The 114,134-nt window shown below is 60.9% G+C and carries 99 protein-coding genes, 3 tRNA genes, 1 pseudogene and 1 riboswitch (2 of these 104 running past the window's edge); of the genes and pseudogenes, 63 read left to right on the top strand and 40 right to left on the bottom strand.

The window, feature by feature from the left end; all coding sequences use genetic code 11:
• Nucleotides 1–713: the 3' portion of a DUF4892 domain-containing protein gene (locus KXR72_RS02470; RefSeq protein ID WP_437419540.1), read on the top strand. It extends 91 nt beyond the left edge of the window; only the last 713 of its 804 coding nucleotides appear in the window; its start codon lies off the left edge, out of view; it ends in the stop codon at nt 711–713.
• A 78-nt stretch (nt 714–791) separates the two neighbouring features.
• The gene (locus KXR72_RS02465; RefSeq protein ID WP_437419539.1) at nt 792–1,868 is read left to right on the top strand and encodes an AI-2E family transporter; all 1,077 of its coding nucleotides are present in this window, start codon (nt 792–794) and stop codon (nt 1,866–1,868) included.
• Here KXR72_RS02465 and KXR72_RS02460 read toward each other — a convergent pair whose 3' ends face one another.
• A complete protein-coding gene (locus KXR72_RS02460; protein WP_437419538.1) occupies nt 1,869–2,861 on the bottom strand; it encodes a patatin-like phospholipase family protein in 993 nt (330 codons plus the stop codon). It lies immediately after the preceding gene.
• Between the two features lie 146 nt (nt 2,862–3,007).
• Here KXR72_RS02460 and selD point away from each other — a divergent pair, with 146 nt between their 5' ends.
• The 8 genes and pseudogenes from selD (at nt 3,008) to KXR72_RS02420 (ending at nt 11,044) form a co-directional block, all read left to right on the top strand.
• Complete coding sequence (gene selD, locus KXR72_RS02455) at nt 3,008–4,042, top strand: selenide, water dikinase SelD (RefSeq protein WP_437419537.1); 1,035 nt, start codon at nt 3,008–3,010, stop codon at nt 4,040–4,042.
• Entirely contained in the window at nt 4,042–5,148 is a 1,107-nt protein-coding gene (gene mnmH / locus KXR72_RS02450; RefSeq protein WP_437419536.1) for a tRNA 2-selenouridine(34) synthase MnmH, read from the top strand. Before selD ends, mnmH begins: the two co-directional genes overlap by 1 nt.
• 28 nt (nt 5,149–5,176) lie before the next feature.
• On the top strand, nt 5,177–5,455 hold the full coding sequence (locus KXR72_RS02445; RefSeq protein ID WP_437419535.1) for a hypothetical protein: 279 nt from the start codon (nt 5,177–5,179) through the stop codon (nt 5,453–5,455).
• Nucleotides 5,456–5,525: 70 nt separating this feature from the next.
• Complete coding sequence (locus KXR72_RS02440) at nt 5,526–6,128, top strand: flavin reductase family protein (protein ID WP_437419534.1); 603 nt, start codon at nt 5,526–5,528, stop codon at nt 6,126–6,128.
• Nucleotides 6,129–6,244: 116 nt separating this feature from the next.
• Nucleotides 6,245–7,162, top strand: coding sequence for an AAA family ATPase (locus tag KXR72_RS02435; protein ID WP_437419533.1), 918 nt, complete (start codon nt 6,245–6,247; stop codon nt 7,160–7,162).
• A gap of 33 nt (nt 7,163–7,195) precedes the next feature.
• Nucleotides 7,196–8,158, top strand: coding sequence for a DUF58 domain-containing protein (locus KXR72_RS02430; RefSeq protein WP_437419532.1), 963 nt, complete (start codon nt 7,196–7,198; stop codon nt 8,156–8,158).
• Entirely contained in the window at nt 8,155–10,137 is a 1,983-nt protein-coding gene (locus tag KXR72_RS02425) for a transglutaminase TgpA family protein (protein WP_437419531.1), read from the top strand. The genes KXR72_RS02430 and KXR72_RS02425 overlap by 4 nt, the downstream gene beginning before the upstream one ends.
• 109 nt (nt 10,138–10,246) lie before the next feature.
• A pseudogene (locus KXR72_RS02420) lies at nt 10,247–11,044 on the top strand (acyl-CoA thioesterase).
• A gap of 11 nt (nt 11,045–11,055) precedes the next feature.
• Here KXR72_RS02420 and KXR72_RS02415 read toward each other — a convergent pair.
• Both KXR72_RS02415 and KXR72_RS02410 read right to left on the bottom strand, forming a co-directional pair.
• Complete coding sequence (locus tag KXR72_RS02415) at nt 11,056–12,528, bottom strand: methyl-accepting chemotaxis protein (protein WP_437419530.1); 1,473 nt, start codon at nt 12,526–12,528, stop codon at nt 11,056–11,058.
• A gap of 98 nt (nt 12,529–12,626) precedes the next feature.
• Nucleotides 12,627–13,439 carry a TatD family hydrolase gene (locus KXR72_RS02410; RefSeq protein WP_437419529.1) on the bottom strand — a complete coding sequence of 271 codons (813 nt, stop codon included), beginning with the start codon at nt 13,437–13,439 and terminating at the stop codon, nt 12,627–12,629.
• Nucleotides 13,440–13,605: 166 nt separating this feature from the next.
• Between KXR72_RS02410 and KXR72_RS02405 the strand changes: the two genes are divergently transcribed.
• Nucleotides 13,606–15,018 (top strand): transglycosylase SLT domain-containing protein, encoded by a 1,413-nt coding sequence (locus KXR72_RS02405; protein WP_437419528.1) that lies wholly within the window; start codon nt 13,606–13,608, stop codon nt 15,016–15,018.
• Between the two features lie 4 nt (nt 15,019–15,022).
• On the opposite strand, the gene KXR72_RS02400 is transcribed toward KXR72_RS02405, so the two are convergent.
• The 5 genes from KXR72_RS02400 to KXR72_RS02380 all read right to left on the bottom strand — a co-directional run bounded on the left by KXR72_RS02400 (nt 15,023) and on the right by KXR72_RS02380 (nt 21,037).
• Complete coding sequence (locus tag KXR72_RS02400) at nt 15,023–16,039, bottom strand: lipase secretion chaperone (protein ID WP_437419527.1); 1,017 nt, start codon at nt 16,037–16,039, stop codon at nt 15,023–15,025.
• A gap of 45 nt (nt 16,040–16,084) precedes the next feature.
• The gene (locus KXR72_RS02395) at nt 16,085–16,987 is read right to left on the bottom strand and encodes a triacylglycerol lipase (protein WP_437420359.1); all 903 of its coding nucleotides are present in this window, start codon (nt 16,985–16,987) and stop codon (nt 16,085–16,087) included.
• Nucleotides 16,988–17,317: 330 nt separating this feature from the next.
• Nucleotides 17,318–17,815, bottom strand: a complete 498-nt coding sequence (greB, locus tag KXR72_RS02390; RefSeq protein WP_437419526.1) for a transcription elongation factor GreB — start codon at nt 17,813–17,815, stop codon at nt 17,318–17,320.
• A 37-nt stretch (nt 17,816–17,852) separates the two neighbouring features.
• A complete protein-coding gene (locus KXR72_RS02385) occupies nt 17,853–20,354 on the bottom strand; it encodes an ABC transporter permease (RefSeq protein ID WP_437419525.1) in 2,502 nt (833 codons plus the stop codon).
• On the bottom strand, nt 20,351–21,037 hold the full coding sequence (locus KXR72_RS02380) for an ABC transporter ATP-binding protein (RefSeq protein WP_437419524.1): 687 nt from the start codon (nt 21,035–21,037) through the stop codon (nt 20,351–20,353). Before KXR72_RS02380 ends, KXR72_RS02385 begins: the two co-directional genes overlap by 4 nt.
• Before the next feature lie 10 nt (nt 21,038–21,047).
• On the opposite strand from KXR72_RS02380, the gene KXR72_RS02375 reads away from it, so the two are divergent.
• From KXR72_RS02375 to KXR72_RS02365, 3 genes are all read left to right on the top strand, one after another.
• Nucleotides 21,048–21,653, top strand: coding sequence for an arylesterase (locus KXR72_RS02375; RefSeq protein WP_437419523.1), 606 nt, complete (start codon nt 21,048–21,050; stop codon nt 21,651–21,653).
• 44 nt (nt 21,654–21,697) lie between these two features.
• Nucleotides 21,698–21,976 carry a hypothetical protein gene (locus KXR72_RS02370; protein WP_437419522.1) on the top strand — a complete coding sequence of 93 codons (279 nt, stop codon included), beginning with the start codon at nt 21,698–21,700 and terminating at the stop codon, nt 21,974–21,976.
• Nucleotides 21,977–22,048: 72 nt separating this feature from the next.
• Nucleotides 22,049–23,014 carry a L,D-transpeptidase family protein gene (locus tag KXR72_RS02365; RefSeq protein WP_437419521.1) on the top strand — a complete coding sequence of 322 codons (966 nt, stop codon included), beginning with the start codon at nt 22,049–22,051 and terminating at the stop codon, nt 23,012–23,014.
• An 80-nt stretch (nt 23,015–23,094) separates the two neighbouring features.
• Here KXR72_RS02365 and KXR72_RS02360 read toward each other — a convergent pair whose 3' ends face one another.
• Nucleotides 23,095–23,349: an Lpp/OprI family alanine-zipper lipoprotein gene (locus KXR72_RS02360; protein WP_014853168.1), complete on the bottom strand. Its 255-nt coding sequence runs from the start codon at nt 23,347–23,349 to the stop codon at nt 23,095–23,097.
• 414 nt (nt 23,350–23,763) lie between these two features.
• Between KXR72_RS02360 and KXR72_RS02355 the strand changes: the two genes are divergently transcribed.
• Nucleotides 23,764–24,039, top strand: coding sequence for a GNAT family N-acetyltransferase (locus KXR72_RS02355; protein WP_437419520.1), 276 nt, complete (start codon nt 23,764–23,766; stop codon nt 24,037–24,039).
• Nucleotides 24,040–24,110: 71 nt separating this feature from the next.
• On the opposite strand, the gene KXR72_RS02350 is transcribed toward KXR72_RS02355, so the two are convergent.
• Entirely contained in the window at nt 24,111–25,187 is a 1,077-nt protein-coding gene (locus tag KXR72_RS02350; RefSeq protein ID WP_437419519.1) for a 3-deoxy-7-phosphoheptulonate synthase, read from the bottom strand.
• 250 nt (nt 25,188–25,437) lie between these two features.
• On the opposite strand from KXR72_RS02350, the gene KXR72_RS02345 reads away from it, so the two are divergent.
• Together KXR72_RS02345 and cysB are read left to right on the top strand one after the other, a co-directional pair.
• Nucleotides 25,438–26,388 carry a putative 2-dehydropantoate 2-reductase gene (locus KXR72_RS02345; protein ID WP_437419518.1) on the top strand — a complete coding sequence of 317 codons (951 nt, stop codon included), beginning with the start codon at nt 25,438–25,440 and terminating at the stop codon, nt 26,386–26,388.
• Between the two features lie 255 nt (nt 26,389–26,643).
• On the top strand, nt 26,644–27,618 hold the full coding sequence (gene cysB, locus KXR72_RS02340) for an HTH-type transcriptional regulator CysB (protein ID WP_437419517.1): 975 nt from the start codon (nt 26,644–26,646) through the stop codon (nt 27,616–27,618).
• A 36-nt stretch (nt 27,619–27,654) separates the two neighbouring features.
• On the opposite strand, the gene KXR72_RS02335 is transcribed toward cysB, so the two are convergent.
• Nucleotides 27,655–28,392, bottom strand: a complete 738-nt coding sequence (locus KXR72_RS02335; RefSeq protein ID WP_437420358.1) for a phosphoadenylyl-sulfate reductase — start codon at nt 28,390–28,392, stop codon at nt 27,655–27,657.
• Between the two features lie 184 nt (nt 28,393–28,576).
• Here KXR72_RS02335 and thrH point away from each other — a divergent pair, with 184 nt between their 5' ends.
• Nucleotides 28,577–29,194 carry a bifunctional phosphoserine phosphatase/homoserine phosphotransferase ThrH gene (gene thrH, locus KXR72_RS02330; protein ID WP_437419516.1) on the top strand — a complete coding sequence of 206 codons (618 nt, stop codon included), beginning with the start codon at nt 28,577–28,579 and terminating at the stop codon, nt 29,192–29,194.
• Between the two features lie 23 nt (nt 29,195–29,217).
• Here the strand turns inward: thrH and pabB are convergent, their stop codons facing one another.
• Genes pabB through KXR72_RS02310 form a run of 4 tightly spaced genes read right to left on the bottom strand, consistent with a single transcriptional unit; the run spans nt 29,218 to nt 33,665 of the window.
• A complete protein-coding gene (gene pabB, locus KXR72_RS02325; RefSeq protein WP_437419515.1) occupies nt 29,218–30,567 on the bottom strand; it encodes an aminodeoxychorismate synthase component I in 1,350 nt (449 codons plus the stop codon).
• A gap of 43 nt (nt 30,568–30,610) precedes the next feature.
• Entirely contained in the window at nt 30,611–31,594 is a 984-nt protein-coding gene (locus KXR72_RS02320) for an alpha-L-glutamate ligase-like protein (RefSeq protein WP_437419514.1), read from the bottom strand.
• Nucleotides 31,595–31,597: 3 nt separating this feature from the next.
• Nucleotides 31,598–33,124, bottom strand: a complete 1,527-nt coding sequence (locus KXR72_RS02315) for an inactive transglutaminase family protein (protein ID WP_437419513.1) — start codon at nt 33,122–33,124, stop codon at nt 31,598–31,600.
• 4 nt (nt 33,125–33,128) lie between these two features.
• Entirely contained in the window at nt 33,129–33,665 is a 537-nt protein-coding gene (locus KXR72_RS02310) for an ATP-dependent zinc protease family protein (RefSeq protein WP_437419512.1), read from the bottom strand.
• 259 nt (nt 33,666–33,924) lie between these two features.
• Here KXR72_RS02310 and KXR72_RS02305 point away from each other — a divergent pair, with 259 nt between their 5' ends.
• The 5 genes from KXR72_RS02305 (at nt 33,925) to prpF (ending at nt 40,695) form a co-directional block, all read left to right on the top strand.
• Entirely contained in the window at nt 33,925–34,647 is a 723-nt protein-coding gene (locus KXR72_RS02305) for a GntR family transcriptional regulator (protein ID WP_437419511.1), read from the top strand.
• Nucleotides 34,644–35,531 (top strand): methylisocitrate lyase, encoded by an 888-nt coding sequence (prpB, locus tag KXR72_RS02300; protein WP_437419510.1) that lies wholly within the window; start codon nt 34,644–34,646, stop codon nt 35,529–35,531. The genes KXR72_RS02305 and prpB overlap by 4 nt, the downstream gene beginning before the upstream one ends.
• A gap of 67 nt (nt 35,532–35,598) precedes the next feature.
• A complete protein-coding gene (prpC, locus tag KXR72_RS02295) occupies nt 35,599–36,726 on the top strand; it encodes a bifunctional 2-methylcitrate synthase/citrate synthase (RefSeq protein ID WP_437419509.1) in 1,128 nt (375 codons plus the stop codon).
• A gap of 61 nt (nt 36,727–36,787) precedes the next feature.
• Entirely contained in the window at nt 36,788–39,391 is a 2,604-nt protein-coding gene (gene acnD, locus KXR72_RS02290; RefSeq protein WP_437419508.1) for a Fe/S-dependent 2-methylisocitrate dehydratase AcnD, read from the top strand.
• Nucleotides 39,392–39,507: 116 nt separating this feature from the next.
• Complete coding sequence (gene prpF, locus KXR72_RS02285; protein ID WP_437419507.1) at nt 39,508–40,695, top strand: 2-methylaconitate cis-trans isomerase PrpF; 1,188 nt, start codon at nt 39,508–39,510, stop codon at nt 40,693–40,695.
• Nucleotides 40,696–40,788: 93 nt separating this feature from the next.
• On the opposite strand, the gene ppsR is transcribed toward prpF, so the two are convergent.
• Nucleotides 40,789–41,607, bottom strand: coding sequence for a posphoenolpyruvate synthetase regulatory kinase/phosphorylase PpsR (ppsR, locus tag KXR72_RS02280; RefSeq protein WP_437419506.1), 819 nt, complete (start codon nt 41,605–41,607; stop codon nt 40,789–40,791).
• 156 nt (nt 41,608–41,763) lie between these two features.
• Between ppsR and ppsA the strand changes: the two genes are divergently transcribed.
• The 7 genes from ppsA (at nt 41,764) to KXR72_RS02245 (ending at nt 48,712) form a co-directional block, all read left to right on the top strand.
• Complete coding sequence (gene ppsA, locus KXR72_RS02275) at nt 41,764–44,136, top strand: phosphoenolpyruvate synthase (RefSeq protein ID WP_437419505.1); 2,373 nt, start codon at nt 41,764–41,766, stop codon at nt 44,134–44,136.
• A gap of 126 nt (nt 44,137–44,262) precedes the next feature.
• Nucleotides 44,263–44,751: a ribonuclease E activity regulator RraA gene (rraA, locus tag KXR72_RS02270; RefSeq protein ID WP_437419504.1), complete on the top strand. Its 489-nt coding sequence runs from the start codon at nt 44,263–44,265 to the stop codon at nt 44,749–44,751.
• Nucleotides 44,752–44,820: 69 nt separating this feature from the next.
• The gene (locus KXR72_RS02265; RefSeq protein WP_437419503.1) at nt 44,821–45,816 is read left to right on the top strand and encodes a zinc transporter ZntB; all 996 of its coding nucleotides are present in this window, start codon (nt 44,821–44,823) and stop codon (nt 45,814–45,816) included.
• Nucleotides 45,817–45,871: 55 nt separating this feature from the next.
• A complete protein-coding gene (locus KXR72_RS02260) occupies nt 45,872–46,114 on the top strand; it encodes a CrfX protein (RefSeq protein ID WP_437419502.1) in 243 nt (80 codons plus the stop codon).
• A gap of 2 nt (nt 46,115–46,116) precedes the next feature.
• Nucleotides 46,117–46,947 carry a mechanosensitive ion channel family protein gene (locus KXR72_RS02255; RefSeq protein WP_437419501.1) on the top strand — a complete coding sequence of 277 codons (831 nt, stop codon included), beginning with the start codon at nt 46,117–46,119 and terminating at the stop codon, nt 46,945–46,947.
• Nucleotides 46,948–47,029: 82 nt separating this feature from the next.
• Nucleotides 47,030–47,620 carry an RNA polymerase sigma factor SigX gene (gene sigX / locus KXR72_RS02250; RefSeq protein ID WP_243605543.1) on the top strand — a complete coding sequence of 197 codons (591 nt, stop codon included), beginning with the start codon at nt 47,030–47,032 and terminating at the stop codon, nt 47,618–47,620.
• A 99-nt stretch (nt 47,621–47,719) separates the two neighbouring features.
• A complete protein-coding gene (locus tag KXR72_RS02245; protein WP_437419500.1) occupies nt 47,720–48,712 on the top strand; it encodes an OmpA family protein in 993 nt (330 codons plus the stop codon).
• A gap of 216 nt (nt 48,713–48,928) precedes the next feature.
• Here KXR72_RS02245 and acnB read toward each other — a convergent pair whose 3' ends face one another.
• Nucleotides 48,929–51,538, bottom strand: coding sequence for a bifunctional aconitate hydratase 2/2-methylisocitrate dehydratase (gene acnB / locus KXR72_RS02240; RefSeq protein WP_437420357.1), 2,610 nt, complete (start codon nt 51,536–51,538; stop codon nt 48,929–48,931).
• A 389-nt stretch (nt 51,539–51,927) separates the two neighbouring features.
• Here acnB and KXR72_RS02235 point away from each other — a divergent pair, with 389 nt between their 5' ends.
• Nucleotides 51,928–52,392, top strand: coding sequence for a DUF1289 domain-containing protein (locus tag KXR72_RS02235; protein WP_437419499.1), 465 nt, complete (start codon nt 51,928–51,930; stop codon nt 52,390–52,392).
• Between the two features lie 8 nt (nt 52,393–52,400).
• Here the strand turns inward: KXR72_RS02235 and KXR72_RS02230 are convergent, their stop codons facing one another.
• Nucleotides 52,401–53,264 carry a universal stress protein gene (locus KXR72_RS02230; protein ID WP_437419498.1) on the bottom strand — a complete coding sequence of 288 codons (864 nt, stop codon included), beginning with the start codon at nt 53,262–53,264 and terminating at the stop codon, nt 52,401–52,403.
• A 155-nt stretch (nt 53,265–53,419) separates the two neighbouring features.
• On the opposite strand from KXR72_RS02230, the gene KXR72_RS02225 reads away from it, so the two are divergent.
• Nucleotides 53,420–54,025, top strand: a complete 606-nt coding sequence (locus KXR72_RS02225) for a tRNA-(ms[2]io[6]A)-hydroxylase (RefSeq protein ID WP_437420356.1) — start codon at nt 53,420–53,422, stop codon at nt 54,023–54,025.
• A gap of 1 nt (nt 54,026) precedes the next feature.
• On the opposite strand, the gene lpxH is transcribed toward KXR72_RS02225, so the two are convergent.
• Together lpxH and KXR72_RS02215 are read right to left on the bottom strand one after the other, a co-directional pair.
• Nucleotides 54,027–54,752, bottom strand: coding sequence for a UDP-2,3-diacylglucosamine diphosphatase (lpxH, locus tag KXR72_RS02220; RefSeq protein ID WP_437420355.1), 726 nt, complete (start codon nt 54,750–54,752; stop codon nt 54,027–54,029).
• Between the two features lie 3 nt (nt 54,753–54,755).
• Nucleotides 54,756–55,250 carry a peptidylprolyl isomerase gene (locus KXR72_RS02215; protein ID WP_437419497.1) on the bottom strand — a complete coding sequence of 165 codons (495 nt, stop codon included), beginning with the start codon at nt 55,248–55,250 and terminating at the stop codon, nt 54,756–54,758.
• Between the two features lie 373 nt (nt 55,251–55,623).
• On the opposite strand from KXR72_RS02215, the gene KXR72_RS02210 reads away from it, so the two are divergent.
• The gene (locus KXR72_RS02210; RefSeq protein ID WP_437419496.1) at nt 55,624–57,309 is read left to right on the top strand and encodes a glutamine--tRNA ligase/YqeY domain fusion protein; all 1,686 of its coding nucleotides are present in this window, start codon (nt 55,624–55,626) and stop codon (nt 57,307–57,309) included.
• Nucleotides 57,309–58,694 carry a cysteine--tRNA ligase gene (gene cysS / locus KXR72_RS02205; RefSeq protein ID WP_437419495.1) on the top strand — a complete coding sequence of 462 codons (1,386 nt, stop codon included), beginning with the start codon at nt 57,309–57,311 and terminating at the stop codon, nt 58,692–58,694. The genes KXR72_RS02210 and cysS overlap by 1 nt, the downstream gene beginning before the upstream one ends.
• Before the next feature lie 26 nt (nt 58,695–58,720).
• Here the strand turns inward: cysS and KXR72_RS02200 are convergent, their stop codons facing one another.
• Nucleotides 58,721–60,559, bottom strand: a complete 1,839-nt coding sequence (locus tag KXR72_RS02200) for a sigma-54-dependent Fis family transcriptional regulator (RefSeq protein WP_437419494.1) — start codon at nt 60,557–60,559, stop codon at nt 58,721–58,723.
• Between the two features lie 217 nt (nt 60,560–60,776).
• Between KXR72_RS02200 and KXR72_RS02195 the strand changes: the two genes are divergently transcribed.
• Genes KXR72_RS02195 through KXR72_RS02170 form a run of 6 tightly spaced genes read left to right on the top strand, consistent with a single transcriptional unit; the run spans nt 60,777 to nt 66,706 of the window.
• Nucleotides 60,777–61,859 carry an ABC transporter ATP-binding protein gene (locus KXR72_RS02195; RefSeq protein WP_437419493.1) on the top strand — a complete coding sequence of 361 codons (1,083 nt, stop codon included), beginning with the start codon at nt 60,777–60,779 and terminating at the stop codon, nt 61,857–61,859.
• Between the two features lie 9 nt (nt 61,860–61,868).
• Nucleotides 61,869–62,966 carry an ABC transporter ATP-binding protein gene (locus KXR72_RS02190; RefSeq protein WP_437419492.1) on the top strand — a complete coding sequence of 366 codons (1,098 nt, stop codon included), beginning with the start codon at nt 61,869–61,871 and terminating at the stop codon, nt 62,964–62,966.
• Nucleotides 62,963–63,829: a carbohydrate ABC transporter permease gene (locus KXR72_RS02185; protein ID WP_437419491.1), complete on the top strand. Its 867-nt coding sequence runs from the start codon at nt 62,963–62,965 to the stop codon at nt 63,827–63,829. Before KXR72_RS02190 ends, KXR72_RS02185 begins: the two co-directional genes overlap by 4 nt.
• 10 nt (nt 63,830–63,839) lie before the next feature.
• Nucleotides 63,840–64,640 carry a carbohydrate ABC transporter permease gene (locus KXR72_RS02180; protein WP_437419490.1) on the top strand — a complete coding sequence of 267 codons (801 nt, stop codon included), beginning with the start codon at nt 63,840–63,842 and terminating at the stop codon, nt 64,638–64,640.
• A 10-nt stretch (nt 64,641–64,650) separates the two neighbouring features.
• Nucleotides 64,651–64,923 (top strand): DUF2160 domain-containing protein, encoded by a 273-nt coding sequence (locus tag KXR72_RS02175; RefSeq protein WP_437419489.1) that lies wholly within the window; start codon nt 64,651–64,653, stop codon nt 64,921–64,923.
• Between the two features lie 43 nt (nt 64,924–64,966).
• Nucleotides 64,967–66,706, top strand: a complete 1,740-nt coding sequence (locus KXR72_RS02170; protein WP_437419488.1) for an ABC transporter substrate-binding protein — start codon at nt 64,967–64,969, stop codon at nt 66,704–66,706.
• 56 nt (nt 66,707–66,762) lie between these two features.
• Here KXR72_RS02170 and folD read toward each other — a convergent pair whose 3' ends face one another.
• Nucleotides 66,763–67,617 carry a bifunctional methylenetetrahydrofolate dehydrogenase/methenyltetrahydrofolate cyclohydrolase FolD gene (folD, locus tag KXR72_RS02165; protein WP_437419487.1) on the bottom strand — a complete coding sequence of 285 codons (855 nt, stop codon included), beginning with the start codon at nt 67,615–67,617 and terminating at the stop codon, nt 66,763–66,765.
• A 272-nt stretch (nt 67,618–67,889) separates the two neighbouring features.
• Between folD and KXR72_RS02160 the strand changes: the two genes are divergently transcribed.
• The 9 genes from KXR72_RS02160 (at nt 67,890) to KXR72_RS02120 (ending at nt 76,903) form a co-directional block, all read left to right on the top strand.
• Nucleotides 67,890–67,966: transfer RNA gene (locus KXR72_RS02160), tRNA-Arg, on the top strand.
• Between the two features lie 30 nt (nt 67,967–67,996).
• Nucleotides 67,997–68,072: transfer RNA gene (locus tag KXR72_RS02155), tRNA-His, on the top strand.
• Nucleotides 68,073–68,118: 46 nt separating this feature from the next.
• Nucleotides 68,119–68,203 (top strand) — tRNA-Leu (locus tag KXR72_RS02150).
• A gap of 292 nt (nt 68,204–68,495) precedes the next feature.
• Nucleotides 68,496–69,806: a trigger factor gene (gene tig, locus KXR72_RS02145; protein WP_437419486.1), complete on the top strand. Its 1,311-nt coding sequence runs from the start codon at nt 68,496–68,498 to the stop codon at nt 69,804–69,806.
• Between the two features lie 88 nt (nt 69,807–69,894).
• Nucleotides 69,895–70,533: an ATP-dependent Clp endopeptidase proteolytic subunit ClpP gene (gene clpP, locus KXR72_RS02140; protein ID WP_437419485.1), complete on the top strand. Its 639-nt coding sequence runs from the start codon at nt 69,895–69,897 to the stop codon at nt 70,531–70,533.
• Nucleotides 70,534–70,632: 99 nt separating this feature from the next.
• Nucleotides 70,633–71,913, top strand: coding sequence for an ATP-dependent Clp protease ATP-binding subunit ClpX (gene clpX, locus KXR72_RS02135; RefSeq protein WP_437419484.1), 1,281 nt, complete (start codon nt 70,633–70,635; stop codon nt 71,911–71,913).
• 129 nt (nt 71,914–72,042) lie between these two features.
• Nucleotides 72,043–74,439 carry an endopeptidase La gene (lon, locus tag KXR72_RS02130; RefSeq protein ID WP_437419483.1) on the top strand — a complete coding sequence of 799 codons (2,397 nt, stop codon included), beginning with the start codon at nt 72,043–72,045 and terminating at the stop codon, nt 74,437–74,439.
• A gap of 127 nt (nt 74,440–74,566) precedes the next feature.
• Nucleotides 74,567–74,839 (top strand): nucleoid-associated protein HU-beta, encoded by a 273-nt coding sequence (gene hupB / locus KXR72_RS02125; protein ID WP_243605563.1) that lies wholly within the window; start codon nt 74,567–74,569, stop codon nt 74,837–74,839.
• A 210-nt stretch (nt 74,840–75,049) separates the two neighbouring features.
• Complete coding sequence (locus KXR72_RS02120; RefSeq protein WP_437419482.1) at nt 75,050–76,903, top strand: SurA N-terminal domain-containing protein; 1,854 nt, start codon at nt 75,050–75,052, stop codon at nt 76,901–76,903.
• Between the two features lie 55 nt (nt 76,904–76,958).
• On the opposite strand, the gene fabI is transcribed toward KXR72_RS02120, so the two are convergent.
• The 6 genes from fabI to KXR72_RS02090 are packed head-to-tail and all read right to left on the bottom strand — an operon-like array spanning nt 76,959 to nt 85,164.
• The gene (gene fabI, locus KXR72_RS02115) at nt 76,959–77,753 is read right to left on the bottom strand and encodes an enoyl-ACP reductase FabI (protein ID WP_437419481.1); all 795 of its coding nucleotides are present in this window, start codon (nt 77,751–77,753) and stop codon (nt 76,959–76,961) included.
• Nucleotides 77,754–77,772: 19 nt separating this feature from the next.
• The gene (locus tag KXR72_RS02110) at nt 77,773–79,377 is read right to left on the bottom strand and encodes an ABC transporter ATP-binding protein (RefSeq protein ID WP_437419480.1); all 1,605 of its coding nucleotides are present in this window, start codon (nt 79,375–79,377) and stop codon (nt 77,773–77,775) included.
• A 1-nt stretch (nt 79,378) separates the two neighbouring features.
• Nucleotides 79,379–80,398: an ABC transporter permease gene (locus KXR72_RS02105; protein WP_437419479.1), complete on the bottom strand. Its 1,020-nt coding sequence runs from the start codon at nt 80,396–80,398 to the stop codon at nt 79,379–79,381.
• 1 nt (nt 80,399) lies between these two features.
• On the bottom strand, nt 80,400–81,473 hold the full coding sequence (locus tag KXR72_RS02100) for a microcin C ABC transporter permease YejB (RefSeq protein ID WP_437419478.1): 1,074 nt from the start codon (nt 81,471–81,473) through the stop codon (nt 80,400–80,402).
• 2 nt (nt 81,474–81,475) lie between these two features.
• Nucleotides 81,476–83,338, bottom strand: a complete 1,863-nt coding sequence (locus KXR72_RS02095) for an extracellular solute-binding protein (RefSeq protein WP_437419477.1) — start codon at nt 83,336–83,338, stop codon at nt 81,476–81,478.
• Complete coding sequence (locus tag KXR72_RS02090) at nt 83,335–85,164, bottom strand: extracellular solute-binding protein (protein ID WP_437420354.1); 1,830 nt, start codon at nt 85,162–85,164, stop codon at nt 83,335–83,337. Before KXR72_RS02090 ends, KXR72_RS02095 begins: the two co-directional genes overlap by 4 nt.
• A 140-nt stretch (nt 85,165–85,304) precedes the next feature.
• Here KXR72_RS02090 and KXR72_RS02085 point away from each other — a divergent pair, with 140 nt between their 5' ends.
• Entirely contained in the window at nt 85,305–86,750 is a 1,446-nt protein-coding gene (locus KXR72_RS02085; RefSeq protein ID WP_437419476.1) for an HDOD domain-containing protein, read from the top strand.
• 9 nt (nt 86,751–86,759) lie between these two features.
• Here KXR72_RS02085 and KXR72_RS02080 read toward each other — a convergent pair whose 3' ends face one another.
• Together KXR72_RS02080 and gloB are read right to left on the bottom strand one after the other, a co-directional pair.
• Nucleotides 86,760–88,307, bottom strand: a complete 1,548-nt coding sequence (locus tag KXR72_RS02080; RefSeq protein WP_437419475.1) for a LysM peptidoglycan-binding domain-containing protein — start codon at nt 88,305–88,307, stop codon at nt 86,760–86,762.
• Between the two features lie 101 nt (nt 88,308–88,408).
• On the bottom strand, nt 88,409–89,191 hold the full coding sequence (gene gloB / locus KXR72_RS02075; protein ID WP_437419474.1) for a hydroxyacylglutathione hydrolase: 783 nt from the start codon (nt 89,189–89,191) through the stop codon (nt 88,409–88,411).
• A gap of 102 nt (nt 89,192–89,293) precedes the next feature.
• On the opposite strand from gloB, the gene KXR72_RS02070 reads away from it, so the two are divergent.
• The 7 genes from KXR72_RS02070 to nudC all read left to right on the top strand — a co-directional run bounded on the left by KXR72_RS02070 (nt 89,294) and on the right by nudC (nt 97,183).
• Entirely contained in the window at nt 89,294–90,052 is a 759-nt protein-coding gene (locus KXR72_RS02070; protein WP_437419473.1) for a class I SAM-dependent methyltransferase, read from the top strand.
• A 16-nt stretch (nt 90,053–90,068) separates the two neighbouring features.
• The gene (gene rnhA / locus KXR72_RS02065; RefSeq protein WP_437419472.1) at nt 90,069–90,521 is read left to right on the top strand and encodes a ribonuclease HI; all 453 of its coding nucleotides are present in this window, start codon (nt 90,069–90,071) and stop codon (nt 90,519–90,521) included.
• A gap of 11 nt (nt 90,522–90,532) precedes the next feature.
• Nucleotides 90,533–91,291 (top strand): DNA polymerase III subunit epsilon, encoded by a 759-nt coding sequence (gene dnaQ / locus KXR72_RS02060; protein ID WP_437419471.1) that lies wholly within the window; start codon nt 90,533–90,535, stop codon nt 91,289–91,291.
• Nucleotides 91,292–91,378: 87 nt separating this feature from the next.
• Nucleotides 91,379–93,640 carry an Orn/Lys/Arg decarboxylase N-terminal domain-containing protein gene (locus tag KXR72_RS02055; protein WP_437419470.1) on the top strand — a complete coding sequence of 754 codons (2,262 nt, stop codon included), beginning with the start codon at nt 91,379–91,381 and terminating at the stop codon, nt 93,638–93,640.
• Between the two features lie 177 nt (nt 93,641–93,817).
• Nucleotides 93,818–94,630, top strand: a complete 813-nt coding sequence (locus tag KXR72_RS02050) for a crotonase/enoyl-CoA hydratase family protein (RefSeq protein ID WP_437419469.1) — start codon at nt 93,818–93,820, stop codon at nt 94,628–94,630.
• A 37-nt stretch (nt 94,631–94,667) separates the two neighbouring features.
• Nucleotides 94,668–96,350, top strand: a complete 1,683-nt coding sequence (locus KXR72_RS02045) for a ferrous iron transporter B (protein ID WP_437419468.1) — start codon at nt 94,668–94,670, stop codon at nt 96,348–96,350.
• The gene (gene nudC, locus KXR72_RS02040) at nt 96,350–97,183 is read left to right on the top strand and encodes an NAD(+) diphosphatase (RefSeq protein ID WP_437419467.1); all 834 of its coding nucleotides are present in this window, start codon (nt 96,350–96,352) and stop codon (nt 97,181–97,183) included. The genes KXR72_RS02045 and nudC overlap by 1 nt, the downstream gene beginning before the upstream one ends.
• Here the strand turns inward: nudC and KXR72_RS02035 are convergent.
• Nucleotides 97,151–97,933 carry a TSUP family transporter gene (locus tag KXR72_RS02035; RefSeq protein WP_437419466.1) on the bottom strand — a complete coding sequence of 261 codons (783 nt, stop codon included), beginning with the start codon at nt 97,931–97,933 and terminating at the stop codon, nt 97,151–97,153. The two genes, nudC and KXR72_RS02035, sit on opposite strands and share 33 nt — an antisense overlap.
• A 212-nt stretch (nt 97,934–98,145) precedes the next feature.
• Between KXR72_RS02035 and KXR72_RS02030 the strand changes: the two genes are divergently transcribed.
• Entirely contained in the window at nt 98,146–98,793 is a 648-nt protein-coding gene (locus KXR72_RS02030) for a hypothetical protein (RefSeq protein WP_437419465.1), read from the top strand.
• A gap of 71 nt (nt 98,794–98,864) precedes the next feature.
• Here KXR72_RS02030 and KXR72_RS02025 read toward each other — a convergent pair whose 3' ends face one another.
• The 4 genes from KXR72_RS02025 to KXR72_RS02010 form a co-directional block, all read right to left on the bottom strand.
• Nucleotides 98,865–99,632 (bottom strand): SDR family oxidoreductase, encoded by a 768-nt coding sequence (locus tag KXR72_RS02025; RefSeq protein WP_437419464.1) that lies wholly within the window; start codon nt 99,630–99,632, stop codon nt 98,865–98,867.
• Nucleotides 99,633–99,662: 30 nt separating this feature from the next.
• On the bottom strand, nt 99,663–100,730 hold the full coding sequence (locus KXR72_RS02020; RefSeq protein ID WP_437419463.1) for a phosphotransferase family protein: 1,068 nt from the start codon (nt 100,728–100,730) through the stop codon (nt 99,663–99,665).
• A gap of 224 nt (nt 100,731–100,954) precedes the next feature.
• Nucleotides 100,955–101,269, bottom strand: a complete 315-nt coding sequence (locus tag KXR72_RS02015; protein ID WP_437419462.1) for an SCP2 sterol-binding domain-containing protein — start codon at nt 101,267–101,269, stop codon at nt 100,955–100,957.
• Nucleotides 101,270–101,330: 61 nt separating this feature from the next.
• On the bottom strand, nt 101,331–102,044 hold the full coding sequence (locus tag KXR72_RS02010; protein ID WP_437419461.1) for a histidine phosphatase family protein: 714 nt from the start codon (nt 102,042–102,044) through the stop codon (nt 101,331–101,333).
• Between the two features lie 180 nt (nt 102,045–102,224).
• Between KXR72_RS02010 and sohB the strand changes: the two genes are divergently transcribed.
• Together sohB and KXR72_RS02000 are read left to right on the top strand one after the other, a co-directional pair.
• Nucleotides 102,225–103,250 carry a protease SohB gene (sohB, locus tag KXR72_RS02005; RefSeq protein WP_437419460.1) on the top strand — a complete coding sequence of 342 codons (1,026 nt, stop codon included), beginning with the start codon at nt 102,225–102,227 and terminating at the stop codon, nt 103,248–103,250.
• Between the two features lie 10 nt (nt 103,251–103,260).
• A complete protein-coding gene (locus KXR72_RS02000; protein WP_437419459.1) occupies nt 103,261–104,253 on the top strand; it encodes a YhdH/YhfP family quinone oxidoreductase in 993 nt (330 codons plus the stop codon).
• Between the two features lie 367 nt (nt 104,254–104,620).
• Here KXR72_RS02000 and KXR72_RS01995 read toward each other — a convergent pair whose 3' ends face one another.
• From KXR72_RS01995 to KXR72_RS01985, 3 genes are all read right to left on the bottom strand, one after another.
• Nucleotides 104,621–105,121, bottom strand: coding sequence for a DUF934 domain-containing protein (locus KXR72_RS01995; protein ID WP_437419458.1), 501 nt, complete (start codon nt 105,119–105,121; stop codon nt 104,621–104,623).
• A complete protein-coding gene (locus KXR72_RS01990; protein WP_437419457.1) occupies nt 105,105–106,763 on the bottom strand; it encodes a nitrite/sulfite reductase in 1,659 nt (552 codons plus the stop codon). Before KXR72_RS01990 ends, KXR72_RS01995 begins: the two co-directional genes overlap by 17 nt.
• Nucleotides 106,764–107,124: 361 nt before the next feature.
• Nucleotides 107,125–107,343, bottom strand: a complete 219-nt coding sequence (locus KXR72_RS01985; RefSeq protein ID WP_437419456.1) for a DUF2970 domain-containing protein — start codon at nt 107,341–107,343, stop codon at nt 107,125–107,127.
• Nucleotides 107,344–107,468: 125 nt separating this feature from the next.
• Nucleotides 107,469–107,605, top strand: a riboswitch (cobalamin riboswitch).
• A gap of 89 nt (nt 107,606–107,694) precedes the next feature.
• Here KXR72_RS01985 and KXR72_RS01980 point away from each other — a divergent pair.
• From KXR72_RS01980 to KXR72_RS01970, 3 genes are read left to right on the top strand one after another with little or no spacing between them, the layout of a single operon-like run.
• Nucleotides 107,695–111,972 carry a cobaltochelatase subunit CobN gene (locus KXR72_RS01980; RefSeq protein WP_437419455.1) on the top strand — a complete coding sequence of 1,426 codons (4,278 nt, stop codon included), beginning with the start codon at nt 107,695–107,697 and terminating at the stop codon, nt 111,970–111,972.
• Nucleotides 111,972–112,427 (top strand): MotA/TolQ/ExbB proton channel family protein, encoded by a 456-nt coding sequence (locus KXR72_RS01975; RefSeq protein WP_437419454.1) that lies wholly within the window; start codon nt 111,972–111,974, stop codon nt 112,425–112,427. The genes KXR72_RS01980 and KXR72_RS01975 overlap by 1 nt, the downstream gene beginning before the upstream one ends.
• Nucleotides 112,420–112,719, top strand: a complete 300-nt coding sequence (locus tag KXR72_RS01970; protein ID WP_437419453.1) for a DUF2149 domain-containing protein — start codon at nt 112,420–112,422, stop codon at nt 112,717–112,719. Before KXR72_RS01975 ends, KXR72_RS01970 begins: the two co-directional genes overlap by 8 nt.
• A gap of 15 nt (nt 112,720–112,734) precedes the next feature.
• On the opposite strand, the gene KXR72_RS01965 is transcribed toward KXR72_RS01970, so the two are convergent.
• Both KXR72_RS01965 and KXR72_RS01960 read right to left on the bottom strand, forming a co-directional pair.
• Nucleotides 112,735–113,181 (bottom strand): 3-phosphoshikimate 1-carboxyvinyltransferase, encoded by a 447-nt coding sequence (locus KXR72_RS01965; protein ID WP_437419452.1) that lies wholly within the window; start codon nt 113,179–113,181, stop codon nt 112,735–112,737.
• A 48-nt stretch (nt 113,182–113,229) separates the two neighbouring features.
• Nucleotides 113,230–114,134, bottom strand: partial view of a leucine-rich repeat-containing protein kinase family protein gene (locus KXR72_RS01960; protein ID WP_437419451.1) — the 3' portion only. 427 nt of this gene lie beyond the right edge of the window; only the last 905 of its 1,332 coding nucleotides appear in the window; the start codon falls outside the window, past its right edge; its stop codon occupies nt 113,230–113,232.

The following is a 114,134-nucleotide window of genomic DNA, read 5'->3' as shown; positions in this document are numbered from 1 at the left end:
CGCGTTTTCCACGGGCGGAGATCGTCGGGTTCAAGCAGCAGGACGTTCTCGAACGTACCTATCCGCTCGATTCGATCCGGCGGATCAGTGGTCGCCTGCGGATGGGCGATCAGGTCAGCGCGCCCGGCGAATTGACCGCTGTAACGTATCTCTTGCCCAGCGTGCACAGCGGTATCGAAGCCTTTGAGCAGGGCCGACAGCATTTATTGGATGCTGGCGCCGAGCTGCTGTACTGGTGTGAAGGGCGCGCGTGCGGGTCGAGCAGTCTGTGGGCAAACGAAGTGTTTCAGCGTGCCATGCTTTACGGTCCAGATGCGCAGCAGGCCTTCCTGCTGGCGCGCATGCCTGGAGAGGCCGATGAGCTGATGGCGCTGTATGGCATCACGCGTGGTAATGGGCGGCCCTATCTGCAAGTCGAGCGCTTCCTTCCTGGTCAAACCCTTGGGGTGATCCTGCCCAATCCGGCGACCCTGCTTCGCCAGTTAAAGACTACGGGCAAACTCAACCTGCCTCGTTTGCCCGCCGAGCCCACCGCCGAGTGGGGTGCGCTGCTGGCCAACGTGCTGCGGCTCGACAGCACCATGCGTATCGAATTGTCCGGTCAAGGTGCAGCTGCCTGGCTGGAAGCATTACGGGCCGAACGAGTGAAGGCTCGGCGGATCGATGCAGTCGATTCGGATGAGCCTGGCCTGGTGATCCGCCTCTTGCGTTGAAACCGGTTTCGCGCCCCAATAGCGTCCCTGCCGGCGCGCCTTGTTCAAGGTGCGCCCGTTTCCGATAGGTATCACTCAATGCTCAACAACGATCGCCTGCTGGTGCAGATTCTGCTCCTGGTGTTGCTCGGCGCCTGCCTGTGGGTGCTGGCGCCTTTCGCATCGGCGCTGTTCTGGGCCGCAGTGCTGGCTTTCGCCAGTTGGCCGGTGATGCGAGTCCTGACCCGCTGGCTGAAGGGCAGCTCGACGCTGGCGGCCTCGCTGCTCACCTTCGGTTGGATGGTGCTGGTCGCCGTGCCGTTGGTTTGGCTCGGGTTCAACATCGCGGACCAGATTCGTGAGGTGAACGTACTGGTGCACAACCTGCAGGTTCAGGGCCTCCCCGCGCCACCGGCCTGGCTCGGTGAGCTTCCACTGGTCGGCGATCGCCTGGTGACGCTGTGGAATACGTTGGACGAGCAGGGCACCGCATTTTTCGCGACCATCCGGCCTTACGTTGGCCAGGTCGGTAATTGGTTGCTGGTGCGCAGCGCCCGAATCGGCGGTGGCATGCTTGAGCTGGCGTTAAGCCTGGTCCTGGTCTTTTTCTTCTACCGCGATGGCCCCAAGCTGGCGGCGTTCGTCCATAGCCTGCTGCATCGCCTGATCGGCGAACGCGCTGACCACTATCTCGAGCTGGTTGCCGGCACCGTGCAACGCGTGGTCAACGGTGTCATCGGAACGGCCGCCGCGCAGGCGATCCTTGCCTATATCGGGTTCAGCATCGCCGGGGTACCTGGCGCGCTGATCCTGGGCCTGATGACCTTCGCGTTCAGCTTCGTGATGGTGCCGCCCTTGGTCTGGGGGCCGGCTGTGGCATGGCTGGCCTGGCAGGGGCAATACGGCATGGCGATCTTCCTGGGGGTGTGGGGGATGTTCATCATCAGCGGTGTGGACAACGTGCTGAAACCCTACCTGATCAGCCGTGGCGGCAACCTGCCGTTGGTGGTCGTGCTGCTGGGTGTGTTCGGTGGTGTGTTGGCGTTCGGCTTCATGGGGCTCTTCCTAGGCCCTACGCTGCTTGCGGTCGCCTACAGCCTGCTCGGCGACTGGCTGATCAAGGAAGTCCCCGAAGCAGTCGCGCCGGAGCGGTTGCCCGGCGCGCATGTGGACTGATCACGCCTGCTCGAGCTCGTAGCGATCGAGCGTGTCCCGGGCGATGATCCGGCCAAGCTGGATCAGCTCCGGTGCTTTGTAGAACTCATAGAAGCGGCAGGCTCGCTTGGGAATGTTGATCAGCACGTTGGGTGGATACCCGGCGATCTTGTACTGCGTCAGCGAAGACTGCATAACCTCGAAACTCTGATTGATCAACTCCAGCAGCGACGCGGGGCCGCCGACGTCCACCACCCTCGAACCTTCCGCGGATTTCGGTGCACTGCGCCCGCTCGGAGCTGTCGCGGCCTGCTCCTCGAGCAAGACGTCGGACGGTTCGAATTCGCCGCTTTGATCTTCCAGACCCTTGGCGTCGTTTCGCCAGAACGGCAAATGTGAGCTGATCGAGCTGACCATCGCGTCGAACCGCCCGGGCCGCAGGATTTCCGGCAGTGGATATTGGCGATGATTGTTACCGTTGAGGTTCACCGCGATGATCAAGTCGCTGTGGCTGGACACCACCGGCACGATTGGCAAAGGGTTCAGAATGCCGCCGTCGACGAGCATCCGGCTGCCCTGCATCACCGGAGTGAACAGGCTGGGGATCGCCGCGGAGGCGCGCATCGCCAGTTCCAGATTGCCTTCCTGAAACCAGATCTCCTGCTGGTTGGTGAGGTCCGCCGCTACCGCGGTGTAGGGAATGGGCAAGTCTTCGATGTTGATGGAGCCCAGCATCTCGCGGATCCGCCCGAAGATCTTTTCCCCACGAATGGCCCCCAGGCTGAAACTCAGGTCCATCAGGCGCAACAGGTCGAAATAGTCGAGGCTCTCGATCCAGGCCCGGTATTCATCCAGCTTCCCGGCGGCGAAGATGCCACCTACGACTGCGCCCATCGAGCAGCCTGCGATACAGCTGATCTCGTATCCTCGGGCCGTAAGCTCCTCGATCACCCCGATGTGCGCATAACCCCGCGCGCCACCAGAGCCCAATACCAGTGCGACTTTTTTGCCCATGCGATTCTCCCTTTGCAGGGGCATTAGCTTCACGCCTGCGGCGGCCGGCTTCAAGAGGCGGGTCCGCGCCGATCTGGCGTGCCGTCTTCACTGGGGCTTCTTGCTACAATCGCCGCCCGTTTTGCCAGCGTCGCGAGAGCCACTCAATGAGCGAACCCATCCGCCTTACCCAATACAGCCACGGTGCCGGCTGCGGCTGCAAAATATCGCCGAAGGTGCTGGACGTCATCCTCGCCGGTAGCGGCGCGCAAAATCTCGACCCTCGGCTTTGGGTCGGCAACGCCTCGCGGGACGATGCGGCAGTCTATGGAATCGACGACACGCGCGGCGTGGTCTCGACAACTGACTTCTTCATGCCGATCGTCGATGACCCTTACGATTTCGGGCGCATCGCTGCAACCAACGCCATCAGCGACATCTACGCCATGGGGGGCAGCCCCCTGATGGCGATCGCCATCCTTGGTTGGCCGGTCAACGTCCTGCCACCGGAGGTAGCGCGGGATGTCATCGCCGGTGGGCGAGCTGTTTGCGATGCCGCGGGTATTCCGTTGGCCGGCGGCCATTCGATCGACGCGCCCGAGCCGATTTTCGGGCTGGCAGTAACCGGCTTGGTCGACAAGCAGCAGATGAAACGCAACGACACCGCGACGCTTGGCTGCAGGCTTTACCTGACCAAGCCGCTGGGCATTGGCATCCTCACCACCGCAGAGAAAAAAGCGATATTGCGCGCGGAAGACATTGGTCTTGCGCGCGACTGGATGTGCACGCTCAACACGTCTGGCGCGCACTTTGCGAAGCTCGAAGGCGTCCGAGCGATGACCGATGTCACCGGGTTCGGTCTGCTCGGGCACCTTGTGGAAATGGCTGATGGCAGCGGCCTTACGGCACGTATCGACTATGCACGGGTGCCGAGTCTGCCGGGCGTGGACTATTACCTCCAACAAGGTTGTGTGCCCGGCGGGACGGGGCGCAATTTCGACAGCTATGGCGAGCGCATCGCCCCATTGGACGATGCGTGTAAACAGCTTTTGTGCGATCCGCAGACCAGCGGCGGCTTGCTGGTCGCGGTGGCGCCTGAGGGTGACGAGCAGTTTCGCGAGATGGCGGCAGGGCTAGGCCTGGCACTCGAGCCCATCGGCGAATTCGTTGAGGCCGGCAGCTTTGCCGTCGAGGTTCATTGATGCGGCGCGATACCGATGATTACCGCAGGCTGTTCCTGAACGATGTCCCGATGATGGATGCCCGCGCGCCGGTGGAGTTTTCCAAGGGTGCGTTTCCTGGCGTGGTCAATTTGCCGCTGATGAACGATGTCGAACGGCAAAAAGTCGGCACCTGCTACAAGCAGCACGGACAGCAGGCGGCGATCGAACTCGGGCACCGCCTGGTATCGGGCAAGCTCAAGGCCGAGCGAATCGAGGCCTGGGCCAGTTTTGCCAAGCACCATCCCGAGGGCTACATCTACTGCTTTCGCGGCGGCCTGCGCTCGCTATTGGTCCAGCAATGGCTGAAGGCCGAAGCCGGTATCGAGTACCCGCGGGTAATCGGGGGCTACAAGGCGATGCGCCACTTCCTGGTCGAAGCCACCGAGCACGCCGCCGAGCGCAACGCCTTTATCCTTGTGGGCGGCATGACCGGGACCGGTAAGACCGAGGTGTTGGCCCGCCTGGACGACAGCGTCGACCTGGAACGCATTGCCAACCACCGCGGGTCGAGCTTCGGCAAGCGCGCTACGCCGCAGCCAGCGCAGATCGATTTCGAGAACGCTCTGGCCATTCGGTTACTGAAAATGGAAGCTGCGGGCCGTGGGCAATACGTGCTCGAAGACGAAGCGCGGCTAGTCGGGCGATGCTCCATCCCGCTACCCCTGTACCAGGGCATGCAGCGATATCCGCTGGTCTGGCTCGAAGACAGCCTGGAAAGCCGCGTCGAGCGCATCTTGCGTGACTATGTCATCGATCTCTGTGCCGAGTTCATTGCGGAGCTGGGTGAGGAGGGCTTCGCAGCGTTCAGCGAGCGTTTGCGCGAAAGTCTGGTCAATATCAGCAAGCGGCTCGGTGGCGAAGCCTATAAACGACTGGCCGCGATCATGGACCAGGCACTTGCCGAGCAGGCCAGTAGCGGCGCGGTCGATTTGCATCGTGAATGGATCGAAGCCTTGCTGACGCACTATTACGACCCGATGTACGTATACCAGCGCGAGAGCAAAGCCTCGCGAATCGAGTTCACTGGTGAGCAAGATGCCGTGGTCGAGTTCCTGAAGGCGCGAGCCGCGGGGCAACCAACCTGAGTCGTTATCGAAAACGAGGGATGTATCGATGAAGCACCTGATCTGTTTGTCGCTGATCGCGCTGGCCCTGACCGGCTGCGCCGCAAAAACCGCCTACCGGGACAGCTGCGCCTCGCAGTTGAACGCTGCCTGGGAAGAACAGAGCCTGGCCGAGGCTGAGGGTTTTGCCGGGACCGTTAGCTATTCAAAGGCCATGGCCCTGCTGACCGGTGCCAAGACCCAGCAGCAATTCGAGGCCTACCAGGGCTGTGTCGAGAAGGCCAAGAAAGCACGTTTCTACCTGCGCGAGTCGCGCGCTGGTCGCTGAACTTCCTCCCGTGTGGCGGCCCAGCGGCCGCCACTGCCTCACGCTCAACGCCGGTCGCAGGAACCCAAGCATGCAGCTCGACTTCACCACCTTGGCGCCGTTGGACGCCTATCGCTGGCTTACCTCCACGGTTACGCCTCGCCCCATCGCCTGGGTGTCCACTCGCGCCGCAAGCGGGATCAGCAACCTGGCACCGTTCAGCTTTTTCCAAGTGATCAGCAGCGACCCGCCCACCCTGTTGATCAACGTCGGACTGAAAGACGGCTCGCCCAAGGACACCGCGCGCAATGCGCAGGAGACGGGTGAACTGGTCGTGCAGCTGGTGAGCGCGGGCCAGGCCGAAGCGATGAACGCCTCGGCAGCGGCGCTTGCGCATGGGCTCAGCGAATTCGAGTATTGCGGCATCGCCTGCGAACCCTCGCAGCGGGTAAATGTGCCACGGGTGACTGGCGCGCCGGTCGCCTTCGAATGCCGCGTCGCGCAGATCTTGCCGTACCCGGCTCACTCACCCAATTGCCAGTTGATCTTCGCCGAGGTGCTGATCGCGCATATCGATGACGCGGTGTTGGACGCGCGTGGCCGCGTCGATCCCGCGCGGCTGGACGTTGTCGGCCGCCTCGGTGGTGCGGCTTACAGCTACACCCGTGAGCGCTTCGAGATGCAGCGCCCCTAAGTTTTCGCAGCATCCGGGACAAGCGGCTGATCACAACTTCGTCACCGCAGGTTTCGATCGGCTTGCCTGAGGCTCGCGGCCCGGTAGGATCGCCGTAACGAACAAAGGAGAGTCGTATGCGTGCCCGATTGGATGTCTGTCTGCGAGCGGTCAATGAAGTGCTGCTCGGCAAGCAATCACAGGTGCGACTGGCCATGGCCTGCCTGCTGGCGCGCGGTCACCTGCTGGTCGAAGACCTGCCCGGCATGGGCAAGACCACACTCAGTCACGCGCTTGCGCGCGTCATGGGGCTCGACTTCCAGCGCATCCAGTTCACCTCTGATCTGCTGCCCGGCGATATCCTCGGTACCTCGGTGTTCGACAAGGAAAGCGCAGGCTTCGTCTTTCATCCTGGGCCGATCTTTGCCGAGCTGATCCTGGCCGATGAGATCAACCGCGCCACTCCGAAAAGCCAGAGCGCACTGCTCGAAGCCATGGAGGAGGGGCAGGTGACCATCGAGGGCGCGACGCGCCCGTTGCCAGATCCCTTCTTCGTGATAGCCACGCAGAACCCGGTGAGTTCCGGCGGAACCTTTGCGTTACCCGAATCCCAACTCGACCGCTTTCTCATGCGCCTGTCGCTCGGCTATCCCGCCAAGGCCGCGGAGAAGGCTTTGTTGCTCGGTGACTCTCGCCGCGAGCTGCTAACGCGTCTGGAACCTCAAATGGACAGAGCCGTGCTACGGGCCGTGCAAGGAGAGGTCGCCGAAGTGCGCGTCAGTGATGCGCTGGTCGATTACGTGTTGCGCCTGGTCGAGGCCACCCGCACGCAACCGCAATTCGCCTGGGGCCTGTCTCCACGGGGTAGTCTGGCGCTGCTCGCCGCGGCGCGGGCTTGGGCCTACCTCGATGGGCGCGACTATGTGATACCCGAGGACGTGCAGGCGGTGCTGCCTCCGGTCGTGGGTCACCGGCTGCGCGAGCGTGCGGACGCGACCGGTCACGGCGGTGGCGCGCTGGTGCAATGGTTGCTGCGTGAAGTTCCGGTGCTTTGAGGTGGTATCCGGCCTGTCGATGAGCGCGGCGACATGAGATGGCTGCCCCGGCTCCGTGAGCGTTGGCTGTTGCAACGTATTCCGCCCGGGCCGAGCGTGCGCCTGGACCAGCGTCGGATCTTCATCATGCCGACGGGTATCGGCCTGACGTACCTCGTCGCAATGGTGCTGATGCTGCTGGCTGCCATCAATTACCAGAACAGCCTGGCTTATGCGCTGACCTTTCTGCTTGGCTCGGTGTACGTCGTAGCGATTCTGCATACCTGGCGCAACCTTGCCGGGCTCATTCTGCAGGCGGCCGGCGCCGAGCCGGTGTTTCTCGGCGAGCAGGCACGTCTGCGGGTCCGGCTCGAGAGTCCCGGTCGCGCCTACCAGGCGGTCGCGCTGGGTTGGCCGCGAAGTGGTCTACAGGTGCTCGATGTGCCAGCGGGCGGAACCTGCGAGGTTGAACTCAGCCTGCCGACCGATCGGCGTGGCTGGCTTCGGCCTGGGCGTTTGCGCGTCGAGAGCCGTTTCCCGCTTGGCATCCTGGTGGCGTGGAGCTGGGTCGACTTGCAGTTGGCGGCGCTCGTCTATCCGCGGCCCGAGGCGGCCAGCCTGCCGGCCAGAGTCGGTGAGGGCGATGACGAGGACCCGGGCCTGCATGCAGCCGGGCGCGGCGTCGATGATTTTCAGGGGTTGCGCCAGTGGCAGCCGGGCGACTCGAGGCGTCGCCTGCACTGGAAAGCGTTTTCACGCGGGCAGGGGCTGCTGGTGAAGGATTTCGCTGCCCTGGCCGGCCAGGAGCCGCTGCTTGACCTGGAGGCGCTGGGCGGCGATCTGGAGTCGCGGCTGTCGGTACTTTGCCACTGGGTGGTCGAGCTGTCGGCCCGTCAGCAACCGTTTAGCCTGAAACTTAGCGGCCAGCCGGTTGGCCCGGACCTTGGCACCGACCATCGCGCGCTGTGTCTGCGCGAACTCGCGTTGTTTGGCCAAGCACAGGAGCGAACCGCGTGAGTGCGGTGCAGCCGATTCCGCGAAACGGTCTGGTGTGGCTGCTGGTCGCCCAGGTGCTGGTCATCGTCCCGCACCTGGGCCATTTGCCACTGTGGATCATTGGGCTATGGCTGGGCTGCGCGATCTGGCGCGTGCAGATATTCCGCATGCGCGCCGCGTACCCACGACCCTGGGTAAAGGCAGCGATGATGGTCGGAACCGCGGCGGGGGTCTACCTGTCTCGCGGCAGCCTGATCGGGCTCGATGCCGGCGCCGTGCTGCTGATCGCCGCCTTCATTCTGAAACTGGTCGAGATGCGCAGCCGCCGGGACGCACTGGTGCTGATCTTCTTGGGCTTTTTCGCGGTGGTGACCAGTTACCTGTTCAATGACTCCCTGATCGCGGGTGTGTATAGCCTGCTGCCGGTTACTGCCTTGCTCGCCGCGATGATCGGCTTGCAGCAGAGCCGTGTCGAAACTCACCCCTGGCCGACGCTGCGCCTCGCTGGCTCGCTGCTTCTTCAGGCCGTCCCGCTGATGCTGGTGCTGTTCGTGTTCTTTCCGCGGTTGGGGCCGTTGTGGTCATTGCCGCAGCCGAGTGGGCAGGGTGTGACGGGCCTAGCAGACAGCATGTCGCCAGGAGACATCGCACAGCTTAGCCGCTCCAGCGCGTTAGCGTTTCGCGCCAGCTTCGAGGGCCCGGTCCCGCCGCGTGACGCGCTCTATTGGCGAGCGGTTACCTTCGAACGCTTCGATGGCCGACGTTGGTCTCAGGCCGTCACCGGTACCTTCGGGCCGTCACCGGCATGGGAGCCGGCGGGCGAACCGCTGAACTACAGCATCGTCATGCAACCCAGCGGGCGGCCCTGGTTGTACGCGCTGGACGTCCCCGAGCTGCGCGTGGCCGATGCGCGGCTGATGCCCGACTTTCACCTCCAGCGTGCGCGACCGGTGGACCAGCCCGTTATGTATGGCGTCAGGTCCTGGCCGCAGGCGCAACGCGAGCCTGCCGCGCCGGCTGAGACGCTCGAACGGTCGCTGCAATTGCCGGCAGGCGGTAACCCGCGCAGCCGAGAGTGGGCGGTCGCGCTTCGCCGTCAGCACCCTGAGCCCGAGGCGCTCGTGCAAGCGCTGCTCTCGCACTTCAATCGGGAGCCCTACGCGTACACGCTTCGGCCGCCATCGGTAGGCTCGCACATCGTCGATGGTTTTCTTTTCGATACGCGCCGCGGCTTCTGTATTCACTACGCCGGTGCCATGACCTTCGTGCTACGGGCGGCTGGCATTCCTACACGTGTCGTGGCGGGCTACCAGGGTGGCGAACTGAACCCTTCAGGAAATTATCTAGCCGTTCGCCAGCTCGATGCTCATGCGTGGGTCGAGTACTGGGTGCAGGGGCGCGGCTGGGTCAGCGTGGACCCGACCTTCCAGGTGGCCCCTGAGCGTATCGAGCGGGGGCTCGAAGAGGCACTGGCCGACGAGCAGGAGCTGTTCGACGACACGCTGATGAATTTGCGGCGCTACCGTGACCTCGGCTGGCTCAACGAGCTGCGCTTGAATTGGGACAGCCTCAACTACGGATGGCAGCGCTGGGTTCTTGGCTATCAGGGCGAGCGGCAGATGGACCTGCTTCGCGGTGTGTTCGGCAAGCTCGACGGTGGTCGGCTCGGGGTGATCATGGTGGCCATTGGCGCAGCGTTGATCCTGGTTCTCGCTCTAGTCCTGCTCAAGCCCTGGGCCCGTGAACGCGATCCCCAGCTGCGACTCTTTCGCGGTTTCGAGCGCGCCCTGGCGCGGCGTGGCGTTACGCGCGATCGGGGTGAAGGTGCGCGTGATTTCGCCGAGCGGGCCGCCCGCGCCATCCCAGAGGCGGCCGAGCCGATTCGCCGCTTCGCCGAGGGCTACGAACGCGCGCGTTACGGCGGGCATGCTGACGCACTGCCAGAGGTACAACGCTTACTGAAGTACCTCAGGCGGCGTCTGCGACTGCGGTGGCGCTGATCCGAACTCCCCATTGACGACCGCAATGGCAGACCAATCAGCAGATTTGCCTGCTACCGCCGTGTGCCACTGCGCCTTAGGATGTCGGCAAATCTGACGAGAGACCGAGATGACACTGTCCGAACTGATTCAAGCGACGCGCGACAATCCCCGGGACGTGATAATCCCGCCCAGCTGGGGCCAAGGCCGAGCTGGTTTTGGCGGGCTCGTGGCTGCGCTTGTGTAGGAAGCGATGCAAGCGCAAGTGCCGGCGGACCGCCCCGTGCGGTCATTGGCGATCACCTTCGTTGGACCGCTGCAGGTCGACACGCCCGTGAGCGTCGAGGCCGAAATTCTGCGTGAGGGGCGGGCGGTAAGTCAGGTACTCGGCCGCGCCGTGCAAGGTGGGCAGGTAGTGACCTTGGTGCAGGGTAGCTTCGGGGCGCCGCGCGAATCGGCCGTGCGTGTCGAGGCGGAGCCTGCGCCGGACCTTCCTCCAGTCGCGAGCTGCCAGGAATTGCCTTATGTCCCCGGTATGACGCCCGAATTCACGCGCCATCTGGCAATGCGCTGGGGAATCGGTGGGCTGCCTTTTTCCGGCAACCGCTCGCGGGAGATGGGCGGCTGGGTTCGCCAACGGGGCGACATCGTTCGCGAGCCAGTGACGGTCTCACACCTGCTGGCGCTCGTCGACGCCTGGCCGCCGGCTGTATTGCCACATCTCACAGGCTTCGCGCCGGGCAGTTCGCTGACCTGGACGATTGAGTTCGTCCAGCCACTGCCGGCAATCGACACCCATGATTGGTGCCGCTATCGGGCGCTCATCGAGCACGCTCGCGACGGCTACGGCCATTGCGCGGCTGGCCTGTGGACGGCTGAGGGCGAACTGCTCGCGCTGAGCCGCCAGACGGTGACGGTGTTCGGCTAGCGCAATGCAGCTTAGAGCTTGAATTGCTGAATGGCCTTGCCGAGGTCACCTGATAGCGCCGCGAGCTCAGCACTTGTGTTGGCCGAGGCGATTGTCTGCTGCACCGTTTGTTCGGTCACATCGCGTATGCCGGTCACGGCGCGGTTCAGCTCTTCGGCGACCGCGCTTTGCTGGTCGGCGGCAACTGCAATCTGCGTATTGCTATCGCGCATCTGCGCAACCGCCAGGGTGATCGCTTCGAGCGCGGTGCCGGCCTCTTGGGCCTCGCGCACGCAACCGTCGGCCTGTAGCGAGCTCTCGTTCATGAACTCCACCGCGTCGCGTGTCATCGACTGCAAGCCCGTCACCATCTGGGTGATTTCATCCGTCGAAACCTGAACCCGCTTGGCGAGGTTGCGTACCTCGTCGGCGACCACTGCAAAGCCACGGCCCATTTCGCCGGCGCGTGCCGCCTCGATGGCCGCGTTGAGCGCCAGCAGGTTGGTCTGCTCGGCGATACCGTGGATTACCCCGACGACGCCGTTGATTTTCTGGCTGTCGGCGGCGAGCTGGCCAATCGTTTCGGCGGTCTGCTGGACACCCCGCGACAGGTTGGATATGGATCGTTCCACCCGCGCCACGACCTGCTGCCCCTCGCTGGCAAGCCCGTCCGCATGCTGCGACTGATCGCGGGTTGCACGGGCATGTTCGGCGATATGGTGAACGGTGACGGTCATCTCGTTGATCGCCGTGGCTGCCTGGTCAGTTTCACTCTGCTGCCCGATCATGCCCCGGCGCACGTCGCTCATGCCGGCAGCCAGGTGCCCGGCGCCTTGGTCCAAACGGGTGGCAGCCTCGGCAACAGTGCCTACTATTCGCTGGTAGCCGGCCTGCATGGCATTGAACGCACCGGCCATCTGGCCAACCTCGTCGCGGCTGTCGAGCGGAACACGCACGGCCAAGTCACCGCTGCGCTCCACATGCAGCATCACGTCCTTCAACGTGTTCAGGTGGCTCAGCAGGAAGCGGATCAGCACTTGTGAGGCCGCCAGCAGGATCAGCATCAACAAGGCGACGGCCAAGGCGTAGCTCCAGAAGTGCGCACGCAGAAGCTGCAGCACGCTTGGTGAGCGCGCCACGATAGCAAGCGTTTCGTTCGATGCTGTCCTGAGCAGAGCGGCGCCGACGGCAGGCGATTCGGCGAACAGGCGATCATGGGCAAGCCCGATCCAGCCCTGCGTGGCCGGGAGCGGCTGGCCATCGACACGGATCGGCTGACCGGCTGGCGACTGAACGATCTGCTCAAGCGCGGGTAGTGGCGCATCTTGCGGCCAGGCCTGCATGACAGCAGCGAGCCGCTGCGCGTTTGCCTTGGCGTCTTCGCTGCGCGCGTTTTGCTCCAGCTGCAGGGCGAACAGCACCAGCAATAGGGCGATGGCGAAGCTCACCATGTTCAGGGCCCAGAATTTGTACTTCAGCGACAGGTCACGAATCCAGAGAAGCATGAGTGCCCTTACTTTTTCAGGCGGAGGGGCAGGCTGACTCGGCAGCCTGAAAGTCGAGAATCAGTTCATATAACGGCAGCCTGCTTGTCGGCTTTAGCTCAGCGCTGATCGACCGTGCCCAGACCGAAAAATGCGCGGGCCGTTGCGGTGGTCTGTGCAGCCAGGATGTCTTCGCTTTGCTGGCGGTGGTGTGCGACCTCCCGCAGCACTTCGGTCAGGAAGGCCGGTTCGTTGTGACCGCTTTTCGGCTTCGGTCGCAGGGTGCGGGGTAGCAGATAGGGCGCGTCGGTTTCCAGCATCAGACGGTGGTGCGGGATGTCACGAACTAACGGGTGCAAGTGGGTGCCGCGGCGCTCGTCGCAGATCCAGCCGGTGATGCCGATGTGCAGATCCAGATCGAGGTAGCGATACAGCGCCCGCTGTTCACCGGTGAAGCAATGGATCACGGCGGCCGTCAGGCGATCACGGTAATCCGCGAGGATCTCGACCATGCGCACGTCTGCGTCGCGTTCATGCAGGAATACCGGCAGGCCAGTTTCCACAGCCAGTTGGAGGTGTTCCTCCAGCACGCGCTCCTGTTGAGCGCGAGGCGATAGGTCGCGGTTGAAGTCCAGCCCGCATTCACCTACGGCACGCACCTCCGGCTCCGCCAGCAAGTCTCTGAGCAGGGCGATGCTGTCGGATGTCCATTGGCGAGCGTCGTGGGGGTGGACGCCTGCGGTACAGAACAGCCGTCGCTGGCATTCGTCCAGTTCGCGGCACAGCCGCAAGGCCGCTTCGCTCTCGTCGAGGCTGGTGCCCGTCAAAATCATCTGCGCGACGCCCGCCGCCTCGGCGCGCGCCAGGACCTCAGACGCGCGCTTGGCAAGGGATGGGTGGGTCAAGTTGACGCCAATATCGACGAGTTGCATGGCCGCCTCGCTTATAAAATCAAAATATAAATATATGAATCAGTGAGTTGCGATTCATTCTTCACGTCATATATGCGGGGCGACTGGCAGCTTCGCTCGCGCTGTGACAATCTTCGCGGCCCCACGGTGGCTGCTCCGCCTGGCTGCCCTGATTTCGAGCTGTTCGATGACCCGATTACTGCCTCTTTTGATCTGCCTGTTGGCGCTCGCTGCGCCCTGGCCGGCGATTGCGCGCGTGGTCGGGCCGGTAGCCTGGCAATCGGGCGATACGGTACGCGATCTCGCTGAGATTCGCCGCAGTGGTGTGTTGCGCGTACTGGTCAACCAGAGCCGCAATAGTTCAGGTGAAGTTAGGGGCGAAGCCATTGGCGTCGAGTATGTCCGGCTGCGTGCGTTCGAGCAGTTTCTCAATCGCAGTGGCAAGGGCATGCCCATCCATCTGGAAATTGTGCCCAGGGCGAAGGATCAGTTGCTTGCCGCGCTGCAGCGCGGCGAGGGCGACCTTGTGGCCCCCGGCGAGCTGCTCGACTCAGGCCCCGCTCGTAATGTCAGTCGCAGCCGGGCAGTGGTCGACGATGTGTCGATGATTCTTGTTGGTCGCCAGGGCGGCCCCCGTTACCAGCGGCTGCAACAACTATCAGGCCGGAGCCTCGCGTTACCTGCGGGGAGTGCTGCCGGGCCACTGCTGGCGCAACTGAACCGCGAGCTGATGAAGGCCGGCAAATCGCCGATTGCCATCGAGTGGGTCGACCCTTCGCTGGCAGTCGAAGACGTGCTGGAGATGGTGCAGGCTGGCATCTACACCGCCACGGTCGTGGAAGACACCATTGCCAAGCGTTGGGCGAAGGTGATGCCGAAACTGCGCCTTGAAACGGGGCTGGCGCTTGGCAAGCCGGCCGATATGCACTGGTTCGTGCGCCAGGATGCACGCACCCTGCGTGCCAGGGTCGACCGTTTCCTGGAGCGATACAGCCCGCCGGACAATCAGGACGCAGCGTTCGTGCGCGTCTATCGGCGGCTGTATCGGGTGCAGTATCCGCTCGACCGGTTAGGTCGGCAGAGGCTGGAAAAGGTGCGCCCGACATTGCAGCGGTACGCCGAACAGCAGCAGCTCGACTGGCTTAATCTGGCGGCGGTGGCGTTCAAGGAGTCCACGCTGAACCCGGCTGCTCGGGGCGCCGCCGGTGCGACGGGCCTGATGCAGGTGACGCCCGCCACGGCGCGCAGTATGGGCGTACGCGACATCGGTACGCTGGATAACAACGTGCTGGCCAGCGCGAAGTATCTCGCAAGCATCCGTCAGCAGTTCTTCGCCAGTAGCCGGCTCAATGACCGCGAGCGGATGGCCTTCGTCCTAGCGGCCTACAACCTCGGGCCCCAGCGGGTGCAAGGCCTTCGCGCCGAGGCGCGGCGACGCGGGCTGAACCCTGACCAATGGTTCTTCCAAGTGGAGCGGATCGCCATGGAGACCATGGGGATGGGAGTGGTCAGTTACGTCAACGCCGTGAACAAGTACTACTTGGCCTATTCTCGCGAGCGCTACCTGCTCGAAGGGGCACCTCAGAGCGCGGCCAAATAAGCGTTCAATCGTGTTCCCGGGCCGCCAGCTCTTGCGCGGCGGCCAGGCGCAAGCGTTCCGCATCATTGAATCGCTCTTCTGCCAGGCGGGTGACTGCGGCACGTTTGTCGATGTCGCTAAGGCCGCGACTGCGCTCGATGCGTGACTTCTCGCTCAGGTAATCGACGAGCCGCTGCCGCCATGCCTGTCGGTCGGTATCCAGCTGCTCCAGCCGTTTCGTGGCCTCATTGCCGACCCATTGTTGGCGCAGCGCACGGAGCGCCTCGGGTGTACCGCCAGACGCCTGCAAGATACGCGTTTGCTCGCTCAGTTCGGTGTGCATCGTGGGCGCCAGGGTTTCGATCCAATCGGTGGGCGCTTGCTTTAGAAGCCGGTCCAGCGCTTCGCCCTTGGTGCGCGCATCGAGAAGCGGATCCTGACGAATGGCCAGCCGCTGCAAGGTGGACCGATCCAGCGCTTCTTCGTCCGCAAAGAAAGCGCGGTGGGCCTGCTCGCTGAACAGTTCTCTGCGCAAGCGTTCCGCTGCCTCCAAGCGCGCGTGGAGTGCGGCCAGGTCGGGCTGGACCGGATGGGCACTTTCGAGCTGAAGCAGCCGGCGCTTGTAATCGAGATAACGGCCGAGCAGGTCGAGCGCCTGGCTGCGGGCAGGCTGCATGAGTTGCGTCTCGAGATGGCGACGCAGCCGGCCGACGCTGGTTTCAAGCGGCTCCTCGCCGATGGCGCTTAGGAAATAGTCGAAGCGTTGGCGCAGGCTCTGATCGACCACCAAGTTGCCAGCCGTGTCCACCTGCAAACTGCCATCGAGCTGGGTCTGAATGAACGACGCGGGCAGGCGGCCCACCTTCTCAGGGGTTGGCTCGGCGCGGTTGGGCGCCGGCGCTGCTTCGCCATTGTGTGCGCCAACCTGAATAGGTGGTGCTTTAAGGGCTGTGTCGGGCTGTAGGCCAGGTGCATCGCGCTGGCCGAATATGACGAAGCCGCCAGCCGCGGCCAGCACGAACAGGAGTGCGAGAATCTTCATCACGAGTCGATGCCTCGAAAGGCCGGGGCCGAGGCCCCGGGTTGTTCACAGACCGGCGTTCTTCAGCCGGTTGGCGTGCTGCCGGTAGACGGCGACCGGGTCCGTCTCGAACAAGCTGGTCAAGCCGAATACCTGATTGACCTCGTCGAGATGATTCATGCGGTAGTTGTCCCGAATAACCATCCCCAGGTGCGAGCTGCAACGCCCGACGAGGCCATCGGTGGGCTCGTTGAAGGCCAGCGCTGCAGCACCCATCATGGCGTCGCTTACGTCCAGTGGATTGGTCAGCGGGCTAGTACCGCTCCAGGAGTAGTAGCGCACCCCATTAACTTGATAGGCGCCTTCACCGCATGCGGTCGTGGGGATGCCTTGCGGATACTTGGCGTTGAAGCGGGCCGCGCCTTCGCTGTTGAGCGACTCCAGGCTGCCCAGCGAGTTCTGCGGCGCGGTGCTGCTACTGCCGGACAGGAAGTTGATCAGCGCGCCCATGCCGTTGACCAGGCCCGCCACGATGGCTTCTTCCGTCGAGCCTTCTGGGATCCTGCGCAGCAGGTCGGCCACGTCCGAACCTTTATGCGGGCCGCCAACACTGGTCACCGAGGCGACCAGATCAGGCCTGACCGCTGCAACGTACCGGATCGTTGGGCCTCCGTGGCTGTGCCCGATTAGGTTGACCTTTTGCTTGCCGCTGATCGCTACGATTTCCTCGACCTGCGCGAGAAGTTCTTCGCCGCGAAGCTCGGAAGTATTCAACTGGCTGACTTCGGTGACATAGACCTTTGCGCCATCTCGTCTGAGTGCGCTGGGAATGCCGTACCAGTAGTCGACGCCCAGAAGGCTGTCGAAACCGAGCATGCCGTGGGCCAAAACGATGGGATAGCGTGTTTCGGTGTAGCCGCCGGAGCCAAATAGCCCAGCATTGACGTCGCCTGAAACGGAAAGCGCCATGCTGAGCGAGAGAGCAAACACTGTCTTGTTCTTGTTCATCGGTGCACTCGTCTATAGGTGAATGGGATCAGCGCAATCCTTGGCTATCCACCGCGCGCCCGCGCGTACCGCAGTTTCAAGATTGGCAGGATCCATGCCAGCCACACGGCAGCCGCACGCATCCTCTCTGATACGCGCGCTAGCGCGTTCGATGCGCTCCGCAGGCATAGGCGTGACGTGTTACCCGATGGTCGCAGTGTTTCGGAAAGTGATGCCGATTGTGATCATCCTGCACATTGGGCGCATGATCGCAGAAGATAATGACTTATGAGTCTTTTCGAGGCTGAATGGTCACGGGTAGTCGATCGCAACGATGTACCACTCTTTAGGGCCGGTCGGTGTATCGACCCGAACCTCCGCGTCCAGCGGCTTGCCAACCAGGGCGCGCGCCAGCGGTGAGTCGATGCTGATATACCCATTCTTCAGGTCCAGTTCGTCAGGGCCGACAATCCGATAGCGGCCTTGCTCACCGTCTTCGTCCTCGACAGTTACCCAGGCGCCGAAATAAACCTTGCCGGGGTCGCTGGGACGGTCCTTGACGACCTTGAGTTTCTCGAGCCGCTTGGTCAGGAAGCGGACGCGGCTATCGATTTCACGCAGCATCTTCTTGCCGTAGGTGTACTCGGCGTTCTCCGAACGGTCGCCCTGAGCGGCGGCTTCACTGACCGATTGGGTAACCTTCGGGCGTTTGACGTGCCACAACTCGTGCAGCTCGGCGCGTAGTCGTGCCTCACCCTCAGGGGTGATCAGCGGTGTTCCAGCGGGGCGGGGTGGGCGGTAGCGGCTCATGGTCTTCCGGTCGGTAAAGGGGCGGTGGGGAGGTGCGTCAATTTTCGCGCAGCACGTTGAGCGGGCTGGCGTTGAGCGCCCGACGCGTTCCGATCACGCCCGCCGCGCCTACCAGGACAGCGCCGATCAGGGGTAGCACTAGCAGCCAGGGATGCGGTTGCCATTGCAGGTCGAACACGAAGCGATAGAGCAACGCGCTAACCAGCTCGCAGCCCAGTGCAGCAAGGGCGCCACTGGCCGCGCCAAGTACCCCAAACTCAGTGCGGCGGGCTCGTATCAGCAGTCGCCGCTCGGCACCCAGCGCCCGAAGCAGGGCGCCCTGACGGATGCGTTCATCCAAGGTGGCCTGCAGCCCGGCGAACAATACGGCCAGCCCGGCCGCCAGCACGAACATCAGAACGTACTCTACGGCGATCGACACCTGTCCCAGGATGCTGCGCAACTGAACCAGCAGCGCGTCGACCTGCAGCACCGTAGCGGCGGGGAAGTCCCGCGCCAGCCTGACCAATTCCCGCTCATTGCCGGCTGGCAGGTGGAAGCTGGTCATGTAGGTGGTGGGCATGTCCTGCAGCGTGCCCGGTTCGAAGATCATGTAGAAGTTGGGCTGGAAACTGTCCCAGTTGACCTCGCGCAGGCTTGTCACCACCGCATCGCGAGTAACGCCACCGACGGTAAAGCTGAGCCGGTCGCCAAGGGCTAACTGCAAGCTTTCGGCCAGCTCCGCTTCGACGGAAACACCAGGCAGCTCGCCAGGTGTGCCGCCCCACCATCGGCCTTCAATGATCCGGTTATCCGTGGGCAGTTCCTGCGCCCAGGTCAGGCTGAGATCACGGCGAATGGCGCGCTCGCCCTGGCTGTCCTTCGTGACCTGCTGACGAACAGGCTCGCCATTGATTGCCACGAGTCGCCCCGGTACGACCGGGTACAGGGGCGCGGCGCGGTCCGACAGCGCGGTGATGCGCTCGGCAAAGGCGTCGCGCTCGGCCGGCAGTACGTTGAGCACGAAGTGATTCGGCGCGTCATCTGGCAACTGATCCTGCCAGGTGTCGAGCAGTTCGCCGCGCAGCAAGGCGATCAGCGCCATCGCTAGCAGGATCAGGCCGAATGCCAATGACTGGCCAGCGGCGGCGAGTGGGTGGCGCAGCAACTGGCCCAATCCAAGGCGCCAGGGAAGCGATGCTCCAGAGAGCAAGCGGCGCAATCCTCGTAATGTCAGCAACAGCAGCCCGCCAAGCACCACGGTTGCCAGTAGCCCGCCGCCCAGCAGCGCCAAGGTGAGGCGTAGGTCCAGGCTCAGGCGCCACATGATGACACCCAGCGCGACAACCGCAGTGCCATAGACGAGCCAAGAGCTTGCCGGCACGGGAAGCATGTCGCGGCGCAACACACGCAGCGGCGGTACACGCCCTAGTGCCGCGAGCGGCGGCAAAGCGAAACCGGCGAGGGCGACCAGACCGGTCGCCATGCCGGCAAGTGCTGGCCAGGGTGTAGCCGGTGGGATCTCGTTGACGATGAGCTCGCGCAGCAGATGGAACAGCCCGAGCTGTGCCGCCCAACCTAGCAGCGCGCCGACAGCGCAGGCGACCAGCCCGAGGTAACCGAGCTGAAGCGTGTAGAGCATCAACGCTTCTCGACGCGACAGGCCAAGGCAGCGGAGCAGGGCGCTGGCATCGAAGCGGCGTGCGGCGAACCGGGCAGCGGACAGAGCGACGGCGACTCCCGCCAGTAGCACCGCCGCCAGGCTGGCCAGGTTCAGGTAGCGCTCCGCTCGGCCTAGGGCGCCGCCGATTTGCCGGTTGCCATCCTTGGGCGTCTCGATGCGCTGGTTGGGTTCCAGGGTCTCTTTTATAGCGGTCTGGTAGGCCTGGAGGCGCTCGCTCGGGCCGCGCCACAAGTCGCGATAGCGAACGCGGCTACCCGGCTGAACGACCCCGGTCGCCTCTAGGTCGTCCAGATGCATGAGCACGCGTGGCGTCAGGCTGTAGAAATCGCCCACCCGGTCGGGCTCGTAGGTCAGTACACGAGTCAGGCGCAGCGGTTTATTGCCGACTTCGATCTCGTCACCGATTTGCAGGTCCAGCGCGGCGAAGAGGCGCGCCTCCGCCCAGGCTTCACCTGGGGCCGGGCCCGTGCTTGTTTGCTCCGGCTCGTAGGGCGCTGGCGCGCTGCGCAGCGCGCCTCGCAGCGGGTAGCCACTACCTGCCGCCTTGACGCTAGACAGCTGCAGGTTCTCATCGGTTGCAATGACGCTGGAGAATTCCACCACCTGAGCGTGGTCCAGCTGCAGGCGGCGCCCGGTCTCGATCTGTTCCGGCTGGGCGGGCGTGCTGCCGCGCAAAACCAGGTCCGCGCCAAGAAACTCGGTAGCACGCAGTTGCATGGCATCGTTCAGGCGGGCACCAAAGTAGCCAATGGCGGTACTCGCCGCCACGGCGATGACCAGGGCGAAGAACAAGACGCGCAATTCGCCGGCACGGGCGTCCCGCCATAGCTGGCGTAGGGCGAGGAGGGCAAGCCGGCTGGCTGGGACGCGCATCATGATGAGACGCCGTCGGTAACCAAACGCCCCGCTGCGAGACGAATCGAGCGACGGCATCGCTGCGCCAGGCGCTCGTCATGAGTGACCAGCACGAGCGTGGTGCCGCGCTCTCGGTTCAGCTCGAAGAGCAGTTCAGTGATGGTCGCACCGGTGTGCGTGTCGAGGTTGCCGGTCGGCTCGTCGGCGAACAGCACGTCCGGCTCGGCAGCGAATGCGCGAGCCACGGCGACGCGTTGTTGTTCGCCGCCTGAGAGTTGACGCGGATAGTGATGCAGGCGCGAGCCGAGACCGACTCGGTCGAGCAGTTCGGTCGCGCGCGCTTCGGCGTCCGGACGGCCGTGCAGCTCCAGCGGCAACATGACGTTTTCCAGCGCATTGAGGCTGTCGAGCAACTGGAACGATTGGAAGACGAAGCCGACGTGTTCGGCGCGAACCCTGGCACGCTCATCCTCATCGAGCGAACCCAGCGAATGCCCCGCGAGCTGAACCTCACCGGAGCTGGGAAGATCGAGCCCGGCCAGCAGGCCAAGCAACGTCGACTTGCCTGATCCGGACGTGCCGACGATTGCGAGGCTGTCGCCTTTGTCGAGGTCGATGGTCAGGTCTTCGAGGATCACCAGCTCGCCTTCCGCGCTGGGTACCACTTTGCTAAGGTTCCGGGCATTGAGAATGCTGGCGCTCATGAAGAATCCGATGCGTATGTGGCTGAAGGGTGGGGTTCTACTGCTGTTGTGCTGGGCCCAAGGGGCTGCGGCAGGCACGGTGCTGGTGGTCGGGGATAGTATCAGTGCCGCTTTCGGGCTGGAAACCAGCCAGGGTTGGGTGCATCAGCTCGATGAACGCCTCAAGCAGCGTGGGGATGAGCACCCTGTGGTGAACGCCTCGATTACCGGCGACACCACGGCCGGCGGGCTTTCCCGCTTGCCCACGTTACTCGCCGAGCATGATCCGGAGATCGTCATTCTGGAGCTTGGCGGCAATGACGGACTGCGTGGCCAGCCCCCGTCGCAAATGAAACAGAATCTTTCCCGGATGGTGTCGCTCGCGCGGGAGTCCGGTGCTCGGGTGGTGCTGCTGGGAATGCGCCTGCCACCGAATCTGGGCCAGCGCTACACCACGGCTTTCGCCGATGCGTTCGACTCGCTTGCGCAAGAGCAGCAATTGGCCTATGTACCGTTCCTGCTCGAAGGCGTGGGAGGCGTGGCGGGGATGATGCAGCCTGACGGGGTCCATCCGACGGCGGGCGCCCAGGAGCGACTGCTGGAAAACGTCTGGCCGGTGCTGGAGCCCTTGCTTTGACACGTGGGCGCGGCTACTGTCGCGCCCCTTGATTGGAGCCTCAGATGCCGCGGCCTGCCTGGACACTTTTCGCCTATCGACTGATCGAGCCTGACGAGCAGTTTGACTTGTTTGCGTGCCGCGAAAATCGGTTCCATCTTGCGCTGCGTCAGCTCGAGCTAGACGGTCGGGTGGATCGAACATTGTGCGGAGGTTTTCTTCCTGCTCGGCCTCGCTGGCAGGATCTACAACGCCCCGCGCTCAAAGATCAGCGCCTGTGCGCGGCCTGTCGCGACGTGCTACAGGCGCAGCGTCGTGGCCTTCCGTCTGCCACGAACGCCTAGTAGCTCCGCGTTTTCACTGGCTTCGCGTACAATGCGGGCATTTTCATCACCGTCGTTTTCAAGGATCTCTGAATGCCCTCGCGCGCGTTTGCAGTCGCCTCCTGTGTGTCTATCGCCGCTTTGCTGAGTGCCGGGCCTAGCGCTGCGCTCGAACTGCCTTTACCGCCGGAAGGCGAAGACGTGGTTGGCCAAATCCAAGTGGTCAAAGCCAAGTATGAAGACACCTTCGCAGCGCTGGGTGAAGCGCACGACCTGGGCTACCTCGAAATGGTCGCCGCCAACCCCGGCGTGGACCCGTGGCTGCCGGGCGAAGGAACGGACATCATCTTGCCAACGCGCTATATCCTACCGCCGGGCCCGCGCGAAGGAATTGTCATCAACCTTGCCGAGTATCGCCTGTACTACTACCCCAAGGGCGAGAACGTGGTGCATACGTTTCCACTGGGCATCGGCCGCGAGGGTTGGGGATCGCCTGTCGGCAACACCCGAATTTCTGCAATGACCAGCAACCCGGCCTGGTATCCGCCTCAGTCGATTCGTGACGAGCACGCGGCGGAGGGCGATCCACTGCCAAAGGTCGTCCCGCCGGGGCCGGACAATCCGCTTGGCCCCTACAAGATGAATCTGGCGATTCCGGGTTACCTGATCCACGGCTCGAACAAGAAGTTTGGCATCGGCATGCGGGTTAGCCACGGCTGCTTCCGCATGCTCAACCACAACGTTCTGGAATTGGCTGGTTTGGTCAAGGTGGGAACGCCGGTGCGTATCATCGACGAGCCTTACAAGTTCGGCGTGAGTCAGGGCAAGGTCTATCTCGAGGCGCACACACCTTTGCAGGATGAAGATCACCATATGACCCTGATGGATAAGCATGCCGTGGTGATCAATACGTTGCTCAAGCGTGACGAGGCCGCGAATGGCGTGCAGCTTGATTGGGAGATGATTCGCGAGATCGTTGCCGGAGAAGACGGCCTGCCAATCCAGATTGCGGACCAGACTCAGGCATTGGCTGCGGCAGAAGAGGAACAGATTTTCTAAGCATCGTCCTCGGGCATCGCCCAAATGACGCCCATAAAAAAGCCGACCTGTCTGCAGGTCGGCTTTTTTTCGCCTGAAGCTTACTTGCGGCTGGCGCGTTCCAGCATACGCAGAGCACGCTCGTTGGCTTCGTCAGCAGTCTGCTGAGCCTTCTGAGCTGCCTGCAGAGCCTCGTCGGCCTTGCTGTACGCTTCGTCAGCGCGAGCCTGAGCACGGGCAGCAGCATCTTCGGTAGCGGTCAGACGGGCTTCGCTTTCCTTGGTCATGCTGTTGCTGCAACCAGTGGCCAGAACTGCGGCGAATGCCAGAGCAGAAAATTTCAGAACGTTGTTCATCGTGTTCCCCTTAAGGATGGAATCCATGGCAACTTCCGTTATGGAAAGTTGGCGCGCACATACTACCTATTAGTTGCGCTAAGTAAACTGAGTCAAGCAGCTACTGCACAGTTTTTTCTGCAAACTCGTTATGTGCAAAGCGTCTCCCGGTTTGACTGCTCAAAAAGCAATCAAAGAGGGCCACTTGCATACGGTACATGGACCGGGGGCACACCGGAAAGTTGCAGTTTGCCCAACTTGCAGTTATCAATTGCGCGCTGGAAAGATTTACCTGCAGGGAGGCATCTAAAGGGTTTGTGGCTGCGCAGGGCTGGCAGTAGCATGCACCTTTCAAACTAACAACAATGAAGCGAGCGCCCCTCATGGCGCGACCCTTCGCATCGGCAGGCAGGGCAAGCCTGCAGGGGAGGCCATATGAGCGAGCAGCTGACTATCCGTCATGACCAGGCGGGCCACCAATTCGAGACGACGGTGGATGGCTATCGCGCGTACCTGGCTTACGTGGACCTGGGCAAGCAAACGCTGGATATCTACCGCACCTTCGTTCCGGATGCCCTCCGTGGGCGTGGCGTCGCGGCAGCACTCACGCAGCATGCGTTGGACTATGCCGCCCGGGAAGGATTTACCGTCATACCCTCCTGCTCATACGTCGAGCGTTACATGGAGCGGCAGGCCGAGCAGGGTAGCTAGCCATCTTGGCTGCGTTACTAAAAAGAAACCCCGCCTAGGCGGGGTTTCTTTTTGCGCATGTCGTTCAGTGCTCAGCTACGGTCCCGCTTGGGCAACACCTCTTTTAATTTCTGATGCATGCCACGGATCGCTTTTTCGGTCGCCGCCCAGTCGATACAAGCGTCGGTGATCGAGACGCCGTACTTCAGGTCCGCCAGGTCCTTCGGAATCGACTGGCTGCCCCAGCCGAGATGACTTTCCACCATCAAACCGACAATGGAGTTGTTGCCTTCCAAGATCTGGTTGGCCACGTTATCCATGACCAACGGCTGCAGCGCCGGATCCTTGTTCGAGTTCGCATGGCTGCAGTCGACCATAATGTTTGGGCGAATCCCGGCCTTGTTCAGCGCCTGTTCGCAAATTGCGACACTCACCGAGTCGTAATTGGGCTTGCCGTTGCCCCCGCGAAGCACGACATGGCCGTACGCATTTCCTTTCGTGGTGACGATCGATACGCCGCCGGACTGGTTAATGCCGAGGAAACGGTGCGGGCTGGACACCGACTGCAGCGCATTGATCGCCACGGTCAGGCTGCCATCGGTGCCGTTTTTGAAACCCACGGCCGAAGACAAGCCCGACGCCATTTCCCGATGTGTCTGGGATTCAGTGGTGCGCGCGCCTATGGCGGACCAGCTGATCAGGTCCTGCAAATATTGCGGGGAGATCGGGTCGAGCGCCTCGGTCGCGGTCGGCAAGCCCATCTCGGCCAAGTCGAGCAGCAGCTGGCGACCGATATGCAAGCCGTCCTGGATCTTGAACGAGTCATCCATGTACGGGTCGTTGATGAGCCCCTTCCAGCCAACTGTTGTGCGTGGCTTTTCGAAATAGACCCGCATGACGAGGAAGAGGCTGTCGGCGACCTCGGCAGCCAAGCCTTTTAGGCGCTCGGCATATTCGTGCGCCGCCTTCAGGTCATGGATGGAGCATGGGCCCACGACCACGAACAGGCGATGATCCTTGCCGTCGAGGATGTCGCGTACGACCTGGCGACCCTTGGATACTGTCTGCAGCGCGGTCGCGGTCAGTGGAATTTCACGCTTGAGCTGGTCCGGAGTAATCAGGGTTTCGTTGGACGCAACGTTAAGGTCATCGATCGGTAAATCAGCCATCGTGTTACTCGTCAGGGTCACGGGTGCCGTCCGCCAGCCATCCCGGTGCGGCGGATCAGAGCGTGGGGCGCAGCGGGGAAGCGGAACCTTATCGCGGATGCACCGCCCCGACAATGGCCGGGAAGTCGTACGGCCGGGCGGTACCGGCTCGATTCAACGAAGGCTGGGAAGCCAGGCCACGACACTGCTAATGTTTCGCATCGCGCCCGGGCGCGGCAGTTTCTTACCTGATCGTTGAGTGGAGTGTTTCATGACGGCTACAAGCCCTCGAATCGGCATCATCGGCACAGGCGCCATTGGCGGTTTCTACGGCCTGCTGTTGGCACGGGCCGGCTACGACGTGCATTTCCTGCTGCGCAGCGAGTATGAAGCGGTCGTCCAGAACGGCTTGCGAGTAAACAGTGCGGTGCATGGCGACCTGCATCTTGCCGAGGTCCAGGCCTACCGGCAGGTGACCGACATGCCCAAATGCGACTGGCTATTAGTCGGCGCCAAGAGCACGAGCAACCAAGACCTGGCCCCGCTGATTGCCAACGCCGCGGCGGACAATGCCAACGTCGTGGTGTTGCAGAATGGTCTTGGCGTGGAGGACGCGCTGCGTCAGACGCTTTCCCCGAAACTGCACCTGTTGGGCGGGTTGTGTTTCATCTGTGTTCATCGCTCTGCACCCGGCGTGGTCGAGCATCAGGCGCTCGGTGGGGTCAACCTGGGTTATCACTCCGGCCCGGCGGTCGACGCGCAGCAGCAATCTATCCTCGAAGATGGTGCATCGATGTTCCGTAACGCCGGCGTCGATTCGAGCGTGGCACCTAATCTGGCGCAGGCGCGCTGGCAGAAATTGGTTTGGAACATGCCTTATAACGGCCTTTCTGTTCTGCTGAACGCCGGCACCACGCGGTTGATGGCGGACCCCGACAGCCGTGCACTGGTGAAAGCCATCATGGAAGAAGCCTGCGGTGCCGCGGCGGCATGCGGCTATCCGCTGCCGGAGGTGCTGGTCGATCGCATGCTGAAATCGACCGATCACATGCCTGACTATCTGCCTAGCATGTACCACGATCGCAAGGACGGACGACCGATGGAGCTCGATGCGATCTACGCCGCGCCGCTCGCGGCTGCCGAGCAGGCCGGATTCGCCATGCCCCGTGTGGAGTCTCTGTATCGTGCCTTGCGTTTTCTGGAAACCAGTGCCGATCGGTAGCGACGCGGTGCGAGGTAGTGCTTTTCGGGCGGCCTGCTAAGCTCAGATCATGCCGTTTCGGCCAGGTTTCTCTGCTCCGCGATAGCGCAGCTGCGCCACTTATTGAGGCGCAGCTTGATCGGCGTCTCATGTCGGTGTGGCGTGATGGCTGCCGTACAGACCGGCCTGGACGATATGGCCTAGAATCCGCGTCATTGCTGTAGAGCGGTTATAAGAAAGGGCCGCGCGCAGCGTCTTTGGTCTTGAGGGATCTCTATGAAGCTTCAGCAACTGCGTTACATCTGGGAGGTGGCGCATCATGACCTCAACGTCTCGGCGACCGCGCAAAGTCTTTTCACCTCGCAGCCCGGTATCAGCAAACAGATTCGCCTGCTCGAAGATGAACTTGGTGTCGAGGTATTTGCGCGCAGTGGCAAGCACCTTACCCGTGTGACGCCGGCAGGCGAGCGAATCATCGCCACAGCCGGAGAAATTCTTCGCAAATGCGAAAGCATCAAGCAGATTGCCCAGGAATTTTCCAACGAGAAGCGTGGCACGCTCAGCATCGCCACCACTCATACCCAGGCGCGCTATGCGTTGCCGCCCGTGATCAGCCGGTTCATCAAGCAATACCCTGATGTTTCGCTGCACATGCACCAGGGTACGCCGACCCAGATCGCCGAGATGGCCGCCGATGGCACCGTTGATTTTGCGATTGCTACCGAAGGCCTGGAGTTGTTCGGCGACTTGGTCATGATGCCTTGCTACCGCTGGAACCGTTGCGTAGTGGTGCCGCAGGACCATCCGCTCAGCAAACGCGGAAAGCTGACGCTCGAGGCGCTGGCCGAATATCCGATCGTGACCTACGTGTTCGGCTTCACTGGCCGTTCGAAACTCGACGAAGCCTTCAGCCACAAGGGCCTGGCGCCCAAGGTGGTGTTCACCGCAGCCGACGCGGACGTGATCAAAACCTATGTCCGACTGGGGCTCGGTGTGGGCATCCTGGCGCGCATGGCGGTCGATGCCGAGCTTGACCCAGATCTTGTCGTACTTGATGCCAGCGAGTTGTTCGAGCCGAGCGTGACGAAAATCGGCTTTCGTCGTGGCACCTTTCTGCGCGGCTTCATGTGCGATTTCATCCAGACCTTCGCCCCGCATCTGGACAAGGACATGCTCGAGCGGGCCGTCCAGTGCCGCAACAAGGCGGAGCTGGACGAGTTGTTCGATCACGTCGACCTGCCGACCTTCTAGCAGGGCCGGCGGCAGAGCTGGTGCGGGAAAGAGTAGTCAGGCCTTCGCGATCAGGTTCCCGGCATGCAACCCGCATTCCTTCTGGGTGGACTCCTCCCACCACCAACGCCCCTCGCGCTCATGCTGGTTCGGTAACACCGGGCGTGTACAGGGCTCGCATCCGATGCTGACGAACCCTCGCTCGTGCAGGCTGTTATAGGGAATTTCGAGCATGCGAATGTAGCCCCAGATTTCCTCGCTGGTCATCTGCGCCAGAGGGTTGAACTTGTACAGTGTATTTTCCGGCGTGGAGAAAGCCGTGTCGATCTCGAGTACCGATACCTGGCTACGGGTGCCTGGGCTCTGATCGCGCCGTTGCCCTGTCGCCCAGGCCCGTACGTTGGCCAGCTTACGGCGCAGCGGCTCGATCTTTCGGATGCCACAGCATTCGCCATGGCCGTCGCGGTAGAAACTGAACAGCCCCTTCTCGTTGACCATCGGCTGTAGCAGGGCTGGGTCCGGAGTCATGATCTCGATGGCAACGCCGTAGTGCTCGCGTACCTGCTCGATAAAACGATAGGTTTCGCTGTGCAGGCGGCCGGTGTCGAGCGTGAATACCTTTACGTTCTTGTTCAGCTTCCAGGCCATGTCGAGCAGGACGACATCTTCGGCACCGCTGAAGGAGATCCACAAGTCGTCTCCGAACAAGTCGAACGCGAGTTGAAGGATTTGTTGGGGAGACTTGCCGGCGTAGGCGGTTGCCAGCTCGGCGACATCAATAGATTGGCTCATCAGGCAGGCTTCCTTGGTCTGGCGCTTAGCGCTCTTCGCAGGCCGCGAATGGTAGCAAAGCCGCTTTATTCCGCTAAATAACGTTTCGGCAATTTAACTCATGCTTGTGGGAATAAGCGTTGCGTTGCGTCCACGGGGCCTAGTGGTTAGAGTGCCGGCTCCATTTTTATGCTGTGAGGAGTGGCCCGTGGAAATTGCCTGTCTCGACTTGGAAGGTGTGCTGGTCCCGGAAATCTGGATCGCCTTTGCCGAGGCCACCGGAATCGAATCGCTGCGGGCCACCACACGGGACATTCCCGATTACGACGTATTGATGAAGCAGCGCCTGCGCATTCTCGACGAGCACGGGTTGAAGCTGGCGGACATTCAGAAAGTCATCTCGACCCTCAAGCCGCTGGATGGCGCCATCGAGTTCGTCGACTGGCTGCGCGAGCGATTCCAGGTGGTGATCCTGTCGGACACTTTTTACGAGTTTTCTCAGCCGCTGATGCGCCAGTTGGGCTTCCCCACATTGCTCTGCCACCGCCTGATAACCGATGACAACGACCGTGTCGTGGATTACCAGCTGCGCCAGAAGGATCCCAAGCGCCAGTCCGTAATCGCGTTCAAGAGTCTCTATTACCGCGTCATCGCGGCGGGCGATTCCTATAACGACACCACCATGTTGGCCGAAGCGCACGCGGGCATCCTGTTCCACGCGCCGGACAACGTGATTCGGGAGTTCCCGCAGTTCCCGGCCGTGCATGACTTCGATGCGCTCAAGCAGGAATTCATCAAGGCATCCAATCGCAAGCTGACCCTCTGACCAGGTTTGCAAGGTCCGTCAGGTCAAGGCTTGGCGGGCCCTTCCAGCGTAGCCAGCAATACCCCCACTTTGTCCATCGACTCGCGGTGCTCGTCCTGCCAGTTCGAGTCCGCGACGATCCCTCCACCGCCCCAGCAGGCCGCGCGACCGTTTTTCATCAACAGCGAACGGATGGCGATGGAACTGTCCATCTCGCCTCGCACATCCAGATAAAGCAGTGAGCCGCAGTAGATTGCGCGACGGGTGGGTTCCAGCTCGTCGATGATCTGCATTGCGCGGATCTTTGGTGCGCCGGTGATGGAACCGCCGGGAAAACTGCCTGCCAGCAGGTCCAAGGCATCCTTCTCAACCGCCAGAGTGCCGGTCACGCAACTGACCAAGTGGTGGACGTTCGGGTAGCTCTCCAGGCTAAAGAGTTCCGGTACGCGGACGCTACCAATCTGGCAGGTGCGGCCGAGGTCGTTGCGCAACAGATCCACGATCATCAGGTTTTCCGCTCGATCCTTCGGGCTGGCAAGCAGCGCCTGGGCCTGCTCGGTATCCGCCTCAGGATCAGTCTGGCGCGGGCGGGTGCCCTTGATTGGGCGGGTTTCCACCTGGCCTTGGGTCAGGCGCAGGAATCGCTCGGGAGAAAGGCTGACGATGGCATCCTCTCCGAGCGAGACGAATCCGGCATAGGGTGTCGGGCACGCTGCGCGCAGGCGCCGGTATGCCTGCCAGGGGTCGCCCGCATAGGGCGCCTGGAAGCGTTGGGCAAAATTCACCTGATAGCAGTCGCCGGCTCGGATGTAAGCCTGTATCCGTTCGATTGCGGCGTGGTACTGAGCAACCTGCAGGTCCGGTTTGAAAGGGCACAACAGCTGAAACGGGGCGGGCGGATCGGCAGGCTCGCTTTCGAACCGCGCGATGATACGTTGGCGCTCGCTGTCGGCAAGGCTGGGATGAAATACCAGCTGGCAGGTTTCGAGTTGGTGGTCGGTGACCAGGGCCCAGGCGTAAAGCCCAAGGCGGGCATCCGGCAGGTCCAGGTCGTCGCTGGTCTGTCGGTTCAGTCGCTCGAGCCGGGTGCCGAAGTCATAAGCCAGAAAGCCAAGCAATCCGCCGGTAAACGGCAGCGCCAAGCCTGCCGGCACATCGGCTGCACCGAGTGTCCGCAATGCGGCCCGTAATCGGTTGAAGAAGGCTTGGCCAGATTCGTCCTGCCCGGGCTCCAGCAGCTGCTGCGGCCAGGCACTGAGCAAGTCGTAGCGGCCTCGGGTGGCGACAGGGCGGCCCGAGTCGAGCAGCAGCGCGCCAGGCTCGTTCCGGATGCGCTCGAACCAAGGCGCTGGATCGGCGAGATAGGGCAGTGGGTGAATCGAGCAGAAGGGCATCGAGTGAGGTCGGTCATTGACCCGGCGCCGGCCGGGTCGTGGATCATGCGTGGCTCGGGATATGACCGAACAGTTCCTGGGCGAAGCGGACGCGTTCTTCGGGCGTTTCCTGAATGCCTTTTTCCTTGAGCGCCTCGATCCGGCTCTCGATGGCGTGGGCCCGGTGAGTCAGCCCACTGTCGTTGGCGATCTGGATATTCAGGCCGGGGCGCGCGTTGAGCTCGAGGATCAACGGGCCCTTGTCCTGATCGAGCACCATGTCGACGCCGATGTAGCCGAGTCCGCACAACTCGTAACAGCCAGCGGCCAGCTTCATGAAGCCATCCCAGTTGGGCAGCTGTACGCCATCCACCGCGTTGGTCGTGTCGGGGTGCTTGGTGATCTTGTTGTTCAGCCAGGTTCCGCGCAGGGTGATGCCGGTGGCCAGGTCGACGCCGACGCCAATCGCGCCCTGGTGAAGGTTCGCCTTGCCGCCGGATTGTCGGGTTGGCAGGCGCAGCATCGCCATTACCGGGTAACCCATGAGCACGATGATGCGAATGTCCGGTACACCCTCGTAACTGATGCTCTTGAAGATTGGGTCCGGCGTGACGCGGTACTCGATCAGCGCGCGGTCGCGGTGCCCGCCGAGCGAGTAAAGCCCGGTGAGGATGTTCGAGATCTGATGTTCGATTTCCTCGTGGGTGATGATCTTGCCGGACACCGTTCGGTAGCGCCCCTCGAAGCGGTCGGCGATAACCAGAATGCCGTCACCGCCTGCGCCTTGGGCAGGCTTGACCACGAAGTCGACGTGGTCTTTGACGATGTCCTTGAGCTTGTCGATGTCCTTTTCCGTTTCGATGATGCCGTACAACTCCGGCACGTCGATGCCGGCCTCGATCGCCCGTTCCTTGGTGATGATCTTGTCATCGACGATAGGGTACAGGTGGCGCTTGTTGTACTTGAGCACATAGTCCGCGTTGCGGCGGTTGATACCCATGATGCCCTTGGCTTCAAGGGCCTTCCACGTCTTGATCAGACCGAACATGGCTCAATCCTTCAGAAAGGCTTTGAATCGGAACAGCTCGGTCAGGCGGTAGCCGCGGTAGCGACCCATCGCCAGCATGAAGCCCACCATGATCAGCAACACGGCTGGGAACGTGAAGATGAAGTAGGTCAGCTCAGGCACGCTCATCAGCAGATGCGCGAGCGTGGCGGCGATCAGGGTGCCAACGGCGACCTTGAAGGCGTGACTGGCGCCGCGCTCTTCCCAGGTAATCGACAGGCGTTCGATGGTCATCGTCAGAATCACCATCGGGAACAGCGCCACGGACAGGCCGCGTTCTAGGCCCAGCTTGTGGCTGAGCAGGCTGATGACGGCGATCAGCACCACCACGAACGTCAGCACTACCGACAGACGCGGCAGCATCTGCAATTTGAGATGTTCCAGGTACGAGCGCAGTGAAAGCCCCAGCGCCGTAATTACGGTAAACAGGATGATGCCAAAGCCGAGCTGGGTTTCACGGAACGCCAAGGCGATCAGTACTGGTGTGAAAGTACCCAAGGTCTGGAGGCCACCGAGGTTGCGCAAGATCAGGATCACCAGGACGCCGATCGGAATCATGATCATGATCTGGTAGGTCTGCTGGGTCTGCAGTGGCAAGCCGTACAGCGAGTATTCGAGGAAGTCGGCGTCGGTATTTTCGTCGGTCAGCTTGGCCAGGCGGATGGCGTTCATCTCGCTGCTGTTGAGCGTGAAGGTCACCTGCGCATTACGGCCGCCCTCCAGGTTCAGCAGGGGCTCGTCACCCGTCCACCAGATCAGGCGGTCCTTGGGTAGACCCTGCTCGCCGGTTTCCGGGTTGAAGTAGAGCCATTTGTCTCCGTTGAAACTACGCAGCCAGAGTTCGGGGGATTGCGCCATATCGGCAGCCAGACGGATGGTGTGCACGCGCTCCATCGGCACGTGCGCAATGGACAGCAGCAGCTCGACCACGCGTGCCTTATTGGCAGTTGAGGCGTCGCCGCCGAGCAGCAATTTGACGTTGTCGTCGTTGGCGTTATTGGCGCGTTTGATGGCTTCGCTGATGAACGTCTCGACGTCGGCCGAGTGCTGGCGGATGGGCGAGAGCAGTGCTTCCGCCGCGATCTTCTCGGCACCTTCTACGGGAATGCTGTCTCGGAAGATTGGGCCGGTGGTCTTGGTCTGCTCGCCGCTGTAACGGCGCGTCAGTACCAGGCGGTAGTAGAGGGTCTGGTTGCCGTTGGCGCGACGTGCGGACCAGGTCACGCGGCGATTGCCCTCGGACCGGTTGATACTGACGCCGTAGTTGTTCGAGATGAAGCTCTCATTGAGGCTGACGAATTCCTGGGTCAGCGGCGGCACGTACATCTGCAGCTTGACCGGCTCGCGTGCATTGGTCTGGAACTCGATCTTGGCGTCGATGTTCCACAAATCGTCCGTCTCGTCCTCGGTCACGGGGATGCCGAGCACGAAGATCTGGTACGCCGTGATCGCGATTCCCAGCGTGACGAGCAGGAAAATCAAGACTTTGAGGTGCAGGGTCAGGGAGCGCATTGGGTTACTCGTCAGCGTCGGATTCGTTAATGCAGCCAGGCTTGCCGGCGGCGTAAGTAAGGCTTGGGTCGACCAGCGCGCCAAAGCGGGTAAGCGCATCGGAGCCAATCAGCAGTGGGTATTGGAATGCGCTTCGATCAGTGAGGTTCACTTCGATGCTGCGTCTCGCCGTGCCCATGCACAGATCCAGTTCCACGACCGGACGCGGTGTGTACGTCTTCTCCTCGTCCGGATCGAAGTCACCCGCGCGGCGCTTGATTTTGCTGATGCGCTGTAGCGGTAGTTCGATGGGGCGATCGTGTGCCTCGTCTATCGCAAGATAGAAGCGCACCCAGCGCTTGCCGTCGCGCTTGAAGCGTTCGATGTCCCGGGCGCTGAGCGATGCGGTCTGTGCACCGGTGTCGAGTTTGGCTGGAACCTCAAGGTCGAAATCCGGCAAGGCCACGTGCTCGTTCAGGCCGTAGATGGTCTTGTCGGCGGCATGAGAGAGCAGGGGGGCAGGCAGCAAGCACAACAGTAGGAGATAAGGTCTGACGCTCATAGATCCAGGCGTAGTCGAGTCGGAAGAAGCATGGGCGGAACAGCGGCTCATGAGCTTGAACGATCACGAACAGCGTACGCTGACCGCGGCAATACACCGCTGCATTCTAGCATGGCGATCCAGGGGTCGCGACACACCAGGTGCCTGGCGCGGGCAGGGTTGATCTTCGGTAAAGTGTCGACAGTATACGTTGGTATACATTGACGTGGCTCGGTCTCGTGGCTAGATTTCGCGAACTAAATCTGAAAGTGTCAACAATATGCTCGATGCGCTGATACCCCATTCGACGCTCTCGGCTGACAGCGGCACCCTGTCCGAGCACGTCTTTCGTTCGATCCAGGCGGCCATCATCCGCGGCGACATCGCGCCTGGCAGCAAGATATCGGAGCCTGAACTGGCCCGTACCTACGGCATTAGCCGCGGCCCCTTGCGTGAGGCGATTCACAGGCTCGAAGGTCAGAAGCTGCTGGTGCGGGTTCCGCATGTCGGTGCGCGCGTGGTGTCGTTGAGCCACGCCGAGCTCATTGAACTCTATGAAATCCGTGAATCGCTGGAGGGCATGGCATGCCGCCTCGCTGCAGAGCGCATGAGCGAGGCGGAGATCGACGAGTTGCGGCGCGTCCTTGATACCCATGAGCGCGACGAGGCCTTCCAGGCCGGGGTGGGCTATTACCAGCAGGAAGGGGACTTCGACTTCCACTACCGCATCATTCAGGGCAGCGGCAACCGCACCCTGACACGGATGCTCTGCAGTGAGCTGTACCAACTGGTACGGATGTACCGCATCCAATTCTCCACGACGCCTAACCGGCCCCGCCAGGCGTTCGCCGAGCATCACCGCATCCTCGATGCCATCGCTGACCGCGACGGTGAGCTGGCGGAACTGCTGATGCGCCGCCATATCTGCGCCTCGAAGCGCAACATCGAGCGCCATTACCTGGGTGCTCGCCAACAGACACCACAGACGAGAGGTGAGGCATGACACTCCCAACCCCAGGCCAGCGTTTTCGTGATGCGGTCGCCAGTGAACATCCGTTGCAGGTCGTCGGCGCGATCAATGCCAACCATGCATTGTTGGCCCAGCGTGCCGGCTTCAAGGCGATCTACCTCTCCGGCGGGGGCGTTGCGGCCGGCTCGCTGGGGCTACCAGACCTCGGCATCAGTGGGCTGGACGACGTGCTGACCGACGTCCGCCGCATTACCGATGTGTGCGACTTGCCGTTGCTGGTCGACGTGGACACCGGGTTCGGTGCTTCGGCATTCAACGTGGCCCGTACCGTCAAGTCGATGATCAAGTTCGGTGCGGCGGCGATCCATATCGAGGATCAGGTGGGCGCCAAGCGGTGCGGCCATCGGCCGAACAAGGAAATTGTCAGCCAGCAGGAAATGGTTGACCGGATCAAGGCCGCGGTCGATGCACGCACCGATGACAGCTTCGTGATCATGGCGCGAACCGATGCGTTGGCCGTGGAAGGCCTGGATGCGGCGCTTGAGCGGGCCCAAGCCTGCGTCGAGGCCGGTGCCGACATGGTCTTTCCCGAAGCGATCACCGAACTGGCAATGTACAAGCAGTTCGCCGAGCGCGTCGGTGCGCCGATCCTGGCGAACATCACCGAATTCGGCTCGACACCACTGTACACCACCGATGAGCTCGCCAGTGCTGACGTCTCGCTGGTCCTCTACCCGCTCTCGGCGTTCCGCGCGATGAACAAGGCAGCGGAGAACGTCTACACGGCCATTCGCCGCGACGGCACGCAGAAGAACGTGGTCGACACCATGCAAACCCGCATGGAGCTGTACGAGCGCATCAACTATCACGCATTCGAGCAGAGTCTCGATGCGCTGTTCGCACAGAAGAAAGGCTGAGGTCTACCTCGCTGATTCGAATGACTGACTTTGCAGTATCCAGAACAAATCCAAGAAGGAGAGAGCAATGGCTGAAGCAAAAGTATTGAGCGGTGCGGGGCTGCGCGGGCAGATCGCCGGGCAGACCGCATTGTGCACGGTGGGCAAGGAAGGCGCGGGTCTGACTTACCGTGGCTATGACGTCCGCGACCTTGCCGCGCAGGCCGAATTCGAGGAGGTCGCTCATCTGTTGTTCCATGGCGAGCTGCCGAATGCCGACCAGCTGGCGCGTTACAAGGCGCGGCTAAAGACGATGCGCGATCTGCCGCAGGCGCTCAAGGAGGTGCTCGAGCGCATTCCCGCGACCGCACATCCGATGGACGTGATGCGCACCGGCGCCTCCATGCTTGGCAACCTCGAACCCGAGCTGAGCTTCGATCAGCAGCGCGACGTGGCCGAGCGGCTGATGGCCGCCTTCCCGGCGATCATGTGCTACTGGTACCGCTACAGCCATGACAACCAGCGGATCGACTGCAACAGTGACGAGGACACGCTGGGCGGGCACTTCCTCGCGCTGTTGCATGGCAAGAAGCCGAGCGAGCTGCACGTGAAGGTCATAAACGTTTCGCTGATCCTGTACGCCGAGCACGAGTTCAACGCCTCGACCTTCACTGCACGCGTCTGCGCCTCGACGCTTTCCGACCTCTATTCGTGCGTGACCGGCGCAATCGGCTCGCTGCGCGGCCCGCTGCATGGTGGCGCAAACGAAGCGGCAATGGACATGATCGAGCAGTGGAAATCGCCGGAAGAGGCGGAGCAAGGCATCCTCGGCATGCTCGAGCGCAAGGACAAGATCATGGGCTTCGGTCATGCCATCTACAAAGAGTCTGACCCCCGCAACGAGGTGATCAAGGTCTGGGCGAAGAAGCTTGCCGACGAGGTGGGCGACACCGTGCTCTACCCGGTATCGGTCGCAGTCGACGAAACCATGTGGGCGCAGAAGAAGCTTTTCCCGAACGCTGACTTCTACCATGCCTCGGCGTACCACTTCATGGGCATTCCCACCAAGCTGTTCACCCCGATCTTCGTTTGCTCGCGGGTCACTGGCTGGGCGTCCCACGTGTTCGAACAGCGCAGCAACAACCGCATCATCCGGCCAAGCGCCGACTACATCGGCCCGGAGCAGCGCAAGGTCGTCCCGCTCGCCGAGCGTTGACGGGCAACGGGGAGCCCGAGCGCTCCCCGGACATGCACACACAGAATCGAGTCTTTCCGGCATGAATACAGAACACCGCAAACCTTTGCCCGGCACGCCGCTGGACTACTTCGACACCCGCGCCGCCATCGAGGCCATCCAGCCGGGTGCCTACGACACGCTGCCCTACACCTCGCGTGTACTGGCCGAGCAGCTGGTGCGTCGTTGCGATCCCGAACTACTGGGCGATGCGCTGCGGCAGATCGTCGAGCGTCGGCGCGACCTCGATTTTCCCTGGTATCCGGCGCGTGTGGTCTGCCATGACATCCTCGGGCAGACGGCGCTGGTGGACCTGGCCGGCCTGCGCGATGCCATCGCCGAGCAAGGCGGTGACCCGGCTAAGGTCAATCCGGTCGTACCGACTCAGCTGATCGTCGACCATTCGCTGGCGGTGGAGTACGCCGGCTTCGACCCCGAGGCGTTCGAGAAAAACCGGGCGGTCGAGGAGAGGCGCAACGAGGACCGTTTCCACTTCATCGAGTGGACCAAGACCGCGTTCAAGAACGTCGACGTGATCCCGGCTGGCAACGGAATCATGCACCAGATCAATCTGGAGAAGATGAGCCCGGTAATCCAGGCGCGCGGTGGCGTGGCCTTCCCGGATACCTGCGTCGGCACTGACTCGCACACTCCCCATGTCGATGCGCTGGGCGTAATCGCTATTGGCGTCGGGGGTCTGGAAGCCGAAACCGTGATGCTCGGCCTGCCGTCGATGATGCGCCTGCCGGACATCGTCGGTGTACGCCTGACCGGCAAGCGTCAGCCGGGCATTACCGCCACCGATATCGTCCTCGCGCTGACCGAGTTCCTACGCAAGGAGCGGGTCGTCGGCGCCTGGGTCGAGTTCTTCGGCGAGGGCGCCGACAGCCTGACCATCGGCGATCGCGCGACCATTTCCAACATGTGCCCGGAATACGGCGCCACCGCTTCGATGTTCTACATCGATCAGCAAACCATCGATTACCTCAAGCTGACCGGCCGCGAGCCGGAGCAGGTCGCGCTGGTCGAGCAGTACGCCAAGGAAACCGGCCTGTGGGCGACCGCCCTGGAAGGCGCCGAGTACGAGCGCGTGCTCGAATTCGACCTGTCCAGCGTGGTGCGCAACATGGCTGGCCCGTCCAACCCGCACAAGCGCCTGCCGACTTCGGCGCTGCACGAGCGCGGCATTGCCGACGAGGTCAAGCTGGCCGCAGCGCGTGCTGAAGAAGCCGAAGGTCTGTTGCCGGATGGTGCGGTGATCATCGCGGCCATCACCAGTTGCACCAACACCTCCAATCCGCGCAACGTGGTTGCGGCTGGTCTCCTGGCGAAGAAGGCCAATGAGCTGGGGCTGGCGCGCAAGTCCTGGGTGAAGACATCTTTCGCGCCAGGCTCCAAGGTCGCCAAGCTGTATTTGGAAGAGTCGGGGCTGCTGCCGGAGCTGGAGAAACTCGGTTTCGGCATCGTCGCTTATGCCTGCACCACCTGTAACGGGATGTCCGGCGCGCTGGATCCGAAAATCCAACAGGAAATCATCGACCGTGACCTGTATGCCACGGCAGTGCTGTCCGGCAACCGTAACTTCGACGGCCGCATCCACCCCTACGCCAAGCAGGCGTTCCTGGCCTCGCCGCCGCTGGTGGTGGCCTACGCCATCGCCGGCACCGTGCGCTTCGATATCGAACAGGACGTGCTGGGCACCGACAAGAACGGCAACCCGGTCACCCTGAAGGACCTCTGGCCATCCGACGAGGAGATCGACGCCATCGTCGCCGCGTCGGTCAAGCCGGAGCAGTTCAAGCAGGTCTACATCCCGATGTTCGACCTGGGCAACATCGAGGAAGCCAAGAGCCCGCTGTACGACTGGCGCCCGATGTCGACTTACATTCGCCGCCCGCCGTACTGGGAAGGTGCGCTGGCTAACGAGCGCACCTTGAAGGGCATGCGCCCGCTGGCGATCCTGCCGGACAACATCACCACCGATCACCTGTCACCCTCCAACGCCATCCTGCTGGATTCGGCCGCCGGGGAATACCTCGCCAAGATGGGCCTGCCGGAGGAGGACTTCAACTCCTACGCGACCCACCGTGGCGACCACCTGACCGCGCAGCGCGCGACCTTTGCCAACCCGCAGCTGGTCAATGAAATGGCCGTGGTCGATGGTCAGGTGAAAAAGGGTTCGCTGGCGCGTGTCGAGCCGGAAGGCAAGGTCATGCGCATGTGGGAAGCGATCGAAACCTACATGAACCGCAAGCAGAACCTGATCATTGTCGCCGGTGCCGACTACGGTCAGGGCAGCTCGCGTGACTGGGCGGCCAAGGGCGTGCGCCTGGCGGGTGTCGAAGTGATCGTGGCCGAAGGCTTCGAGCGTATTCATCGCACCAACTTGGTCGGCATGGGCGTGCTGCCGGTTGAGTTCAAGTCGGGCACCACGCGCCTGACCTTGGGCCTCGACGGCACCGAAACCTTCGATATCGAAGGCGATCTGTCGCCGCGCTGCGACCTGACCCTGGTCATTCACCACAAGAGCGGTGAAGAAACCCGTGTCCCGGTCACCTGCCGCCTCGACACTGCTGCCGAAGTCAGCGTGTATCAGGCTGGCGGCGTGCTGCAGCGCTTCGCCAAGGATTTCCTCGGTCAGGCTTGACCGTTCGGTCTCGTAGGGTGGATGGCGCTTTTTCCATCCACCGCATCAACCTCGCGGTGGATCGGTGAAACGCCGCCCACCCTACGGCCCATCCATTTCTTAGCCAGGACTCACTCATGGCTCATCAATCCCAGATCAAGATTCCCGCCACCTACATGCGTGGCGGCACCAGCAAGGGCGTGTTCTTTCGCCTGCAGGACCTGCCGCAGAGCTGCCAGGAGCCGGGCGCTGCACGCGACAAGCTGTTCATGCGCGTAATCGGCAGTCCCGATCCCTATTCGGTGCACATCGACGGCATGGGCGGCGCCACGTCCAGCACCAGCAAATGCGTGATTCTGTCCAAGAGCACCCGGCCCGATCATGACGTCGAGTACCTCTACGGCCAGGTGTCGATCGACAAGCCCTTCGTCGACTGGAGCGGCAACTGCGGCAACCTTTCAACCGGCGCCGGCGCCTTCGCGCTGCATGCTGGCCTGGTGGATGCCGATCGCATTCCGCAGAACGGCACCTGTGTGGTGCGGATCTGGCAGGCCAACATTGGCAAGACCATCATTGCCCACGTGCCGGTTGTCGACGGGCAGGTACAGGAAACCGGCGACTTCGAGCTGGACGGCGTGACCTTTCCTGCCGCCGAGATCGTGCTCGACTTCCTTGATCCCTCCGACGATGGCGAGGAGGGCGCTTCGATGTTCCCCACCGGCAACCTGGTCGACGATCTGGAGGTGTCCGGCATCGGCACGCTAAAGGCGACCATGATCAGCGCGGGCATCCCGACGGTTTTCGTCAATGCCGAGGACATCGGCTATCAGGGCACGGAGTTGCGCGAGGACATCAACGGCGACCCGGCGCAGCTCGCGCAGCTGGAGTCTATTCGTGTCGCTGGCGCGCTGCGCATGGGCCTGATCAAGACCGCGGCAGAGGCGCTGACCCGCCAACACACGCCGAAGGTTGCGTTCGTTTCGCCGCCGAAGAGCTATCGTGCGTCGTCCGGCAAGACCATTGAAGCGGGCGAGGTGGATCTGCTGGTTCGGGCACTGTCCATGGGCAAGCTGCACCACGCGATGATGGGTACTTGTGCCGTGGCCATCGGTACGGCGGCGGCCGTGCCGGGCACGCTGGTCAATCTTGCTGCAGGCGGCGGTGAACGCCACGCCGTGCGCTTCGGGCATCCGTCCGGCACGCTGCGCGTCGGAGCCGAGGCGAAACAGGTCGACGGCCAGTGGACCGTTACCAAGGCGATCATGAGTCGCAGCGCGCGAATATTGATGGAGGGTTGGGTGCGCGTGCCAGGCGACGCGTTCTGATGGACTTTCGAGCGCCGGCCAGTGAATTCTTCTAGCTGAAAAACGCAAAAAGTCCGCACCAAGCGGACTTTTTGTTGTCTAGCGAAGCGGCGGTTATTTGAGTCGACGTTCGACGCCTTTTTCCACGAGGATCTTTGCGGAGATTTCCTCGACAGAGAAATGGGTCGAGTTGATGTAGTTGATGTTCTCGCGACGGAAGAGATTCTCCACCTCGCGAACTTCGAACTCGCACTGAGCGAAACTGGCGTAACGACTGTTGGGTTTACGCTCGTGGCGAATGGCAGCGAGGCGGTCGGGGTCGATGGTCAGGCCGAACAGCTTGTCGCGATGCGTCTTGAGCGCGTTCGGCAGCTGCAGCCGCTCCATGTCGTCTTCGGTCAGCGGGTAATTCGCAGCGCGGATGCCGTACTGCATGGCCATGTACAGGCAGGTGGGCGTTTTGCCGCACCTGGATACGCCGACCAAAATGAGATCGGCCTTGTCGTAGTAGTGCGTACGGGCACCGTCATCGTTGTCCAGGGCGAAATTGACAGCGTCGATTCGCTCCATGTAGTTCGCGTTGTGGCTGATCGAGTGGGATTTACCCACGGAATAGGAGGAACGTGACATCAGCTCATGTTCCAACGGAGCAAGGAAAGACGAAAAGATGTCGATCATGAAGCCATTCGACTCGGCGAGAATGTCCCGAATCTCCTGGTTGACCAGCGTGTCGAAGATGATCGGCCGCGCCCCGTCGTTTTCCGCCGCCTTGTTTATTTGCTGTACCATTGCCCGCGCTTTTTCGGCCGTATCAATATACGGGCGGGTAAGTTTGGTGAAGCTGATCGTTTCGAACTGTGCCAACAAGCTCTGGCCAAGCGTTTCGGCCGTGATTCCGGTGCCGTCGGAGATAAAGAAAGCAGTTCGTTTCATTGCGCCTGGGACCTTAAGTCAAGAACGGTTCTCAGCTATAGTAGGCCCCTTCGCCGAGCCTCGATTGGCGGGCATTGTCACTCATTTCGCAGGGCCAGGCCACCGTGCTCCGGACGGGCACGAACCGAGTTTCCAACACAACGTGGAGAGATCACCTTGGTAGAGTACGTAGTTTCCCTCGATAAGCTCGGCAATCATGATGTTGAGCGTGTAGGGGGCAAGAACGCCTCCCTGGGCGAGATGATCAGCAACCTGGCAGGCGCCGGTGTATCGGTGCCAGGTGGTTTCGCCACTACGGCTCAGGCGTACCGTGATTTCATGGAGCTCAGCGGGCTGAACGAGCAGATACACGCGCTGCTCGATGCGCTGGACGTCGATGACGTCAATGCCCTTGCCAAAGCCGGCTCGCAGATTCGCGGATGGGTAATGGAAGCGGAGTTCCCGCCTCAACTCGACGCGGATATCCGCACTGCCTTCGCTGAAATGGCTGCCGGTAACGACAACATGGCAGTGGCCGTTCGCTCCTCAGCCACTGCGGAAGACTTGCCGGACGCGTCGTTCGCCGGGCAACAGGAAACGTTCCTCAATATCCGTGGCGTCGACAATGTTATCCGCGCCACCAAGGAAGTCTTCGCCTCCCTGTTCAACGATCGCGCTATCGCCTACCGCGTGCACCAGGGCTTCGACCACAAGCTGGTTGCGCTGTCAGCCGGCGTTCAGCGCATGGTGCGCTCTGAGACTGGCACCGCCGGCGTGATGTTCACCCTCGACACCGAGTCGGGTTTCCGCGACGTCGTCTTTATTACCGGTGCGTACGGTCTTGGCGAGACCGTTGTTCAGGGCGCAGTCAACCCAGACGAGTTTTACGTACACAAGCACACCCTGCAGTCCGGTCGGCCGGCGATCCTGCGCCGTAACCTCGGCAGCAAGGCGATCAAGATGGTCTATGGCGAAGAAGCCCGTGCCGGCAAGTCGGTCAAGACGGTCGACGTCGACCAGGCCGAGCGCATGCGTTTCTGCCTGACTGATGAAGAGGTCACTAATCTCGCCAAACAGGCGATGATCATCGAGCAGCACTACGGTCGTCCGATGGATATCGAATGGGCGAAAGATGGTGACGACAATCAGCTTTATATCGTCCAGGCCCGCCCGGAGACGGTGAAGAGCCGCAGCAGCGCCAATGTCATGGAGCGCTACTTGCTGAAGGAGAAGGGCAAGGTCCTGGTCGAGGGCCGAGCCATTGGTCAGCGCATCGGCGCCGGTCCGGTCAAGATCATTCGCGATGTTTCCGAGATGGACAGGGTCCAGCCGGGCGACGTCCTGGTTTCCGATATGACCGACCCGGACTGGGAGCCGGTGATGAAGCGCGCCAGCGCCATCGTTACCAACCGTGGCGGCCGGACCTGCCACGCCGCCATTATTGCGCGTGAGCTGGGTATTCCGGCCGTCGTCGGTTGCGGCAATGCCACTGAGCTGCTGAAGGACGGCCAGCGGGTAACGGTAACCTGTGCCGAGGGCGACACCGGTTTGATCTTCGAAGGCGAGCTGGGCTTCGACATTCGCCAGAACTCCATCGATGCCATGCCAGAGCTGCCGTTCAAGATAATGATGAACGTCGGCAACCCCGATCGTGCATTCGATTTCGCCCAGCTGCCGAACGAAGGCGTCGGCTTGGCCCGCCTCGAGTTCATCATCAACCGCATGATTGGCGTGCACCCGAAAGCGTTGCTGAACTTCGATGGGCTGCCTGCAGACATCAAGGGCAGCGTCGAGAAACGTATTGCCGGCTACGGCGATCCGGTCGATTTCTACGTCGAGAAGCTGGTCGAGGGTGTCAGCACGCTGGCGGCCGCGTTCTGGCCCAAAAAGGTCATCGTCCGGCTGTCTGACTTCAAGTCCAACGAATACGCCAACCTCATCGGCGGCAAGCTCTACGAGCCGGAAGAAGAAAACCCGATGCTCGGCTTCCGTGGTGCGTCGCGCTACATCAGCGACTCGTTCCGCGACTGTTTCGAGCTGGAATGTCGCGCGATGCGTAAGGTCCGCGACGAGATGGGCCTGACCAACGTTGAGTTGATGGTGCCCTTCGTACGGACTTTGGGTGAAGCGTCGCAGGTCATCGATATCCTTGGGCAGTTCGGCCTCAAGCGAGGCGAGAACGGGCTGCGGATCATCATGATGTGCGAACTCCCATCCAATGCGCTGCTGGCCGATGAGTTCCTCGAATACTTCGACGGATTTTCCATCGGCTCGAACGATATGACTCAGTTGGCGCTCGGTCTTGATCGCGATTCGGGCATCATCGCCCACTTGTTCGATGAGCGTAATCCAGCGGTCAAGAAGCTGCTGGCTAGTGCTATCGAGGCCTGTAACAAGGCTGGCAAGTACATCGGTATCTGCGGCCAAGGTCCATCCGACCATCCTGATCTGGCCAAGTGGCTGATGGAGCAGGGCATCGAGAGCGTCTCGCTGAACCCGGATTCGGTACTCGATACCTGGTTCTTCCTCGCCGATGCGGAGCTGAACTGAACTACCGTTCCGAGGCATGTACTGACCTCGGGCGGTCCCGATCCAGGCGCCGAGCTTCGCTCGGCGTTGCAGCTTCCTGCTCGTGGCTGCAGGAGCCGGTATCGCCAATTCTCTTAGGAGCGTCCCATGCAATACGTCACGCCCGATCTCTGCGACGCCTATCCAGATCTGGTCCAGGTCGTCGAGCCCATCTTCAGTAACTTTGGTGGCCGCGATTCCTTTGGTGGGCAGATCGTCACCATCAAATGTTTCGAGGATAACTCGCTCGTCAAGGATCAAGTCGAGTTGGACGGTTCCGGCAAGGTGATGGTTGTCGACGGTGGCGGATCCCTGCGCCGTGCACTGCTAGGCGACATGCTCGCCGAAAAGGCGGCGCGCAACGGTTGGGAAGGCCTAGTGGTTTACGGCTGCATTCGAGATGTCGATGTCATCGCTCAGACTGACCTGGGTGTTCAGGCATTGGCGACTCACCCCATGAAGACCGATAAGCGCGGCATTGGCGACCTGAATGTACCGGTCACTTTCTGTGGGGTGACCTTCCGTCCGGGCGAATACATCTACGCCGACAACAACGGCATCGTGGTCTCACCCGAGCCATTGAATATGCCGGAATAACCGGTGTTCGATCGCTCTCCGAGCCCGGCACTGCCGGGCTTTTTTACAGGCTAAACACATGCGACAGGTATGCAGTTGAGTCAGCTCGATCAGTCAGGATTGCTGCACGCTCTTGTGCTCGACGGGAAGGGTGGCGCACGCCAGGTTGGGTATGCGGATCTTGAGGCGCTGGAGCTGTCCGAGGCCGAAACCCTGTGGTTACATTGGGATCGCAGCGTGCCTGCCGCGCAGAAGTGGTTGCGCCAAGCCAGTGGGCTGAGTGGCTTTGTCTGCGACGTCTTGCTGGAAGAAAATACGCGACCCCGTCTGCTTAACCTACCCGACGACGAGCTGTTGCTCTTTCTGCGGGGTGTCAACCTCAATCCGGACGCCGAACCCGAAGATATGGTGTCGCTTCGTGTTTTCGCGGATGCCCGCCGCGTCATCTCGTTGCGTTTGCGACCGCTGCGCTCTACTGAGGTCGTTCGCGCCCAACTGGTCGAGGGAGCTGGACCGCGGACCTCGTCAGAAGTGTTGCTGGGCTTGGCCGACGCGCTCACCGAGCGTGTCGACGATCTGGTTAACACCTTGAGCGAGCGGCTGGATGGAGAGGAGGAGCGGGTGGAGGCCGACGAGCGCTACACGCCGCCGCAGGACAAGCTGCTCGCCCTGCGCCGCCAAGCGGCCAGCCTGCGCCGCTTCCTGCTGCCTCAGCGCGAGATTTACGGCCAGCTGACGCGTCATCGTCTGCCTTGGTTCGTTGCCGACGATACCGACTACTGGAACGAGTTGAGCAACCGCTTGATTCGCTATCTGGAAGAGCTGGAACTGATCCGCGAGCGAATCAACCTGGTGCTCGAAGCGGAAGAGCGGCGCATGCGCGAGCGGATGAACCGCACCATGTACCTGCTCGGTATCATCACTGGCTTCTTCCTGCCGTTGAGCTTTATCACCGGCCTCTTAGGCATCAACGTCGGCGGCATTCCAGGCGCTGAGTATCCGCTCGGTTTCGCGGCGGTTTGCGGGATCATCCTGGCAGTTGCCGGTTTCCAGTGGTGGCTGTTTCGCCGGCTGAAGTGGGTATAAGTGTGACTGCTTCCTCCCGTATGCCGTCTAGATGTGACATTCACGCGAGGTAATCATGCGCGATCCCTTCGAAGAGTCGCTGCGAGATCTACTCAATACTCAATCGGTACGCGATGACGAGGCCTGCCTCGACCGCGTGCTTAAAACCGCCAACCGTCAGGTGGGTGCTGGTGACCTGTTCGGCTTGATGGGGCATTGGCTCCAGGCGGCAATGATCGCTCTGAGCGGCAGCGCCTCGACAAAGTCCGTCGCTGCGCGCCGCAACCGTTCCCGTTCCACTATCGATAAGGCTGATTGAACATGGATATCGATCCCTGGAGCCAGAGTTTGTTTGGTGCGATGAGTGCGCTTTGGACGCCCATCGCTGCGTTCATACCACGACTGTTCGGTGCTTTGTTGGTCCTTGCGATCGGTTTGGTCGTGGCGAAAATTCTTGACGCGCTGCTGTCGAAGCTCCTCGCCAAGGTCGGCCTTGATCGCCTGGTTGCCGGTACCGGTGTGACCAAGCTGCTGGTCCGTGCCGGAATTCGCCTGCCGGTTTCGGCGCTGATCGGCAAGATTGTCTACTGGTTCGTGCTGCTGGTATTTCTTGTTTCGGCGGCTGAGTCGCTGGGTCTTGCCCGCGTGTCGGCAACCCTCGACATGCTTGCACTGTACGTTCCGAAAGTCTTTGGCGCCGCCGCGATTCTGCTTGCAGGGGTCCTGCTTGCCCAGCTCGTCAACGGCTTGGTGCGTGGGGCGGCAGAGGGCGTGGGGCTGGAGTACGCGAGCGGTCTGGGGCGAATCGCGCAGGGGCTGGTCATCATCATCAGCATATCCGTGGCGATCGGCCAGTTGGAGGTCAAGACCGAGCTGCTCAACTATGTGATCGCCATCGCCCTGATCTCCGTGGGCCTCGCTGTGGCACTGGCCTTTGGTCTCGGCAGTCGTGAGCTGGTTAGTCAAATTCTGGCTGGCATCTATGTGCGTGAGCTTTACGAGGTTGGGCAGCGCATCCGGTTGGAGTCGTTGGGCCTCGACGGCGAAATAGAAGAGATTGGAACGGCCAAGACATTGCTGCTGACCGATGACGGCGAATTGGTTTCGGTGGCTAACCGTGTACTGTTGGAGCAGCGCGTGGGCAGCCGTTAGGCCGGGTAATCTGTTAAAGTGCGCCGCCCCGATTCCTGTTTCCATATCGGCGTTTGCTACCCGACCGTCGGCTCGAAGTGTCTTGACCAAAGCCCAGCCTCTCGCCATGAACTATGACCCCCGCCAGCTATCCGATGAGGAGCTGGTGCAGCGCGCGCATACCGAACTGTTTCATATAACCCGGGCATATGAAGAGCTGATGCGGCGATATCAACGCACGTTGTTCAATGTGTGCGCCCGTTATCTGGGAAATGACCGGGACGCGGATGATGTATGTCAGGAAGTGATGTTGAAGGTGTTATATGGCCTCAAGAATTTCGAGGGTAAGTCCAAATTCAAGACATGGCTATATAGCATTACTTACAACGAGTGCATCACCCAATATAGGAAGGAACGGCGTAAACGCCGTTTGCTCGATGCCCTGAGCCTGGATCCGTTGGAAGAGGCGTCCGAGGAAAAGGCTCCGGTAATCAATGACAAAGGGGGGTTGGATAGATGGCTCGTCCACGTCAACCAAATAGATAGGGAAATTCTAGTTTTGCGCTTTGTCGCGGAACTGGAGTTTCAGGAAATTGCCGACATTATGCACATGGGTTTAAGCGCAACGAAGATGCGGTATAAACGGGCGCTGGATAAACTGCGTGAAAAATTTTCCGGTATTGCTGAAACTTAAGCGCTGATGGTTGTCGTATTGGTAGCGAACAGCGTTGGCTTACAGTTAACCGGTTTCCTTAGATTGTTCTGATTCTAACCACCAGATGGGGATTTACGGATGAAGCTTAAAAACACCTTGGGCGTTGCCATTGGCTCCTTGGTCGCCGCCACTTCTCTCAGCGCGCTGGCCCAAGGCCAGGGTGCCGTAGAGGTGGAAGCCTTCGGTAAGCATTACTTCACCGATAGCTCGCGCGATGTCCAGCGTGACGGCGAACTGTACGGAGCTGGCGTTAGCTACTTCCTGACAGACGACGTTTCCTTGGGCCTGTCCTACGGCGAATACCATGACCTGACCTCCAAGGATCCGGTCGGCGTAGATGGCCACAAAAACATCAAGGGTAGCCTGACGTCCCTCGATGCGACCTACCATTTCGGCGAGCCAGGCGTCGGCCTGCGTCCCTACGTATCGGCTGGTGCAGCTCACCAGAGCATTGGCCAGGCCAATCGCAGCGGTCGTAACCATAGCACCTTTGCCAACGTCGGCACGGGCGTGAAGTACTACTTCACCGAGAACTTCTTCGCCAAGGCCAGCGTCGACGGCATGTATAACATCGATGCTGACGAAGCCGAGTGGATGGCAGGCGTAGGTGTTGGCCTCAACTTCGGTGGTGGCGCCCAACAGCAGGTCGCTCAGGTCGAGCCGACTCCTGAGCCGGCACCGGCGCCGATCGTCGACACCGAGCCAGAGCCGGAGCCGGAGCTCGTTCGCGTCGAACTCGACGTCAAATTTGACTTCGATCGTGCCCAGGTGCGTCAGGAAAGCTACAGCGACATCAAGAACCTGGCTGACTTCATGCAGCAGTACCCGCAGACCAGCACGACGGTAGAAGGTCACACCGACTCCGTTGGTACTGACCAGTACAACCAGCGTCTGTCTGAGCGCCGTGCTCAGGCTGTCCGCGAGGTTCTGGTCAATCAGTACGGCGTCGAAAGCCAGCGCGTCGACTCGGTCGGCTACGGCGAAACCCGCCCGGTTGCTGACAACAGCACCGAGGAAGGTCGTCAAATCAACCGTCGCGTAGAAGCAGAGGTTGAAGCGCAGGTTCGTTGATCCGACCTGAGCTGATAAAAAAGCCCGGCACTGCCGGGCTTTTTTATGCCCGCCCGTTCGACTACCAGGCCGTGTGTTGCGATGTGATGGTGGGTTTTCGTTGAGGCGCTTGGGATGACAGCAGACTGATCGCTACGCAGCCAATGTGGCGCCGATCTTGGATTGAGCCAAAGAAAAAGCCCGCCGAAGCGGGCTTTTTCGTGACAACGCTTTTGCTTACACAGCTACCACGTCGATCTTGGCCTTGGCTGCTGATTCGCGGAACTCAGCAATCTGGTCGAAGCTCAGGTAGCGGTAGACATCAGCCGCCATGGTGTCAATTTGCGCTGCGTAGGTCATGTACTCCTCGACGGTCGGCAGGCGACCCAGGATCGAGGCGACAGACGCCAACTCGGCAGAAGCCAGGTAGACGTTGGTGGCATCGCCCAGACGGTTCGGGAAGTTACGGGTCGAAGTCGAGACGACGGTCGAGCCGGTTTCCACGCGGGCCTGGTTACCCATGCAGAGCGAGCAGCCCGGCATTTCCAGTCGTGCACCGGCGCGGCTGTAGATACCGTAATAACCTTCCTCAGTCAGCTGGTGCTGGTCCATCTTCGTCGGCGGGGACAGCCACAGACGGGTCGGCAGCGAGCCATCGACCTTGTCCAGCAGCTTACCGGCGGCGCGGAAATGGCCAATGTTGGTCATGCATGAACCGATAAAGACTTCATCGATCTTCTCGCCCTGAACGCTGGACAGCAGGCGAGCGTCATCCGGGTCGTTCGGCGCACACAGGACCGGCTCCTTGACCTCGGACAGGTCGATCTCAATGACCTCGGCGTACTCTGCGTCAGCATCGGCAGCCAGCAGCTGCGGGTTGGCCAGCCAGGCTTCCATCGCCTGAGCGCGGCGCTCCAAGGTGCGCGCATCGCCGTAGCCTTCGCTGATCATCCAGCGCAGAAGGGTGATGTTCGACTTCAGGTATTCGGCAATCGCCGCTTCCGGCAGTTTGATGGTGCAACCAGCGGCGGAGCGCTCGGCGGACGCATCGGACAGCTCGAACGCTTGTTCTACGGTCAGCTCGTTCAGGCCTTCGATCTCGAGGATACGGCCGGAGAAGATGTTCTTCTTGCCCTTCTTCTCGACGGTCAGCAGACCCTTCTGGATGGCGTAGTAGGGGATCGCATGCACCAGATCGCGCAGGGTAATGCCAGGCTGCATCTTGCCCTTGAAGCGCACCAGTACCGATTCCGGCATATCCAGCGGCATCACGCCGGTGGCAGCGGCGAAGGCAACCAGGCCGGAACCGGCCGGGAAGGAAATGCCCATCGGGAAGCGGGTGTGCGAGTCACCACCGGTACCGACAGTGTCCGGCAGCAGCATGCGGTTCAGCCAGCTGTGGATGATGCCGTCACCTGGACGCAGGGAAACACCACCGCGGGTCATGATGAAGTCCGGCAGGGTGTGATGGGTAGTGACGTCGATCGGCTTCGGATAGGCCGCGGTGTGGCAGAACGACTGCATGACTAGGTCAGCGGAGAAGCCCAGGCAAGCCAGGTCTTTCAGCTCGTCGCGCGTCATCGGGCCCGTAGTGTCCTGGGAGCCGACGGTGGTCATCTTCGGCTCGCAGTAGGTGCCCGGACGCACGCCTTTGCCTTCCGGCAGACCGCAGGCGCGACCCACCATCTTCTGGGCCAGGGTGTAGCCCTTATTGCTCTCAGCCGGCGCTTCCGGCTTCTTGAACAGATCGGACGGGCCCATGCCCAGCTCGGCACGTGCTTTTTCGGTCAGACCGCGCCCAATGATCAGCGGAATACGGCCGCCGGCGCGGACTTCGTCGAGCAGGACGTCGGTTTTCAGCTGGAAAGTGGTGACCAGCTCTTCGCTGCCGTGGCGACGGACCTCGCCCTTGTACGGGTAGACGTCGATCACATCGCCCATGGCCAGGTCCGAGCAATCGAACTCGATTGGCAGGGCGCCTGCGTCTTCCATGGTGTTGTAGAAGATCGGTGCGATCTTGGTACCGAAGCAGAAGCCGCCGGCCCGCTTGTTCGGCACGTTCGGGATGTCATCGCCGAAGAACCACAGTACCGAGTTGGTAGCGGATTTGCGCGAAGAGCCGGTGCCGACCACGTCGCCAACGTAGGCAACCGGGAAGCCCTTGGTCTTGAGTTCTTCCATCTGCTTGAGCGGGCCAACCGAACCGGGGACGTCGGGGTTGATGCCGTCACGAGCCATTTTCAGCATGGCCAGGGCATGCAGCGGGATGTCCGGACGGGACCAGGCGTCTGGCGCCGGCGACAGGTCGTCGGTGTTGGTTTCGCCAGCGACCTTGAAGACCGTCAGGGTCACTTTTTCAGCGACCGGTGCGCGATTCTTGAACCACTCGCCTTCGGCCCAGGATTGCAGAACGGCCTTGGCATTGGCGTTGCCAGCCTTGGCTTTCTCGGCGACGTCATGGAAGGCGTCGAACATCAGCAGGGTGTGCTTCAGTTGCTGCGCCGTGGTATCGGACAGTTCCGGGTCGTCCAGCAGTTCGACCAGCGTGACGATGTTGTAACCGCCTTGCATGGTGCCCAGCAGCTCGACGGCGTGTTGCTTGCTGATCAGCGGCGAGGAGGCTTCACCCTTGGCGATGGCGGCCAGGAAGCCGGCCTTGACATAGGCGGCTTCGTCCACGCCCGCCGGAACGCGGTTAGTGATCAGATCGAGGAGAAATTGTTCTTCGCCAGCTGGCGGATTCTTCAGAAGTTCGACCAGGCCTGCGGTCTGCTCGGCGTTCAGCGGCTGGGGCACGACGCCCTGGGCGGCACGCTCTTCTACGTGTTTGCGATAGGCTTCAAGCACAGTTATTACCCTCATCAGTGGTCCCTTGGGTGTCTCGGGACGCGCATCCGGAAGCTGTTTTCAAAGTTTTACGCCGGGCCGTGCCGGGTGCGCAGTGAGAGGGGATATGCGCACCCGATAATGCCGGTTCAACTGTGCTCGTGACGCTTTGAAAACAGCTTCTCTCGGATCGTGGCGCCGAAAACGGCGGGCCGATTCTACTGGAATGGGCTCGCAAAGTTAAGCACAAGGCCGCTGCGCCATCGCGGCCCGCTTGCTTTTCGAGGCTGGCGTTTGCCTCGCCAGGGGCCGTGGCTGTCGGGCGGTTGGCTGCCATGTCGCGCATTGCGCCGTGACCCGGCTTGGACAAAAGTCTAAGATGCACCGCCGTCGTCCAAACCTGCTTCGTCATGTCCAATCAGCGCATCAAAACACCTTGTGTCGGCTTGTGTTCCACCGTCTACGGCGATGTGGTCTGCCGTGGCTGCAAGCGCTTCCATCATGAGGTGGTGAACTGGAACGCCTACGATGAGACGAGCAAGCGGTCGGTCTGGCGGCGGCTGGAGCAACTGCTCGCGCAGGTGATGATGGCCAAGATCGAGATATTCGATGCCGAGCTACTGCGTCGTCAGCTGGAGGCGCGGCAAATTCGATTCGTTGCGGAGCAATCCCCGTATTGCTGGGCTTACCAGCTCATCGCCCGTGGTGCCCGTCTGATCCAGCAGCTCGAGGCGTACGGCGTCGTGCTCTTGCCCGAGTTTCGCGAATGGGATTTGCCAGACCTGCGTGACGCGGTGGATCGGGAGTTCTTCCTGCTCTCAGAAGCCCACTACCATCGCTACATAGCGCCCGGTTTGGTTTCGTTGGCCGAGTAGGCAGGCCTTCAGCGCTGGGCTACCAATTGTTCGAGGTGGCCGATGATGTCGTCGGGCTTGAGAACCAGCACGTCGCTTTCCAGCGCATCGAGTACGACTTCAGCAGTGTTGCCCATCAAGGCGCCGGAAAACCCGGTCCGTGCGACGGTCCCGATCACGGTAACGACTGCATTCAGTTGATGGCAGACGCGCGGGATCAAGGCGTCGGCAGGACCCTCTTGGATGTGTAACTGGCCGTCCGGGATGTTGAAGTCGGCCTGGAACTGCTTGCACGCGTTCCGGTAGCGCGCCTCTATCGTTTCCTTCAATTGGAAGGCCGGGTCCGCAGCCGATAGCATGGCGGTCGGATGAGCGCTGATGACATGCAGATTGCCCTCGGCCAGCGCGGCGATTTGATGGCCGTGGTGAATGATCGAGGCATGCAAGGTGCGGTGTTCGCTATCGGCATTGCCGACATCGACGGCGGCCAGCACATTACCGCCGGACCAAGGTGCTTCGGTCTTCACCATCAGCACCGGGCACGGGCAGTAGCGCATTAGCTTCCAGTCATCTGGAGTCAGCAGAGTGCGTTTTAGTGCGCTGTCCGGCACGTGTTGCTTGATTACGAGGCCGCAGCCTTCGGCCTGCTGAACCGCGATGACCGTCTGGTGCAGGTTATGCAACCAGCTTTGTTGAGTGCTGACTGTAAGTCCCTGGTCTTCCATCGCCTGGCGGACTCGGTTGAGGTAGGGGGTATGGTCGGCCTTGCTGTCGCACGCGAGCAGGTGCAGGCGGGCCTGGCTGAGGCTGGCGATCAGGCGTGCACGTTTCAGCGCCAGGTCATCCGGCTGATGGGGATCGACTACCACGAGGATGCAGCGAAGGGCTTGCATGATCGGCTCCTTGGTCCAGCGGCGTATCGTCACTATAGACAAGCGATGCACCGTTGAATCTGACGCACGTCAAATCAACCTGGCCGTTCCGGAAGGCCCCCGTATAATGCGCGGCTCGAAACGACTGCCTATTTCTTATGCGAACTGCCGATCCGATGCTGCCAGAACTCAACGATTTTCTTGGATGTGCCACGCCTCAAGCCTGGATCGACGTGGCGCTTCAGAATCAGGACGTGATGCTGATTGACCATGGCAATTGCGAGAAGAAGGCAGCCGGTACGGCGTTTCAGTTGATGTTTCGATACGTCGACAAGCCTGATCTGCAAAACAAGATGTCGCGTCTTGCACGTGAGGAGTTGCGGCATTTCGAACAGGTGCTTTCAATCCTGCGAAAGCGCGACATTGCGCTGCGCAACGTGGGCTCTTCACGCTACGCGGCGGGGCTGCGGGCGCTGGCTCGCAACGCTGAGCCCTATCGCCTGACTGACACGCTGGTGATCGGTGCCTTCATCGAGGCGCGATCGTGCGAGCGTTTTGCCGCGCTTGTGCCGCATCTTGACGAGGAGCTGGGGCGCTTCTACCACGGCTTGTTGAAATCGGAAGCCAGGCATTTCCAGGATTACCTGAAGCTCGCGTACCTGTACGGGGACGCTGCGGACATCGATGGGATGATCGAACGTTTCCGTGAGAAAGAACGTGAGCTGATCGAGAGCCCGGATGAGGCGTTCCACTTCCATAGCGGCGTGCCGCTGGCTGGTTGATTCAGCCCAGCGGGAAAGGTGCCTGGTGTGCGCCGGACGCGTCTATCTGTAGCGCCCAGCCCTGGCGGTCCCAATCGCCCAGCACGATACGCCTGGCTGGCCGGCCGTCGAGTTGCAATGGGTGTATGGCCGGGCGGTGCGTATGCCCGTGGATGAGTGTACTCACCTGATAGCGCTGCATGACCTCGGTCACTTCTTCGGGCGTGACGTCGACGATGTCGCTCGCCTTCATCCTCGTCTCGGTCTTGCTGGTCGAGCGCAGCTTCCCGGCAAGCTGCTGTCGCTTGGCGAGGGGCAGGCGGTGCAGAAGGAACAGGCTGATCGGATTACGTAGCCAGCGCTTGAGCCGCATGTAGCCTTCATCGCGGGTGCAGAGGCTATCCCCATGCATCAGCAAGACGCGTTCCCCGCCGAGGTGGGCGACATGCGGATCCACGAGCAAGGTGCAACCAGCTTGGCGACAAAAGCGCTTGCCTATCATGAAGTCGCGGTTGCCGTGCATCAGGTAGAGCTTCGTGCCACGTTCGCTCGTTGCCTTAAGCGCCTCCGCGATGCCTGTTTGAAACGCGGTCATTCCGTCATCGCCGACCCAGACCTCAAAGAAGTCGCCGAGGATATACAGCGCCTCGGCCTGGCTCGCGCGCTCGTCCAAGAACCGAAGAAACGCCCGGGCTATGTCCGGGCGTTCTTCTTCGAGATGCAGATCGGAAATCAGCAGAATCAACAGACGTTACTCGACGAGTTCGGCCTTCTCGATGATGACGTCCTCGACTGGCACGTCCTGATGGCCCGACTTCATGGTCGTGGGCACGGCCTTGATCTTTTCGACCACATCCATGCCCTCCACGACCTGGCCGAACACGGCATAGCCCCAACCTTGGACCGTTGGCGCGGTGTGGTCGAGGAAATCGTTGTCCTTCACGTTGATGAAGAATTGCGCGGAGGCCGAGTGAGGCTCCATGGTGCGGGCCATGGCGAGTGTGCCGGTCTTGTTGGACAAACCGTTGTTTGCCTCGTTCTTGATCGGTGCGCGGGTGGCTTTCTGCTTCATGCCCGGCTCGAAACCGCCGCCCTGGATCATGAAGTTACTGATCACGCGATGGAAAACAGTGCCGTCGTAGTGACCGCTCTTTACATACTCCTTGAAGTTGGCTGCGGTTTCCGGAGCTTTGTCTTCGAACAATTCGACCGAGATGACGCCATGGTTGGTATGCAGTTTGATCATTGAAGCCTTCCTTATCGGATGAATAATCGCGTCGGCGCTTGATGCGGCAGGCACGGTAATGAACTTCGCCGCAGCAGAGGCAGGCGCGGCCGGCCGCGTGGCTCTGTCAGGGGGTTGACGGGTCCGCTATGATAGGCGCTTTGATTTGGCCGGCCTACCCTGAGAAACGTTTACGCCTTCTGGCGCTCGGTCATGCGCGTTGAACCCTGTACCAAACGCTCTTGTACACGCTGCATTCGGATGTTCGATAGTTGATTCGCTGCGCTCACCCCTGAGCACGCATTCAGCAACCACTCCCCGAGTCGTCGGGCTTTGCCTGACCAGCATTTGTAAACCTCTCTGAGCCGCACATTCGCAGATCGCTAAGGACACCATGAGCAAGCCTGAGACTACCGCAGCCACCAACTTTCTCCGCCCAATCGTCCAGGCCGACCTGGAGTCAGGCAAGCATGCCAAGATCGTCACGCGCTTTCCGCCTGAGCCCAACGGTTACCTGCACATCGGTCACGCCAAGTCGATCTGCCTGAACTTCGGCCTGGCCAAGGAGTTCGGTGGCGAGTGCAATCTGCGCTTCGATGACACCAACCCGGCCAAGGAAGACCAGGAATACATCGACGCCATCAAGAGCGATGTCCAATGGCTCGGCTTCCAGTGGGCTGGGGAGGAGCGTTATGCCTCCAACTACTTCGGTCAGCTGCACGATTGGGCCATCGAGCTGATTAAGGCGGGCAAGGCCTACGTATGCGACCTGACGCCTGACCAGGCGCGGGAATACCGTGGCAGCCTGACGGAACCGGGAAAGAACAGTCCGTTCCGTGATCGCTCGGTGGAGGAGAACCTGGATCTGTTCGCGCGGATGAAGGCTGGCGAGTTCCCGGACGGCGCCAAAGCGTTGCGTGCAAAGATCGACATGGCTTCGCCGAACATGAACCTGCGTGATCCGATCCTTTACCGGATCCGCCACGCGCATCACCACCAGACCGGCAACGACTGGTGTATCTACCCGAGCTATGACTTCACCCATGGCCAGTCGGATGCCATCGAAGGCATTACGCACTCGATCTGCACGCTGGAATTCGAAGACCACCGGCCGCTGTACGAATGGTTCCTGGAGAACCTGCCGGTGCCGGCGCGCCCGCGTCAGTACGAGTTCGCTCGGCTCAACCTGAACTACACCATCACCAGCAAGCGCAAGCTCAAGCAGCTGGTCGACGAGAAGCACGTCAGCGGTTGGGATGATCCGCGCATGTCGACACTCAGCGGCTATCGCCGGCGCGGCTATACGCCCGCGTCGATCCGTACCTTCTGCGACATGATCGGCGTGAATCGCGCGGGCGGCGTCGTCGATATCGGGATGCTTGAATTCGCCATTCGCGAAGATCTGGACGCCAACGCGCCACGCGCCATGTGCGTGCTCAAGCCGCTGAAGGTCGTCATTACCAACTATCCAGAAGGTCAGGCCGAGAACCTCGAACTACCATGCCACCCCAAGCAGGACATGGGCGTACGCCAGTTGCCGTTCTCCCGTGAGCTCTACATCGATGCCAGCGATTTCGAAGAAGTCCCACCGGCCGGCTTCAAGCGCCTGATCCCTGGTGGGGAAGTGCGCTTGCGCGGCAGCTACGTGATCCGTGCTGACGAAGCGGTGAAGGACGCGCAGGGCAATATCGTCGAGCTGCGTTGCTCCTACGACGAAAACACGCTGGGCAAGAACCCGGAGGGCCGCAAGGTCAAGGGCGTCATTCACTGGGTTCCGGCCGCAGAAAGCGTCGAGTGTGAAGTGCGTCTGTACGACCGCCTGTTCCGCTCGGCCAACCCGGAGAAAGCGTCCGGTGAGAACGAAGAGCAGGGCGGCAGCTTCCTGGACAACATCAACCCCGAGTCGCTGGTCGTGCTCAAGGGGTGCCGCGCCGAACCGTCACTGGCTACCGCCCAGGCCGAGGATCGCTTCCAGTTCGAGCGTGAGGGCTATTTCTGCGTGGACCGCAAGGACAGTCGCCCCGACGCGCTGGTCTTTAACCGTACCGTGACGCTGCGTGATTCCTGGGGAGGCCAGTGATGGCGCTGTCGATCTACAACACCCTGACCAAGGCCAAGGAGCCGCTCAGGCCCCTGGTCGGCAACCAGGTGCGCATGTACGTCTGTGGCATGACGGTCTATGACTTCTGCCATATCGGCCATGCGCGAGTCATGGTGGCATTCGACGTGGTATCGCGCTGGTTGCGCCAGAGCGGTTACGAACTGACCTACGTGCGCAACATCACCGACATCGACGACAAGATCATTCGCCGGGCGCAGGAGAACGGCGAAAGCTTCGACGCGCTGACCGGGCGGATGATTGCCGCCATGCATGAAGACGAAGCCAGGCTCAATGTGCTGCGGCCCGACCTCGAGCCGCGTGCCACCGACCACATCGCCGGCATGCACGAGATGATCCAGACCCTGATCGACAAGGGCTATGCCTACGCGCCGGGTAATGGCGACGTCTATTACCGGGTCGGCAAATTCGCAGGTTACGGCAAGCTGTCGCGGCGCAAGATCGAGGACCTGAAGATCGGCGCGCGCATCGAAGTCGACGAGGCCAAGGAAGATCCGCTGGATTTCGTGCTCTGGAAAGCCGCCAAACCGGGCGAGCCGAGCTGGGAGTCGCCGTGGGGAGCGGGGCGTCCAGGCTGGCATATCGAATGCTCGGTGATGTCCACCTGCTGCCTGGGCGAGACCTTCGATATCCATGGCGGCGGGCCTGACCTGGTGTTCCCGCATCACGAGAATGAAATCGCGCAGAGCGAGGCTGCAACCGGCAAGCAGTACGCCAACGCCTGGATGCATGCCGGCGCCGTCCGCGTCGATGGCGAGAAGATGTCCAAGTCGCTGGGCAACTTCTTCACCATTCGCGAGGTGCTGGAAAAGTACCAGCCCGAAGTGGTGCGTTATCTGTTGGTGTCGAGCCACTACCGCAGCCCCATCAACTATTCCGAAGACAGCCTCAAGGAAGCCAAGGCTGCCCTGGAGCGCTTCTACAACGGGCTCAAGGGCCTACCAGAGGCAGTGCCGACCGGCGGCGAAGCGTTCGTCGAGCGCTTTGGCTCAGCCATGGACGATGACTTCAACTCACCGGAAGCCTGCGCCGTACTCTTCGAGATGATCCGCGAGGTCAATCGTTTGCGCGAGGCCGACGTCCAGGCGGCGGCAGGGCTGGCAGCCCGGCTCAGGTCGCTGGCTGCGGTGCTTGGAGTGTTGCAGCTGGAACCCGAGGTTTTCCTGCAAGCCGGAGCCGAGGGCAAAGTCGATGCCGCCAAAGTCGACGCACTGATCGCGGCGCGTCTTCAGGCACGTGCTGACAAGAACTGGGCGGAATCCGACCGCATCCGCGACCAGCTCACCGCGATGGGCGTCGTACTTGAGGACGGCAAGGGCGGCACGACCTGGCGCCTCGCTGAATAACCGTAGCGGGGCTTGCCGGTGCGTTTTCAAGACCGTGCCGGATACAGCCCTTCGGCGCGCAGGCGCTTGTACAGGGTGTTACGGCTGACGCCTAGCTGGCGTGCCAGGAGAGCGATATTGCCGTTGCAGGCCCGGTATTGATGGTACAGCGGCTGGTCGGCACAGATCGTAGCGTTGGTTGTGGCGGCCTTAGCGTCTCCGTTGTCGCAGTCGATATCCCTGAAAAAGTCGCCTGGTAGATGCTCTGGCCGTATGGCCTGTTCGTCGGCCAGTGCCAGTGCGACCTGGATGACGCTGCTCAGCTGCCGGATGTTACCCGGCCAGGGATGGGCATCGAACAGCCGCAGGACCTCGTCACTCAAACCCGCCACCTGGCGCCGCTCACGGTGCTGCTCCCAGACGCGCTGGAACAGCCAGCGCTTGTCCTTGCGATCACGCAGTGCGGGCAGCTCAAAACCAAAACCACTGACACGGTAGTACAGGTCCTGCCGGAAGCGGCCCCGCTCGACGTCGTCGCGCAGGCAACGGTTGGTTGCACAGATCAACCGAAAATCGACCGCATAAGCTTCGCCGCCGCCTAGTGGCTGGACGCAGCGGTCCTGCAGGACACGCAGCAATCTTGCTTGCAGGCCAAGGGGCATGTCGCCGATTTCATCAAGAAACAGAATGCCCTTGTCGGCCCTGCGAATCAGCCCGGTGCGGCCCTTTTGATGGGCGCCGGTGAATGCACCTTTTTCATAACCGAAGAGTTCCGACTCGATCAGCTCTGCCGGGATGGCTGCGCAATTGACAGGCACCAGCGGTGCGTCGCGCCGGGTACTTGCCTGGTGCAGCGAACGGACCATCACTTCCTTGCCGACGCCCGTTTCGCCATGAATGAGGATCGGGATGTCTTTTTCCAGCATCCGCTGGGCCTGGTTCGCCATCCTCTGGACGCCGGGGTCGCCATGTTCGATGGGCGCCTCGCGCGGTTTGGCGGGCGCGTTGCGAAAATCCCTGGCCTGGATGCGGGGGCGCTGCGGCCGCCGCACCAGTCCGTGGAAACGATGGCGGCCCAGGGCGCGCAGCAGGATGGGCTGGTCCTCGGGTTGGTTCTGCAGCTGCAGCAGGGGCATGTCGAACAGCTTGTCGATTGTCGTTCGGGCTATGTCCAGGCCCAGCAGGTTGTCCGCCCGCCGGTTGGCTGAAACGATCGTTCCGGCTTCGTCGAAGATCAGCAGGCCGGCCCACTGGCTGTCGAGGCTGTCCGGGCCGGTGTTGAAGGTCAACTGGAAATGCTCTTCGCGAAATAGGTTGAGGATCAGCCGGTTCTCCACCGCCTGGCTCATCATCTTGACCATGCCCAACGTATGCGACGGCGGCAGGTAGCTGTCGCTGGACACGTCAAGCACCGCGATCAGCTGCCGTTGCGCGTCGTAAATGGGTGAAGCCGCCCCCGAAAGGTAACGGTTGGCCTTGAGGAAATGTTCGTCGCGCTGGATATGTACCGCTTGGCCGCATGCGAGCGCAGTGCCGATGGCGTTGGTGCCGGTGTCTCGCTCCATCCAACTGGCGCCAGCGGCGAAGCCGCGGTGCGCTTGGCCGGCGAAGCGCTGGTCTCCCCAGCTCTCGAGCAACTGGCCGCCACTGTCGGCAAGCAGGATCAGGCAGCTCGAGTTGGCGAGGATATTCTCGTAATAGGGCAGCACCTCCTGTTGAGTGGTTTGCACCAGGCTGTGCTGACGTTCGAGCAAGGCGCTGACGTCCTGCGCGGCGGGGTTTCCGAAACTCGGCGGGCTCATCGGGTCGAGCCCGTAGCGTTCGCAGCGCTGCCAGGATTCCTGGATAAGCGCTTGGTGGGAGATGGACCGTGCCGGCTCTGCCATAGCGTCCTCTGGATCGATTTATTGTTGTTGTTTCGCCACCGGACTGCGGGCGTCCTGAACAGTTTTGTTCATTTCTGTTCACTGTCAATGTTCAGAAATGTTCATTTTGAACGGTTCGGAACGCTGCTGGCGCTGCTGAGGCCAGCGCTAGAGCGTTGCGCCTGGCCTGGCACGATAATCGCTCTTGTCGCATCCATAACAAGCAAAAGGATGCGACATGTCGCTCACGCTGGAGAAGGTCACCAAGACGGTCGACGGCCAGGTGCACATCGATGCGGTCAGCCTGAATTTCGACCCCGGCTCGTTCAACGTGCTGGTCGGGCGGACGCTGTCCGGGAAGACGTCGCTGATGCGTCTGATGGCCGGGCTGGACAAGCCGAGCAGTGGTCGCATCCTCATGAACGGTGCGGATGTCACGGGCGTACCGGTTCGCAAGCGCAATGTGTCGATGGTTTACCAGCAGTTCATCAACTACCCCACGCTGAGCGTTTACGAAAACATTGCCTCACCGTTGCGGCAGTCGGGCATGGCGAAGCCAGAGGTCGATCGTCGGGTAAGGGAGACCGCCGAGATGCTGCACATCGAGGCCTTTCTCGACCGCCTGCCGCTGGAATTGTCAGGTGGGCAGCAGCAGCGGACCGCCATGGCGCGCGCATTGGTCAAGGATGCCGATCTGGTCTTGTTCGACGAGCCTTTGGTTAACCTCGACTACAAGTTGCGGGAAGAACTGCGTCAGGAGATGCGCGAGCTTTTTCGTACCCGCCGGAGCATTGCCGTCTACGCCACGACCGAGCCGAACGAGGCGCTTGCCCTGGGCGGTACGGTGACCGTGCTGCACGAAGGCCACGTGATCCAAAGCGGTCCGACCGGCGCCGTTTACCACCGTCCGAGCCATATCCTTAGCGCGGAGCTGTTCTCCGAGCCGCCGATAAATCTGCTGCCAGGTCGAATCGGCGCCAACGAGGTGAGCTTTCAGGAGCGCTTGCATTTCCCGCTCAACGCCGACCTGCAGGCGCTGGAGGAGGGCTCGTACAGTTTTGGCGTACGCCCTAGCCACATCGGGCTCGTGCCGTCGAATGACGATGACCTGGAAGTCTCAGGTGTGGTCGAGCTGGCCGAGATCAGCGGATCGGAAACCTTCCTGCATGTGCGTAACGAACTCATGAGCCTCGTGCTGCACCTGCAAGGGGTGCACGACTACGCGGTGGATTCGCCGATCCGCATCTACATTCCGACCCATAAGTTATTCGTTTTCGATGCCCAAGGCCGGCTGGCCCAGGCACCGGCGAAACGTGCCTGAGGAAGCCCTATGGCCGAGATCCGATTGCAGAACCTTGCGCACAGCTACCGCTCGCAGCCGCGTGACGCGGCGGATTATGCGATCCGGGAGATGGATCACGTGTGGGAGCAGGGCGGTGCCTACGCCTTGCTGGGCCCGTCCGGCTGCGGCAAGTCGACTCTGCTGAACCTTATCTCTGGCCTGCTCAGCCCTTCGGAGGGGCAAGTGCTGTTCGATGCGCGCGAGGTCAACACGCTGTCGCCGGAAGAGCGCAACATCGCGCAGGTTTTTCAGTTTCCGGTCGTCTACGACACCATGACGGTGTTCGACAACCTGGCGTTCCCGCTACGCAACCAGGGCGTGCCGGAAGCCAAGGTCACCAGCCGCGTGCATGAGATCGCGGAGGTGCTGGACCTGCATCCGGTGCTCAAGAAGAAGGCGCGCAACCTCAGCGCGGACGAGAAACAAAAAGTGTCGATGGGGCGGGGGCTGGTGCGTGATGACGTCTCGGCAATTCTTTTCGACGAGCCGCTCACCGTCATCGACCCGCACTTGAAGTGGAAGCTGCGACGCAAGCTCAAGCAGATCCATGAGCAATTCAATATCACGATGATCTATGTAACCCACGATCAGCTAGAAGCCTCGACCTTCGCGGATAAGATCGCAGTGATGCATGGCGGGCAGATCGTACAGTTCGGAACACCGCGCGAGCTGTTCGAGCGGCCGCAGCACACCTTTGTTGGCTTCTTCGTCGGCAGCCCGGGTATGAATCTGATCGACGTCACAGCCGGGCCTGGCGGCGTCGATTTCGGGGAACAGCATGTTCCGTTGCCTGCGCCGGTACTGGCGCAGCTCCCGGAGCTCGGCGGCAGCCGGTTGCAGATTGGAATCAGGCCCGAATTCGTGCAGGTCAGTGATGAGGCCGGGGCAGGGGGCATGGCCGCCGAAGTGGTACGGGTAGACGACCTCGGCACGTACAAGATTCTCACGCTTCAGATGCAAGGCCGCCTGCTCAAGGCCCGGCTGCCGGAGGAGCAGACCGTGCCGAAGGGGCGCGCCTGGGTCGGCTTTCCTCAGCAGTGGTTGATGCTTTACGCCGATGATCGCTTGGTGGAGGCGCAGCCATGAACAAGGTTCAGGACAACCGCGCCTGGTGGCTAGTGCTGCCGGTCTTCCTGCTGGTGGCATTCAGCGCAGTGCTGCCGATGATGACGGTGGTGAACTATTCGGTGCAGGACATCTTCGATGCTTCGACGAGCTTCTTCGTCGGGGCGGATTGGTACCGGCAGATCCTCAACGATCCGAGGCTACACGACTCGCTGCTGCGCCAGTTCATCTTCTCGGCATGCGTACTATTGATCGAGATTCCGTTGGGCATCGCCGTCGCCCTGACCATGCCGACCCGTGGTCGTTGGACCTCGGTCTGCCTGATCGTAATGGCAATTCCGCTACTGATACCTTGGAACGTGGTCGGGACGATCTGGCAGATCTTCGGGCGCGCCGATATCGGGTTACTGGGCTACGTGCTCAACGAGCTGGGCGTCGACTATAACTACGCGTCCAACACCCGGGACGCTTGGGTCACGGTTCTGGTGATGGATGTCTGGCATTGGACATCGCTGGTCGCGTTGCTCTGCTACTCGGGACTGCGTGCCATCCCTGACGTCTACTACCAGGCCGCGCGCATCGACCGCGCCTCGGCGTGGGCCGTGTTCCGCCATATCCAGCTGCCGAAGCTTAAGAGCGTGCTGTTGATTGCCGTGATGCTGCGCTTCATGGACAGCTTCATGATCTACACAGAACCCTTCGTGTTGACTGGCGGCGGGCCAGGCAACGCGACGACCTTCCTCAGTCAGACGTTGACGAAGATGGCTGTGGGCCAGTTCGACCTGGGGCCTGCCGCGGCGTTCTCCCTGATCTATTTCCTGATCATCCTGCTCGTGTCCTGGCTGTTCTACACAGCAATGACGCACAGCGACCAGACGCGATAAGGGCCTGCCAATGAACCTGCGCAAGCGTGCGTTATTGATCCTCTATGTGGTGTTCCTGCTGGTGCCGATCTACTGGCTGGTGAACATGTCATTCAAGAGCAACACCGAGATCCTGGGTGGCCTGACCCTCTGGCCGCGGGGCTTCACGCTCGATAACTACCGCGTGATCTTTACCGACCGCAGCTGGTACAGCGGATACATCAACTCGCTTTATTACGTCTGCCTCAATACCCTGATTTCGCTGACGGTCGCGTTGCCGGCGGCCTACGCCTTTTCCCGTTTCCGTTTTCTCGGCGACAAGCACTTGTTCTTCTGGTTGCTGACCAACCGCATGGCCCCGCCAGCGGTGTTCCTGCTGCCGTTCTTCCAGCTCTATTCGTCTATCGGCCTGTTCGACACGCACATCGCCGTAGCGCTGGCGCATTGCCTGTTCAACGTGCCGTTGGCGGTATGGATTCTGGAAGGGTTCATGTCCGGTGTGCCAAAGGAAATCGACGAGACCGCCTATATCGACGGCTACAGCTTCCCCCGATTCTTCCTGAAGCTCTTCATCCCTCTCATTCGCTCGGGCATCGGTGTGACGGCGTTCTTCTGCTTCATGTTCAGTTGGGTGGAGCTGCTCTTGGCGCGCACGCTGACGTCGGTCGACGCGAAGCCGATCGTGTCCGTCATGACACGCACGGTGTCAGCTTCCGGGATCGACTGGGGCGTACTGGCCGCCGCCGGTGTGCTGACCATCCTGCCGGGCATGCTGGTGATCTGGTTTGTCCGCAATCACGTAGCCAAGGGCTTCGCCCTCGGTCGGGTTTAGGAGCGCACTCATGAATTGGATGGCCTGGACCCTGCCCACTGCGGTGTTTTTCACGGTGATCGGCCTGATGCTGGTAGCGATGAGCGCCTGGGAGCTTGCACGGCCCTGCACGCCGCGCAAAGGCTTTCTGCCGATCGTGACCACCCGCGGCGATCGCCTGTTCGTTGGACTTCTGGGCAGCGCCTATTGCCACCTCTTGCTGATAGGGCTGACCGACTGGAGCATCTGGATAGCGTCTGCGCTATCTGTCGTCTGGTTGTTTGCAGTGATGCGCTGGGGATGAGGCCAGGCGGCCTGTCCCGTTGAATAACCCAAAGGAGGTGTTTATGTTCGAAAACAAAAACAACACCCGACATGGCATGGCACTGACCGCCTTGCTGACGTTGTCTGGCATGGCGGGCACGGCCTGGGCCGACGCCTATGAAGACGCGGCGAAGAAGTGGGTCGAGTCGGAGTTCAATCCCTCGACACTCTCGGCCGAGGAGCAGATGGAGGAGTTGCGCTGGTTCATCAAAGCCGCTGAGCCGTTCCGTGGCATGGAAATCAATGTCGCCTCGGAAACCATCACCACCCATGAGTACGAGTCGAAAACCCTCGCCCGCGCCTTCAGCGAAATTACTGGGATCAAATTGCGCCACGACCTGATGCAGGAAGGCGATGTGGTCGAGAAACTGCAGACACAGATGCAGTCTGGCAAGAACATCTACGACGGTTACATCAACGACTCGGACCTGATCGGCACGCACTTTCGTTACGGCAAGGCCGTCGCGATCAGCGACATGATCGAAGGTGAGGCCAAGGAATACACCTTGCCGACCCTGGACCTCGACGACTTCATCGGTATCTCGTTCACCACGGGCCCGAACGGGAAAATCTACCAGTTGCCCGTCCAGCAGTTCGCCAATCTTTACTGGTTCCGTGCCGACTGGTTCGAACGTCCCGAGCTGAAAAAACAGTTCCAGGAGCTGTACGGATACGAGCTGGGCGTGCCGGTGAACTGGTCTGCCTATGAAGACATCGCTGAATTTTTCAGCAAACACGTCAAGGAAATCGACGGCCAGCGCGTCTACGGGCATATGGATTACGGCAAGAAGGACCCATCGCTCGGTTGGCGCTTTACTGATGCGTGGTTCTCCATGGCCGGTGCCGGCGACAAGGGATTACCCAACGGCCTGCCGGTCGATGAGTGGGGAATCAGGGTGGAGGATTGTCATCCGGTCGGCTCCAGCGTGGCGCGCGGCGGTGCAACTAACGGGCCTGCCGCTGTGTTCGCAACTCAGAAATATGTCGATTGGATGCGCGAGTACGCGCCGCCAGAAGCTCAAGGTATGACCTTCTCCGAATCGGGCCCGGTGCCTGCTCAGGGCAATATCGCGCAGCAGATCTTCTGGTATACGGCGTTTACCGCTGACATGACCAAGCCCGGATTGCCGGTGGTCAACGAGGACGGGACGCCGAAGTGGCGCATGGCGCCTTCACCGAAAGGGCCGTACTGGGAAGAGGGTATGAAACTCGGCTACCAGGACGCGGGCGCTTGGACCTTCCTCGACTCGACGCCAGAAAAGCGTCGGCTGGCGGCGTGGCTGTACGCGCAATTTACGGTCTCGAAAACGGTATCGCTGAAGAAAACGTTGGTGGGCCTGACCCCAATCAGGGAGTCGGACATCAACTCCGACGCAATGACCAAAGTGGCGCCCAAGCTGGGCGGGTTAGTGGAGTTTTACCGCAGCCCGGCACGAGTCCAATGGACACCAACCGGGACGAATGTGCCGGACTACCCGCGCTTGGCCCAGCTCTGGTGGCAATACATCGCCGAAGCTGCGAGTGGTGACAAGACGCCACAGGAGGCACTCGATGGATTGGCTGAGGCGCAGGACTCAATGATGGCGAGACTGGAGCGGGCAAAGGTCCAGCCTAAGTGCGGTCCGAAGCTCAACGAGCCGCGTGATGCTGAATACTGGTTCAGCCAGCCCGGCGCGCCCAAGCCGAAGCTCGACAACGAAAAACCCAAGGGGCAGACCGTTAACTATGACGAGCTGATCAAGTCTTGGGAGAAGGAAAGCTGATCGAAACGCTGGATGCGTATGGAACGGCACCCTGCTCGGGTGCCGTTTTCGTTTGGTCAGTCGTGAAGATGCTCGGCTGCGTGCAGGGTGTTTTCCAGCAGGCAGGCCCGCGTCATCGGCCCGACGCCACCCGGTACAGGCGTAATCCAACTAGCACGCTCTGCGGCCGGCTCGAACTCGACATCGCCGACCAGTTTGCCGTCCGGCTGTCGATTGATACCCACGTCGATGACGATGGCGCCGGGCTTGATCCACTCACCCTTTACCAGCCCGGTAATGCCGGTAGCGACGACGACCAGGTCGGCACGTTTCACATGCTCGGCCAGATCATGTGTGAAGCGGTGAGTAACCGTGGTGGTACATCCGGCTAACAACAGTTCGAGCGCCATCGGCCGGCCAACGATGTTGGATGCGCCGACAACCACCGCGTTGAGGCCGTGAAGATCGACGCCCGTGCTTTCCAGCAGCGCCATGATGCCCTTAGGCGTGCATGGGCGCAGCAATGGCATCCGTTGCGCCAATCGGCCAATGTTGTATGGATGGAAGCCATCTACATCCTTGTCGGGGCGGATTCGCTCCAACAACTGGGACGCATCGAGGTGCTTGGGCAAGGGAAGTTGCACCAAGATTCCGTCGATTGCGGGGTTCTCGTTTAGCTCCTCGATCAGCGCCAAGAGATCGGCCTGGCTGGTCTCGGCTGGAAGATCGTAGGCGGTGGAACAAAAGCCCACTTCTTCGCAGTCCTTGCGCTTATGTGCGACGTAGACCTGGGAAGCGGGATCGGTGCCCACCAGGATGACCGCTAGCCCCGGGACCCGTAGCCCCTCACTGGCGCGCTCGGCCACGCGACCAGCGATCTGCTGGCGAATGTTGGCGGCGATCGTTTTACCGTCGATCAATTGTGCAGTCATGTCGCTTGGCTAACCATAGAGTAGAGGAGAAAAAGGAGCGGCATTCTCGCACGGCGTTGCGGCCCGGCAAAGGCGACAAGGCAGCCGCGTCCCGTAACTCCTTTACCACGCTGAATTTTTTTGAAATTTGTTGTTGACGGCTTCATGGCCGGCCTTTAAGATTCGCCCCGCTTGTCGAGCACAGCTCGCTGCTGGGTAAGACGGCTTTTGAGGGCAACCGCTTTCAAGAGTCCGAGCTTGAAGTCTGCGCTCCAAACAGAATGCAGATGAAAGCGCCCGTAGCTCAGTTGGATAGAGCATCCGCCTTCTAAGCGGATGGTCGCAGGTTCGAGTCCTGCCGGGTGCGCCATTTGGACTCTGGCACAAGCGAAGCAATATGGTGGACGTAGCTCAGTTGGTAGAGCACAGGATTGTGGCTCCTGCGGTCGTGGGTTCGAGCCCCATCGTCCACCCCATATTCCGGAACGCCAGGCTGTGCCTGGCGTTTTCGTTTGAAGTTTTGCGGACGTGGTGAAATTGGTAGACACACCAGATTTAGGTTCTGGCGCCGCAAGGTGTGAGAGTTCGAGTCTCTCCGTCCGCACCATCATTTGACTCCAGCCCTTAAGTGGAATTAGGAGTTCCCTTAAGCCCCTATTCAGGGGCTTTTTTGTGCCCGTTAGACCCGTGCCGTGCATGGCATGCGCCAGCGCGCTTCTGCCCATTCCAATACGAAGGCGGTCTGGGCGGCGGGCTCGCGCGGCAATGTCAGTAAGCGCGGCGGTTGTGCGCTGTTATGGGGCTGTCGGACGGGGTGACTTCTGTCAGGCGAGCCACTAGAATGTTTGCCCATTCTGGGGCCGGAACGCCGGCTTATGTCTGTGCAACGAGGAAAATCCATGCAAGTTTCTGTTGAAAGCACCTCCGCTCTTGAGCGCCGTATGACCATTGGCGTGCCGGTCGATCGTATCGAGAGCGAAGTCAACAAGCGTCTGCAGCAGACTGCAAGCCGTGCCAAAATTCCGGGTTTTCGTCCTGGCAAGGTGCCGATGAGTGTCATCCGTCAGCGTTATGAGGCCGCCGCTCGCCAGGAGGCGTTGGGCGATCTGATACAAGCGACCTTTTATGAAGCCGTCGTTGCCGAGAAGCTGAATCCTGCTGGCGCACCGGCCGTTGAGCCAAAGGTCTTCGAGAAGGGCAAGGATCTCGAGTACGTTGCTACCTTCGAAGTGTTCCCCGAATTCAAGGTGGCTGGTTTCGAGGGCATCGAAATCGAGCGTTTGCAGGCCGAAGTGAACGACGCTGACGTCGATAACATGCTAGAAATCCTGCGCAAGCAGAACACGCGCTACGAGATGGTCGAGCGTGCTGCCGAAGACGGTGATCAGTTGAACATCGATTTCGTCGGCAAGATCGACGGCGAAGCTTTCGCAGGCGGCTCGGCCAAAGGTACTCAGCTGGTGTTGGGCTCTGGCCGCATGATCCCGGGTTTCGAGGAAGCTCTGATTGGCGCGAAAGCGGGCGAGGAGCGCGTGATCAACCCGACCTTCCCTGAGGATTACCAGAACCTCGACCTTGCCGGTAAAACCGCTGAGTTCACCGTGACCGTAAACAGCGTCGCTGCTGCTCAGCTGCCCGAGCTCAATGACGAATTCTTCGCTCAGTTCGGCGTTCAAGAAGGCGGCCTCGAGGGCTTCCGTGCCGAGGTCAAGAAGAACATGGAGCGCGAGCTGCGCCAGGCCATCAAGACCAAGGTGAAGAACCAGGTCATGGAAGGGCTTGTCACGGGCAATCCGATCGAGGTGCCGAAAGCGCTGGTCGACAACGAAGTCAACCGCCTGCGTACCCAGGCTGTGCAACAGTTTGGTGGCAATATCAAGCCTGACCAACTGCCGGCCGAGCTGTTCGAGGAACAGGCCAAGCGCCGGGTGGTACTGGGTCTCATCGTCGCTGAAGTCGTCAAGCAGCACGAACTCAAGCCTGACGATGCGCGCGTTCGCGAGCTGATTGAGGAGATGGCCTCTGCCTATCAGGAGCCTGAGCAGGTCGTGTCTTGGTACTACAAGAATGCTGAGCAGCTGAACGAAGTCCGCTCGGTTGTGCTCGAAGAGCAAGTTGTAGATACTGTTCTGCAGCAGGCTAAAGTGACCGACAAATCGGTTTCCTACGAAGAAGCAGTGAAGCCTGCGGAAGCCCCGCAAGCAGCTTGAGTCTCTTCAAATCGTTTGATGCACGTTCATAAGCCAGCCTAGTGCTGGCTTATGTCTTTGAGGCGTGACATAGGGAGTATCGTTGGACATGTCCGGCAATCCGTTTATGCAAGCACCCGATATCCAGGCCGCCGGTGGGCTGGTTCCGATGGTCATCGAGCAGTCCGCCCGTGGCGAGCGCGCGTATGACATCTATTCCCGGCTCCTGAAGGAGCGGGTGATCTTTATGGTCGGCCAGGTCGAAGACTACATGGCGAACCTGATCGTCGCGCAGATGCTGTTTCTCGAGGCTGAGAATCCTGAGAAGGACATACATCTCTACATTAATTCGCCGGGTGGTTCGGTAACCGCCGGGATGTCCATCTACGACACCATGCAATTCATCAAGCCAGATGTGTCGACCATCTGCATCGGCCAGGCCTGTAGCATGGGTGCGCTGCTGTTGACGGGCGGTGCTGCCGGCAAGCGCTACTGCCTGCCCCATTCGCGGATGATGATTCATCAGCCCCTAGGCGGCTTCCAGGGCCAGGCTTCGGATATCGAAATTCATGCCCGCGAAATCCTCACCATCCGTGAGCGTCTGAACAAGATTATGGCCCAGCATACCGGTCAGCCAATGGAAATCATCGCTCGCGATACGGACCGCGATAACTTCATGAGCGGTGAGGAAGCTGTCAAATATGGGCTGATCGACCAGGTATTGGCTCAGCGCCAGATGGCGAGTTGACCTCGCCTTCATGGCGATGCCCGGCTGTACCCGGGGCTTGAAAAAGCCCTCGAATGCCTTCATCTTGTGTTTCAAGCCTTCCCCGATTGGATCGATCGAATGACTGACACCCGCAACGGCGAGGACTCCGGCAAACTGCTTTATTGCTCCTTCTGCGGCAAGAGCCAGCATGAAGTGCGCAAGTTGATTGCCGGCCCCTCGGTTTTTATCTGTGACGAGTGCGTCGACCTGTGCAATGACATCATCCGTGAGGAGGTGCAAGAAGCCCAGGCCGAAAGCAGCGCGCAAAAACTGCCTGCGCCAAAGGAGATCAGCGGCATTCTCGACCAGTACGTCATTGGTCAAGAGCGTGCTAAGAAGATTCTGGCCGTGGCTGTTTACAACCACTACAAGCGTCTCAATCAGCGCGACAAGAAGGAAGAGGTCGAGCTGGGCAAGAGCAATATCCTGCTCATCGGGCCGACTGGCTCGGGTAAGACGTTGCTGGCCGAAACACTGGCGCGTCTGCTCAATGTCCCCTTCACCATTGCCGATGCCACCACGCTTACCGAGGCTGGTTACGTGGGTGAGGATGTTGAGAACATCATCCAAAAGCTACTGCAGAAGTGCGACTACGATGTGGAAAAGGCCCAGATGGGTATTGTCTACATCGATGAAATCGACAAGATTTCCAGAAAGTCGGATAACCCCTCGATCACCCGCGATGTATCGGGCGAGGGCGTGCAACAGGCGCTGCTCAAGCTGATCGAGGGCACGGTAGCCTCAGTTCCGCCACAAGGCGGCCGCAAGCATCCTCAGCAGGAGTTCCTGCAGGTCGATACACGCAACATACTGTTCATTTGTGGCGGTGCGTTCGCGGGTCTCGAAAAGGTGATTCAGGGTCGCTCGACGCAGGGTGGGATTGGGTTCAATGCCGAGGTTCGTAGCAAGGATCCAGGCAAGAAAATCGGAGAGTCGCTGCGTGCAGTGGAGCCTGATGATCTTGTGAAGTTCGGGTTGATTCCGGAGTTTGTAGGGCGCTTGCCGGTCATCGCTACTCTTGACGAGCTGGACGAAGCGGCGTTGATCCAAATTCTCACCGAGCCCAAGAATGCACTGACAAAGCAATACGCCAAGCTGTTCGAGCTGGAGGGTGTTGACCTGGAGTTCCGCACTGACGCGCTCAAGGCGGTTGCTGGTCGTGCGCTGGAGCGCAAGACCGGTGCTCGAGGGTTGCGCTCGATCCTCGAAGGTGTGCTGCTGGATACCATGTATGAGATTCCTTCCCAGAAGGACGTCAGCAAGGTGGTGATCGACGAGAGCGTGATCGAAGGCACGTCTCAGCCGCTGCTGATCTACGAAAGCAGCGAGCCGCCAGCAAAGGCTGCGCCTGACGCGTGATAAAACAAAGGGGCCTCCGGGCCCCTTTGCATTTCTGCGTCGTCCTTGTTTTTTGCCATGGGCGCCCTCATCTTTGCTTCAAGGGTGTTCCCCCGTTCACGCCGTATGGCCGTCGTAGAGCTGAATGTTATGAAGACAACCATCGAATTGCCCCTCTTGCCACTGCGTGATGTCGTCGTCTATCCGCACATGGTGATTCCGCTGTTCGTTGGCCGAGAGAAGTCCATCGAGGCCCTCGAAGCGGCCATGGCGGGCGACAAGCAGATCCTGCTCTTGGCCCAGAAAAATCCGGCGGATGATGATCCTGCCGAAGACGGCCTCTATCGCGTCGGAACCGTCGCGACAGTCCTACAGCTACTCAAGTTGCCCGATGGCACCGTGAAGGTGCTGGTAGAAGGCGAGCAGCGCGGCGTAATCGACCGCTTCTTCGATGTCGAGGATCATTGCCGCGCTGAGGTTGAGCTGATCGACGAATCGGAAATCGACGAGCGCGAAGGTGAGGTGCTGACTCGCAGCTTGCTTAGCCAGTTCGAGCAATATGTTCAATTGGGCAAGAAGGTGCCGTCGGAGGTGCTGTCGTCACTCGCAAGCATCGACGAGCCGGCCCGCCTCGTCGATACCATGGCGGCGCACATGGCGCTGAAGATCGAACAGAAGCAGGCGATTCTCGAAATCACCGATCTTTCGGAGCGTGTCGAGCATGTCCTGGCGCTACTCGATGCAGAGATTGACCTGTTGCAGGTGGAAAAGCGCATTCGCGGGCGCGTGAAGAAGCAGATGGAGCGAAGCCAGCGCGAGTACTACCTGAACGAGCAGATGAAAGCCATTCAGAAAGAGCTTGGCGATATCGATGAGGGCCATAACGAGATCGACGATCTCAAGAAGCGAATCGAGAGCGCGGGCTTACCCAAGGATGCGCATGCCAAGGCGACCGCAGAGCTGAACAAGCTCAAGCAGATGTCGCCGATGTCGGCTGAAGCCACGGTGGTGCGGACCTATATCGACTGGCTGGTTAACGTACCCTGGAAAGCCGCTAGTAAAGTTCGGCTGGATCTGCAGAAAGCCGAAGAAGTGCTGGATGCCGATCATTACGGCCTTGAGGAGGTGAAAGACCGCATTCTTGAGTATCTCGCCGTGCAAAAGCGGGTCAAGAAACTCAAGGGGCCGGTTCTCTGCCTGGTTGGACCACCGGGAGTCGGGAAGACGTCTCTGGCGGAGTCCATCGCCCGTTCCACCAACCGCAAATTCGTCAGGATGGCGCTTGGTGGTGTGCGTGACGAGGCTGAAATCCGAGGCCATCGTCGTACTTACATTGGCTCGATGCCGGGCCGGCTGATTCAAAAACTGAGCAAGGTAGGCGTCCGCAACCCGCTGTTCCTGCTCGACGAAATTGACAAGATGGGCAACGACATGCGCGGAGATCCGGCGTCAGCGCTCCTTGAGGTTCTTGATCCCGAGCAGAATCATAATTTCAACGACCACTACCTTGAGGTCGATTACGACCTGTCGGATGTGATGTTTCTCTGTACCGCGAACTCGATGAACATCCCGGCACCCTTGCTTGACCGAATGGAGGTCATCCGTCTGCCGGGCTATACCGAGGACGAAAAGATCAATATTGCCAACCGCTACCTGGTGCCGAAGCAGGTCGCTGCCAACGGCTTGAAGAAGACTGAGCTGGTGTTCGAGGAAGAGGCGCTGCGCGATATCGTGCGGTATTACACTCGCGAAGCAGGCGTCCGTAGCCTGGAACGCCAGTTGGCGAAGGTGTGCCGGAAGGTCGTCAAGGAGCACGCGGCCGAGAAAAAATTCAAAGTCGAAGTGGATGCTGCTTCGCTCGAGCACTACCTGGGCGTACGCAAGTTTCGCTATGGGCTAGCCGAGCAGCAGGACCAGGTCGGCCAGGTGACCGGTCTTGCCTGGACGCAGGTTGGAGGCGAGTTGTTGACCATCGAAGCGGCTGTCGTGCCGGGTAAGGGACGCCTGACGAAGACCGGCTCACTGGGCGACGTAATGGGCGAATCCATTACTGCAGCGTTGACTGTTGTGCGCAGTCGTGCGCAGAGCTTGGGCATCGCTGCCGATTTCCATGAGAAGCAGGATATTCATATTCACGTGCCTGAAGGTGCTACACCCAAGGACGGTCCGAGTGCCGGTATCGGCATGTGCACCGCGCTCGTTTCCGCGCTGACGCAGATACCAGTGCGTGCTGAAGTGGCAATGACCGGGGAGATTACCTTGCGGGGTCAGGTGCTCGCTATTGGTGGCTTGAAGGAGAAATTGCTGGCCGCACATCGAGGCGGAATCAAGACGGTGATCATTCCCGAAGAGAATCAGCGTGATCTGAAAGAGATTCCTGAAAATATTAAGCAGGACCTGCTGATTAAACCGGTCAAGTGGATTGACGAAGTCCTTCAAATTGCGCTGCAATACGCGCCGGAGCCCTTACCTGATGCGGCTCCCGACATTGTTGCAAAGGAAGACAAGCGCGAGTCTGATTCCAAGGAGCGAATCAGCACGCATTAGTCTGGAAGGCTCTGTTGACATATTTTCGGCGCCCTTGATATAAACCGGCCCTTTGTGTCGCTGCTATTTCAGCACCGCTTTGCTTACACCAAAAATTAAAGACTCAACAGAAATAAGGGGACTTAGAGTGAACAAGTCGGAACTGATCGATGCTATTGCTGCATCTGCTGATATCCCGAAAGCTGTTGCTGGCCGCGCGCTGGATGCAGTAATCGACTCCGTTACTGGCGCACTGAAGGCTGGTGATTCCGTGGTACTGGTTGGTTTCGGTACATTCGCTGTCAAGGAGCGCGCTGCTCGCACTGGTCGTAACCCTCAGACTGGCAAGCCGATCAACATTGCGGCGGCCAAGATTCCGGGATTCAAAGCTGGCAAGGCTCTGAAGGACGCCGTCAACTAAGCGTTTTTCGATCCAGCCAGAAGTCAGTTCACTCTGGCCCTGGCCTGGAGTGGTGGTTCGAAGAGGGCGTGCCTGTTGCGCTCGGGCTTGGGGAATTCGGCCCAACTGCTCCAAAAGCTCCGCGAAGGCGCATCCCTGGATGCGCCTTTCTTTTATCCGGTTTCCAACCGCGCCGCAGTTCATGCCGCGCAGCTGTCTCCTGGGGGACGCATGCTTCAGAACATCAGGGATAACTCCCAAGGCTGGATTGCCAAGACCATCATCGGTGTCATCATCCTGTTGCTGGCGCTAACGGGGTTCGACGCAATCTTCAGCTCCGTCGGCAATAGCCAGAACGCTGCCGAGGTGAACGGCGAGGAGATCTCGCTTGAGGAACTCAACCAGGCCATGAACATGCAGCGCCGCCAGCTCGCTCAGCAGCTGGGCGGCGACTTCGATCCGTCGCTGCTAGACGACAAGCTTGTTCGGGAATCGTCGCTACGCGCCTTGATCGACCGAGCCCTGCTGCTGCAAGGTGCGCGCGATGCCGACTTTGCTTTCTCGGAGGCCGCACTGGATCAATTGATCTTGCAGACCCCGGAATTCACCGTAGACGGCAAGTTCGATGCAACGCGTTTCGACCAGGTCATCCAGCAAATGGGCTATTCCCGGATGCAGTTCCGCGAACTGCTCAAGCAGGAAATGCTTATCGGCCAACTGCGCGCGGGTATCTCTGGTTCCGGGTTCGTCACTGACGAGCAGATCGAACGCTTCGCCCATCTCGAGCAGCAAACGCGGGATTTCGCCACCCTTCGTATCGCAGCGGACACTTCAGCGGTTGAGGTCAGTGAAAGCGAGGCCCGCGAATATTACGAAAAGAATACGGACCGTTTTCGTTCGCCCGAGCAGGTGGTCCTCGAATACGTCGAACTGGACAAGGAGTCATTCTTCGATCAGGTCGAGGTTTCCGACGATCAGGTCGACGAGCTGTACAAGCAGCGTATCGCCAACCTTGGCGAACAGCGCCGGGCGGCGCATATCTTAATCGAGGCGGACGGCAGCAGCGACGGCCAGGCCAAGCAGAAAATCGAGGAGATCGCCAAACGCGTAGCCGCTGGTGAAGATTTCGCAGCGTTGGCCAAGGAGCTTTCGGATGACCCGGGCTCGGCGGGCGAGGGTGGCGATCTCGGGTTTGCCGGGCCTGGTGTCTATGACGCCGAGTTCGAAAAAGCCCTTTATGACCTCGAGCAGGGTCAGGTATCTGCACCTGTGCGGTCCGAGTTCGGTTGGCATTTGATCAAGCTGCTTGGCGTCCAGTCGCCAGAGGTTCCGTCGCTGGAGTCGCTGAAACCGGAGCTGGTTCGTGAGCTTAAGGCACAGCAGGTGGAGCAGCGTTTCGTAGAAGCCAGCAAGCAACTCGAGGACGCGGCATTCGAGTCGTCGGATCTTGCACAACCCGCTCAAGAGCTTGGTCTGCAAGTCCAAACGAGCGAAGCGTTCGGACGGGAAGGTGGTTCTGGTATTGCGGCGAACCGGCAGGTAATCCAGGCTGCATTCAGCGACGAAGTGCTGCTGGATGGCGCCAATAGCGAGGTCATCGAGCTGGATCCGGACACGGCGGTCGTGGTTCGCGCCAAGCAGCACTTGCAGCCCGAAGTGATGCCGTTCGACGAGGTCAAGGAGGGCATTGTGAGCCAGTTGCAGCGCAGCAAAGCCGCAGATCAGGCGCAGGAGCAAGGCAAGGCGCTGTTGGCCAAACTCCGCGAAGGTGAGAAGGCCGAGGGTGATTGGAGCACTATCGAGGCAGCATCGCGCAACCAGGAGGGTGTAGAGCCGGCCGTGTTGCAGCAGGTGTTCCGGATGCCGCGCCCGGAAGGCAGCGATGCGCGTACGTACGATGGCGTCACGCTTGGTAATGGCGACTTTGTGGTCATCCAGCTGAGCGGAGTCAGCAAACCCCAAGTCGAGTTGAGTGACGAGGAGAAGCAGAACTATCGTCGTTTCCTCGCATCTCGTAGTGGTCAGCAGGATTTTGCGGCTTATCGCGAGATGCTTCACGACGAAGCGGACATCGAAACCTACTGAGTTCGCTTCCATAAAAAACCCGCACCATGTGCGGGTTTTTTATGCGCGACTTATCTCAGTCTTCGATGTTGCCCATGGCGGTGGTATTGAAGCCGCCATCGACATAAAGAATTTCACCGCTGATGCCGGAGGCCAGGTCCGAGCAGAGGAATGCGCCAGCATTGCCTACTTCTTCGATCGTTACGTTGCGGCGCAGCGGCGTCTGCCTTTCGTTGGCGGCGAGCATCTTACGGAAACTCTTGATGCCCGACGCAGCCAGTGTGCGGATTGGGCCAGCGGACACAGCGTTCACGCGTGTGCCCTCTGGGCCGAGGCTCCCGGCCAGGTAGCGAACACCAGCTTCGAGGCTTGCCTTGGCCATGCCCATGACGTTGTAGTTAGGCATGGTGCGCTCGGCACCGAGGTAGGACAGCGTCAAGATGCTGCCGTTGCGGCCTTTCATCATCGGGCGGCCAGCTTTGGCCAGTGCAACCAGACTATAGGCGCTGATGTCATGTGCGATGCGGAAGCCATCACGGGTGGTCACTTCGGTGAAGTCGCCGTCGAGCTGGTCACCGGGGGCGAAACCGACCGAGTGGACGATGCCATCCAGGCCATCCCACTTCTTGCCGAGCGCTTCGAAAACCTGGGCAATTTCTTCGTCGTTGGCAACGTCGCACGGGAAGCATAGCTCCGGGCCCGAGCCCCAGCTCGCGGCGAACTCCTCGACACGCCCCTTGAGCTTTTCGTTCTGATAGGTGAAGGCCAGTTCGGCGCCTTCGCGGTGCATGGCCGCAGCGATGCCCGAGGCGATCGACAGTTTGCTGGCGACACCAACGATCAGTACGCGCTTACCGGTTAGAAAACCCATGTGCTTGTCCCTCTTCTGGTTATGCAATGGCTGGCGCCAGGAACGCTGACTCCAGCAATTGCTGTGTATACGGATGTTGTGGTGCGGCGAAAATGTCCGCCGCGTCACCTTGTTCCACGACCTTGCCTTGCTTGACCACCATCATCTGGTGGCTCAGCGCCCTAACCACCGCCAGGTCATGGCTAATGAACAGGTAGGTCAGGTTGTACTTGGCCTGTAGCGAGCGTAGTAGCTCCACGACCTGTCGCTGAACCGTTCGATCAAGCGCCGAGGTCGGCTCGTCCAGCAAGATCAGCTCGGGCTTCAAAACCAAAGCCCGCGCAATAGCGATCCGCTGGCGCTGGCCTCCGGAAAACTCGTGCGGATAGCGATGCCGGCTTTCCGGATCGAGCCCCACCTCGACGAGCGCATCGATGATCGCCTGCGCTTGCTCGGCAGGAGTACCGATCCCATGAATTCGGAGCCCCTCACCAATAATCTGGCCGACCGACATGCGAGGGCTGAGGCTGCCGAAAGGATCTTGGAAAACAACCTGCATCTCCTTTCTCAGCGGGCGAACCGCACGTTGCGACAGGCGCTGGAGCGGCTGATCACGAAAATGGATTTCGCCGCGGCTCGAGAGCAGGCGAAGAATCGCCAGCCCCAAAGTCGACTTGCCGGAGCCACTCTCACCCACAATACCCAGCGTCTGGCCTTTCGGAAGGCTGAAAGACACACCGTCGACGGCCTTGACGTGGTCGACGGTGCGCCTGAGTAGGCCCTTCCTTATTGGGAACCACACGCGCAGGTCCTCGACCCGCACCAGGGGGGCGGAGGTTTCAATATCTACCGGCCCACCACTGGGCTCCGCTGCCAGCAGCTCCTGGGTATACGGGTGCTGCGGGGAGCGGAACAGTTGCTCGCAAGACGCTTGTTCGACGACGCGACCGCGCTGCATGACACACACACGATGCGCAATTCTTCGCACGAGGTTCAAATCGTGGCTGATGAGGAGCAGCGCCATGCCCATCCGCGCCTGCAGATCCTTGAGCAATTCGAGGATCTTCAACTGCACGGTGACATCGAGTGCGGTGGTGGGCTCGTCGGCGATCAACAGTTCCGGCTCATTGGCCAGGGCCATGGCGATCATCACGCGTTGACGTTGGCCGCCGGACAGCTCGTGCGGACACGCTCGGATTCGCTTGCGCGGTTCGGGAATGCCGACCAGCTCCAGAAGCTCCAATGTGCGCGCGGTAGCGGCCTTGCCTCTGAGCCCTTTGTGGATCAGTAGCACCTCATTGATTTGCTTGCCGATGGTGTGCAGCGGATTGAGAGAGGTCATCGGCTCCTGGAAGACCATCGCGATACGGTTCCCGCGAATGCCGCGCATACGCTTTTCGTCTGCCTTGAGCAAGTCTTCGCCGCCGTAGTGAATCGTGCCCGAGGGATGCCGGGCAAGCGGATAGGGCAGGAGCTTGAGAATCGAATGCGCCGTCACGGATTTGCCCGAGCCGCTCTCGCCAACGAGCGCGAGCGTTTCGCCCTTGCGAATATCGAAACTGATGCCTTCCACGACCCGTTGCGTCCGATTTCCGCTGACGAATTCAACGGCGAGGTCGCGAACCTCGATGAGATGGTCGCTCATGTTATTTCCTCGGGTCGAAAGCATCGCGTGCTGCTTCGCCGATAAACACAAGCAGCGTCAGCATGATTGCCAAAACCATGAAAGCGCTGATTCCGAGCCAGGGCGCCTGAAGGTTGGCTTTGCCTTGGGCGACCAGTTCGCCTAGCGAAGGCGCTCCTGGCGGCAAGCCGAAGCCGAGGAAGTCCAGGGCGGTCAGGGTGCCGATTGCGCCGGTCAGGATGAATGGCATGAAGGTCATGGTCGAGACCATGGCGTTGGGCAGGATATGGCGAAACATGATGGCACCGTTTTGCATACCCAATGCGCGGGCCGCTCGTACGTACTCCAGGTTTCGCCCGCGCAGAAACTCGGCGCGCACAACGTCGACCAGACTCATCCACGAAAACAGCAACATGATGCCGAGCAGCCACCAGAAGTTTGGCTGCACGAAGCTGGCGAGGATGATCAACAGGTAGAGTACCGGCAGGCCTGACCATATTTCCAAAACGCGTTGGCCAACCAGATCCACCCACCCGCCATAAAAGCCCTGGAGCGCGCCGGCGATCACGCCGATGACGGAGCTGATCAAAGTCAGCGTCAGCGCGAATAGAACGGAAATACGAAAGCCGTAGATGATCCGAGCAAGCACATCGCGCCCTTGATCGTCAGTGCCGAGCCAATTGACAAGCGAGGGCGGCGCTGGGGCGGGTACCTGCAGGTCGTAATTGATGCTGGAGTAACTGAATGGAATAGGCGGCCAGATCATCCAGCCGTCTTTTTCGTCGATCAGGCCTTGGATGTAGGGGCCTTTATAGTTCGCTTGCAGTGGGAACTCGCCGCCAAACGCCGTCTCTGGATAGCGCTTGAAGACCGGGAAAAACCATTCTCCGTCGTAGCGCACCACGATGGGCTTGTCATTGGCGATCAGCTCGGCGCCCAGACTGAGCACGAACAGCACGAGGAAAATCCATAACGACCACCACCCTCGTTTGTGTGCTTTAAACAGGGCGAAGCGGCGCTGATTAAGCGGGGTCAGCTTCATTTCAGGCCTCCCTGCTTTCAAAATCGATGCGCGGGTCGACCAAGGTGTAGGTGAGATCGCCGATCAGCTTGACCACCAGGCCTAGCAGCGTGAACAGGAAGAGGGTACCGAACACGACCGGATAGTCGCGATTGATCGCCGCTTCGAAACTCAGCAGTCCCAAGCCGTCGAGCGAGAAGATCACTTCGATCAATAGTGAGCCGGTAAAGAACATGCCGATAAAGGCAGAAGGAAAACCGGCGATGATGATCAGCATGGCGTTTCGAAACACATGGCCGTACAGGACGCGGTTCTTGCTCAGACCTTTGGCTCGCGCCGTAATGACGTACTGCTTGTTGATCTCGTCGAGAAAGCTGTTCTTGGTAAGCAATGTCAGGGTCGCAAAATTGCCGATGACAAGCGCGGTGATGGGCAGCGCCAGATGCCAGAAGTAATCGATTATCTTGCCCGCAAGGGTTAGCTCGTCGAAGTTACTCGAGGTCAACCCGCGCAGTGGAAACCAGTTCCAGTAACTGCCACCCGCAAAAAGGACGATGAGCAGGATCGCGAACAGGAACGCCGGGATGGCGTAGCCGATGATGATTGCCGAACTGGTCCAGACGTCAAATGCTGTGCCGTGCCGCGTGGCCTTGGCGATACCCAGCGGAATCGACGCCAGATACATGATCAGCGTGCTCCACAAGCCAAGGGAGATCGATACCGGCATCTTTTCCACGATGAGGTCGGTAACCTTGGCATCGCGAAAGAAGCTCTCGCCGAAATCCAGCCTCAGGTAGTTGCTGAGCATGATCCAGAAACGCTCGTGGGCTGGCTTGTCAAAGCCGTAGAGGCGCTCGATTTCGGCGATCAGCTCGGGGTCCAGGCCCTGCGCGCCGCGGTAGTTGCCCCCGCCGCTAGCGACTTCCGAGCCGCCGCCCGCGATGCGGCTGGTTGCGCCTTCAAAGCCCTCCAGCTTGGCAATGGCCTGCTCCACGGGGCCGCCGGGCGCGGCCTGGATGATCACGAAATTAATCAACAGAATGCCGAACAGGGTAGGGATGATCAGCAGCAGGCGGCGAACGATGTACGCGAGCATGCCTAGCGCCCCGTTTCCGTTCCGGTGTCATCTTTACCCGGCGTTTCTGTTTTTGTCTTGGGCGGTTCCCTGTCGGGCTTGTGCCACCAGGTCATCAGGCCGATGTCCTGGTCCGGCGTGGTCTCCGGGTGTTCGAGGTGATTCCAGTAGGCAACGCGCCACGTCTTGATGTGCCAGTTGGGGACAACGTAATGCCCCCAAAGCAATACGCGATCAAGTGCGCGAGTGCGTGTAACCAGTTCGGCGCGAGAGTCCGCAGCGATGAGCTTCTCGACGAGGGTGTCGATGGCTGGATTCTTCAACCCAATGAAGTTGCGGCTGCCTGGATTATCCGCGCTTGAGGAATGCCAATACTCGCGCTGTTCGTTTCCGGGCGAGTTGGACTGTCCAAAGCTGCTGACGATCATGTCGTAGTCCCGAGAACGCAGCCGGTTGATGTACTGCGAAACGTCGACCCGGCGGATCTCGAGGTTGATCCCCAGGTCCGCAAGGTTGCGCTTATAGGGCAGCAGAACCCTTTCGAACTCGGCCTGCACGAGTAAAAGCTCGAGCGTCACTGGCTTTCCGTTAGCGTCGACCATTCGGTCGTTCTCAACCTTCCAGCCGGCTCCGGTCAACAGCTCATACGCGCGCCGCTGCTGATCACGGATGATGCCGTCGGCGTTGGTCTTTGGCAGCTCGAATGGCTTGTCGAACACCTCATCCGGAATGGTGCCGCGCAGCGGTTCGAGCAGCTTGAGCTCCTCGTCATCCGGCAGCCCCGATGAGGCGAGCTCAGAGTTATCGAAGTAGCTCCGGGTGCGGGTGTAGGCGCCGTTGAAGAGTTGCCGGTTGGTCCATTCGAAGTCGAAGAGCAAAGACAGCGCCTCGCGGACGCGGCGGTCCTTCAGCTGTCCTTTGCGAGTATTGAATACGAACCCCTGCATACCCTGCGGATTATGGTTGGCAATTTCTTCCTTTATGATCCGCCCGTCACGCACGGCCTCGATGTCATACGCGGTGGCCCAGTTCTTTGCGCTGGTTTCGAGCCAGTAGTCGAAATGCCCGGCTTTGAACGCTTGTAGCGCGACGGTGTTGTCGAGGTAATAGTCGTATTGCAGGTGAGCGAAGTTGTAGAAGCCCCGGTTGACGGCCAGATCCTTGCCCCAGTAGTCATCGACGCGGCTGAAGCGAATCGAGCGCCCGGCCTGCACCCGCTCGACTCGGTAGGGGCCGCTGCCAAGTGGAGGCTCGAGGCTGCCGGCGCCGAAGTCACGATCGGCCCACCAATGCTCGGGAAGAATGTGCATTTGACCGAGAATCAAGGGCAGCTCACGGTTGCCGGCATGTTTGAAATCGAAGCGCACGCGGCGATTGTCTTCCGCAACGACCTTTTCCACGTCCGCGTAATAGCCGCGGTAATGCGGTGCGCCCTTGCTTATCAGCGTTTCGAAGGTGAAAACCACATCCTGCGCGGTAACCGGCTCGCCATCGTGGAAACGTGCCTCGGGGCGCAGGTAAAACCGCACCCATTCGTTGTTCGGCCCTTTCTCTATTTTCTCTGCAAGCAAGCCATAGACCGTAAACGGCTCGTCGAGGCTGTTAACGGTAAGGGTGTCGTAGATCAGTTCGATGCCTTCGGCGGCCACGCCTTTATTGATAAATGGATTGAGCGAATCGAAGCTGCCCGATCCGGCCTGTCTAAGCGTGCCGCCTTTTGGGGCCTCAGGGTTGGTGTATTCGAAATGCGAGAAGTCGGCGGGGTATTTGGGTTGCTCGTCATACAGCGTCAACGCATGCTGCGGTGCTGCCTGGGCCAGCCCCGCCATGCAGAGGAGGGCCAGCTGCCCAGTACGCAGCAACGGGTTTCTCGCTTCTCGCGTCATCTTTTTTTCTCCTGCGCCTTCAGCCACCAAGCTCGCAGCCCTAGCGTATAGGGCGGGGTGGTGGCGTGGGCGAACCGATTCTGGTAGGCCAGGCGATGATGGCTGATGTACCAGTTGGGAATGGTGTAGTAGTTCCAGAGCAGCACCCGATCGATCGCCCGTCCCGCCGCGACCTGCTCGTCGCGGGTGCTTGCCTTGAGCAGCTTTTCGATCAAGTCGTCAACGATGGGATTCGCGATAGCGGCATAGTTCCGACCGCCCTTGACGTCGACTTGGCTGGAATGGAAGTACAGCAACTGTTCCAGTCCAGGACTGAGGCTTTGCGCAAGCGTCGTCAGGATCACGTCGTAGTCGTATTGGTCAAGCCGCTGCTTGTACTGGGCGCTGTCGACCGTTCGTAGCCTCGCCTGGATACCAATGCGAGCCAGGTTCTCGACGTACGGCTGGAGAATTCGTTCGAGCCCCGGGTTGACTAGCAGAATCTCGAAGGCGAATGCATCGCCTGACTGGTTACGCAAGCCGTCGGCGGTCAGCTCCCACCCAGCTTCTTCAAGAAGGGCCAATGCCGTCCGCAAGGTCTCTCGCGGGATGCCGCGGCCATCGGTCCGAGGCAATTGGTAGGGTTCGGTAAACAGTTCGGCAGGTAGCTGGTCACGATAGGGCGACAGCATCAACCATTCGCCGCCTTCTGGCTTGCCGGTCGCGGCAAAATCGCTGTTCGGGTAATAGCTTTCGCTGCGCTTGTAGGCGCCGTAAAAGAGCGCGCGGTTGGTCCACTCGAAATCGAACATCATGCCGAGGGCCTTGCGCACGCGGATGTCGGCGAAGGGCGCACGACGGCCGTTGAGGAATAGCGCCTGGGTCTGGGTAGGGATCTGGTGTGGAATCTCGGCGCGAATCACATCTCCGCGCAGTACGGCGGGAAACTGATAACCGTTAGCCCAGTTCTTGGCCTGATGTTCGATGTAGAAGTCGAATTCACCGACCTTGAATGCTTCGAACGCGACCATGCTGTCGCGGTAGAACTCGACTTCGACGCGGTCGAAATTGTACTTGCCCTGATTGACCGGCAGGTCTGCACCCCACCAATTCGCGACGCGTTCGAATACCAGGCGGCGCCCAGGCTGGACGTCGGTAATGCGATAGGGGCCGCTACCCAGTGGTGCTTCGAAAGTGGTGGCCTTGAAGTCGCGGTCCTTCCAGTAATGCTGTGGCAGGACCGGCAGCTCGCCTAGCCGCATGATCAAAAGAGGATTGCCCGGTGTGTCGAATACGAAGCGAATACGGTGGCGGTTGAGGATGTCGACGCGCTTTACACCCTTCAAGTCGGTGCGGTAGCGCGGATGACCATCCTTGATCAGGGTGCGGTAGGAAAACGCCACGTCATAAGCAGTGATCGGCTTGCCGTCATGAAAGCGCGCCGAGTCGCGCAGGTTGAAGACCACCCAGCTGTGGTTGTCGCTGTACTCGACTGTTTCGGCAATCAGCCCATAGGCGGATGCCGGCTCGTCGCCGGAAGGGTCGTAGATGCCCGAGCCAACCATCAGCGGTTCGTTCAGCTCGCTGATGCCGTATTGATAGAAGCCGGGAGTCGCGATCGGACTGGTGCCCTTGAAAGTGTACGGATTGAGCGTGTCGAAAGTGCCGGATGCCATTAGCTGGACGCGCCCACCCTTGGGCGCATCCGGGTTAACCCAGTCGAAATGCGAGAAAGTATCGGGGTACTTGAGCGTGCCGAATTGCGCGTAGCCGTGGCTTTCGCTAATGGTCGCGAAAGACGGAAAGCTCAAGCCGAGGCATGTCAACAACAGGAGGATGGGTCGCATCAAACGGTGATTCCGATCCATGGCGCTTTCGGTTTTTCGGCCGGGTACAGTAACAGCTTGTATCCGCTGGAAAAAGGGCGGCCATCTGGGCACACTGCCATCCTCCATGCGCTGCCGTGGCGCTCTCCGAGGTCTCCATCTTGAACGAATCCACATACGGTTTGCAGTCGTGGATCGACCGCCTGAACCAATCCGATCTGCCCGCGCTCGCCGCGGTCGTCCAGGATCTACAGCGTCTGACCGAGCAGGAAACTGCGTCGGTCCAGCAGCTCGCTGACGTCCTGCTTCGTGATGCGGCGCTGACCTCCAAGGTCCTGCGTGTCGGCAACAGTAGTTATTACAACCCGTCGCAGGAAACCATCAAGACCATTTCCCGGGCGATCGTCATGATCGGCTTCGACAATGTGAGGTTGATCAGTTTATCGGTCAGCCTCATCGACGGATTGCTCGACAAGGCTCCGCGCCAGCAGCTGCAGGAGTTGCTGGCGCGATCGTTCCATGCCGCCGTTCAGGCGCGCAACGTTAGCAGCTATGTGCTCAGCAAACATGAAGAGGAAGTGTTCATCGCGGCATTGTTGCATCAGGTCGGCGAGCTGGCGTTCTGGGGCTGCGGTGGCGAGCAGGCCGACCGTCTCGGTGAGATCCTGATCAGCGCAGACCCTGATTACGACAAGCAGGTCGAGCATGTACTGGGCACCAGCTTTCGTCAGTTGAACCTGGGCCTGATCAAAAGCTGGAATATCGGCGAATTGGCCAGTCTGGCTCACGGTACCGTCAACCTACGCGACCCGGCTGTTCGTTCGGTAAGCCTAGGCGTTCGCATCAGCGCCGCTGCCTTGAATGGCTGGGAGTGCGATGACATGCAGGTGCTGGTCCGCGAATTGGCTGAATTCACCGGCATTTCGGAGGCGGACGCGATGCAGCAGATATTGGCCAGCGCCAATGAGGCTGTCGACGTTGCGATCACGTTCGGGGCCAGTCGTCTATGCAGATTGATCCCTTCGACGGATCCTGAGCAGCTTCGCCTGCAGCATGAGCAACGTCGAGCCAGCCAGTTGCAGCCAGACCTGGCCTTGCTCCAACAAGCGATGCAGGACCTGGCGATGATGGCGTCGGCGCGGGGCGATGTCGGTTTGATGCTGGAGACTCTGCTCAAGGGCCTTCATCAGGGCGCGGGCCTGGAGCGAGTGATGCTCTGCGTGTTGTCGGATCAGCAGGCCACCTTCCGGGTGAAGTGCACGGCCGGGGATGGGAGCGAGGCCTGGAAGGAACGGTTCGTCTTGCCGGTCGATCCGGCACGAAAAGCGGACATATTCAGTTATGTGCTACGTCAGCGGGAAGCGGTTTGGATGGGCGTGCCTGCGAGTTACAACCTGGACGAGCTGATCACGCCGTCGCTACGCCAGCAATTGGGGCGCGGCATGTTCTTCATTTCACCGTTACTCGCCGGCACGCGTGAGATCGGTGTGCTCTATGCCGATGGAAGACCGACGGGGCGTGCGCTCAAGCACGAGCAGTTCGTGGCCTTCCAGCGTTTCAGCCAGCTGGCTGGGCGGTGCTTGGAAGCGTTCACGCGCCGCTCTTGAGCGCAGTTGTCACCGAGGCAGGTAGAGCGTCAGCGTCTGGCCTGGCTTGAGCAGTGCAGAATCACGAGGGTTCCAGGTTTTCAGGTGGTTGACCTGGACATTGAATCGCTTGGCGATCTGGTAGAGCGAGTCGCCTTTGCGGACCTTGTAGTAGGTCGGGGCAGGCTTGTTGCCCGCAGCCTTATGCGACCCGGTGCCTTGCAGGAAAAGCGCCTGGCCGACCTTGAGCTGACTACCCGACAGATTGTTCCAGCGTTGCAGGTCGTTGACCGATACCTTCTGCGCCTTGGCGATGTCCCACAGATTGTCGCCGGGGCGGACGCGATAGCTGCGCGGAGCCGGTTGACTCCGGGCGACAGCGTGAAGCAACTCGCGCGACTGCCCACCGCTTGCCGACTGAGGGAGGCTCAGGGATTGACCAATCCGCAGGGTATCGCCCTTGAGGCGATTGATGTCACGGATGATGTTGACCGACAGGTTATGGCGGTTGGCGATGGCGCCCAGCGTATCGCCGGGCCGAACGGTGTATTGCTTCCAGTCAACCATGTCCTGCGGCTTCATCAGCGCCAAGTTGGCTGCGAACATCTCTGCCTTGGCGGTAGGGACTAGCAAATGCTGAGGGCCGTCTAGCGTGATGCGGCGTGTATAGGCGGGGTTGAGCTGATAGATCTCGTCCTCGTCAAGCTCGGCGAGTTTGGCGACCCGCGCCAGGTCCATTCGCTGCTTGAGCGTGACGACTTCAAAATAGGGTTCGTTGGCAATCGGATTGAGGTCTATCCCGTAGGCTTCCGGCGTCTGGACCAGTTGCGACAGCGCAAGCAGTTTCGGTACGTAGTCCCGCGTTTCTGCCGGCAGGGAAAGGTTCCAGTAATCGGTGGGCAATCCGAGCTTCTGATTGCGCTCGATAGCCCGGCTTACGGTACCTTCACCAGCGTTATACGCGGCCAGTGCTAGCAGCCAATCGTCGTTGAATAGACCGTGGAGATACTCGAGGTAGCGCAGCGCCGCTGTCGTTGAAGCGGTGATGTCGCGTCGGCCGTCATACCAGCTGGTCTGCTGGAGATTGAAATGTCGGCCGGTCGAGGGGATGAACTGCCAGAGGCCAACGGCATGTGCCGGGGAATAGGCGAAGGGGTTGTAGGCACTCTCGATGACGGGCAGCAAGGCGAGTTCGAGCGGCATGTCGCGCTCTTCCAACTGCTCGACGATGTAGTGAATGTAGAGGCTGCCGCGCTCGCTGGCGATTTCGATCGAGTTAGGCCGGCTGGCGAAGAGCAGGCGTTGCTGCTCGATGCGAGGATTACTGCCTAGGTATTCCTGGAGCTTGAACCCGTGTCGGATTCGGTCCCAGATATCGCTGTGGCTGGGCTCGGCTGGCGCTTCGGTGAGCCATATGGTTTCGTCAACCTCCGGTGCCTCGGCGACATCCATGTTGACGGGCGCGCGCGGGGCCGTGCTCTGGCAGCCGGTAACGGCCAGACATATGGCCAGCGCCAAGGCCCGGCCGGAGGCTGCCAAGGCGTCCGGTCGAGCGGGGTTGGATGGGTCAGACGACATTGGCTGGAGGCTTCCCCGGGCTCGAAAGTCGGGCGAGTGTAGGAATGCCGTTCCGGTGGGTCAAGCGAAGGGCGGATGTTTTGGGGACTGGTCGACGCTGCCTAGAAGCCATCTTTCCAGGCTCGCAAGGCCGCAAATACCTGCTCTGGACGCTCCAGTTGGCGGCCTGCCTGGCGCATTGCCGCCTCGGCGACCGTCGCCTCGCGGGCGCGCAGAAACGGGTTGGTGGCACGCTCTTCTCGGATATTGGACGGCAGGGTGATTTGCTGCGCCGAACGCATCCGCTCCACTTCTTCCAAGCGTGCCTGCACCCGTTCGTTAGCCGGGTCGACGGCGCGCGCGAAGCGCAGGTTGGATAACGTGTATTCATGTGCACAGTACAGCTGCGTCTCGGGCGGTAGAGCAGCAAGCCGCTCGAGCGACGCGAACATCTGTTCCGGCGTGCCTTCGAACAACCGACCGCAGCCGCCCGCGAACAGGGTATCGCCGGCCAGCAGCCAGGGCGCTTCAGCATCGCCGTGGTGGAAATAGGCAATGTGCCCGAGCGTGTGGCCTGGTACTTCCATTACTTGCAGCTCGCGTCCAAGCACCTCGAAACGGTCCCCATCTGAAAGTGCTTGGTCGCGTGCCGGAATCGGTTCGCTAGCTGGCCCGTATACAACGGCTCCATGGGCTTGCTTGAGGCGCTCGACACCACCGACATGGTCGGGGTGATGATGGGTAATGAGGATGGCGTCCAGTTTCCAGTCCGGGTGAGCCTGCAGCCAAGCGAGGGCTGGCGCGGCGTCTCCAGGATCGACGACGGCACAGCGGCGGGTGTCGATATCCTGCAGGAGCCAGATGTAGTTGTCGGTAAAGGCGGGCAGAGCGTCGATCTTCAACATGGTGCGGGTCGCCAAGTCAGTCGCAAAGGCGCATCCTAACAGCCGAGCTTGATACTGTTGAATCGACCGGGCCACCGCCCGGGCTATCCAGCGGAGGCACTCATGAGCGATTTTCGCGCCAATCCGCCGCTACAGCAGTGGGCGAATCTGATGAACGAGGCGAGTGCCTGGTTCGACGGCCCGCTGGGCGGCCAGTTGTTGGAGCAGGAGCGGCGGGTGATCGAGCATGAGCTCGAGCGTTGCTTCGGCAGCTACCTGGTGCACTACGGGCCCTTTGCCAATACCTCAATAGAACCGCAAAAAATTAAGCGCAGTGTGCGCGTAGGCCCTGCGCTTCCTGGTGTTGAGATTGTTTGCGAAGAACAATCTTGGCCGGTTGGCGAGCACGCTGCGGATGTGGTGGTGATTCAGCATGGCCTGGATTTCAGCCTGTCGCCCCATGCACTGCTGCGTGAGGCGGCACGGAGCGTGCGGCCGGGTGGGCATTTGCTGGTCGTCGGGGTAAACCCCTGGAGCCCTTGGGGCGCGCGTCGCCTGGTCTCGCGAAGTGCACTGCGCGAGGCTCGCTGCATCCGCCCGACGCGCGTCGGCGACTGGCTCAATTTGCTTGGATTCGCGCTGGAGAAACGTCGGTACGGGTGCTATTGTCCGCCGCTTTCTTCGAGCCAGTGGCGAGACAGGCTGGCAGGGCTGGAACCGCTCGGGCAGCGCCTGCAGGCGCCGTTGGGCGGTTTCTACGTGCTGGTGGCGCGCAAATTAATGGTTGGTTTGCGCCCGTTGCGCCAGCAGCGGCGAGAGCGCATGGGCCAGCTCCTGCCAATGCCGGTCGCCAAGCTTAGCCGGCGGGACGCCGAACACTAGGACGCATTGATTCCACATGAGCGATGACACGGTCGAGATCTATACCGATGGCGCCTGCAAGGGCAACCCTGGGCCAGGTGGCTGGGGGGCGCTGCTCATCTACAAGGGCGTCGAGCGTGAACTCTGGGGCGGTGAAGCTGAGACGACCAACAACCGCATGGAGTTGCTCGCGGCAATCCGAGCGCTCGAGGCGCTCAAGCGTCAATGCCAGGTCCATCTGATTACCGATTCGCAATATGTCATGCAGGGCATCAATGACTGGATGCCTAACTGGAAGAAACGCGGCTGGAAAACCTCAACCCGGCAGCCGGTCAAGAATGCTGACCTGTGGCGTCTGCTCGACGAGCAGGTCAATCGCCATCAGGTGACCTGGCATTGGGTGCGCGGCCACACCGGGCACCCGGGCAACGAGCGCGCCGACCTGCTCGCCAATCGCGGCGTGGTACAGGCTAAACGACAAACCGCTTGAGAGAGTGAACGATGCGTAGCGTAGTGTTGGATACCGAAACCACTGGCATGCCGGTGACCGATGGCCACCGGATCATTGAGATCGGGTGTGTCGAGGTCATTGGCCGCCGGCTGACAGGGCGGCACTACCACGTGTACCTGCAGCCGGATCGAGAAGTCGATGAGGGCGCGATCGCGGTCCACGGCATCACCAATGAGTTTCTGATCGACAAGCCGCGCTTCCGCGATGTCGCTGATGAGTTCTTCGAGTTCATCAAGGGCGCGCAGCTGATCATCCACAACGCCGCGTTCGATGTGGGCTTCATCAACAACGAATTCAATTTGCTTGGCCAGCATGACCGCGCCGAGCTAAGCGATCATTGCAGCATCCTAGATACGCTCCTCATGGCTCGCGAGCGCCATCCGGGCCAGCGCAACAGCTTGGATGCACTGTGCAAGCGCTATGGCGTCGACAACTCGGGCCGCGATCTGCACGGCGCACTGCTCGATGCCGAGATCCTGGCGGATGTCTACCTGACCATGACCGGCGGGCAGACGAATCTGTCGCTCGCCGGGGAGGGCGCCGATTCCGAAGGCGGCCGACAGCAGGCGACGCCCATCCGTCGCCTGGCAGCGGACCGTCCGCAGACGCCGGTTATCCGTGCCAGCGTAGACGAATTGACTGCGCACGCCGCCAGAATGCAGGCCATAGAAAAGGCATGCGGCGGTACACCACTGTGGGTTCAGCTCGAGCAACCGGCTGCGCTGGAGGCCGAACCCGAACCGGCCTGACTGGTTGCGCCCGCGGCGGGCGCATTCCAGCTTGGTGCTTGGGAGCGAAGCTTCTACCCTGAAGGGGAATGCCTTCAGGACGCTTCCATGTACAAAGATCTGAAATTTCCGATCCTTATCGTTCATCGAGACATCAAGGTCGATACCGTCGCCGGCGAGCGGGTACGCGAAATTGCCGCCGAGCTGGAACAGGATGGATTCCATATCCTGCCTACGGGCAGCGCGGCGGAAGGGCGCATTGTCGCCTCGACGCACCACGGTCTGGCCTGCATTCTGGTCGCGGCAGAAGGCGCCGGCGAGAACCAGCGGCTGCTGGAAGACGTGGTTGGCCTGATCCGCGTCGCGCGCCGGCGAGCCCCACAGTTGCCGATCTTCGCGCTGGGCGAGCAGATAACCATCGAAAACGCGCCCGCGGAGGCGATGGCCGACCTCAACGAGCTGCGCGGCCTGCTCTACTTGTTCGAAGACACGGTTCCCTTCTTGGCGAGGCAGGTAGCGCGTGCCGCCCGCGGTTACCTGGAAGGGTTGCTGCCACCCTTTTTCAGGGCGTTGGTGCAGCATACCGGCGACTCGAATTATTCCTGGCACACGCCGGGCCACGGTGGCGGTGTCGCCTTTCGCAAAAGCCCTGTCGGCCAGGCGTTTCACCAGTTCTTTGGTGAAAACACGTTGCGCTCTGATTTGTCCGTCTCGGTCCCCGAGCTGGGCTCCTTGCTCGACCACACCGGGCCGCTGGCCGCGGCTGAGGCGCGGGCCGCACGTAACTTCGGCGCCGATCACTCGTTTTTTGTGATCAACGGCACCTCGACGGCGAACAAGATCGTTTGGCACTCGATGGTGGCGCGCGATGACTTGGTGCTGGTCGATCGCAACTGCCATAAATCCATTCTTCATTCGATCATCATGACCGGCGCGATCCCGCTGTATCTGACGCCTTCGCGCAACGAGTTAGGCATCATCGGGCCGATCCCCTTGGAAGAATTTTCCACGCAGTCGATCCAGGCGAAGATCGAAGCCAACCCGCTGGCGCGTGGCCGCCCACCTCGGGTCAAGCTTGCCGTGGTTACGAATTCCACCTACGACGGGCTCTGCTACAACGCAAACCTGATCAAACGCACCCTTGGCAATGCAGTCGACGTGTTGCATTTCGACGAAGCCTGGTACGCCTATGCCGCATTCCACGAGTTCTATGACGGACGCTACGGCATGGATACGCGTGAGCAGGGGCCGCTGGTCTTTACCACCCATTCAACGCACAAGGTGCTGGCAGCCTTCAGCCAGGCTTCAATGATCCATGTGCTCGACAGCGAGCAGCGGCAGCTTGACCGGGATCGCTTCAACGAAGCCTTCATGATGCACATTTCCACTTCGCCGCAGTACGGCATCCTGGCTTCCCTGGACGTTGCGTCGGCCATGATGGAGGGGCCGGCAGGGCGCTCGTTGATTCAGGAAACCTTCGATGAGGCCCTGAGCTTCCGTCGCGCGTTAGCCAATGTGCGTCAGCACATGGCGCCGGACGACTGGTGGTTCAGCATCTGGCAACCCGCAGCGGCAGATGGGGCAGAAGACTTGGCTACCAATGATTGGTTGCTCGAGCCGGAGGCTGAATGGCATGGGTTCGGTGATGTCGCCGAGGACTACGTTCTGCTAGACCCGATCAAGGTCACGCTGGTGACGCCAGGGCTCACCGCGGGCGGCAAGCTGGGTGAGCGAGGCATTCCCGCTGCGGTTGTCAGCAAGTTCCTCTGGGAGCGGGGACTGGTGGTCGAAAAGACCGGCCTGTACTCCATCCTGGTATTGTTCTCGATGGGGATCACCAAGGGCAAGTGGAGCACCCTGCTGACAGAATTGCTGGAGTTCAAACGGCACTACGACGGCAACGTTCCGCTTTGTGATGCGGTGCCTTCAGTGGCTCAGGCCGGCGGCAACGCCTACGCCGGCATGGGGCTGCGCGATCTGTGCGATGCGTTGCACGATTGCTACCGGGCCAATGCGACGGCCAGAGCAATGCGGCGGATGTATACGTCCCTGCCGCAGATTGCCCTGAAGCCAGCTGATGCCTACGACAAGCTCGTTCGGGGTGAGGTCGAAGCCGTGCCAATCCATGCCCTGGAAGGACGTGTGGCGGCGGTTATGCTGGTGCCGTATCCGCCAGGCATTCCATTGATCATGCCAGGAGAGCGCTTTACAGCCGAGACTCGCTCAATACTCGACTATCTCGATTTCGCTCAAAGGTTCGCCAGTTTGTTTCCTGGTTTCGATGCGGACGTGCATGGCCTACAGCATGAGGAAGGGCCCGAAGGGTCGCGCTATACAGTCGACTGCATTCTCGAAAACGGCCGGCAGTAGATCGATGCGCTGCCTATTACCACTGTCAAAGTGGGATGATGCGCAAGGGCGTGGGCTGCATCACAACGCCTCGCATCGACTTTCGAGTGCCTGTTGTTATAGTTGTGCGGTTGAAAAAGCAGCAGTGATTGCTGAACTCACGAGGCACCGAGTGCCTCGGCTGTCGGGGATGATAGCGTGACTCAATACCAAGCCTTCCACGTCGAGTTGAAGGACAGGATCGCCCATGTGGCGATCAACCGGCCTGAAAAGATCAACGCCATGAACGCTGCGTTCTGGAGCGAGATCAGCGAGATCTTTCATTGGATCGATGAAACGGACGAAGTGCGTGTCGTGATCCTGTCCGGAAATGGCCAGCATTTTTCGGCCGGCATTGACCTGCAGTTGTTGGCCGAGGCGGCAACCCAACTGGGGGACGATATTGGGCGTAACGCTGAGCGCTTGCGCCGCCAGATCCTGAAGCTGCAGGCCTCGTTCAATGCCGTCGATAACTGTTGTAAACCGGTTATCGCCGCCATTCAGGGCTATTGCATCGGGGGCGCCATCGACCTCGTCGCCGCTTGTGACATGCGCTATTGCACCGAGAACGCTCAGTTCTCCATCAAGGAGATCGACATGGGCATGGCTGCCGATGTGGGGACGCTCCAGCGGCTACCGCGCATCATCGGCGACGGGATGATGCGTGAGCTGGCCTACACCGGCCGGACGGTGGATGGACGGGAGGCGCAGGTGATCGGCTTGGTCAATAGAACCTACCGCGAGCAAGGCGACATGATGAGTGCGGTACAGGCGCTTGCGGCCGATATCGCTGCCAAGTCGCCCATCGCCATTCGTGGCACCAAGCAGATGATTCGTTACATGCGCGACCATCGGGTTGATGACGGTCTCGAATACATCGCCACCTGGAATGCAGCCATGCTTCAATCGGCCGATCTTAAAGTCGCCATGGCTGCGCATATGAGCAAACAGAAACCGGACTTTGCCGACTGATGTGTATTACGAACGTTGCGCGGGAGGCGCGCTAGGCATGGTTACCGGAGCTACTTCGCTGAGTTTGGTCCGCGATGAACTGTTCGCCACCATGGAAGAGGCCGAGCAGAGCCTCGAGCACTTCATCATCGACCGCAACAACGGTGGTCTGCTGCAGCAGGCTGTCGAAAATCTGAAGCAGGTCCGCGGCACACTCAGCCTAATCGAGCTGACCGGGGCGGAGCTGCTGGCGCAGGAAATCCTCCAGCTGGCCACCGACATTCCGGTCGGTGCTGGCGAGGAGCGTGACACCCAGCTCGCCGCCCTGAGCAATGCGCTCTACGTGCTTGGGCGCTATCTCGAAAGCGTGGATGCCAGCCGGCAGGAAATGCCCGAGCTGCTGTTGCCTGCCATCAATGCGTTGCGACTCGTCGGTGCACAGCCACCGCTGCCAGAAAGTTTTTTCTTCAGTGCCCGGCTTGATCACGCCCGGCCGCCCGTCGCGGCGGCCAACCGGGATTCAGCCGACCGAGCACTGGAGGCCCGGCGGCTGCGGCAGATGTATCAGGTCGGTCTGCTCGGGTTCATCCGGGAAGACAACGTCCCGGCTAGCCTCCGCCTGATGGGCCGGGCGCTGGGCCGTTTGGACGTTCTATTCGCCAACACACCGGCTGGGCGGTTGTGCTGGTTGGGCAGCGCGGCGCTTGAGGCAATGCTCGACGGGCAATTGCTGGCACGGCAGTCGCGCAAGCAATTATTTTCCCGGTTTGATCGCGAGCTTCGCCAACTGATCAGCAATGGCAGCTATGAATCGCCTCGCGGTCTGTTGAAAGAGCTGCTTTACCTCGTTGCGCTTGCCGAAAGCAATGGGCCGATTGCCAGCGAGGTTCGTCAGATTTTCTCGCTGAGCTCGCTACCGTTCACTGACCACTTACTGGAAGACGAATCGCAGCGCCTTGCTGGCCCCGGCCAGGCCGTAATGCGCTCACTCTCGTCGGCGATTCGAGAGGAGCTTGCCAGCGTCAAAGACCTGCTTGATCTCATCGAGCGGGGGACGGCGCCGGGCGATGCCTACGCCAGCCTGCATACGCAACTGGGGAAGTTAGGCAAGACGCTTGGCATGGTCGGCTTGTCTTCTGCATCCAGCACGTTGCATGCGCAGCTCTCGGTGGTCGCGAACTGGAGTAACGATGGCGCGCCCGATCCACAGGCGCTGTTGAAGCTGGCCGATGCCGTGCTTTATGTCGAAAGCATGGTCGCCAGCCTAGAGCGTGGCGAGAAGCGGGACACTCGCCCGCAGGTCGCGCAACCCGGCCACGAGGCCGAAGCCTTCGCCAACCACCAGCTCACCGAGGCCTGTATCGTGGTGATCGGCGAGGCGACCGCCGGGCTTGCTCTGGCCAAGCGCGCCATTACCGCCTATCTGGAGTCCAACGGCGAGAAGTTGCACTTGGCGAACGTGCCCTTCAGCCTGATGGCGGTTCGCGGTGGCTTGCGTTTTCTCGAGCAGGATCGTGCCGCTGACCTGATCGGCGCCTGCGCCGACTTTATCCAAAAGCAGATGCTAGAAGGCGTTCAGATGCCGCCGGAGCAAATGCTCGAAACCTTGGCGGATGCGCTTACGAGTCTGGAGTATTACTTGGAGGGTGGCGCCGTGCTGCGTCGTGACGATTCGCGAATCAGCGTGCTGGACCTGGCGGCAGAAAGCGTCCGCGCGCTCGGGTTGCCGGTGGCAGCCTGATGAACCTGCGCTGGCAGCCCGCACTGCTTGATCCGGCCAAAGAAGGTGGATCGGCGCTGGTGCGTTGCCAGCACGGTTTCTTGGTAGACGCCAACGGCGTCCTGTTCCCTCGTAGCTGGCTCAAGCGGCTTGAATTGCCGATAGTCAGCGAGCAGGGGCTCGGTTACTTCGAAGGCGAGCCGGTTTATCTCCTTGAATTGGCCGATCCGGTCACGGTCCCTGGCGCTGCCTGGCAGGGCTTGCGCCCTTTGATGATGCAGGACGACGACAATGACCGGTTCCGTATGCTCGGCTTCGCTGCGCAGATCGGCACTTGGGCCAGTCAGCATCGCTTTTGCGGCAGTTGTGGTAGCCGGATGAAGCAACATCCGCGTGAGCGGGCAATGCAGTGCGAGGTATGCGGTCTTCATCATTATCCGCGTATCTCACCCAGCATGATCGTGCTCGTCACGGCAGGTGACGAGCTGCTACTGGCGCGCTCACCGCGTTTCGCCCCGGGTGTCTACAGCACCTTGGCCGGTTTCGTCGAGCCGGGCGAGTCGGTCGAGCAATGCGTGCGACGGGAAGTGCATGAGGAAGTAGGCGTCTCGATTCACGACCCGCGCTATATCTGTAGCCAGGGCTGGCCGTTTCCGCATTCACTGATGCTGGGCTTTCATGCCGAGTACGCCTCCGGTGACATCGTCATGCAGCCGGAGGAAATCGAGGATGCTGGTTGGTTTTCGATTCATGACCTGCCAGCCCTGCCAGCGTCCAAGTCGATCGCCCGTTATTTGATCGAGCTTTACGTGGCGCAGCGTTTAGGCGGCGCCGAACCAATGCTGCCAGGCTAGGCGCAAACTCAACGCCAAAACCACCAGAATGAAAACAGGGCGGATAAATTTCGATCCGCCCTGAATCGCTGTCCGCGCGCCCAAGTAGGCGCCTAGCATCAGCGTGACGCCCATCCCAGCGCCTAGCACCCAGGCGACCTGCCCGTGGAAGGCAAAGACTGCGAGCGCAGTGCCGTTGCTGATGAAGTTCATGGTGCGCGCAACGCCGCTCGCCCTCAGTAGGTCAAGCGGATAGAGCAATAACGTGCTGACCGTCCAGAAGGCTCCGGTGCCCGGTCCGGCAATGCCATCGTAAAAGCCTAGGCCGACGCCCTGAAGCCATTGCCGCCGGGTTTTTAACGGTGTTGCAGGTTCTCTAGGAGTCGTCGGGGTGCGGCCTACCAGCAGGTAGAGCCCACAGATGAACACGACTACAGGCAGTAGCTGGTTGAGCCATCTGGCAGGGATCAAGTGCGCTAGCGCGGCGCCGAGCGCCGCGCCAATAGCGGTTGCTATCAGTGCGTAGCGCCATTGGCCAGGGTCGAACAGTTTGCGTCGGAAGAACGTGAAGCTCGCAGTGGCCGAACCAAAGGTTGCGCAAAGTTTGTTAGTTCCAAGTACCAGGTGCGGGGGCAGGCCTGCCATAAGCAGGGCGGGCAATGTCAGGAGGCCGCCGCCGCCCGCGATGGCATCGATGAAGCCAGCCATGAAGGCGACGGCGAGCAGTGCGGCCAGTACTGGAAGATCCAGGGCCAGTTCGAGCGTGGGCATTGGGTTCTCTTGAAGCAGGAAAGAGCTGCCATGATGCCCGTTGGGTCGAGGCGCGCCAATGGCGTTGCTCACGAGAAGCCTATTTCCGAAGATGCGGTGGCCGCTTCCAGCGGAGAATGTCGACCCGTAATCAGACTGCTCTGTTGGTGCTGGCAGTTTGGCTTGGGCTATCGATAATTGGCGCTTTCCCGTCTGACCAAGGATGAAACCGCATGCAGTACCTGGGGCTGGCTGTCGTGATCGCGCTGTTTGCGTTGGTTACCGTCCTGGTGGCGTTGCGCTTGCTGCTCGGCGGCAACTGGCTGCTCGGCTGGCTGCGTGGCACCTTTGGGCTGCTGGTGCTTGGCCTGGGGGCGTTAATAGGGTTGATTGCGTGGGACGCCAGAACTTACCAGCCTCTGGAACCGGATAAGCCGCTGGCTACGTTGACCTTCCAGGGCGAGGGTGAGCAGCGTTATCAGGTTCGTATCGAGCAGGGCGAACACGTTAGGCACGTCACGCTAGAGGGCGATCTTTGGCAACTCGACGTGCGGCTGCTGGAGTGGCGGGGATTGGCGACCCTGATAGGCCTGGAACCTGGGTACCGCCTGGAGCGGCTTTCCGGTCGCTATTTGGCCGTGGAGCAACAGGACTTGGCGCGTAGCCCACGTGTGCTGCTCGGGCAAAGTCTGTTTGGCATCGATGCCTGGTCTTGGTTGCAGAAGTGCCAATGCAGTTCGATCGTGCTCGAGGCGCGTCCGTTGCGGGTGAGCTACTTGCCGATTGCCAGCGGTGCCGAGTATGCGATCGAGTTGACACCTGCCGGGCTGCTGGCACGGCCCGCTAATGACGTCGCGGAAAAGGCGCTGAAAGAGTGGTAGAACGGATGGCTCGCGGCATGCACGCCGAAGGTCAAACGGGTGAGCACCGAAGCGGCTCACCCGAGAGCACATCAGGCGAGGTAGCCGCCGTCGACGTTAAGTGAGACGCCGGTGGTGTAGCTTGAGGCATCGCTCGCGAGGTATAGCACGGCGCCGGCCATTTCGCTCGGGTCGGCCACTCGATGCAGTGGAATATGGCGCAAGGCCTCTTCGCGGATCGCATCGTTCTTCACCAGGGCGGAGGCGAACTTGGTATCCGTCAGGCCTGGTAGCAACGCATTGCAGCGAATACCTAAGCCGGCGCATTCCTTGGCAAACGCCTTGGTCATATTGATGACTGCTGCTTTAGTGATCGAGTAAATCCCTTGAAAGTTGCCCGGCGTGACGCCGTTAATCGAGGCAACGTTGATGATGCTACCGCCGCCGTGCTCGCGCATCAGCTTGCCGGCCTCGACCGACATGAAGAAATAACCCCGAATATTCACGTCGACCGTTTTCTGGAAGGCCGAGGCGTCGGTGTCCAGTATGTGGCAAAACTGCGGATTGGTTGCCGCATTGTTGACCAGGATATCCAGCCGGCCGAACTGGTCGCGAATGCCCTCGAATACAGCTTTGATCTGCTCGAGCTCGCCAATATGGCAGGCGACGGGTGTTGCCTTGCCACCGGCCGCGTTGATTGCATCGGCGACAGCCTGGCATCCTTCGATCTTGCGGCTGGAAACGATGACATGGGCGCCTTGCTGGGCGAGCAGCTTGGCAATGGCCTCGCCGATTCCGCGGCTCGCGCCAGATACGAATGCGATCTTGCCGTCGAGATCGAACAGCGTGGTCTTGCTCATGGGTGCTTCTCCCTCTATGGGCCGTTTTGTCTATAACGCTGACTTGCTGATGACCTGCAGGCTCATCTGCTCAAGCAGCGCGTTCATGTGCACGAATTTGGCGAAACGCTTGTCTTGGGTCTGGCCGTGGTAATACCGGTAATAGATCTGCTGAACGATCGCCGCTAACCGGAACAAGCCGTAGGTGTAATAAAAGTCGAAGTTATCCACGCAGATGCCGGCGCGCTCTGCGTAATACTCGACAAATTGGCGACGCGTCAGCATGCCGGGCGCATTGCTTGGCTGCCGGCGCATCAGTTGCACCGGCGCCGGGTCGTCGGCCTCGATCCAGTAGGCGAGGGTGTTACCCAAGTCCATCAATGGGTCGCCGATGGTGGTCATTTCCCAATCCAGCACACCGATGATCTCCATCGGGTTGCTGGAATTCAGGATGACATTGTCGAAGCGGTAGTCGTTATGGACGATGCCTGGCTTGTGATGGTCGGCTGGCATCTTGTCACGCAGCCATTGTTTGACGGGCTCCCACTTGACTGCATCCGGGGTCATCGCACGCTCGTAGCGATCGATCCAGCCCTCGATTTGCCGGTGTACATAGCCGTTGGGCTTGCCGAGATCGCCCAAGCCGCACGCCGCATAGTCAACGTTGTGCAGATCGACGAGCTTGTCGATGAAGCTTTTACACAGGGCTGTGGTGTGCTCTGGCGTAATGGCCAGTTCGGTTGGCATGTTCTCGCGCAGGATAATGCCTCGCACGCGCTCCATTACGTAGAACTCGGCGCCGATCAACGACTCGTCCGTGCAGTAGGCATAAGCCTTCGGGCAATAAGGAAACCCTGTGTTCAGCTTGTTGAGAATCCGAAATTCGCGGCCCATGTCGTGGGCTGACTTCGCCTTGTGACCGAAGGGTGGGCGACGCAGCACGAACTCTTGCGCTGGGTACTCTATGAGGTAGGTCAGGTTAGAGGCGCCGCCTGGAAACTGCGAGATCGCCGGCGAACCTTCCAGACCTGGAATATGTCGTTTGAGGTATTGGTCGATGACATCAGTAGGGAGTTGCTCGCCTTCGCGAACGGGGCTCGTCTGGTCTGCTAGCGACATGCTTTTCCCTTCTTGTATGCGGTGCCGTTAAAAGGCAGCTCTGGCGCCGACATCGGGGCCGGCGCGGCTTCAATCTACTGTGCGACCGGCTGATGACCAAGCGGCGAGGCCCGTTATTGGCTGGGGTGTTGCCTCCCAATCACTGATTCTGATGCTGCCAAAAGCGTTCAAAAGCGCATAAAAAAACCGAAGTCGCAGGACTTCGGTTTTTTCTACCGGGCCGTTTAGGCCGGGAACAGCTCGCTCAGCTTAAGCGCGAGCATCATGTCGCCTTCTGCACGAAGCTTGCCAGCCATAAAAGCCTGCATACCATCGGTTTCGCCGCTGATGACACCTTGCAGGGTTTCGCTGTCCATGATCAGGGTGACGTTGGCGTCAGCCGATTCGCCCTGATGGAAATCACAGGTGCCGTCCTTCACTACCAGGTAGTAATTTTCGGCGTCGGTGATATTGAACTGGAACACCAGGTCGAGGCCCGCTGCAGCGCTGGGGTTGAACTTAGCTTTCATGCCCTGGATAGTTTCGTCGACGTTGCTCATTCGGTTTGATCCCTTGTCGTCGTGTTGAACATGCAGCCGGAGGCTACAGTGGATGTGGAGCTCATCGGTAGGTGACCAGCTCCGGATGCTTCTGCATATCGAGGTGCGCACGGTTGTTGAACGACGCCAGTGCGACTTCTCCCGCGCGAAATTTCAACTGGCTGAGCGAGGTATTCACGATCTGCCAATTGAGCTCAAATGCCTTGATCGGCGGTACGCCAATGATCAGTTGTAGCAGGGCGGTGATGGTTCCGCCGGAGGTGAATATGGCAATGCGGTCGGTGGGCGCAGCCTCGAGGAGCAGGCGAGTCAAGCCTCCCTCGACGCGATCGACGAAACCCTGCCAGCTCTCAAGGCCATCCTTTTCGTGATCGCCAGAAACCCAGCGTCGGATGACATAACTGAAGAGGCGCTGGAATTCGCTGCGATGGTTTGCTGCGTTACGCAAAATGGTCAGCGCATGCGGTTCTACCTCAAGGAGGTCCGGCATGTGCGCCCGGATGACCTCGTCCGCGGGAAACTCGTTGAACGCGGCATCGATTTCGAGCGTTGGCGTAACAGCATCAAACGTTTGGCCGAGGCGCTCGAGCGTGGCCTGCGCGGTGTCCCGCTGCCGGTGCAGTTCACCACTGACACAACGGTCGAAGCGCACGCCGAGCTGGCCCAAGTACTCACCAAGCGCATGCGATTGCCGCAAGCCAAGCGGGGAGAGGACGTCGTAGTTTTCAGCGCCGAACGACGCCTGACCGTGTCGGATCAGGTAGATGCTGCCCATGCTTGGCTCCGCAGCCCAGGTTTTTCGCGAGGGTAGGTGGATGCCTCAGGAGTGTCAACGACAATTCATACGTTTGTTTGAATGGCGTGGCGCTGGCTCCGCAGCGGAAGGACTGGGTATGCTTGGGCGGTTTTTAAGTGCGCCCTGTGCGCGCCTGGTCGAGTGACCCTAGGAGGAAATGTGGAATTTCTTGCTGACTACGCAAGTTTTCTGGCCAAGACCGTTACGCTCGTCGTCGCGATGCTGGTGGTGTTGATCGCGCTGGCATCGTTACGCCGGGGGCGCGGGAAACAGGGGGGCGGTCATCTCGAAGTCCAAAAGCTCAATGACTTCTACAAGTCGATGCGCGAGCGGCTCGAGCAGGCACTGGTGGACAAGGATCAGCTCAAGGCGCAGCGCAAGCGCGAGGCCAAGGCAATCAAGCAGGCAAAGAAGTCCGGCGAAACGCGACCTCGAGTCTTCGTGCTGGATTTCGATGGCGATATCAAGGCCTCCGCCGTCGAGAGCCTTCGTCATGAAATTACCGCGGTGCTGAGCTTGGCGACCCCGCAGGACGAGGTTGTGCTGCGCTTGGAAAGTGGCGGTGGGATGGTGCATGGCTATGGCCTGGCGGCTTCGCAACTGGTGCGAGTTCGCGACGCCGGCGTGCCGCTTACGGTCTGCGTCGACAAAGTCGCGGCGAGTGGCGGATACATGATGGCCTGTATTGGCCAGAAGATCCTGAGCGCGCCCTTCGCAATCCTCGGCTCGATTGGTGTCGTCGCGCAGTTACCCAATGTGCATCGGCTGCTCAAGAGGCACGACGTCGACTTTGAAGTGCTGACCGCAGGCGAATACAAGCGCACCCTGACCGTGTTCGGCGAGAACACCGAGAAGGGCCGAGAGAAGTTCCAGGATGATCTCGAAACCACTCACGAACTGTTCAAGAATTTTGTAGCCCGCTATCGGCAGGAGCTTGCGATAGACGAGGTTGCGACTGGCGAGGTCTGGCTGGGTATTTCGGCGCTGGGCATGCGCCTGGTTGATGAACTCAAGACCAGTGATGAATACCTTGCCGAGCGGGCCCGTGGCGCCGATCTGTTCCACCTTCACTATGCCGAGAAGAAAAGCCTGCCCGAGCGTTTCGGCATGGCTGCCAGCGCGGTGATGGAGCATGGTTTGCTGAAAGGGTGGACGCGGCTGAACGAACAACGATTCTGGCAATGAGGAAAAGCGAATGACTAATTTCAAGGCGCTGCTGACCAGCGAAAGGGCCGACGGTCGCTTCGAGTCGAATGTCGTCGAGCGCAGCATTGACGATCTGCCGCACGGCGAGGTGCTCATTCGCGTCGCCTATTCCTCGCTCAATTACAAGGATGCGCTTTCCGCGACCGGCAACCGCGGAGTGACGCGGCAGTTTCCGCACACGCCTGGCATCGATGCCGCTGGCACCGTGGCTGAATCGAGCGTGCCGGAGTTCACCGTCGGAGATGAGGTAATCGTGACTGGCTATGACCTGGGCATGAACACTGCGGGTGGGTTCGGGCAGTACATCCGGGTCCCGGCAGCGTGGGTCATCAAGCGACCTTCGGGCCTGCCATTGCGTGATGCAATGATCCTCGGAACTGCAGGTCTCACAGCGGCACTCTGTGTCGACAAGCTGGAGCAGGCCGGCCTGGAGCCAGGCGACGCCCCAGTGCTCGTCACCGGGGCGACCGGCGGCGTTGGCAGTATTGCAGTCGCGCTCCTGGCAAGCCTTGGCTACAAGGTGGCCGCGGTGACCGGCAAGGCCAGCCAGGCGGATCTGCTGAAGCGCCTCGGTGCGCAGGACGTCATCGAGCGTAGCGCACTGCAGGCGGGCGTGGAGAAACCTATCCTCAAGGAGCAATGGGCTGGCGCCGTGGACACCATTGGCGGAGATATCCTGTTCAATGTGGTCAAGTCACTGCAGCGAGGGGCCAGTGTCGCCTGCTGCGGCTTGACGGCTGGCACGCACTTTCAGGCCAACGTGTTGCCGTTCATCCTGCGGGGTGTAAACCTGCTCGGCGTGGACTCGGTCGAAATCCCGCTGGTGGTGAAAGCCTCCATGTGGGACAAGCTCTCGGTCCAGTGGAAGGTGCCGAACCTGTCCGGCCTGGCTGAAGAAATTACCTTGGACCAATTACCGGCTGCGGTCGAACGTATTCTTACAGGTGGTCAGGTGGGGCGGACATTGGTCAAGCTGGACTGATCTTGGTCGTTCCGCTTGCTATTGTCCGAATAGCCAAAACCGATTTCAGTGATTCGAGCGATTCCCACAAGCTAGCGCACCGGTAATCACTCGAAACGCAAGGAGTCGGAAATGAGCGCGCTGGCAAGAAAGATCAAGGATGCCTTCGGCAAGAAGGTGGCGGACGGGGATGTGCAAACCGAGCACCCTAACTTCTGGATGTATCCGCAGGGGTGACGCCATCTCTGCGCTCTAGAAGCACATTCGCCGCATGAGCGACTTGCTCAAAGCGTTTTTAAAAAAGCCCTGCCGAAGCAGGGCTTTTTTTAGCATTGTCCTGTCATGCCGTGGCGGTGCGCCTGTGCCGCGCAAGCACAGCTGGCGGCGTTCAGGGCTGGCGACGGCGGAACAGCGGCAGCGGCTCGTCGGCGGCAGGCTGGTAGGTGACCGAAAAATCCTTCAGACCTTCAAGTGCTTCGTAAGGGTCGCGGTCGGCGCGCACGGCAAAGGCATCAAAGCCGCAGCGGCGCATATAGAACAGCTGGTCGCGCAGTACGTCGCCAATCGCCCGGATCTCACCTTTATAGCCGTATCGCTCGCGAAGCAGTCGGGCGCTCGAGTAATGGCGCCCGTCAGTGAAGGCCGGGAAATTCAGCGCCACGACTTGAAAATGCTGCAGATCGTCTGCGATCTCCTCGACCGCTTCATCCGCTTCCAGCCAGACGCCCAGGCCACCGTCGCGGGCCTTGAGTGCGTGGCCATGGTCCAGCCATAGCTGGAACGGCACGATGAGGTCGTCGCAGTTGGAGAGCTCTTCGAGCTTCACATCCTTGGGCAGCAGGTGCCAGGTTTCGTCGACGACCTGGTCGTTCTTAATGATTCGCTGCATAGACGCGCTCCTTGAAGGGGTCGATGCCGATACGGCGGAAGGTGTCGAGGAATTGCTCGTCTTCGGTGCGCTGTTCGACGTAGACCTTGATGATCTTTTCGATCACGTCAGGCATCGCGTCTTGAGCGAACGATGGGCCGAGAATCTGGCCCAGGCTGGCGTTGCGGCCCGAGCTGCCGCCGAGCGAAACCTGGTAAAACTCCGCACCCTTCTTGTCCACCCCGAGGATGCCAATGTGACCAACGTGGTGGTGGCCGCAGGCGTTCATGCAGCCGGAGATGTTCAGGTCGATATTGCCGATGTCGAACAGGTAGTCCATGTCGTCGAAACGGCGCTGGATCGCTTCGGCGATTGGAATCGACTTGGCATTGGCCAGTGAACAGAAGTCACCGCCCGGGCAACAGATGATGTCGGTCAGCAGACCAATGTTCGGGGTTGCCACACCCAGTTCGCGCAACTCATTCCACAGCTCGAACAGGCGGGCCTGCTCGACGTCAGCGAGAATCATGTTCTGCTCGTGAGAATTACGGACCTCGCCGAAGCTGTAGCGATCGGCCAGGTCGGCAATGGTGTCGAGCTGCTTGTCCGTGACGTCGCCTGGGGCGACGCCGGTGCTCTTGAGCGACAAGGTGACGGCAGCGTAGCCCGGCTTCTTGTGCGCGACCACGTTACGCTGGCGCCAACGAGCGAAGCCCGGGTGCTCGGCGTCGAGCTGGGCGAGAGCGGCGTCCTGGTCGTCAAGCGCCTTGTAGGCGGGGTCGACGAAGAACTTGCTGACGCGGGCCACTTCGGCGTCGGTCAGTGTATTGGGGCCGTCCTTGAGATAGGACCACTCGGCTTCGACACGCTCGGCAAACACCTCGGGCGTCAGCGCCTTGACCAAGATCTTGATCCGCGCCTTGAACTTGTTGTCACGACGGCCATAACGGTTGTACACGCGCAAGATGGCGTCGAGGTACGTCAGCAAGTGCTGCCACGGCAGGAATTCGTTGATGAAGCTGCCGACGATCGGCGTTCGGCCAAGGCCTCCACCGACGGAAACGCGGAAGCCCAGCTCGCCGGCGTCGTTCTGCACCGCTTCCAGGCCAATATCGTGCACCTCGATGGCGGCACGGTCGCTGACGGCACCGTTGACAGCGATCTTGAATTTACGTGGCAGGAAGGCGAACTCAGGGTGAAAGGTCGACCACTGCCGAATGATTTCGCACCAGGGGCGCGGGTCGACAAGCTCGTCGCGCGCGACGCCGGCGAACTGGTCGGTCGTCGTGTTACGAATGCAGTTGCCGCTCGTCTGGATGGCATGCATCTGGACTGTCGCCAGCTCTGCAAGGATATCAGGCACGTCTTCGAGTTCTGGCCAATTGAACTGTACGTTGGTGCGGGTGCTGATATGGGCGTAACCTTTGTCGTAGTTGCGGGCGATCTCCGCCAGCTTGCGCACCTGTGTGGAGGACAGCAGCCCGTATGGCACCGCGATGCGCAGCATGGGCGCATACCGCTGGATATAGAGGCCATTCTGCAAGCGCAGCGGGCGGAATTCCTCACCACCGAGCTCGCCCGCCAGGAAGCGGCGGGTTTGGTCGCGGAACTGACGCACGCGATCCTCGATGATGTGTTGGTCGTACTGGTCGTAAACGTACATGGGGTGTCCTGTTCTCAGGGCTGTTTACAGCTTTCTGCGCGCACGGCCGCGCACCCATTCAGGGAGGGCGGCAAGATACCAGCTAGCAGTTATGCGCAAAAGTGATGTTTGGGAATATGTTTAGAACGAAACGCCGCCATTTTGATATTTCGTAAAGCTGCCTTGAGGGCTGCGCCGGGGTGGTCTTAACTCTTAGCAGCAACGTTGTTCCAGCGCCTCATTCCAATCGATAACAAGGAGCGCAGCCGTGTCCGAACATCATGGCAATGACAGTCGCGCGGACGCCACCGCGATCTTCTTCATCATCCTGCTCGTCGTCGCAACCGCAGTGTTCTGGGTCAGCCATCAGTAACCGTGGGCGTTACAGCGCTACCAGATAGAGCACCAGTTTCACGACGCCGAGCAGCACCAGTACAAATAGCGCAGTGAAGCCGACCCCAAGCAGGATGAATTGGCTCGGCTTGCCGTGATTGAAGTCGCGTACGCGGTTCTTGCCGCTCTGCACGCCCAGCGCGCCGGCCAGCACACTCTGGAGCAATTGTCGCCAGGTCAGCGATTTGGGTTGCTGCTCATCTTTCATAGGTAGGCTCCGCAAGACTGCTGTAGGGGAGTCTAGCCAGACTTGACGGATGGCGCCCAGGACTGCGGCATGCTTGATCTCACCTGGGGCGGCGCGTAAGGTTCGCGCGGTCGGCCGGATGGTGGCCGGCTTCATGGAGTGCGCGGTGCCCGGATCATGGTCTGGGTTGAATGGGAAATCAGTGAAAGCTGATGCTGCCCCCGCAACGGTAGGGTCGACGCGTTCGACTGAGCCCGATACCAGCCCGTACTCCCCAAGGAATTGTCGCGGTGGGCGGCAGCCTCGGAAACCCCTCGTCGGTGTCGGACGTGGGGTTTCTGTCGCCCGCGCGTCCCCGAAACGGGAGTGGGCATGTTTCTATCGATGCGGGTCCTGTGCACCGCCTTGTTGGTCCTGGTGGCACAGCCGCTGTTCGCCGGCCAGATCAACGCCATCATTTCGCAGTACAGCGCCGCGGAGTTTGCCTCGGCCGTGGTGCAGTTCAAGCACCGGGTTCCCGGTGCCGACATCAGCGCCCGCACGCCCGAACAGCTCTCGGAGATGAGCGACGCGGACGTCGCCGACTGGCTCGGCACGGGTGAAAGCCTGCTGGTAGTGGGTGTCTTCGGCACTGAAGTGGATCGCTTACGCCCGCTGATCCAGGCGCACGCGGCAGGCGATCGGATCATCATGCACAGCGACCAGACGCTTGTTGTCATGAGCCGCTTCGATGGCCAGCGGGTGTTCCGCGACCGTGAACATGCGACACGACTGGGTGCGGAAAAGCCGGGGGATGATCTGGTCGGCTGGGTTCGCGAACTCGGCGATGCCAATCCCGATCAGGCCCCATGGATCGAGGCACGCAGTTACTGGCTAGGTGGTGGGAGCGAGAACATCGCCAGGCTGCTCGGCTGGCTCGCCAATCGAGGCCAGCCGGGAACGGTCATGCCGCCCGAGCCTCGTCCTGCGTTGCGCTTCTATCAGGACGGGCAGATTACCGACCCTACCGAACTGGCCTGGCGCGGCGAGACGCTGGTCGCGGTAATCGACCACGGCCGCGCGGACCGCCACGGCGATGCCGATCTCAACGATGCGTTATGCCAGACCCTCCAGCAACGCGACATAGCCTGCGTCAGCCTGTTCGCCACTTGGGGTGAGGGCACGCTTCAGGCCCTGCGCTGGCTCGAGGGTGCCCAGCATCCGCCGCTGGCAGCCGTTGTGGTGCTGCAGGATTTCGTGCTGGGTGGAGGCGAGGGGCGCGAGGAGGCGACCGACCTGCTGAAGCGCCTCGATGTCCCCGTCCTCAAGGCGCTTCGCCTGGCGGATCGAGACGAAGATGGCTGGCAGCTGTCGAGCGATGGTCTCGGGCGCGACAAAGTCCATTACCAGCTCGCCATGCCTGAACTCCAAGGCATCAGCCAACCGATGGTCCTGGCTGCCTGGGCATCGGCTCAGATCGACCCGAATTCCGGCATTCGTTTCGGTTTCAGCCAGCCGCTACCGTCGCGGGTCGAGGCGATTGCGGCTCGGATCCATCGCTGGCAACGGCTGCAGAAAAAATCCAACGAGAACAAGCGCGTCGCGATCATCTATTACAACCACCCACCGGGCCGGCACAACATTGGTGCCGACAACCTGGACGTGCCGCAATCGCTGTTCGCCATCCTTCAGCGGCTCAGGGCTGAGGGCTACAACACCGGGGCGCTACCTGAATCCCCCGAGGCGTTGCTGGCCCTGTTACAGGATCGAGGCGTCAACCTGCCCGAGCAGGGCGACGCCCTGGCGGAGATGGTTGGCAAGGTCGCTGGGCTGGACCGCGAGGCGTACCTGCGCTGGTTCCGCAGTTTGCCCGCCGCGCTTCAAGCAGAAATGGAGCACGGCCCGCTGGGCTATTGGAACGCGCAGATGCGGCGCGCCCTGCAGGGCTCGCACCTCGAAATTGCCCGGCACACGCTGCGCAGTGGTTCGAGCGAGCTGCACCACGTTCTCGATGGTGTCGATCACCCGGCCCGGGCGCGGGCGCTCGACTTGCTGGCGCAGCTCGAGGACTTCTACGAGCAGGCGCTGGCCCAACCGGGCCTGGCCAATTGGGCCGAGGCGGACGCATTGATCGAGGGGCTCGCGGCAACTGGCATCGAAGGGTTACGTGGGTGGGGCGAGGCGCCCGGTCAGGTCATGGTGCAGGACGGCCGGATGATCTTTCCTGGCGTTCAGCTGGGTAACGTCTTCATCGGCCCGCAACCGCCGCGTGGTTGGGAAGTCGACGAAGAATTGCTGCACGCGAACCTCGTCTTCCCGCCGCCTCACCAGTATCTGGGCTTCTATCACTGGTTGCGTGACGGGTTTCGTGCCGATGCGCTGGTGCACTTGGGCCGGCACTCGACCTACGAGTTTTTGCCGCGGCGCCGGGCGGGTTTGAGTGCCGAAGATTATCCGCTGCAGATTGTTGGCGACCTGCCGAGTATCTATCCGTACATCGTCGATGGTGTCGGCGAGGGGATCCAGGCCAAGCGCCGCGGGCTGGCCGTGATGGTCGATCACCTGACGCCACCGCTCGTTGCCACGCCCTTGTATGACGATCTGCTCAAACTGCGGCAACTTATCGAGAGCTTCGAGGCGGGCACCGGCAGTAGCGAGGGCCCGGCGCGACGCGCGACCATTGCCGAAATCAAATCGCTGGTGAGCCGCTCTGGGCTGGAGCCCGAACTGCGCGAGTCGATGGCCGATCCGCTGGCGGCGCGCGGTATCGATTTCGAGCAGGTCGATGACGAGCTGCTGGTGCATGAGGTTGGCCATTACCTGACCAACATTCAGGAGCGCTTCATGCCGCTCGGCCTGCATGTGTTCGGCAAGCCCTGGTCTGACGAAGCGGTGGACACGTTGATGGCCTCGATGGGCACCGACCAGGCAAGGCATCGCCAGGCTCTGGTCGACTCGCCTGAAGCCGAGATGCAGGCCTTGATCCGAGCGCTCGAAGGCGGCTTCGTCGCGCCAGGCAAGGGCAATGATCCGATCCGGACTCCGGAAGCTCTGCCCACTGGACGGAACTTCCACGCGCTCGACAGCAGCCTGTTACCGAGCCGGATTGGCTGGGGGATCGGCCAGGAACTGGCCGACCGGGCCCGCGAACGGCCGATGCCAGAGGGCGGGCGCGAAGCGGTGATCCTCTGGGCGTCGGATACGGTGCGTGACGAAGGAGCCATGGTCGCGTTCGGTCTTTCGCTGCTTGGCGTCGAGCCGGTCTGGAACAGCCGCGGTATCGTCGAAGGCATCACCCGGTTGCCGCTCGAAGCAGATGCGCAGCGCCGTGACCTGATGTTCACGACCTCCGGGCTGTTTCGTGATCTCTACGCTGACCAGCTGGCATTGCTTGAGCGGGCCGTCCTCCTTGCGCTCGACGGGGCGAGCGACACCATTCGCAAGGACTACCCAGCGCTGCGCACCGCTCTCGATGCGGCGCTCGAACCGATTGGCTCGCTTGCCAGTGGCGGGCATGAGCCGCTCGGGCAGAACCTGGTGGCTGCGCACTGGGTTCGCGACGCGGCGCGCCGGCTCGATGGTGGAGTGGACGAAACCCAGGCGGGCCGGCTGTCGGCGTTGCGTCTATTCGGCGTCGCGCCTGGGGCCTACGGGGCGGGCATCAACACCTTAGTAGAGCGCTCGGGCAGTTGGCAGCAGCGTAGCGAGCTGGCCAACAGCTACGTCAACCGGATGGGACATGCTTACGGCTTACAGCACAACGGCGAGCCCGCGCATGAGGTGTTCGAGGAAGGGCTGAAGCATGTGACCCGAACCTACCTAGGGCGCTCGAGCAATCTGTACGGGCTGATGGACAACAACGACGCCTTCGATTATCTCGGCGGCTTGAGCACGGCGGTCGAACATCTGGCCGGTCAGGCGCCGGAGAACATCGTCAGTTGGCACAACGACCCGAGCCGGGTCCGCCTCGAGCCGTTGCAGCAGGCGCTGCTGGCCGAGTTGCGGGGGCGCTTCCTCAACCCGGCCTGGATCAAGGCACTGATGCAGCATGACTACGCCGGGGCACGCACCATGGGCAGCGAGTTTCTCGAGTACCTGTGGGGCTGGCAGGTAACCAATCCGGACATCATTCAGGACAGCGCTTGGGAAGAGGTCAAGGCGGTCTATCTCGATGATCGCTACGACTTGGGCATCGATGCGTTTCTCGAGCAGGGCGCCAATGTCCATGTGAAGTCCAACATGCTCGCGATCATGCTCGTCGCGATCCAAAAGGGCTTCTGGCAGGCCGACGAGCCCACGCGCAAGGCGCTCGGTGAGGCGTTCGCCAGATTGGTGAGTGAACATGGCCTGCCCGGCAGTGGCCATACGCGGCCCGATCATCCAATGTTCGATTGGCTACTTCCACAGCTGGACCCAGCCTTGCGCGAGTCGCTGCAAACGCGCCTGGAGGCGGCCCTGCGCGAGCCTGCCGAGCGAGAACCAAAGCCGAACAGCATCACCGAAATCCAACCAGAAACGACGCAGCGCGCTGCCGAGCAACAGGCTGAGCAGCAGGAGACGGGGCAGGGCAGCGCGACCCAGTACCTCTGGATTGCTGCGCTGATCATGTTGTCGTTGCTCGCGATAGGCGTGTGGCGAGGCCGGAATGCCTCGCTTCGGAGGGCTGCCTGATGTTCGACAACCATTTGTTCAGCTGGCTGCACCTGCTGGTTGGTTGGCTGCTGCAACCAGTGACCTGGGCGTTGTTCGGGCTACTGGCGCTGGCGATCATCGATGCGGGTGTCGCCGCTGGCGAGCGGCTGGGTGGCTTGCGGCGTTGGCGCGGTTTGCCAGTCGCTGAGATCGAGCGGCGTGGGCGTCGTCGGCTCGATAGAGCGGACTTGATCGCTCGGGTCGGGCCCATGCTCGGCCTGATGGGGACCTTGATCCCACTCGGTCCTGGGCTTGCCGCGCTTGGCGATGGCAACGTGCAAATTCTCAGCGTGGCCATGCGCGTGGCATTCGATACCACGGTGCTGGGCTTGCTGATCGGGGTGTTCGGCTTTGCGCTGGGCCGCTTGCGGCGCCGCTGGTACGACGAGCTGCTCGACGATATGGAAGTGGCCGAGGCGCGTGGGAATGCGTAGGCGCTGGCGTTCCAGCCGGTTCGTCGCTGGCGATGACGACCCGCTCGGTCCGCTGGCTAACATGGTTGACGTGGTACTGGTATTCGCGTGCGGGTTGATTGCGGCGCTGGTCGCTCAAACGGACCTGCTCGAACAGCTAAGTCAGGCCCGGCAGCCAATGACGGTCGAGCGCGGGCGCGAGCTGCCGCGCCTGCCCGACAGCCTCGAAGGCGATACCGGTAAGGGCCTGGAGAGCGTCGGGCAGGTTTACCGGGACCCGGAGACCGGCAAGCTGATCCTGATTGGTGAATGACGCCGCATGATCAGATTACCTGCCACCCTTGAACCAATCCCACAGCCCCAGCGAATAGTTGGGCAGCAGGTTGATGCCAAGCGCCGACTTGATCAGGTACAGCGCGACCAGGCCGATCAGCATCGAGAAAAACAGAAACAGCGTAATCGCCCCGGCCTTGGCAGCCAGTGACAGGTTGCGCTGGCTACGCGACAAGCTTCGCTTGTTGCGCCCGCCCACGAGCACGAAGTAGTACTGGTTGCTCCACAGGCTGAAGGTGCCTCGCAGGTCGAACTTGTGCCGACCCCACGAGCGGGTCGCGAAGGCGCTGCGCAACCCTTCGAGCTGCTGGTCAGTGAAGCTTTCGCGCACCTGCTCGGGCAGGCGCTCCTTGAGGCCGAGGATGAATGGATCGCGCGCCAGCGCATCGTCGGAGGCTGGCGCTGCATAGGGCGCAGGTGCGCGGGTGTCAGATGGGGTCATGGTGTCAGGAAGCCGTCGCCGTCGTGGAATCGACGCCTTCCCATGCAACTACTCGGCCGCTTTGTCTAAAAGCTGGCGAATCGTCCGTTGCAGCAGGGCGAAATCCGGCCTCTCGGCGGGCGCGTCTGCCAAGCAGTGCCGCTTGAGGTCGGTCAGCGCCTGCAAGCGCAGATCACGACCGGCTACATCGCAATGTGCCAACAATTCTTCCAGCAGGCAGCCGAAGGCGCGCGCTTCCAAACGCTGCAGCGCCGCCGCCTGTACGCCATGCGGGTCGTAAAAGGACGCAGCGCCGAAGTCGCTGAGTAACGTTTGCCCGCCCGGTGCGACCAGCAGGTTATGGGCATACAGATCGCCGTGCAGGATGCCGCGCCCATGCAGGTGATGAACGACGTCCGCCACGCTCGCGGCGATGCGTAGGACCTCGTCTGCGGCGAAACGGCGCTCCGGTGCGTAGCAGTCACGCGTGCATGTCTCGAACGACGGCGGCCCGGCGAGGGCGGTGAACGCCGGGTCGATGAGCGCCATCAACAGCCCCGGTAGTTCGTCTCCCGCTGTCGCCAGCGGCCCGGCGACAGGGATGAGGTTGGGATGCGCGCCGGCCGAGAGGCTGGCGGCCATTTCGCTGTGCGGCAGGCCATCGCTGGTGACGTTGCCCTTGAACAGCTTTGCCGCCATGGGTTGAAGCCCATCGGCGCGCCGCCACTGGGCTTGATAGATGGTGCCCGAGGCACCCTGGCCGAGCACCGGGCCGAGCGCGACGTCGTCACGAGCTACCGGGGGCAGCGGATGGGCCGCGAGAATGTCGTCTTCCATCGCATCACTGAATGGGTTTCCGCCAAATGCCAGCCACGTCAGCCGTGGCATCTCGAGTAGCCAGCCGGGCAGGGCGGGGAGCCGGTTCGCCGCAACCCGCAGAAGTTCAAGCCGTTCGCAGCGGGCAAGCGATTGCG

Source organism: Stutzerimonas chloritidismutans, assembly GCF_051486945.1.
GTDB classification, from domain to species: domain Bacteria; phylum Pseudomonadota; class Gammaproteobacteria; order Pseudomonadales; family Pseudomonadaceae; genus Stutzerimonas; species Stutzerimonas chloritidismutans_B.
Note: the sequence above shows the minus strand (reverse complement) of the source record. Positions and strands in the feature narration are given on the sequence as shown.

Bases quoted from the DNA above. Each gene is read 5' to 3' on its own strand.
- KXR72_RS02465 (WP_437419539.1), top strand. From the start codon at position 792: ATGCTCAACAACGATCGCCTGCTGGTGCAGATTCTGCTCCTGGTGTTG.
- KXR72_RS02460 (WP_437419538.1), bottom strand. From the start codon at position 2,861: ATGGGCAAAAAAGTCGCACTGGTATTGGGCTCTGGTGGCGCGCGGGGT.
- selD (WP_437419537.1), top strand. From the start codon at position 3,008: ATGAGCGAACCCATCCGCCTTACCCAATACAGCCACGGTGCCGGCTGC.
- mnmH (WP_437419536.1), top strand. From the start codon at position 4,042: ATGCGGCGCGATACCGATGATTACCGCAGGCTGTTCCTGAACGATGTC.
- KXR72_RS02445 (WP_437419535.1), top strand. From the start codon at position 5,177: ATGAAGCACCTGATCTGTTTGTCGCTGATCGCGCTGGCCCTGACCGGC.
- KXR72_RS02440 (WP_437419534.1), top strand. From the start codon at position 5,526: ATGCAGCTCGACTTCACCACCTTGGCGCCGTTGGACGCCTATCGCTGG.
- KXR72_RS02435 (WP_437419533.1), top strand. From the start codon at position 6,245: ATGCGTGCCCGATTGGATGTCTGTCTGCGAGCGGTCAATGAAGTGCTG.
- KXR72_RS02430 (WP_437419532.1), top strand. From the start codon at position 7,196: ATGAGATGGCTGCCCCGGCTCCGTGAGCGTTGGCTGTTGCAACGTATT.
- KXR72_RS02415 (WP_437419530.1), bottom strand. From the start codon at position 12,528: ATGCTTCTCTGGATTCGTGACCTGTCGCTGAAGTACAAATTCTGGGCC.
- KXR72_RS02410 (WP_437419529.1), bottom strand. From the start codon at position 13,439: ATGCAACTCGTCGATATTGGCGTCAACTTGACCCACCCATCCCTTGCC.
- KXR72_RS02405 (WP_437419528.1), top strand. From the start codon at position 13,606: ATGACCCGATTACTGCCTCTTTTGATCTGCCTGTTGGCGCTCGCTGCG.
- KXR72_RS02400 (WP_437419527.1), bottom strand. From the start codon at position 16,039: ATGAAGATTCTCGCACTCCTGTTCGTGCTGGCCGCGGCTGGCGGCTTC.
- KXR72_RS02395 (WP_437420359.1), bottom strand. From the start codon at position 16,987: ATGGCGCTTTCCGTTTCAGGCGACGTCAATGCTGGGCTATTTGGCTCC.
- greB (WP_437419526.1), bottom strand. From the start codon at position 17,815: ATGAGCCGCTACCGCCCACCCCGCCCCGCTGGAACACCGCTGATCACC.
- KXR72_RS02385 (WP_437419525.1), bottom strand. From the start codon at position 20,354: ATGATGCGCGTCCCAGCCAGCCGGCTTGCCCTCCTCGCCCTACGCCAG.
- KXR72_RS02380 (WP_437419524.1), bottom strand. From the start codon at position 21,037: ATGAGCGCCAGCATTCTCAATGCCCGGAACCTTAGCAAAGTGGTACCC.
- KXR72_RS02375 (WP_437419523.1), top strand. From the start codon at position 21,048: ATGCGTATGTGGCTGAAGGGTGGGGTTCTACTGCTGTTGTGCTGGGCC.
- KXR72_RS02370 (WP_437419522.1), top strand. From the start codon at position 21,698: ATGCCGCGGCCTGCCTGGACACTTTTCGCCTATCGACTGATCGAGCCT.
- KXR72_RS02365 (WP_437419521.1), top strand. From the start codon at position 22,049: ATGCCCTCGCGCGCGTTTGCAGTCGCCTCCTGTGTGTCTATCGCCGCT.
- KXR72_RS02360 (WP_014853168.1), bottom strand. From the start codon at position 23,349: ATGAACAACGTTCTGAAATTTTCTGCTCTGGCATTCGCCGCAGTTCTG.
- KXR72_RS02355 (WP_437419520.1), top strand. From the start codon at position 23,764: ATGAGCGAGCAGCTGACTATCCGTCATGACCAGGCGGGCCACCAATTC.
- KXR72_RS02350 (WP_437419519.1), bottom strand. From the start codon at position 25,187: ATGGCTGATTTACCGATCGATGACCTTAACGTTGCGTCCAACGAAACC.
- KXR72_RS02345 (WP_437419518.1), top strand. From the start codon at position 25,438: ATGACGGCTACAAGCCCTCGAATCGGCATCATCGGCACAGGCGCCATT.
- cysB (WP_437419517.1), top strand. From the start codon at position 26,644: ATGAAGCTTCAGCAACTGCGTTACATCTGGGAGGTGGCGCATCATGAC.
- pabB (WP_437419515.1), bottom strand. From the start codon at position 30,567: ATGCCCTTCTGCTCGATTCACCCACTGCCCTATCTCGCCGATCCAGCG.
- KXR72_RS02320 (WP_437419514.1), bottom strand. From the start codon at position 31,594: ATGTTCGGTCTGATCAAGACGTGGAAGGCCCTTGAAGCCAAGGGCATC.
- KXR72_RS02315 (WP_437419513.1), bottom strand. From the start codon at position 33,124: ATGCGCTCCCTGACCCTGCACCTCAAAGTCTTGATTTTCCTGCTCGTC.
- KXR72_RS02310 (WP_437419512.1), bottom strand. From the start codon at position 33,665: ATGAGCGTCAGACCTTATCTCCTACTGTTGTGCTTGCTGCCTGCCCCC.
- KXR72_RS02305 (WP_437419511.1), top strand. From the start codon at position 33,925: ATGCTCGATGCGCTGATACCCCATTCGACGCTCTCGGCTGACAGCGGC.
- prpB (WP_437419510.1), top strand. From the start codon at position 34,644: ATGACACTCCCAACCCCAGGCCAGCGTTTTCGTGATGCGGTCGCCAGT.
- prpC (WP_437419509.1), top strand. From the start codon at position 35,599: ATGGCTGAAGCAAAAGTATTGAGCGGTGCGGGGCTGCGCGGGCAGATC.
- acnD (WP_437419508.1), top strand. From the start codon at position 36,788: ATGAATACAGAACACCGCAAACCTTTGCCCGGCACGCCGCTGGACTAC.
- prpF (WP_437419507.1), top strand. From the start codon at position 39,508: ATGGCTCATCAATCCCAGATCAAGATTCCCGCCACCTACATGCGTGGC.
- ppsR (WP_437419506.1), bottom strand. From the start codon at position 41,607: ATGAAACGAACTGCTTTCTTTATCTCCGACGGCACCGGAATCACGGCC.
- rraA (WP_437419504.1), top strand. From the start codon at position 44,263: ATGCAATACGTCACGCCCGATCTCTGCGACGCCTATCCAGATCTGGTC.
- KXR72_RS02265 (WP_437419503.1), top strand. From the start codon at position 44,821: ATGCAGTTGAGTCAGCTCGATCAGTCAGGATTGCTGCACGCTCTTGTG.
- KXR72_RS02260 (WP_437419502.1), top strand. From the start codon at position 45,872: ATGCGCGATCCCTTCGAAGAGTCGCTGCGAGATCTACTCAATACTCAA.
- KXR72_RS02255 (WP_437419501.1), top strand. From the start codon at position 46,117: ATGGATATCGATCCCTGGAGCCAGAGTTTGTTTGGTGCGATGAGTGCG.
- KXR72_RS02245 (WP_437419500.1), top strand. From the start codon at position 47,720: ATGAAGCTTAAAAACACCTTGGGCGTTGCCATTGGCTCCTTGGTCGCC.
- KXR72_RS02235 (WP_437419499.1), top strand. From the start codon at position 51,928: ATGTCCAATCAGCGCATCAAAACACCTTGTGTCGGCTTGTGTTCCACC.
- KXR72_RS02230 (WP_437419498.1), bottom strand. From the start codon at position 53,264: ATGCAAGCCCTTCGCTGCATCCTCGTGGTAGTCGATCCCCATCAGCCG.
- KXR72_RS02225 (WP_437420356.1), top strand. From the start codon at position 53,420: ATGCTGCCAGAACTCAACGATTTTCTTGGATGTGCCACGCCTCAAGCC.
- KXR72_RS02215 (WP_437419497.1), bottom strand. From the start codon at position 55,250: ATGATCAAACTGCATACCAACCATGGCGTCATCTCGGTCGAATTGTTC.
- KXR72_RS02210 (WP_437419496.1), top strand. From the start codon at position 55,624: ATGAGCAAGCCTGAGACTACCGCAGCCACCAACTTTCTCCGCCCAATC.
- cysS (WP_437419495.1), top strand. From the start codon at position 57,309: ATGGCGCTGTCGATCTACAACACCCTGACCAAGGCCAAGGAGCCGCTC.
- KXR72_RS02200 (WP_437419494.1), bottom strand. From the start codon at position 60,559: ATGGCAGAGCCGGCACGGTCCATCTCCCACCAAGCGCTTATCCAGGAA.
- KXR72_RS02195 (WP_437419493.1), top strand. From the start codon at position 60,777: ATGTCGCTCACGCTGGAGAAGGTCACCAAGACGGTCGACGGCCAGGTG.
- KXR72_RS02190 (WP_437419492.1), top strand. From the start codon at position 61,869: ATGGCCGAGATCCGATTGCAGAACCTTGCGCACAGCTACCGCTCGCAG.
- KXR72_RS02185 (WP_437419491.1), top strand. From the start codon at position 62,963: ATGAACAAGGTTCAGGACAACCGCGCCTGGTGGCTAGTGCTGCCGGTC.
- KXR72_RS02180 (WP_437419490.1), top strand. From the start codon at position 63,840: ATGAACCTGCGCAAGCGTGCGTTATTGATCCTCTATGTGGTGTTCCTG.
- KXR72_RS02175 (WP_437419489.1), top strand. From the start codon at position 64,651: ATGAATTGGATGGCCTGGACCCTGCCCACTGCGGTGTTTTTCACGGTG.
- KXR72_RS02170 (WP_437419488.1), top strand. From the start codon at position 64,967: ATGTTCGAAAACAAAAACAACACCCGACATGGCATGGCACTGACCGCC.
- folD (WP_437419487.1), bottom strand. From the start codon at position 67,617: ATGACTGCACAATTGATCGACGGTAAAACGATCGCCGCCAACATTCGC.
- tig (WP_437419486.1), top strand. From the start codon at position 68,496: ATGCAAGTTTCTGTTGAAAGCACCTCCGCTCTTGAGCGCCGTATGACC.
- clpP (WP_437419485.1), top strand. From the start codon at position 69,895: ATGTCCGGCAATCCGTTTATGCAAGCACCCGATATCCAGGCCGCCGGT.
- clpX (WP_437419484.1), top strand. From the start codon at position 70,633: ATGACTGACACCCGCAACGGCGAGGACTCCGGCAAACTGCTTTATTGC.
- lon (WP_437419483.1), top strand. From the start codon at position 72,043: ATGAAGACAACCATCGAATTGCCCCTCTTGCCACTGCGTGATGTCGTC.
- KXR72_RS02120 (WP_437419482.1), top strand. From the start codon at position 75,050: ATGCTTCAGAACATCAGGGATAACTCCCAAGGCTGGATTGCCAAGACC.
- fabI (WP_437419481.1), bottom strand. From the start codon at position 77,753: ATGGGTTTTCTAACCGGTAAGCGCGTACTGATCGTTGGTGTCGCCAGC.
- KXR72_RS02110 (WP_437419480.1), bottom strand. From the start codon at position 79,377: ATGAGCGACCATCTCATCGAGGTTCGCGACCTCGCCGTTGAATTCGTC.
- KXR72_RS02105 (WP_437419479.1), bottom strand. From the start codon at position 80,398: ATGAAGCTGACCCCGCTTAATCAGCGCCGCTTCGCCCTGTTTAAAGCA.
- KXR72_RS02100 (WP_437419478.1), bottom strand. From the start codon at position 81,473: ATGCTCGCGTACATCGTTCGCCGCCTGCTGCTGATCATCCCTACCCTG.
- KXR72_RS02095 (WP_437419477.1), bottom strand. From the start codon at position 83,338: ATGACGCGAGAAGCGAGAAACCCGTTGCTGCGTACTGGGCAGCTGGCC.
- KXR72_RS02090 (WP_437420354.1), bottom strand. From the start codon at position 85,164: ATGCGACCCATCCTCCTGTTGTTGACATGCCTCGGCTTGAGCTTTCCG.
- KXR72_RS02080 (WP_437419475.1), bottom strand. From the start codon at position 88,307: ATGTCGTCTGACCCATCCAACCCCGCTCGACCGGACGCCTTGGCAGCC.
- gloB (WP_437419474.1), bottom strand. From the start codon at position 89,191: ATGTTGAAGATCGACGCTCTGCCCGCCTTTACCGACAACTACATCTGG.
- KXR72_RS02070 (WP_437419473.1), top strand. From the start codon at position 89,294: ATGAGCGATTTTCGCGCCAATCCGCCGCTACAGCAGTGGGCGAATCTG.
- rnhA (WP_437419472.1), top strand. From the start codon at position 90,069: ATGAGCGATGACACGGTCGAGATCTATACCGATGGCGCCTGCAAGGGC.
- dnaQ (WP_437419471.1), top strand. From the start codon at position 90,533: ATGCGTAGCGTAGTGTTGGATACCGAAACCACTGGCATGCCGGTGACC.
- KXR72_RS02055 (WP_437419470.1), top strand. From the start codon at position 91,379: ATGTACAAAGATCTGAAATTTCCGATCCTTATCGTTCATCGAGACATC.
- KXR72_RS02045 (WP_437419468.1), top strand. From the start codon at position 94,668: ATGGTTACCGGAGCTACTTCGCTGAGTTTGGTCCGCGATGAACTGTTC.
- nudC (WP_437419467.1), top strand. From the start codon at position 96,350: ATGAACCTGCGCTGGCAGCCCGCACTGCTTGATCCGGCCAAAGAAGGT.
- KXR72_RS02035 (WP_437419466.1), bottom strand. From the start codon at position 97,933: ATGCCCACGCTCGAACTGGCCCTGGATCTTCCAGTACTGGCCGCACTG.
- KXR72_RS02030 (WP_437419465.1), top strand. From the start codon at position 98,146: ATGCAGTACCTGGGGCTGGCTGTCGTGATCGCGCTGTTTGCGTTGGTT.
- KXR72_RS02025 (WP_437419464.1), bottom strand. From the start codon at position 99,632: ATGAGCAAGACCACGCTGTTCGATCTCGACGGCAAGATCGCATTCGTA.
- KXR72_RS02020 (WP_437419463.1), bottom strand. From the start codon at position 100,730: ATGTCGCTAGCAGACCAGACGAGCCCCGTTCGCGAAGGCGAGCAACTC.
- KXR72_RS02015 (WP_437419462.1), bottom strand. From the start codon at position 101,269: ATGAGCAACGTCGACGAAACTATCCAGGGCATGAAAGCTAAGTTCAAC.
- KXR72_RS02010 (WP_437419461.1), bottom strand. From the start codon at position 102,044: ATGGGCAGCATCTACCTGATCCGACACGGTCAGGCGTCGTTCGGCGCT.
- KXR72_RS02000 (WP_437419459.1), top strand. From the start codon at position 103,261: ATGACTAATTTCAAGGCGCTGCTGACCAGCGAAAGGGCCGACGGTCGC.
- KXR72_RS01995 (WP_437419458.1), bottom strand. From the start codon at position 105,121: ATGCAGCGAATCATTAAGAACGACCAGGTCGTCGACGAAACCTGGCAC.
- KXR72_RS01990 (WP_437419457.1), bottom strand. From the start codon at position 106,763: ATGTACGTTTACGACCAGTACGACCAACACATCATCGAGGATCGCGTG.
- KXR72_RS01985 (WP_437419456.1), bottom strand. From the start codon at position 107,343: ATGAAAGATGAGCAGCAACCCAAATCGCTGACCTGGCGACAATTGCTC.
- KXR72_RS01980 (WP_437419455.1), top strand. From the start codon at position 107,695: ATGTTTCTATCGATGCGGGTCCTGTGCACCGCCTTGTTGGTCCTGGTG.
- KXR72_RS01975 (WP_437419454.1), top strand. From the start codon at position 111,972: ATGTTCGACAACCATTTGTTCAGCTGGCTGCACCTGCTGGTTGGTTGG.
- KXR72_RS01970 (WP_437419453.1), top strand. From the start codon at position 112,420: ATGCGTAGGCGCTGGCGTTCCAGCCGGTTCGTCGCTGGCGATGACGAC.
- KXR72_RS01965 (WP_437419452.1), bottom strand. From the start codon at position 113,181: ATGACCCCATCTGACACCCGCGCACCTGCGCCCTATGCAGCGCCAGCC.